The sequence below is a fragment of the Marinobacter iranensis genome (assembly GCF_029207565.1).
Lineage (GTDB): Bacteria > Pseudomonadota > Gammaproteobacteria > Pseudomonadales > Oleiphilaceae > Marinobacter > Marinobacter iranensis.
The window spans coordinates 112811-223466 of sequence record NZ_JANCMW010000004.1; the positions used below are offsets into that span (position 1 = coordinate 112811).

Sequence of the window (110656 nt, forward strand, 5' to 3'; positions counted from 1 at the left end):
GACACATCGATCATGCTGCATCCTTAGAACGGTTGGGGTGTAACGCGCAGGGGCTTCTCGGTGTGGCCGGTGGCCCGACGTACCCAGGCTTCCGTAACGGCATCGGTGTATTTGGTTGTGTGCCACGCCACCATTTGCGGGTTGCTCCAGTCGCGGCCCGGAATGGATTGCAGGCTGGCGATGGCGCCGTGGATCAGTGCGCGGTCGTAGTCCAGGCCGATGCGGTCCGGGACGCCGCCAGAGGATCGTGACGGGCGCAGGATCGCGCGGATCTCCACCGGGCCCTCATCGGGGTCCAGGGGTGGATCAAAGTGCAGCAGCCCAAACACGTTGATGGAGGGCCATAGAGCGGTGCCGTCTTTGTTCTTGTCCTTGCGCTGAACGGCCGAGGCCAGCGACAGCACCTCGGTCTCTTCCGGCAAGTTCAGTTGATAGCGGGCAACCCCGTGAACCGGGTACACGCTCAGCAACTCTTCTTCCCAAAGGTGCGTCTCGCGGCAGAACTGGATCGCGGTACGCCGAACCTCGTCCTCAACCAGCGGCTCCGGGCAGCCCGGCACGTGTGGCAGGATGTGCTGATACAGGTCACTCCAGATCATCGCTTAGTCCGCTCCTGTACCTGTTCGGGGTGAAGTTCCTGCTTGGTCACCTTGCGACCGGTGATCAACTGGTGCGCGATCTGCTGGTAGCCCATCGCCTTGTTGAAATCCTGGGTGCCGCTGGTCTTGCTGTACGCGCGCGACAGCACCAGGTAATACAGGGCGGTGTCGTAGATGGCGGACAGCGCCAACGTGTCGCCCGTCGCGGCGAGAACGGGTGGCTCGGCTGCAAACGTGGCCTGGACGTGCCCGGCCGGATCCGGCTGCGGCGGGTACACCTCGAAAGCGGTCGGGTCGCGGTCGTCGTACAGGTAGTGCTTCGCACTGATGTTCGGGGTTGAGGATCGCCAGCCGGGGCGTACCGCTTCCAGGATGGTGCGATCCACCTGGGTAATGCTGGCCCCAGGGGTGTTGCCGTCCGCACCCATGTTGCCGCCGATATCGATCAGGGCCACGGCCCCGGCGGGAAGGGCCTGCAACGTGCCTGGCTGCAGTGGTATCGCCTCGCTCTTGCTGTACGCGGTCGGTTTCAGGTTCACCGCCTCGCGCTGCGCATCGCTCAGGTACTCCAGCAACTCGGGCTCGCTCCACCGCGTGTTCGTTTCATCGAACAGGGTGCGAGCGGCGCGTGTGCAGATCTCTCCCGCCGTGGTCATGGGTTATTCCCCGCCCGTCTTCTGAGCGTCGGCGCTGGCTTCCGCGTCCGCAATCAACGCCAGTATCTCGGCGATCAGGTCGTCCTTGGTATTGCGCTTGTCCAACTCGACATCAAACTGCTCCCGGGCAAACGCTTCCAATTGGTCCTTGGTCGCTTTTGCGATAGGGGTCAGGGTGCCGTCGATGTTGATCTGCGGGGCAGGCGTGTTGTCGCCACCGGGATCGCCCGTCTTCTGAGCGTCGGCGGACGGCTCGGCTTCAACTTCGGCGTACTGGTCCGGGTGACGGGACAGCATCTTGCGCGCGAGCTTTTCGTCCTCGATTTCCTGAACGTCGCCACGGCCCGCAAATACCACACCGGTACCGTACAGTCGCTCGCGGTGGGTCCGCTGGCGTCCTACGTATTGAATTTTCATAGCCTTCTCCGTGGAGAAATGCGGGGCCCGAAGGCCCCGTCAAGGTGGGTTTAGCGGCCGCGCCACTCGTATTGCACGCTGGCCGTGATCTCGTTGGACGCCACTGCGGCACCTGCCGTGATCACGATGTCCACGGCGTACGGCAGCCGGACGGGCTTCAGCGCGGTGTTTGCCCGCTTACGACCGGCGGCCGCAATGTCCGCTGCTGCCAGGAAGTAATCAGGATCACCGGCGCCGTTGTCCGAGTTGACCGGCACGTAACCGACATCAACGACTGCGGCGGCACCGCCGACACCATGGAACAAGTCCAGGTCGTGCAGCTCGGTATCGGCAGGGAGGCGGATGAGGTGCAATACATCCCCGCTGGCCAGCGCCCCGGTGTAGGACCGGGTAGCTCGGGCTTGATTGCCGTACTCGCCTGCGTGGACAACGTCCGCTTGCAGGACTTCTTTGTTCAGGTCTGCCATTGGATTAATCCTCCAGAACTGGCAAGGGCGCCCGGGTGGACGCCCCCGTTAACGGTTACGCCTTGGGATCAGGCGAGTAGCTGTCGATGGCGAACACGCCGTGATCGGTCATCTCGTTGGTGTCCTGACGCTTGAAGCGGACCTTCTTCTTGCCACCCATGAACGCCATGGAGATCTCCATGCGGTTCTCGTGGTCGGTCCACTCTTCGTGCCAGTTGGCGTAATGGCCAGACTTGCCGTGGTTGCCGTAGGCCTCTGCCAGCGCCTGGGCGCCCATCAACAGCGCACGGTCCGTATCCACGGCCGCTGTCTTGTTGACGATGTTGCCGTTGGCGTCGTAGGCGCGCACAGCCTTACCGGCAGGGAAGCGCACGGCGCGGTTCAGCTTCTTGATCAGAATGCCGTTCCACATGCCGCAATCGCCCAGGAACAGCGGGTGGTTCCAGCCCTGGCTACGCGCATGCGCGTTGGCCACGAAGGTCCGCCAGTCGTTGGGAGAGGTCTGCTGGTTGAAGTGGTACCACTGACGACTGGTCATCTGCAGCATGTACAGAGGCGCATCGTCGGCCGCCGGATCCATCTCGCCCTTGCCGTTCATCAGCCGGATCGGCTGCAGCGGGAACACATCTTCATCCATGATCGAGCGGATCATGTCGATGGTCTCCAGGGTGATGAAATCCGTGGTGCCGAGATCGGTCACGTCGGTTGCGCTACCCGGCACCATGTACCGGTTGCGAGACGGGGGCAGCACCTCGTTGACCACCACATCGCCGAACTCGCTGTGAGTCTCCAGCGGGACGGCCCAGTCGATGCCGCTCTCAAAACCGCGAGCGCCCGCCAGGTGAACCTGGGTCAGCTGGTCTTCGAGGCGAGCCCCGTAGCCGGCCAGGTTGGCCTTGCTGATGGAGCGCAGGTCGTGAACCGTGCGCTTCTGGGCCATGCGGCCGCCGGTATCCACGCCGGCGCGGTACTGGTCGATCTTGATGTCCATGGAACTGAATGTCAGGTCCATCAGGCGACCGGCGATCTTCTGATCCCCCATGTTCGGGAGCCCGGTCACGATGTTGAACAGATCGATGCTGGCGTTGTCGCCGGCGCCCACGGACAGATCGCGGATCTGCACAATGGGGTAGTCGGGGCTGGTCTGGCCCTTCAGTTTGGATTCCGCATTTCCCTGCTTCGGTGCCGGACCGGTCAGGTTCTTGCGCATGGATGGCCGGCGCTGGGTTTCAGCGAAGGCCGCGACGGAAAAGAGCTTGCGGGCCAGTGGCGACCCGACAGGGATGTTCGTAGGCATGATATGTCCTCAGCTATAGGTCACAGCCTGGACAGGTACTCGTCGATCTCGCTCTGCGACATTTTCGCCAACTTGGCTTCAAGCTGGGAGGGCGTCATACGCTCCAGCGTGTCGGATTCGGCTTGATCGGCGGGCATCCCGCCAGGCAGGTCGGAAAGGGAATTGGGCGCGGTACGGGTGGCAGCCTCTTTGGCGGCCAACTTCTCGTCCGCAGCCTTTTCCAGGTCTTCGGTGGTTTTCGGTGCAGGCTGTTTGCCGGTGAGTCGTTGAACAACGGTCTCGAACCTGTCCTTCAGCGAGTAGTCCTTGAACGCCGGATCTTTTTGCAGCCGGTTGTCCAGGGCGACGGCGGCGTCCCACATGGGATCCTCGTCGTTCATCCACTTGCTGAGCTCGGGAATCGAGTCGATGGCCTCATTGACCTCGTTCTGCAGCCGGTCCGCTTCCTGCTGGGCCGTTTCTTTGGCTTTCGCCTCCTGCTGCTCACGCCAGGTCCGGTTGTCGGTCAGTTCCTTCTCAAGGCGCTTCTGGGTCTCCCGCATTTCGTGCAACTGTTCACGGCGTGCCTTTTCCGCTTCGGCGGCTTCGTCGCCAAATTCCTCGCGGTAGGCCTCAAGATCGAAAGTGTCCTTGTCGGCGGACTTGCCGGAGTCGTCTTGAGTGTTCGCCTTCTCCTGTTGCTTCCGTTCTTCCTCGATGCGCTCGCGTTCGGCCTTCAACTCATCCAGTTCGCGGTTGAGTTTGCGGACCCGCTCGCGTTCCGCCTCGAGCACGGAGTACGGGATTTCGTGTTTGCCATCGCGGGTTTTGATGACCGACTGCGGTTCGTCCTGAGCCTTGTCGTCGTCCTTGTCGTCACCCTCTGCAGGGTCGTCCTTCTTCTCGGGCTCCGGATCGGGCTTTTTCTCAGCCTCTTCCGGCGGCTTCTTGCCGTCATCGTCGTCCTTGTCGTCGGTCACGGACGCCTCGTCGGCTCCGTCATCACCCATTTGCCGGAGAAATTCCTCGACACTTTCCTCGTCGGTTGGTATCTCATCCGGGTTGCTCAAATACTCATCGAGCCGTTTATCAGCCATGCTGTTCTCCTGTATCGCGGGAGTTGCGACCTAGTGAGGGGATCTGTCGTGCCCCCAGAACGAAAAAACCCGGCGAGGGCCGGGTTCTTGGTGCTTTCAGTGGTTACTGCTGTGGTGATCCGTTTCGTGGATCGGACGAGAGGCGCCGGGATCGTTCGTACATCTCGGCCCCTTGTTCGATGTCCTTGCGCTCATTTTCCCGCGCATCGGACTGTATTTCGCTGTAGGTCTTTTGCGTCCGGGCGGCGTCATAGGCGGATTCAACGCCTGCGGTTTTGTCGCCGCGCACCTTGGTGTAATAGGCGTCCGCCATGACTTTCTCGACGCGCGCAGCCGTCTCTCTGGTCTTTTCCAGAGTCTCGTTCAACTTGGCTTCACGCTCGTCCAGAGCCAGCTTTTTATCCCGCATCTCCAGGGCCTGCTGTTGCTGCGCAGCCTGTTGTGCGGCTGGATCCTGCTCGCCACCCACGCCGGTGGCCTTGCGGATGCGTTCCAGATAGGCCTTGCGGTTGGGCAGGTCGCTGGCGTCCACCACCAGATCGATGACGGCGGCCTGCAACTGATCCGGCAGCGAGGATGTCAACTCCATCATCCGGCCAAGCACTTGCTGCCGGTAGCTGGAGCTCGTCGGCGTCTCGTCCAGCACGACCTTGGTGCGCAATCTGAGCACGTCATTGCTGCGGTACCGGTGCCCAAATTCGTCCACCAGGGGCTGGTTCAGCACGACCTCGCGCAGCGCGCCCTGTTCGTCTTCCCACTCCACGGGCACCTGGTCCAACTTCGCCAGGTCCTCGGTGATCAACGACATGAGCATTTCGGCGGCCGAGCGACGGGCCTCGGTGTAGTTGTCCATGATTTCGCCGAGCACTTGTGTGCCCTGCTCCACCAGGGACTTGATGGCTTCACCGGACTGTCCGCTACCTTGACTGCGTCCCATCATTTCCTGGAACAGGCCGCTGGCTTCCTGGACGTTGCCCTTCGCCTCGATCATCAGCCGGTATTGCTGCTCGTTCAGGCCGGCATCGGTATCGACCTGAAACGCGCCCTGCTTGTTCTGGCGGCTCTTGTTCAGAATGATGTAACCATCAGAGCGGGCAACCTCGGCGGCGGCCTTGCCGTGATCATCAACCGCGTCACCATCCGCGATCACGCGACGGGTAGACAGGTTGTAAAGCATCTTCGATCGGCGAGCGTTCACTTCTTCCTGCGGCGACTTCATGGCCCGGATCAGGCCGTAGAAGGCACCACTGCGGTCCTCGCGGTAACCCACCAGCGGCACGTACGGAAACCGGTTGTGCGGGTACGGTGTCGGCTCGTCATCCATCTGGTGTGGGCCGAGATAATAGGCGACCCGAACGCGATGAGTGCGGACCTTGCGCGGCTCCAGCAAGCCTGTCGCGATAGCCTCAAGGTGGCGGCGCTCCTTGCGGTTCACCTCCACGACACGACCGTCTGGCAGGTCTAGCACCCACGCATGGGTAAAGACCTTGTACCAGACCTCGTACAGCGCCAGGCGGCGGCGTTCGATGTCGCGCCATTCTTCGGCCAGCAGTGATGTCGTGCGCTCAATGCCCCACGCGCGTGCCAGCGTCTCGTCCACTTCGTCCGGACCTTCCCACATGGGGCGTTCGGCCATGGACTGACGAATCAGATGCTTGTGCTTCGGGAAAAAGGTTTCCAGTTCGTCCGCGTCGTAGAACTTGCGACGGACCAGGAACCGGCCATCCGAGAAATCCGGCTCGCGCGCACGCCAGTCGGCCCATATCTCGTTGCGGTGAACGGTGCGTACGCGGTACTTGTAGCGGAACGGATCCGCTTCGCGCCCTACCTCCACCCATCCGATGCCGCACTTGACCTGGCTGCCAAAACCATCGGACAGCGCCCGGTTGAACCGGGTCATGCGGGTCGCTTCCTTCAGCTTCTGGTTCAGCGCCTCGGCGCCCTCGGTGGATGCACGATTGTCGCTGGTGACCAGCGGATCGGTCCGCGTCTTGGCCTCCAGCCCGATCACCGTATCCACGGTCGGCTTGATCAGGTTGACGACGATGGGCGGTACACCCAGTTCCTCCATGCGCTGGAGAGTGGCCTGATCCAACTGGTTGCCGTCGTAGAAGTCCGCTTCGCGCTGCGCCTCTTTGCGCCACGGCGGCTCATTGCGAAGATCAACCAGGATCTCCTCAATTCGCTCACGGCTTAGTTGTTCGGCCATTACACTCTCCAGTTCGGCGGCGGACGGTGGACTACGGTTTGTTTGCGGGACACCTGGGCGTAACGCAGCATCATGATCGCGTAACGGGACGCCGCCATCAGGTCGTCACCCTCTTTCACGACCTTGCCGTCCTTGCGGTGGTACAGGCGGAATTCTTCGAACCATTCAAGAAGGTGATCAAAGACTTTCAGTCGCTCGGTCTGCATGCGATCGAGCATGTCGGCCAACCCGGCTTCTACACTGGTGCGGCTGACCCGGGTGTCGTCAGACTGTTCCGGGTACTGCGCGTGCTCGTGCAGCATGTTCAGGCCATGGGTGCGGAACTGCTCGGCCAACTGCACGCCAGAACCTTTATCGTGCTGGTGGCCATCGTGCGGCCAGGCCCACGGCATTTCGGCACCCCAGGGCTTTAGCGCACCCGAGTGAATCAGCGGTGTCTGTTCGCGCTTGCGGTACGCGCTGACGAAGTACACGCAATCCGAATCCCGGTCCCAGGCGATCTTCACCGCGGCGGTCGGGTGATCCCACCCAAAGTCCAGGGCGCCGAGAATGGGCCAGTGTTCGGGGATGGCAAACGCCGGCACCTTGATGGTGTCCTCGTCCACCGGGAAGATCCGGCCAGAGCCGAGGGTTGGTATGCCTTTCGCTCGCGCATCCCGTTCATGGGCCGGGAAGCTGCGAATGATCCGCTCGCGCTCTTCTGCGGAAATGTGCTCGGCGTCGTGGATGGTCATGTTGATGTCTGCCCGGTCATCCGTTGCGTCCATCAGAAACCTCCGCACCACGTTCGACATGCCTTTGAGCGGCGTAAACGTCATGGCCGCACATCCGCCAGTCGCAATGGTCCGCGCCAGGCCCTCGTCGTAGATGTCCTCGGGCGGTTCCTCATCGAACCACACAAGATCTACTGGCGGGCCCTGCCACTTGCGCTGACCCTGGGCGTAATACTTGAACTTCAGCAGCGACCATCCGCCGGAGATGTGACGAACCCGGATGTAGTCGTAAAGGTTCGCGACACCGGAGGCCATGCCGTAGTTGCCGTGATTCAGGCCCAGGCAGCGATGCGGGATCGATCCAGTACCTTCCGCGCCCACGAATCCGAGCAGGGCCCGTTGCGGGTTGTCCCGGGTAGCTTCCCCGGTTTCGCCGGATGCCCAGACAATGACCGGGCGACTCCAGCGGCGGCCCTCCCACCAATCTGGGTACTCGCCCGTCAGGTGGTACGCGACCTCCGACCCGCAGCAATACGTCTTGCCGTTTTGATTGCCGGCCCGCAGCAGGCGTTCTCGCATCGTCTTGCCGAGCGTGTGAAATTCTTTCTGCTTCGGGTACGGCCGGTAATCGGCGAGCTTGTCCTTGTCCAGTTCCGCCTGCGCTTCCGCTAACAGGGCGCGCTTTGCAGTCGCCGGCAGAGCATCCAGCCAGCCAAGATCAGACCTCATCTCGCAGCTTGTCCGTGATCAACTGCAGCATGTCGCGCGGCAGATCCGCCAGGAGTCCTTTCTGCTTGTTGTCCTTCTCGTAAGCCCCCAGATACTTCATCAACTTCTCCAGGGCGCTGTTCTTGTCGGCGATCTTGTACTCGATAACGGTACTGAGCTCTTCATCGCCTTCATGGCTCATCTCCCGGCGCACCTTGACGCCCGCAATGGCAGCCGCCGTGTCGTCGTCCAGTTCATGGATCGGGATCGGGTTACCATCCGCCCTGAACAACTTCCGGCCATCGAACAGGCCGATGCGCGCCACTTCCCGCAATACGCGATCCTGCGTAATATCCGCCGCCTCCGCCACCGCGTTCGTCCTCTCCTTCAAGATCGCCTGGGTGTACGGGTGGTTCAGGTACTCGGAGCCCCAGACCTTGCAGGTGGCCAGCGCGGCTTTCGGGTGCAAATGGCCATAGCAGGCTGCGGAGTTGCCACGGAGCTTTTCAGGCCCGCCCCGATACAGGTCGGCGAACTCGCGCATTTTGGCCTTGGTGGATTCTCTCGGATTCGGTGATAGCTGCATTACTGCATCCGGTTGATGATGAGCGCCCGGAACTGGAAGACGGCGGTCCGGAACCCGGTGGTGGTGACGGTCAGTTGAACCAGCGAGGATTGACTGCTCTGGACCTGCCCGGCACGCAGCCAGACCTTGATCCGGTCGGTGCCCGGGATGGTGCCGGAGGCCAATACGTCCAGTGCGTCCGCGATCTCGGCAATCTGGTGCGTGCCCTCGGCGATGTCGTCGCCCTGTTCGGTGAGCCAACTGGACAGATCAAAATCGAAATCCAGCGTCTCGCCGGACTGCAGGATGAAGATCGGTTCGCCCGCCTCGAAGCGCAGGACGCGCTTGCCCTCGAAGGTGCGGGCAGCGGGTGCGTTCTCGGTCAGCGGGTACGGGGTCGCTGACAGAACGGTGACGATCCGGGTTGCAACGGATTCGTTGCCGGCCGCATCGGATACCGTGTAGGTAATGGGGTAGCTGCCGGGCGTGGAGGTATCGACGACGCCAGACACAGCCACCTGGTCGGTGAGGTCGCCGTCCGTGTCGTCGGTCGCGGTGTACCCGGGATCGATCCACGTATCGCCAACGGTAACCGTGCGGTTGCCGCCCGTCAGCTGAATAACCGGTGCGGTCGTATCGTCTGGCACAAACTCAACAACGGTGACCGTTCGCGTGCTCTCGGCGACATTGCCGGAGGCGTCCGTGGCCCGGTACAGGATCTGTTGCTGGCCCAGCACACTGGTATCGACGGTGCCAATGACCTCGACGCCAGAGACGGAAATATCCCCATCCGCGTTATCGACAGCCTCGTAACCGGGCTCTACCCAGGTTGTGTCCTGGACGATGGATTGGTTGCCGCCTGTCAGCGAAATAACTGGAGGTATCGTATCGGCTAGGGTCGTACTGGTGAAGGTGCCGGTCACGCCGCCAATGGTGAGCGTCGTCTCACGGACGCCATCGTAGCCGCCGCTCGAATACTCATCACTGGTGGTGTGACGAACCCGTACGCGGTAGTTCAGCCGGACGTTGGTGGGCGTATCGGTCCACCCGCCGAACGTCGCGCCGCCATCGGTGGACACCGAATACTGACTGCCCAGATCGCCGGAAACAGAGATGGGGATATCAGTGCCTGCATCCACGCCGGTAACGGTAATGGTGTTCGAGGTGACGGTGATGGCGCGGGCGACACCCGTTTGTGCGGTGAAGCTGAAGGGCGCCGGGGTGGTATCCACGCCGGCATCGGTTGTGAATTCAATCTTGGTCCAAGTGCCGGGGCCGTCCGCATTTACCGCCCTGATCCAGAAGCTATAGGTCGTTGCCGACTCCAGCCCGGTCAGTTCCGCCGGGTTGCTGGTCGTGACCAGTGTGGCGCCGCCATCCAGGCTGTACTCGTAACCGGTCAGGTCCGCGCGGTCGTAGCTGAAACTGATTGTCGCCGCGTTCCGGGACGCATTGATGTCATCGATGGTGACCGTGCCGTTCGGGCCAAGGTCTTCAATAGTGACGGTGCGCGTCACTACATCGCCCTGCTCATGGCGGTAGATATCAATTGTTGCGGTGGAGGTGCCGCTCTCCACACCAGAGGCCAGCGTGATGTACGGGGAGATATCTTCCAGCCAGGCACCATCGGCGTCTATCTGAGCCCATCCCACGGTCATGATGGCCGGATCGGTGTCGCTGGCAATGCGAATCTCGAAAGGCTGCAGCGTATCCAGCGTGACCTGATACAGCGCCGACAATTCGTGCGGCTCGCCGTGCTCTGTGTTGGCGAGCGGAAACAGGTTCTCGTAGTCGGTGATGGCCGCAACCGTGTAGCCGTCCACGTCCACCTGCAACTCTGCAGTCGGATCGTCGGGCAGTCGCGGTACCGGAAAGGTGAAGTCGCCGGCACCCACGTCGGTCAGTACGACAACCGTGCCGTTCAGTCGGGCTGCGGTAGGCGGGTTCGTGTTGCCGGACAGCGTGATGGTCGCCGTTTCACCTTCGGTCAGTGACGCCGGAACGGTGAGATCAGGGCCGGACGTGAACGCACCGGTGTACCCAAACTCCAGCGCCCCATCGTTCGCCACATACCCGAAGTTCAGATCCATCAGATGAGCTCCAGCGTGGTGCTAAACGGGACGCCGGCTCCCTGGCTTGCGGAATGTAGGATCACAAATACCGGATCATCGACACTCAGGGCTAGGTCAGGGACTTCAAGTGCTGCGGTATCACCAGACACATCGGAGACCAACCCAGAAGGATTCTGGTTAATCACCCGACTACCTGCGGCCCCTGTCATCACGATGACCTCAATGTCCGTGAGGGAAGCCAGGATGCCACCGTCCTTACGGAGCGTATTTCCTGAGAGCCCCACCACATTCACCTGCACCGAAATAGTCTCAACGGTATCCCCGGTCGCAACCAGGTCGTAAGCGCCGCTGGCGGTGATGCTCGCATCGGAGTCAGTGACCGTGAACGTGCTGGCGTCCTGGCTGTCGAGGGTGATGGCGTTGCCGTTCAGGGTGACGCTGGCGATGGTGCCGATGCCTGCGGGCTTATCGAAGGTTTGGGAGCCGCCTTTGCGGATTCCGGGGAGCCCTGCGACCTCCAGCACTTCGATGGCAGCGAGATAGTTGCGACCGCCCGCGACAGGCTCTTCTGCCGTAATTCTCAGCACGCCCTTGCCGGTTCCGTCATCCGTCGCCACGGCAGTGATTTCAACTGGGGCGGGCGGTACCCACGGCTTCGCCTGAGTGATGTTGTTGTAGACCGCAGAGACACCGTTTACCGTGTATTTAACATCCCTGTCATCCTCGCCCCAAGCGCCGCCCAGCCTGACCAGATAGGACTGGCCAACAACCAGTGTTGGCGTTGCCGAGGTGCTTCTCAGGTCAATAACCGCAGCAGGGTTGGCCGCCAGATCCGCGCTGTAATTGAACTGAGCCCATACTACCTCTTCCCAGCCGCCAGTTAGGCCCGTGGCGTAGTTTCCAGATGCGTATGGAAATGTGTCAGTGAATGGGGTGATCGTATCGACCACGACATCTGTTGCGGTAGAGGTGTCCCAGTCTGTGAGCGTGGCAACGTTTGTATTTGTGCCGGCAGAGGTACATATAGCCGAATCCCATCCGGGCTCAGGGGTCAGGTTGTCCTCCAGATTTACTTTTAATCTCATGCCTGTACCCCTTGTTCGTTAATTAGACCGCCAGGCCCAGCCACATACACCCACCTATCGCCTGCTAGCGTGCCGTCATTTCTAGCCACCGTTACGCCGTCATCCGCCCAGGCTGTCGGGCGCTGAAGCTCAACATGCGTGCAGGCAGAAAAGGTAGCGGCGTCGCCCAGATACACCCTCTGGCGCGTCTTATCGAAATACACCTCGGCGATCTCGGTTACCTGCCCTTCGTCTATATCGCCATCCATGCCGTACTGAGAGACGAGAATGCTGAAGGCTGGATCTGTCGGGGTGATGGTTCCGTCGAACGACTGATCCGCTCTGGCGACTCGATCAATGAAGTGCCCCCAATAACCATCCACCGTTAGATCAATCTCATTTTCAAAGAGGTGCCACTCTTCGATCATTTGGTAGTGCACACCGGTTCTGATGTCGGCGCTGGTAGAGATATAGGCGTCCAGCACAGCAATCGAGCTTCTCAGACCATTGCCTCCCGGGTCATCCCAAAACCGCGCGACCTTCGGGGTTCTTGTTCGCACAAAGGCCTGACCATTGGAGTAGGCAGACCCCCAGTTGGCGTCACTTGGGAATGTCAGGGTGGCCCCGGAATCCTGGCCAACCAGTGTTTTTCCAACCAGCTCAGCTTTGCCCGGCTGAATCAGCGAGGATGCATCGAACCGGAAGGTGTGAACAAAGTTACCGGGCTCGCTGCAGGGGTTCGCGAAATAGCCTATGTATTCCCCGTTATTGATGCTGATGGTCTCGCCCGGAATGAAGGTGCCAACGGTATATTCATCCGTGGTCATCCTATGCTGGGTCGCGTTGTACTTGTACTTAACCCAGGCCGCGAAATACATCCGGCGATTGCCGTCATTACGCTCATTGAGGTTGTATTTGTGCGGCTCTCTCAGCGTCCCGTGGTTGCCAAGCAGTCGGTACATTCGGCTCTGGCCAGCCACTCTTCCGCCTGGGGTTACTTCACCGGTAACGACCTGGTTCCATATGCGGGCCGATGCCTCATTGTCTATCTGGGTATCGCTTGGCTGGCCGGCAGTGAAGGCATTCTCAACACCGTGCTCGAAGGCGGTGTCCACATAATCCACCAATACCGGAGCTGCTTGGGACTTGCTGCCAAAGTTGCTTCCGAGAATCGTCAGCGTTCCATCGCCGTTATCCGTCACAGAGCTGATCGAAGGGGCGCTAGTTGGCTCAGGGCCGCCACCGGCAGATCTAGCCACAGCCAGCGTGATATCCGGTACGCTCAGTGGTGAGTCGGATGTAGCCATTTCAGCGCCTTTTGACTGTCAGGTTTGTTTACATGACAGAAAAGCAGCGATAACCAAGCTGCTGTTTCTGGTGTTTAAAGAACAAATAGGCCGGGATCTTGCCTCAGATAACCTCTTGCAAATGGAGGTCACAATGAGACGAGCGATTGTTAGCGCCATCAGGAGAAGCCCGAGGCTTTACGATGCAATCAATTCGCGCCGGAGCACGCACGGAAAGCTTGGGAACTGGCTCGGTTCACTGTCCGCTCACGGGCCGATCCGCTTTATCCAGGTCGGGGCGTCCGACGGCCTGCGATGGGATCCGCTCCGCAAGCACATCATCAACAACCGTTGGGAAGGTGCCCTGGTTGAGCCGCTGCCCCCGGTGTTCGAGTTGCTGAAACGTAACTACGCTTACTTGTCTGGGCGCCAGAAGTTGGCGTTCGTGAATGCCGCGCTGTCCGATGCGTCTGGTAACAACCTGACCTTTTGGGCATGCTCCCGGGCGTTCCTGAAAGACCTCAGCATTGATCAGGCGCTATACTGGCTGCGGATGTCATCGCTTCAACGGGAGTTCATTGAGCGCAAGCTGCGGACCATTGCCAAGCACTCGGCCCCGGAGAGTGTTGTGGAGCCTGTCGAGGCGCCCGTTATTACCCTGTCCGACGTGATCGAACAGCACTTGTCGGGCAAGGCGCCGGACCTGCTGTTCATTGACGCCGAAGGGCATGACGACGCTGTTATTTATGGCCATGACTTTAAGGCCGGGAAACCCCGTTGGATCGTCTATGAATCCAATGGGATTGGCGCCGAAAGAAGCTTGGCGCTCCACTCGTTCCTTGTTGGTTACGGCTATAGCGTCGAACAACTTGACAGTGACACCGTTGCTACACTCCCAAACTGATCACCAGAACGTGGAATATAGGTCTTGCAATGAGTCTATCTGACAGAATATTTGACAGCGCCTGGAGCCACCTTCTCTGCCAGCGAGCGAAAAGCTTAGCGGGCGGAACGAGTAGCGGGCTTGCCCTGTATGGTGCAGCAGGGCGCAGGGACCCAGTCGGCCTGTTTATCGATATTGAGCAGTACGAGCCGGACCTTGAAGAAAGGCGCGCCTCAGACCCGCTCGTTATCGCGGCCATCGAGCGATCCATTGAAGAGCCGCTGGATGATGACTGTGTTTCGTTGCTTGTCGCGCTGAGCAGAATTCACCGAGAGGTTGATCCGGTTGATTGGGGTGCCAGTCTCCGTGATCTTGCTCTGAAATACGGCTTTTCGGTGCCAAAGGCGCCGGGGCCACTCACAAGGCTTAACCATTTTCTGGTACGGGTTGAGCGTGAGCGGTGGGGTTTCAGGCTAGGTTACGGTCAGCCGCCGGATAAATGGCTGGCCTGAAGTCAGTCAAACGCCTCATTAACCGCATCAATCGGCCGATCACTCCACGCTTTGATATCGGCCTTGTCGCCTTCGCAGGCCTCATGAACCTTCTTCAGTTGCTCGGCCCAGACCGGACACCAGTCAATGCGCTGAGGTGGCGCCGGCAGTCCGCGGGGTATCAGGTACTCAGCGGGTACCGGCTTCTTCTTGTACTCGGTTCGGGTCAGCCACTGTGCCGGCCCGCATCCGCTCATAAACAGCATCAGGCCACAGATAGTCAGGGCCGCTACAAGGCGCATCTTTTACCAACTCCTTCAGTTCGCTCTCGGTGGCGGCGAGCTGATCGCTTAGTTTCTGTTCACGGTCGGAACGGATGACGGCCTGCCGGTCGCGCCAGCGAATGTCAGCTTCCAGCCTGGCTATCTCGGTCTGGTTCTGGTCGTTGGTGACCTTGGCCTGGTCCATGGCCTGGGTGAGGTTGGCGTTTTCCTCGAGCAACGTATCGCGCGACTGCATCAGGGCCCAGATCGTGCCGGCCATCAGAAGGATGACAATGCCGGCGCCGCCAACCACGTACTTGGTGATCATTGATCGCCCGGCTTGTTCAGGTACAAAGCGATAGCCGTGGCAAGAATCCCGATTGTGCCGGTCACTATGGTGGCCATCCCCGCGCCGCCGATGGCCTGAATCGCGTCAGGCTCGGTCACTCGCAAGAGCACGATGGTAATAATCACTGGGCCCCAGATCATGACGAGGCGCGGTATCAGACGGTGCTTGCGTAGAAAGTCAGGCATCTCGCTGTTCCTCTTCGCTCATCCGACGCTTCAGGAGATCAATCTCGGTCTTCAGTCCGTGCATCTTGGCGTTGCACTCTTCGCGCTCTCGCTGCATGGCCTCGCGGTGGTCTATCGCCTGAGTCTTCAGGGCACTGTCGAGGTCTGTGACCAGGGTGTTCAGGCGGTTTAGCTCGGCGGCCATATGCTCGGCAAACAGCGCTTCACGCTCTTTCAGGTCCGCATCGCGGGACGTTCTTCCCAGCAGCATCAGCTTCACGAACGCCAGTGCGGCAAAGCACATGGTGGTGAATACGACACCCAGAAAGGCCCAGACACCGTTAACGTCCGATAGTTGCGCTTGAATTGAATTCCAGGGCATTCTCTCGTCTCGGGTCATGTGGGCTCGGATGGCGAGGGTTTAATCAACCAGCGCGTAGCGTTGATAGTTGTGGACCGCTTCCTGCGGCTTTCCAGCCCCGAGGTGCGTGTTGTAGTGGTCCTTCCAATACTGGGCCAGGCCATCGATATCCATGGCGGACGGCAGGCGCTCCGACACTCTCAGGTAGTGAACGCGGGCCATCGCGCAGGCGTAATACATATCGCCGGGCATGTGTTGAGCGATGCGGCCGTAGGTTTTGACGTGTGACGCCAGGTCCGGCTTGTACTTCAGATAGTTATCCCAGATATCGTCATGGGTCCGGGGCTCCATCTGGAAAATGCCCAGGGCCGGCCCGCCCACCTGGTGGACGTACTTGCCGCACAACGATTCGGTGGCCGCCGTGAGCATCAGCAATTCTTCAGCCGCTTCCGAGTACAAGCCGATACGGTTCAGGACCGGGCGGATAATGTACTCACGGAGTTGGCCGGGGTGGATGCTCATGGCAACCTCCAGAAATAAAAAAGCCCCGCACTTGGCGAGGCATCTGGTCAGGCGAACCCGGCCAGGGAAATTGTGGCTAGGCGGTAGAGCCGCACCTTCCGCCGGCCACTAAAGCGGGGGCCCGAAAGATATCTACCGTTTTACCGGACTCGTTCATAACGTAAATTCTCTCGGCCTTTTCGATGCCGTGAGGGTCAGAGCTTGATCCATGGCGAGGATCGTCCAGCATCCACCAGTGTTCTCGGCCTGCCGCGCTAAACCGCAGCGTTTCTCCGGCATCGATGACTTCATGGTGAATGGACTCTGTTTCGAAATACTTGGTGTCGCCTGGGTTGCAAATCTTGACTGTAAACATGCTTCATTCCTTCTTCGTACTTTCTTGCGGGCAACAAAAAAGCCGCGACGGCGGAACCGGGCGGCTTTCTTTGGGGGGAAACTTCACGTATTAGCTGAGAGTGTACCCTGTAATCGGAGATTGTCAAACAATCATGCTGCAATCTTTTCTGCCAGCAACTCTTCCAGCCTGGTGTACCCGGTATATACCCGATCCTGAAAGGCCTTCACGCTGCACCTGAGTTGCTGAGCGCACGCCTCGTCGCTCCAGAATATCTCTACCCGGTCGTCTGGCGTGAACGGATCCACGGCAACCTTGGTGCGGCCACGGTACGCCCGGTCCATGCACAATGCCTCGCACTGCCGATCGCTGATGTTGCGCATGACGATACAGGCCATCTTGTGGCTGTCGCTCCACTCCCGGAGCCACTTGGACTGTTCGTAAACCTTGCTGAAGCCGCTAAAGCCTGACGACTTCGGGAGCTCGCCCTTGAAGTCCACCAGCTTGCCGATCAGGCTGTCACCTTGCCAGCCCGCATCCCGGTCCCTGGATAGCAGTACATCCAGAAACAGATCCACCACTACTTGTGCCTGCTGTCGTGCCGTCTTTGCCTGGTTATCACGCTTCTGGTTCGCCATATCATCCCCGCATCCCGTTGTAGATACCCCGAATGGTTCTCTCGTCCATCTCGCTGCACTGCTTCAGCCAGCCTTCAAGCTCGCGCCTGGTGATCCGTTTGCGCCGGAAGTCTGCCCACTTTTGCCGGGCTTCCTGTTCGAGTGCCTGCCATCTGAGCAGGCATTCAGTCCGGTGCTGGTCCTGGCTTAAAACCACGCCGGGGCCCGCATGCGCTTGGTCATGCCCATTTCGAGCAATCGGTGATAACCGTAGTCATGGCAGACCGCCTTACCCTTGAGCATTCCCCAGTTGTCCACTTTTGTGTCGGTGAAGAAGGCAGGGACGCTCTTCGGCAGTTGGGTATCCGTCTTAAAGGGCTGCGTTCTGCGCTGAATCAGGATCCGTCCGCACGGACTAATAAACTCGACAGGGGCGAACCATTTCGCTATATCCATGTATTTCACGTGGTTCCACACATTCCACTCTGCCGTATTCTGAAAGTTTTCTTCCTGCTCGAACTTGATCACCATGCGACTGTCCAGGCCGTAGGGGTACACATGACGGGAAACTCCGTTGCCGAGCAGTTCGCCTCGATCCGTGAGCAGTTGGAACAGGTCGTAAGCAATGGCGTTCGGCTGGAAGATTTCGGATACGTAACTCATACGCTTGCCACCTCTGGTTTTCCGCACGGCGTGTAGCCCTGCCCTTCCTGCCACTTCGGACAGTTGCACTTCTCTTTGGTCGGGACGCCTTCGTGCCGGGCGACCAGGCCATCTATGCAGATAATCCACTTGGCTTTGTGGCCGTTCTGGCATTCGACCGGAATGGCTATCTTCATGCGGCTTTCCTCGCTTTTGAGTAATGCTTCTTGCCGCACATCTCGCACCTCCAGCACTGGAAAATGACGCGGCTGAATGAAAATGACCGGTCGTGGTCGAGTGCCAGGGTTCCGTCGCAGGGCTTCTTTCTCTGGCAAGGATCGCCCTCGTTGAATCGGTTGAGCATGCTTCTTCTTGGCGTCCTACTCATGCGGCTTTGGCCTCCATGTTCTGGATGATTATCGCCCCAGACTCGCCCCAGAGCTTCGTCACCCGGTAATCCCAGACCGCGCAATCCTCGGGCAGCACGGCATCGAGCAGCGCCTTCACCAGGTTGTCACTGTCTGGCTTGGCCTGGTGCGGCTGTCCGTCCATCGCGTCCCGCTTCTTACCGCTCCAGATGGCCGGCATCGGCATGACGAACGTGATGTGTGCGCCGCACTCTGGAACCATGACCTTTCGTGCCCGGCATTCGTCGGCGAAGGCTCGATACCGCAGAACGGGCGGGCGCTTCTTCCAGCGGTCCGCCTGGGTCTGGCGGGGCTTTGGGACTGGGGTGATTGGGTATCTCACGCGGCCACCTCCATCAATCCTTGCTCGATCAGGATCCGTTGAGTGCGAATCACCGCCTGTAGATGAAACAAATCCCGATCGTCCCGGGTATACATATCGTTGGTATATCCGCCGTCCAGCCAGGCGTGACATGCGGAGCAGGCATAAGCGGCCTCGTGGTCGCTGGCTTTCGCTCCCATGCCGCCGCCGTTCAGATGAGCCAGGACGGTTGTGGATGAATCGCCATTGCAGAAGCCAGGGATGCGAACCTGGCACTCCTGGCCCCGCGCACTCCTCCGAATCGGCGTCATCTTTGGCCGGCTCGATTTCTTCATGGGCGCCTTGGCCTTCAGCGGCGTCTTCCGCTTAATCGGTGTCCGCTTCATGCTCCGCGCCCTCCATCGCCGTGCCCGCATAATTGCGCCAGGTCAGGTCAACCTGTTTGCCTTCCCGAACTTCCTCCCGCTGGATCTCACCACCGTTGGCCAGAAAGTCCCGGGTGAGCAGTTCAATCTCTGCACTCTGAGCCCGCTTGTCCGCTGCGCGTGAGCGCCCGGCTCCGTTCATTGGGCCATAGGTGTTGGCCTTGACCAGGCGCTTTACCTCTTCCCGGGTCATGCTGCTCACAATTCACCCCGCAGTTGCCGCATCATCTCCGCAAAGCTGACGCCGTTCAGTGTGTTGGCTGGCTTGCCGCAGTTGTCGGATAGCCAGATGCCGACGCGCCGTCTCGCTTCAATCATGTGTGGGTTCATGCTGCCTCCTGATCGCGCTTGGGCCATGGCGGACATGTCACGCCGAGCTTCTGACCAAGGTGCCGCGAAAGCACCTCATGAATGGCTGTTGGCTCAACCGTCGTGATCTCCGTGGTGCTGTGCTTCTCGGTCATGGCCTTCTGGATGGGGCGCCACAGGTGTTCCTTGACGGCGGCCTGAGTCCATGGCAGGTCAACGTCCGCCCTCAGCGTTCGGCGCATGTCGTACCCGGCATCGTTGAGGGTGTCGGCCAGCCACTCGCAAAACAGGTGCAGCGCTCGGTTCTGGGTGAGCGTCCGCTGTTTCGCTTTGCGCCGGATATCCACCTCGATGTACTTGTTCTCGCGCCACAGGTCAGCCAGCTGCTTCTGGGCTTTGGCCAGGGCGATTTCGGAGTTGATGGTTATGGTGTCTGTCATTCGTACCGACTCCCCTTCTGGCCCGGCTCATTGCTGCCGGTGCATTCATTGCGGTGATCTGTCGCGTGCGGACAGCGCTTGTTGCCGCACCATGAGCAGACGATGAAGGTAACCAGACCAAGCGGTAGGCCGGTACGCTCGCAAGTCTTGTCTTTGGCGCATTCGTAGCAGCAGACACCCATCACTCCCCCTTACGCAGCAGGCCGGCGTCGTAGAGTTCTTCCATGCACTGGCGGATGACTGAACGCTGGAGGGTGTTGCGCCCGTCGTCTTTGCCGCAGGTCATTTCCATGGCCTTGGCAACCACTTTCTCCCGCTCCCGCTGCTCCTTGGTGCGGATTGGGCGGAACTCGGTCGCCCACTGCAAGGACATCATCGGAAGCATTACGGCTGCGCTTTTCTTTTCCTCGCAAACCTTTAGTACCTCAACCTCGCACCAGCCCTCAGAGTGTCCAGTAAGGCGAACGTATGCCTCACACTCCGTGCCAACCGGCGGCAACCCATCCGCCCATTCCGTGACCTCATCCTCAGCCAGAAACGCATCGCGCTCCGCAATATGCTGAGCCAGGCGCTCGGCCTTCGATTTGCCGGGCGGGCACTCGTTGTAATGACCACATGGCGACTCGCCGCAGGTTCGGCAGGCGAGTGCTTTGGTGGGGCGCAGGTAGTAATCCAGATGCTGATCCTGCCCCGTAATGATGCCCTCACCTCTCCTTGCCCAGGTAATTCTGGACAGGGTCGTCCTTTCTGCGTCATTCCATATCAGGTAAATGGTTTGCGCGTCGCTTATTGGCGCATTCTCATCCCACCACTCCGGATCATTCAGTTGCTCTTGTGTTGGTGCTTTCATGGCCACTCTCTCCACCATTCGGCTCATTAAAAGGTTCGCCTCGCGCTGGCATGCCGGGCAGGCGGGCGCTGATCCAGACCGGTGATGAATTCCGCAGATGAACATCACGCAGCCACTCCCGCATACATCCCCGCCACCCGGATCGCCGCCGCCAGGTCCTCTTCGCTCTCGATGGCAAAGCGACGGGCCGCGAACACGAAGTAGGTTTTGCTGTCCTCGATGATCAGCTTCTGCCCCTCGTCCATCGCGGCCTGAACAGCTTGAATGGCGGCCCACATCTTGGCCTCGTTGGTTTGCTGCGCTGCCCGCCCTGGTGGTGCAGGCGCGGGCCGGTCACTGGTGCCACGGACGGCCGCCGGGCGCATTGCGGGCGCGATCACCTTGGCTGGTGTGGGCTCCGGCTTGGATTCCGGCTCAATGTCGGGATCCTCGCTTTCCTCTTGCTCTGGATCAGGTGCGCCGCCAAGCATTTCCTGCAACAGCACCTCACCCCGCGCCAGCATTGCCCAATAGCCGTTCGTGCGCTTTTTGATGTAGCCAGACCGGTACAGGTTGCCAAGGAATGCCGAGAGCTCTGCGCGGTCCATGAACTCGGCATGGAACTGATCGTGCAACGCCTTGGTGGATTTCGGGTTGTCCTTGATGGACTGCAGGATATTGATTTTTGAGCTGCTCATGCTGCATCTCCGTTTGGCGGCGTGTATCCATCGGCCAATTTGTACCGATGCCCGTCCTCGTGCCGCTCCACGAAGCCCTCATCGACCAGTTCAGCAATGGCCCCCTCCGTCACATGCGACGTCTGTTTGATTGCCCAGGCGATGCTGCCGACAACCAGTGGCCCGCGATCCTCAAGGGTCGTAATGATCTTTGCTTTCACGTTGGGGTCAGTCATGAGCCAGTCCCTCCATATCGTTTTGCAGGTGTTGCGCCATTGCCTGAGCTATTCTCTGTATCGCAACCTTCGACGGCAGCATTTTTAGGGCGGCTTTCGTAATGCCATAGCCCACATCGCGTCCTGCGTGAGTGAAACGGATGTGAACATGCTGGTGGAGGTCGCCAGCAATGACAGAGCCGTAGAGGATTGGCAGGACAATTTCAGTGAACGTCTCGAACGTCGGGAGCTTGCTGCCGAAATCTGCGCATGACAGCGCGCCCGAGTCGGCGATCATGCGCCAGCCATAAACCCTTTGATTGAGGTCCTGAAGCTCCACTGTGTTCGGGTCCAGGGTGAGGAAGTGTCTGCCAAGAACCTGTGCAGTTTCCTCAACGATCTGGCGGTTTCTTTCGCCCAAAGCTCGCTGCATGTCGCGCTCGAACTGAAGCCGCTCAATTTCTTGTCGCATCCGGCGCTTCTGGCTTCTTCCGAATCGCTTACTCACAAGCCACCTCCACTATCGTCACCGGCAACCGCCAGGGTTCGAATGATTCAATGTCGCGGCGTATCTCGTTCTCGCTGTCCGCTGTTCGTAGCTCGCGGACGTGGAAGAAGTCGCCGGACTCGACGTAGAAAGCCCGCTGCTTACGATCTGCTACGGGATTGTCGGACAATCTGGTTGTTTGTCTGTTCATGCAATCACCTCCAGCCAGTCGATTTGCTTTTCAGCAGCTCTACGCTCGAGATACGGCGCGCTGACCTCTTTCACTCGTCCGGGGATAAGCTCGGCGTAATCTGGGTTCAATTCACAGATAACCGCGTCCCTGCCGTTGCCAACGGAAACGCCGGCCGTAGTGCCGGATCCTCCGAAGATATCCAGCACGGTGCCGCCCTCTGGACAGCCGGCCAGGATGCAGGGCTTAATCAGTTCGGGCGGAAATGTGGCGAAGTGGGCGCCGGCGTATGGCCTGGTTGGCACCGTCCACACACTCCGTTTGTTGCGCGTCTCTCTCGCGCCAATGTTATGAAGGCTTCCACGGATGTTTGCGTTATCTCCCGGCCGCTCACATGGTAGTTCACGAACCGGCTTAACATTGCCTGGTCCTCTCGGTTCAACAGATGGTTCTTTGATCGCCTCGCTGTCGTAGTAGTACCTGGCCGACTTGCTCAGCAGGAAAATGTACTCATGGCTTTTTGTGCAGCGATCTTGCACCGATTCCGGCATGGGGTTTGGTTTGTGCCAGATTATGTCCTGACGCAAATACCATCCATCTGCCTGGAGCGCGAAAGCCACCATCCAGGGAATGCCGATCAGATCCTTCGGCTTCAAGCCCGCTTGCCTAATGCTCCCGGTGTTCCTGGCACGCTTCGGGTGATTTCGTATGCTGTTGCGGCTTATTTCTCCAGGGGTTTCCCTCTTTCCCTGCGCTCCCCAACTGCCAGCGTAGCTATCCCCGAGGTTCACCCACACGGTGCCGTCATCACGCAGCACCCGGCGAACCTCTCGGAATACCGCAACCAGAGCTGCTACATACTCATCCGGCGTTTCTTCCAGGCCTATCTGGTTTTCCTGGCCGTAATCGCGCAGCCCGAAGTATGGCGGGCTGGTCACGCATGTATTGACGGACTGATCGGGCAACGTCTTGAGCGTATCCCTGCAGTCTCCAATGAGGACCCTGTAATTGCTCACGATCCACCCCCTGCCTGGCGCAACTTCTCCATCGGGGTGGACCGCTCTACTGCGCGGCGAATCTGGTCTATCTGGTTTTCAAGATTCACAATCGCGGTATCTCGGCACAGCGCCTCTTTCAACTCCCTGATGCGCTGCTGGAATTGGTAGGCGCCCATTTTTTGCGACGGATCAAGGCCAAGGATCTCGTATAGGTCGGCATACGCCTTCGCGGCAAAATCATCGACGCGTTCGCGTTCGCGCTGAACGTCCTGCTGGAGGTGTTCGGCCCGTCGCTTGGCGGCGTCGATATCTTGCTGGATGCGCCAGAGTTCGTTATCCCGACGCTGTTCTGCTGCCCGAATATCGAATACCGCACCCGCAACCTCGTCACCGAGAGCCTTCCGTACCCGCTTCTCGATACGGTACTCGTCGAGCATCCGGCGGCGGTTTACTTCGTGAACCCGGTCTACGCCATCGATCAGCAACTTCAGCATGACCCGCTCTGGCAACTTGACCGGGTGCAGCGTTGGCTTTTTCACAGACGCAAACGTGTCGGTGTCCGCGTTGTAGGTCATCAACCCGCAACCGTTCGGCACGTCGTTTTTCGTGATCAGGCCGCGCGGCACCACAAAGATCACGGCACCCGCGAACTCCAGATAGGATTGCCACTTGCCCTTAGTGACATCGCTCCGGAAGTCGGACAGCGATACCTTCACCTCGTAAGCCACCGGCTTGGGATGAGCAAAGCTCTTATCCATGGCGTACACGTCAGGGCGTGGACTGCCTGACGGACCCAGTTGCATGTCGGTCCACATCATGCGGCCAGATATGCTGCCCAGGTAATCGGCCAGCCGAATCATCAGTTCGTCGTGTTTCATGCGGAGCCCTCCCTGAAAAGAATCGAAACGCTCGACCGGTCATTCTTGGCAACGGTTGATTGCGGATCGGGACGGGTCACGGTCAACACGTCCGCTGATTTCGGTCCGCAGCGGAAGGTGACAGCCGTCTGGAAGGTGCCTTCTCCGCTGTCGATGGTGCAGTGGGTGGTGACCACTTCGTGGGCTGGGTCCAGTTGGGTGTGCCTGAATCGCGCAATCACGCTGCACCTCCAAAACGTTCCTGATAGGACTGCGGGGCCAGTTCCTTGAACTGCATGAACTGCCCGAGGAATGCACAGCGGACGGTGCCGGTAGGTCCGTGCCGGTTCTTCTCGAAGTTCAGTTCGGCAATGCCCTTGTCGTGCGTGTCTTCGTTGTAGACCTGGTCGCGGTACAGCATGATGATGCTGTCGGCTTCCTTCTCGATCTCGGAGGCGTCGGACAGGTCACCCATGTTCGGGCGTTTATCGGGACGGGAATCGACGCCGCGCCCAACCTGCGCCAGCGCCACAACGGGAATTTTCAATTCTTTTGCAAGGCTCTTGAGCGCGGTGACCACCTCGGTTACCTGCTCCAGTTTATTCTGGCCCTTCGTGCTGCCCTTGATCCGCTGGACGTAATCGACGAACAGCACGCCGATGTCGTGACGGTACTTCCACTCACGCGCCTGCCGAGACAGCCCAACGATGTTGATGCTGGGCTCGTCGTTGATGAAGATCTCCCGATCCATCAAGGCGTGATGGGCTGCTGACAGCTTTGCCCACTCACCGTCTTCCAGCTTGGCTGTCCGCAACTTCTGCGCATCAATAGTTCCTTGAATCGACAGCATGCGGAGCCCGATCTGTTCGTTGCCCTGCTCTGACGAAATCACCCCGGCTGGACAATCTGCAGCGTGCGCAAAGTTCAGCATAAGGGCCGTTTTGCCCATTGATGGCCGCGCCCCGATGATGTTCAGGTCCGTGTCGTGCCACCCGCCCGTGGTGTCGTTGAGCGGGCCCAGGCCGGTATCGACACCTACCAAGCCCTCTGCCTCAAAGGCGGTTTCCACTAGCTTCACAGCGTTGTGCAACGACTCCCGCATGGTCCACTCGTACTTCCTACCCACGGTGCCCATCTGCATCAGCTGGCTGATCGCAGCGTCGGTTGCCGATATGTCGCGGTCTTCCTGGATGGAATACAGCAGGTTCTGCGCAATCTCGGCAGCCTGCTTCAGCCGGAAGTCCTTGCGGATGATCGTGCAGTATTCCCGGAACATTGGCTTGCTGCCCACGGAGTGCTGCAGCAGGTCATGCAGGATCTTCCGGTACGGTTCGCTGGGCTTGCCCCGGTCCAGTTCGCTGCACAGCGTGAGTGCGTCGAAATCCTGGCCGCTGGCAACCATGTGCTGGATAGCCTTGTGCACCTCCTGGTACGCGTCGTGCTGGAACTCGTCCGGCGTTAGGTCGCATTCCTTGGCCAGGTGCGGGTGCGCAACCATGGCGGCGATGACTTCTTGCTCGGCTTGCAGGCTCATGATGCGATCTCCCTGCAGATGTAACCGTCTTCGATCCACTCGCCTTCGAGCAACTGAGGATTGCTGCCTGGGAAGATTTTCTGGCGGCGAACCTTATTCCGCCCGCCGCACTGAACTACCGATAGGCTTGGGCCGGACTCGATACGCTCCCGAACATCCTCCCAACCGCGAACCTTGATCCACCGGCAAACGTGTTTCATGTTTTCGTGGAACCCTTCGGCGGCCTCTACGCGACGGCGGTATTCACATTCTTGGCGAGTAAGCTTGAGGATTTCGCGAAGGTCATCTTTCTCAGGACGGAGCTTGTCGAATTCTTTGCGGGCTTCAGCCTTGTGCCCTACTTTGCCAAACCAGTGTTCCCGGCAGAACGTCCAGAATTTCTCGAAGTCCTCGTCAGTGAATTTCTTGGAAGGGACGGGGGTCCGCGCAGGATCGGCGTCAGCCGAGCCATTGTTTTTATCGGTATCCGCTTGAGGGTATCCGGTATCCGGTATCCGGTATCCGGTATCCGGCGGATTAGAACGGTTCTCATCACGTTCCGGTTCCGTTACGGTACTTTTCTGTTCCGGGTCAGTTCCTGTTGGTGGTTGTTCTGTTCCGGGTTGAGGTACGTCCGTGCCTCGCAACACCTCGTTTTTGTGGGGCCTTTGGTGCTTTTGGAAGTTAACGACATGCAGATAATTCTCGCCGTCAACTTGGTACCGGCAGACAAACCCAGCCATCTCAAGTTCATCTATGAGCCCGCCGAAGTTCACGTCGTCGTATGGCAGGATCTCAACCTTCAGGCGCTTTGGTTTGCACTTCATGTTGCCGTTGAAGTCTGCCTGGCTCCATAGACCTATGAACGCCAAGCGAGCCAGCGGCGAAAGATCGCCCAGTTCGTCGTTGGTGAAAAATCCGGGTTTAATGTTTCTTGCCCTGGCCATTACAGCAACCCCCTCGCCCGCTCAATAGCGGCCACTTCCTGCGGGGTTTTTAGTTCGTTGCGCCGATTAATAAGAGTGATCAGTTTGCGCATAATTTCTTGGCTTTCTGGCGTGCCGGCGCACACTCTGCCTAGTCGATCCCTGACACAATCGATCCGCCACTGGAGAAGGTTGATTTTTACCTGACGATTCAAGTTTTGCGCGCCCGAAGTGGTGCAAGCAGGTGAGTACATCAGAGCGCCCTCCTATTCATCCGGCGCTCACGCTCTTTCAGGAGCTCCCTGTCAAGCTCTCCCTTCGCGACCGCGTACTTGTGGGCTATCGCCTTGAAGTCGGCACTGCCGGCTGGCTCAAGCTCTACAGCGGCCCAGCGGAGCCAGACGATGAGTTTGAGGCGGAGTATGTGGGCCTTGCGGCGCAGTTCATTCATTGCTAAAGTCCTCACATCGTTATCGATAAACCCCGGGGCTGTGGCGGCCTTAACCGGGGTTTTCTTTTTTAGGCGAGTGCTTCGCCTTCGTAGTTGATCAGCACTTCTCTTGCCCCGTTGTTGGCAGCCTTGCTAACCACCCCGGTTTCCTCCATGGCCTCAACAAGGCTTTCTGCCCTGGTGTAGCCGATCTTGAATCGTCGCTGGATGGAGCTCACCGATACCTTGCCGTTCTTCACTACGAACTCAGCAACTGCCGGGTAAAGGGCGTCTACTTTGCTGCCGTCACACACGAACGCACCATCGTGAACAATGGCTGTTGCTGTCCGGTCACCGGCCTGCTCGCCCATATCGACGCCCAGGAAAACCGGGCCACCTTCCACAATCGCCGTCCGATCTTCTCCGCCCAGCACTTCCAGAAGCGCCGGAATCATCCGCGACAACTCCAGGGTCATCAGGCTGAAGGCCGCATCGAAATGAGCCAGTGCGTCGTCTGCATCAATGTCGTCGAGTTTTTCCTGAAGGGCGTCACCAAACCGCAGGCGGGTAATGCCGAGATCTTCATCCAGGCAGAACGACACGTTGTCGTCCCATGTCATGGTCAGGCGGGTAACCTGCATGCCGGATTCCAGAACGCCGCGAACCTCGTCACTCTCCAGGTCCATGCCGCGGGCTGTGACCTTGCCGCCGTCTTGTGAAAGGTCTTCCAGCCAGCAATCGTTGCCGATGGTGACTTGTTCAGGAAGTTCGATGGTTTCCTGAAGCCAGCCGGTGAACGTGAAAGCCGGCGCCTGCTCGACAGCGGGCGGACGCACAGGCAACGAACCAAGGGATTTGCGCAGCGCACTGGCGAAGTCTTCAGCGATCTTTGCGCTGCTCGCATCGACGACCAGCAGGCCATCGTTCAGGGCCAGGTAACCGTAGATCCGTTTATTGCGAGGGAAAGCCTGAGGGAGCATGTCGAGAATCACCTGCTCCTTAATCTCGTCGCGCTCTTTGCGGCGGACCTTGCGCGACTGCTCGGCTTCGATGGCTTCGCAGCGTTCCTCAACAAACTCTTTCACCACCGGGCCTGGTAGAATCTTCTCCTGCTTCTGCAGACAGATGAGCATGTAGCCACCAGCCGCGTGAACCAGGGTTTCGCCGTGTTTGCCGAGAGGTGCAACCCATCCTTGCCGGGATAGCTCTTGCGGGCCGCATGGCTTGAAGGCGTCAGCCTCCAACTTTTCTTCCAGTTGCCCGGCATGCATCTGAACCGGGCGCGTGAACCTGAATATTCGGGCGTTTCGGAAAAACATGATTACCTCCTTGAGGTTTAGGCTCCCGACAACTTCCGGTACGCCTCAAGGCGCCAGATCTCGGAAAACGCATTGTCATAACTGATCTTCTGGCCGATCTCGTCGCGCCAATTGGCTGGATCAATGCAGGTTGCCGGATTGCCCACCACCACGAATCCGTTGTCCATCTTGATGCCGCAGTACATGAGCTTCTGGCCGCAGACGACGATGGTCTGGTACTCCACGTCGGCAATGCGGGACTTGATCAGGTCACTGGTAATTCGATCCCCAGTGCAGCCCTGGTCCTTCATCATCTTTTCGACTTCTGTGTGATCCTGTGCCATGCAACTCTCCGTTGTGGGTTGTTGAACCCGAGAAAGGGGCCTCAATGCGAAGCCCCTTCCGGCTTCAAGCTCTTGCGAGCGATCTGTTTAGGCGGGTGTGGGTCCGCGTATACCGGTGCTGGCTGATCCGACCGCACCCCCGAGCGGTGTTTCTTTTGCGTTGTCGGTGACCTTTGTTTCACTGGTTACCTTCGCGATCACCCCGCCGGGTGACTCTGGCAATCGCTGGAGCGCCCTGGCGTCGGACTGGATGGCGCTGGTATCGGTTGCGGTATCCGCAATCAGTTCGGTGGAATCATCCACAACGGTGAAGGCTGGTACTTCAGAGCCTTCAGCAGCTGGCACACCGGCCAGCAAGAACAGCGCGACTGCCACAAAGACGATTGCCCAGAAATTTCTAAGGCTCAGTCCCATCATGTGCGTTCCTCGCGTTCAGTTGCCGGGCTTTAAGGCGGGCCCGGAGTCGCCTTACTGGTGTCCGTGTGACGGTTACATGGCTGCCCCCTTTTCGGTTTGGTCAGTCTCATGAACAAATCGGCTTCCGCCGTCACTGCCGAAGGGGCAGTTTTACGACATGCCCCAGGTCTCGCTCTGACGGTGTTCTTGGGCCAGTTTTCTGCCATGGCCCAGGGCTACAAGTTCGCAACCATCGTTGCTGTGATGCGGCTGCAAGACATTGGCGTGCCTTGCATTTGAAGTGCAGCGCTGCAGTGGTCCCGCTTTTAACGGACGCTGCACTCACCGCATCTGAATCAGCTCTGGTACCGGCCTTCACCGAGCGCACTGAGGGGTGCGCGTCTCCCAAAGCTGATACAGATGCGTCCTGCATCCAGGGCAATTCAAACCCCGACCCATTCGGGGGATTACTTTTCTTGCAACGCCGACTAATCTGTAATCAGGTCAAGCGGCAGATCGGCTGGCGCGGGCAGCGTAAATTTCCTCCCGAAGCTCGGCATCTGTAACTGCTCCGTTCGTCAGGGATTCGATGACTTCGCCATAGGCCGTCTGCCGCTGACCCCTGATTTCGGTGATTTCAGTAGACGGCAGCACGCCGACGGCAAACCAATGCCGAACGGCTCCGGGCGTGACGCCGCATTTGCGTGCGATCAAGCTCTTTGCGCCGTGCCCAAGTACTTCGTATGCTCGATTTAGTGAGTTCATGGAACGAGATTATATCAATAGTATGATCTTGGCAATACGGAATTTGTACCAGAGGGAGACTGCTTTTGGACCGGCAAGCCTGTAATTTTGGCGACATGAAAAGATCCAGAGACGAAGATCGGCAGGCTTTCTCTGAACGCTTGAAGCGCGCTTATGCGCTGACAGGCGGTGCGGACTATGGGAAATACTCGGAACTCGGCAGGGCCTTCAATGTAACGCCCCACGCCGTAAAGCGCTGGTTTCTGGGGGAAACGGTACCCACCAGTCGCATCAACGAGATCGCGGAATACCTGAAGGTGCGGCCCGAGTGGCTGCTATCCAATCGGGGTCCCATGCGGGAGGTGGAAGCGGAGTCTCCGAGCGGCGAGGCACTGAACGTTCAGATCCACCGGGTACCCATTATTGAGCCGAGCGAATATGAAACATTGCAAAATGATGGCCCATCGGTATCAAGTTACTGCCTGGCGATGGGTAACTTTTCGTCACAAACTTTCGCGTACCAGCTGCGCGATAACGCCCTGGTGCCCGAGGCATTAAGCGGCATGATTGCGGTTGTGGACCCCTTGAACTGGGAAGCAAAGACACCGGGCTTATCCAAAAAGCCGGTTGTGGTGCTGGACAACAACACCTTCCTGGCTGGCACCTACATATGGCACGGCAATCCAATGATCGAGCCCCGCAACAGAGAGTACCGCCCGGTCCAACTCTCTGATAACCATAAGGTAGTTGGTGTCATCGTCGCCTTCTCCCAGCGCGACACCTGATCAAACCTCAGTTACAAACCGCAACATCGACCCAAAACAAATACCCCTGAATGGGTGGTTGCGAATTTTTAAATCCGTCTATACTGTACAGTTATACAGCATAAAAAGACGGGGTTTCGATGTCTGTTCAGTTTGTGTCCCTAGATCCTTCCTCTCGCCTCGTATTCCTTCTGGACAACGGTAAAGCCTTGGCGGTTTCGTACAGCGAAGCGGTATCCGCCCCCCGAATATCAAACCACCTCCCCCACCTGGTGATGGATACGCTCTGTCACTGCCTGACCGACGATCTGAAAAAATCAAAGGCTTCATAATTAACTGAATTGCAATCATTTTCACCTGCAAGATAGTACCAAAGGTACGTTTTCTTAATTTATTCTATTGCAAGGTTTATACTATTGGTATATTTTGGTTTCACAACATGAGGAAACCGCCATGCATAGATTCAAACATTGTGAAATTCGGTTGGGCCAGGAAGCCGACAAACTGACAGGTCCCCAGAAGGCCGTCGTTCTTTTCCTGGCTTTCGGTTTGAGCAACAAAATGATCGGTGCAGCCATGGGTCGGTCGCCAGAAACCGTAAAGTCTCATATCGACACACTGCGCATCATCTTCGGTGCAGACAGCCGCGCCGGCATCGTCGGTCAGGCTTTCTGCCACGGCGTACTCCGCCCCTCTATCAATGCGGTGCTCGCTCTCGGTCTGGGCCTGGCGCTCGGGATGGGCAGCCTTCCGCAGATTGATGACCGCAATGCGCTGCGTCGTGGCCCTCGGCCAGTTCGTGTGACCAGCGCCAGATACCAACCAATCAACTTGGGAGTGCTGACGGCATGAGTGAGCAAAAGTGCAACTGTTTCAGCGAATACCTAGAAAAGGTGAAAGAGCAGGTAATCCCTCAGATTCCAGAAGGCTCTGACGAGGTTCACTTCACCTGGCAGAACAGAGTCTTCCTCATCTCCGGCAAAGACTATTCGCCTGTTAATCCGAAGGTAGAGGTTGAATACCGCAAGCCAAAGAAAGGCGGCGGGTTCGCCAAGGGAATGACGCGGGACACGGTCAGCATCATGGCCAATTACTGCGCCTTCTGTGGCCGGAAGTATCAGAAAGATGGAGACGAATCATGAGCCCCCTCGACTACCAATTCCACCGTGCCCAGGCGGAACTCAAGAGCAATCCCCTGCTGGCGTTGACGACGCGCTTTCGGGGCGGTCACCAAGTACGTCCCGCTTTTTACCAGCCAGCAACGGGAGACGCGGCCTTCTATGAAGTGCCGGCCTATATCCGCAAGAGGATTCACCAGCACGACTTCGATAACCGCTGCCGGGTGGCGCAGTACGCGGATCGGGTTCGGGCGTTTGTTCAGGGAGAGGCGGCATGAAAAGGCCAGAGCCAGTTTGGGAGACTGATTACAAGTCTGACCGCAGAAAACACAACCACCGATGCTTTTGCTGCCAGAGGATTATCCGGCCGGGCGAGCGCGTCTTGATGTGCTTTGTCTCTGGCCGCAGGACCAAGGCTTGCCACATCGATCATGCCGACAACGCTCATTCAAGACAGAGCGGAATGCCGGTTCGTGAGGTTATGCGCCACTGGGGGCTTGAGGCACTGAAGCGCAAAGGCTGGTCAGTTAAAGACAGTGAGTTTCCGCGTGACGCCATGTGGGAGGCCGCCTAATGCACACCCAATCGAGTCAAACCTACCGCAAGCACTACGTCGCAGGACACGAACAGCAGTGCTTCGCCAGCATGATGGCCATGCGTCACTTGGTGGCCTGCTACCAGGGTGCTGTGATTCGGCACCGGAAGCGGTTGATTGTGGCGTTGAAGCAGATGGAGAACTTGAAATGAGACACATCACCGAACTCGAAAAGCTGTTCAGCCTGATCGCCCACATCACTGACCACTACGCAGCACAGGCCGATGCGGTCATTGATTGGGAGCACAGAACCGCTGTTATCACCGTAGACGAAGGCGGCAAAACCCACTACGCGGCCACGCTGGAAATTGACAGCGATGCGATTGAGGCGAAGGCGCGGCTTATTCGGCACGAGCTGGAGCAAATGGTTGATGAGTGTGAGTTGCCGATTTTGATGGAGAAAGTGGCATGAACGATATCGACAAAACAATCCACCGAATCCTGGCGACTGTCCGGGAGATCAACAAGCGCGACATAGGCTCTTTCGATTTTCGGGTTTCTGGATACGGAGTCGATGTGGTGGTTGAAGAATGGCTAGGCACAAAGCCAGGTGAAGTGCTCGCCCTTGGTCGTAAGTGGGAGGCGCATGACGGCAACTCAATGCTTGCCAGATTGCGGAAGATCAACATTGACCTGATGCGGATTCTGGCAGAAGGCCAGGCCAAGAAGGTGGTGGCGTGAAAATCAACATCAACGACTTCATCGGCAAGAGCGATCCCCGTGTCTGGATGCGTGAGCCCATCCAGGTTGCTGGCAAGTTGGCAGCTACTGATGGGCGGACAGTGTTTTCGTCGAACGAAAGTTCTGACCTGCCCAGTCCGGAAACCGCTTCACTTGAAAAGATAGAGCAATTTCTCGACCTGGCAGCGGCCGCCAACTTTTCCCCGATGCCGGAGCTGACTTTTCCGGAAATGCCGGACTGCGCCGACTGCAAGGGAGCCGGCAAGCATTCCAAGAAAGACTGCCCGGAGTGCGACGGCGAGGGCGAGGCGATGGCCGAAACCGCTTACCACGAATATGAGGTGCAGTGCCGGATGTGCGACGGCGACGGGCAAGTTGATTCTGACGAGCCGGAAGGCGATTGCCAGCACTGCAACGGCAAAGGCAAACGCTGGACGGACAACGACAGGATGAAAGTCGAGGGCATCCCCTTCGATATGAATCCCGCGTTGATGCTCCGAATCGCTGATGTGCCGGGCATGCAGATCGCGCCACTCGAAAGTAGCGAGATTTCGAGATGCATAGCGTTCAAGTGCGCTGACGGCATCGGAATCATCATGGGCATGAGGGATAAGCCATGAACACAACAACAGCCCAGCACCAGAAACAGCGGCCAACCGAGGCAAACACCGCCCTCAACCGCAACGCCATGACCCTGGACGAGTGGCGCGAGCGAGTGAACGTCTGTCACCACATTGACGATCCTGCGGCCTTTCGTGAAGAGAAGGCGTTCCTGGACGCCGTTGGCCGCGAAAAGGGGTATCTCGGCAATGGGCTATCCACCGGGTGGACCGATCATTTCTACACCTTGGTCGGCCAACTGCTCCGAGGCCGCGACCCAGTCAGGGCGATCAACGGCAACATTATCCTCACGCACCAGGACGTGCTGGACAAGGCTCTAGAGAACAAAGAGCGGATATGGTCAGCGTACCGGTATGCGGAAACCAATCAGTGCGCGGCAGCTGCTGAAGATCTAAAGCAAGCCATGAGATCGGCGGCCATGGAGTTGGTCGAGCTTTACAAAGAGGACCTGGACATTGAGGGCCGGGCAGAACAGAGGGGCGCGGCGTAATGGGTATTTTCGAGGAAGCTCCGCAGGCGCCCGTAATCGATGCGCCGGATCGGCCGGGCTACTACCTGGGTTTGAGCAACGAGGCCTACCACTCCGGCCCGGGCATCAGCAAAAGCCAACTGGACCTGGTGAACAGATCACCCGCCTTGCTCCAGTGGTCGAAGAATGCGCCAGAGGACGACGAGAATAAGTCGGCCCTGAATGTGGGTGACGCAGTGCACGCCCTGCTGCTGGAGCCCGACCGGTTCCGTGATGAGTTTGCCATCGGCCCAAAGGACGCCCCACGCAATACCAATGCCGGCAAAGAGAAGTGGGCAGAGTTCGAGTCGAAACTGGACGGCCAGGTTGTGCTGACCGCAGAAGAAGGCCGAAAGATTGAACTGATCTACGGCAGCGTCATGGCTCACCCGCATGCCCGGTGGTTGATCGAGGCCAAGGGCGACCCGGAGGCCAGCATTTACTGGACGGATCCAGAAACCGGCCTGCTGTGCCGGTGCCGCCTGGACAAGTTGCTGACCGATTACGGCTGGATTTTGGACGTCAAAACCACTGCGGATATGAGCAAGTTCAAATGGTCCGTTCGCGACTACCGGTATGACGTGCAGGACGCCTTCTATTCCGAAGGCTACACCCAGCACTTCGGTGAGCGCCCGCAAGGCTTCCTGTTCTTGGTGGTGAGCACGTCCATTGAGTGCGGGTGTTACCCGGTGCGGTTGTTCGAGCTGACCCCGGACAGCAAGCAGGAAGGCTATCAGGCCATGCGCAACGATATGGCTGTAGTGGCCGAGTGCCAGCGAACCGGCGAATGGCCGGGAATCGAAACACTCTCAATGCCCACAAGGGCGCGATAAGGAATGACCATGAGCAATACAGCATCGATTAACCCGCTGACCCAGCGGAGCAACGAGAAGAAGCCGGTCCCGAAGGACATTCAGGGCATGCTCAAAGACCCGCGCATTCATGCGGAGTTGAGCCTGGCGCTGCCGAAACATATGACCCCGGACAGGCTGGCCCGAATCGCCCTGACCGAGTTCCGGAAGACCCCGAAGTTGGCGCAGTGTGAGCCAAAGAGCTTCTTGGGCGCCGTCATCCAATGTGCGCAGCTAGGCCTGGAGCCGGGCAACTCTCTCGGCCACGCCTACATCCTGCCCTTTGATCGCCGCGAGAACGTGAACGGCAAGTGGCAGACCGTGGGCACCGATGCGCAGCTGATTATCGGCTACCGGGGCATGATCGACCTTGCCCGGCGCTCTGGCCAGATCATGAGCCTGCAAGCTCACGCCGTCTACGAGGGCGACCACTTCGATTTCGCGTACGGCCTGGATGAGCGGCTTTCCCATATCCCCACCAGCGACATTGAAAAACGCGGCGGCCTGATCGCCGTATACGCAGTTGCCAAGTTGGTCGGAGGCGGTCACCAGATCGAAGTGATGTGGCGCTCTGACGTGGAGCAGATTCAGAAGCAATCCAAGGCCGGCAACAACGGCCCATGGAAGACGCACTTCGAAGAAATGGCGAAGAAGACCGTTATCCGCCGCCTGTTCAAGTACCTCCCGGTATCGGTGGAAATTCAGCGGGCCACGATGCTGGACGAGAACGCCGAGTCAGGCGCCCAGGACAATCGCGGATTCTATGGCGAGGCCACCGGCGACGTATTCGATGGCGAGTACGAGCAGCAATCCGACGCCAAGAAAGCCGAGTCAGCAAACCAACCAGAGGCCCAGGGCGAAGAACAGCCCGGCATGTTTGAGGGAGCACAGTAATGCAGGAACTCATCACTATCAACAACACCCCGGCCCTCGTTGAAGTCAACTTCGAGGAACTGAAAAAGCACCTGGCCACGGAGCTTGAGAAATACAACGTGGTGGTTACCCAGGACACGGTGAAGGATGCCAAGGCCCTGGCCACGGAACTGAATAAAACCAAAGGCGAGATCGCCAAGCGCAAAAAGGAAGAATACGACCGGGCTACGGCGGGCGCCAACCAGTTCAAGGACGGCATGAAAGAACTGGAAGCGATGATTGACGTTGGCCGCAAGGGGCTTCTCGAGCAAGTGCAGAAGTTCGAGGACGAGACGCGCCAACTTGCGGCGGATCTGCTGCGAGAGAAGCGGTCCGAAATGTGGGAGTCGTTCGGTGTCACCGAGGAATTCCAGAGCGCCCAGTTTGACGACCTGGCGAACCTGTCCGCTGTGACTGCCAAGGGCAATCTGGCTGCCGGCGCACGCACAAAGCTTGAGTCCCGAGTGAATGCCGACAAGGCCCTGCAGGATCAGACCGAAATGCGCCTGCTGAAGCTGGAAAACCAGAGCTACAAGGCCGGACTGTCCGCCCCGCTAACCCGCAGCCACGTCGAGCACTTCCTGTTCGATGAGGATGACACCTATCAGCAGAAACTGGACGCGCTCATGAAGTCCGAGCTTGGCCGGGAGGAAGTCGCACAGAACGCCATGCGTGCGAAAATGGAGCGGGAGCAGCAGGAGAAAGCGCAGGCCGAGCAGCGGCGGCATGGGCGCGAGGAACGGGCAGCGGCGGCACAGGCCGAGGCCCAGCGCACTGTGCCGGACCAGCCGGAGCAGGAAGCGGCACCGGAGCGGGCTGCACCTGAAGCCAGCAAGCCGCAGCCAGAGCACGAGCCTGCCCAGCCTGGCCGCGTGCCGGTCACCGTGCAATGCACCTTCAATGTGAACGTGACCGCCTCCACTACCGACGAGGCGATTGAGGCGGAGTTGCGCCGAGTACTGGAAAAGGCCGGCATCAAGACGCTGGATACCGTCGAAGTGATTCGTCAACGGGAGGCCGCATGAGAGTCAACAGCCGAATCTCACACAACCGCTTCGAGCTGACTGAATCGCGCATCAGCCACATCAATGCCTGCGCCGCTCAGGGCAAATCCCTGAGTGCTACGGCGCTGGAGTTGTGCGTGGATCCGCAGACCGTGAAAGCGGCTGCCAAGCGTCAGGATATGGTCGAGTGGTTGCGCGGTAAGTTCCCGCACCGCTCGTATGACTGCGGCGGTGGCCACCACAACGAGAAGTCCAGCGGGGAAATCCGCAACCTGGCGCCGGAGGATATCAGTGTACCTCTGGATATCGACTGGAACAGTCCGTATGTGCGCAGCGCCGCAATGGTTTGGCGGGGTGCGGCATGAGCAAGGAAAAACCGATCCTGTTCAACGACGAAATGGTCCGCGCCATTCTGGAAGGGCGGAAGACGCAGACGCGGCGGGCGCTAGACGTTCCTGCAGGCTGGAGCCTTGAGTCTGCGCATGGTGAGCCGTGCGTTCTTGGAAAGATCACCAGCCCGCACCCCAAGCGCGACCGTTTTGGCGCATTCATCCGGAAGGAAATTCACCCAGGTAGCGGGAAGTTTCAGCACGACATTGTGGCTTGCAGGCATGGCGGACCCGGGGATCGGTTGTGGGTGAGGGAGGCTTGGCGTCAGTTCAGCGCAACAGACGAGTGCGGATGCAGCGAAGCCCCTTGCGGATGCCTGAGCACAGGCACCGTTCTTTATCGAGCCACCGATGATGACGGTGAATCGAAGTGGCGCCCCTCAATCCACATGCCGCGCTGGGCCAGCCGGATCACTCTGGGAATCACCAGTGTCCGGGTCGAGCGGTTGCAGGATATCAGCGCCGACGATGCGCGAGCAGAAGGCTGCTCTAAACCGGAGCTACCGCCGGAGGTTCGCGGTGTCGCCGGCGACTTCGTGGCTGACGAGCGAACGACCTTCGCCATCCTATGGAATCGCATCAACGGCCCCGGATCATGGGCTGCCAATCCATTCGTTTGGGTGATCGAATTCCGCCACGTAGAAGCACAGGAGCAATCTGTATGAGCAACGACATCACCACCAACAAGAGCCCGATGGAAGAATTTCAGGATCGGGTGAAGGACAAGCTGAAGGCCGATATTGGCTCCATGCTGCCAGACGACGTGCTGGCACAACTGACGCAGCGGGCCGTGGATGAGCAGTTCTTTAAGGAGCGTCGTGCGCCCAACCCTCGCGGTTATGGCTCGGACGTTGCGCGCCCATCTTGGTTCGTGGAGGAAGTGGCGAAGATCGCAGAGCCCATTATCCGGTCGCACATCGAGCAGTTTATCGAGACAAGCAAGGCCGACATCGAGGCGGCGATCAAGCAGTACATCAGCGATCAGAACCTGACGCTGACCGCATCGGCCATGATCGCCAGCCAGATGAGCGCCCACATGTACAACAACGTGGACATGATCGTGCAGGCCATCATGAACCACCAGGGGCGCTAACCATGAACCTCCACAACCCCGAAGACTTCCGCCGCGCATGGGATTCACTGGATGACCCGAAGGAAATTCGGGAGTCCCTCGAGCGGGACCAGGAAGCCGAAGATCACGTTGAGCCGGTGAAGCCTGCTTTTACATTGGTGTGCGGTAAACAGGTAAGGAATGGTGATGAGTGAATTTAAGCGAGAAGAACGCTACATCGTAATCAAGAGAAAGCACCTGTCGCCTCTGAACGAGGCGCGCATACGGGAGACATTGGCCACCTGCGGCGCTCCTACGATTGGCTGTGTCGTCGTGGAGGCGGACTGGCCGAACTATGAGTATGTTTGGCAGACCGTTGAGCAGGTAGCTAACGGGACATGGCAAGCAGCCCGCGCACAGGGCGGGGAGGCTGTGGCTTGGCTGATGTACGACGAGGATGGCCGACTGTTTGGGGCTTCTGCCAACGAAGATACAGCGCGCCGGTTCGGAGAGCATTCGGGACGCAAGTGTGTGCCGTGCTACGCCAACCCCGCACTAGTACGGGGTTCTGATGCTGTGGCATACGGATGGTTTGAGGCCGGAAAACTTGCAAGTTTCACGCATGACCCAGAGGAGGCCGACGAGTTGGCTGCCGAACAAGGTGCCGCGGCGTTCCCGCTCTACACCCACCCCAGCGCCTCGGTGCCGGAGGGTTGGAAGCTGGTCCCGATTAAACCAACGGCGGAGATGTGCAGGGCATTCCACAAAGCAGACGAGCATTACCATACCAGCGGAAGCGGGTGGAGCAGCCCGGATTATCAATGGAAATCCATGCTCGATGAGGCGCCTCAACCACCACAAAGGGGCAAGGGTGATGATTGAAATGAACAAAGCATTCGACCGCATAGAAGACCTTATTGCCCGCAATGAAATTACGGCAGCGCGGGCATTTACGGAAATGAGGCAGGCTGCACAATCCGAACTCGCCGCCGCCAGGGATGAGGCTGAGAAGTTGCGGGGGCGGGTAGCGTTAATTGAGTCTGCGGCAAGGCAGGTGGTGCGCGCTGCCCCGAACTCTGGCCCGTTGTGGTTTCAGAGCGAAGAGATAAACGCTCTTTGCGAGGCTGTCAAAGGAAATAGCGAGGCACGGCTCCTGCGCAAACAGGCGGATTCGATTTCCGGGTACGCTGATGCTCTGCGCCTGTGGCTGAAAGACACCAAAAGCGACACGCCGGTTATGTTTGTGGAGGGAGTGGAGGCATCGGCTGCCCAAGCTGACCGTTACGCCCAAGCTCTCCGCACCCAAGCCGACGAACTGGAGAAAGCGGGAGGGACATCATGATGTCAGTCAGCTTCCAAAACCTCAGCATCGCCGGCGGGCTCAAGATCGTTAGGGCTCCGGACAGGCTGGCAAACCAGCGGTGCCGGAATGTGGCTTTTCATCAGGCCCCGGAATGCATCGATCTGCCGAAAGTCCGGATCCAGCCACATGTCGAAGTCTGCCGGCCGCAGCATCAGCGGAATGCTCTTCGGGTGGATGTGGATGAATCGCGGATGCGGCGGGAGCGTGATCACGGTGAAGGAATTAACCATGTCATCTCCGAACTGCCAGCTTTGCCAGAGTCCGGCGAGTGCCGTGGCTTCACCTTCGGGGTGAATGTTGTACACCTGCTTACCCTTGCCTTCACCAAGCGGCTGCCATTCGTGGAAGGCGCTCACGGGAACAATGCAGCGGCGATTCGGGTAAGCCTTTTTCCAAAGCGGGCTGCTTGTCAGTCGATCACTGCGGGCATTGAATGTGTGGAACTTGGGATTCGGCCTGTATCCGGTACCGTCCGGTTTCTGCTCGATGAGCAGCGACCAGATGCCGGCGACCAGCTGCCGCCCGTTGCCATCATTCAGAACAAACTCGGCAGTGCCACCAGGTGGGACGTTGAGCTGAGGTCGCGGCCTCAACGGCATGCCGAGCTCGTCCATCAGTTCCCCGACTACGGGGCTGTCAGTCACATTGAATCGGCCACACATAGCGGATCTCCCATTGGTGCTGATGGAAGTATAGCCGAGGGGTTTTTTAGTGGAGGCGACAGCAATGCTTAACGCTTACATGATGCATGGCGGGTGCCAAGAGGACTGCGCAAGCTTGGTGTTTGCTCGAACACACCGGGAGGCCAGAGCGTTGGCGTCCAAGTTCTCTCTCTGCTGCGATGGATGCGAATACATCGACGTGCGCGGCCACCGACTCTGGAACGATGAGTGGCTGAAGAAGAACGCAGCGGACCAGGTGAAGCTGGCAGTCGGCGAGCCGCACGTTATCGACAGCCCGCCATCCTGTGAGGGCTGTGAACTCTGGCATGAAACTCTGGAAGATTCTGGGTATTGCAGCAACTGCGACCCCGATTGGGAGGCCAGCGATGCCTGACTATCAGCCGCGCGGCTCCATGTGCACAGCCTGCAAACACAGAAACGGCCCATGCAGTCACCTCCCGTTCCACGAAATGCCGGCGTGCAACACGTTGCCGGATGGGACGAAGGTGGTTATCTGTCGGGAATTTGAGCGGAGGGATAAGTGATGCCGAGGCCGCAAGACTGGATTATGGGTGAGCCACCGAAGGACGGCGAGACCTACATGGGATGGCTGCCCAGCAAAGGGGCGGCGCCAGTTCACTGGTCTGGCTGGGGTGGAGGCGTATGGGATAACGAGACAGGCCACCACTTGAGCGATGAGCCGCTGTTCTGGATGCCAATGCCGGTAGACCCGACTCAGGAAATGATTAGCGAGGCGTTTGATCGTCGATGGACTCTTAACAGCGACGGAGGCGGTCAATGAAATATCGACCAAGCAACGGCACTGAAGGCGCGATCTTTCAGGAGCGATTCTGCGATAGGTGCGCCCACGATGACTACAACCTGGAAACCGGCGAAGGAACTCCGTGCGACATTCTCATGCGGACCATGCTGCACGATATTGACGATCCGGCATATCCGGAGGAATGGCAGGAGATGCCTGGCGAGGACCCGAAGTGTACGGCATTCCTAAGTCGGGATGATGGGCCGGTTCAGAGCAAGTGTCCGAATACGATTGATCTGTTTGATGGGGGCGAGAAGGCATGAGCAGAATAGCGCTAAGTGACTGGAAGAAAGAGAATTACCCGGGTGAGCGCCCTACCCTGCGCACTGCCGTTTGGAGGCTGCCATGAAGCTAGCAAAGGACATTCCCAGCCAGGCAGAACTGCGAAAGATATTCGACTACAACCCTGAAACTGGCGACCTTGTGTGGTTGCGCCGGCCAGAGAAGGGCCCTCAATGGAATGGCAGGTTTGCCGGTAAAGTCGCCGGCACTCCGCACAAAGCCTACATCCGCGTGAAGCTGGATGGAGAAAAGTATCAGGCGCACCGGTTGATATGGATGCTGGTCTACGGCGAGATCCCTAACGATAAACAGGTTGACCACGAAGATGGTATCGGCAACCACAACCGGCTCAGCAATCTGCGGCTGGTGAGCAATCAACAGAACCAGTTCAATCGATCTTGCGATAAGGGTCGCGGCTACAAAGGCGTTTATCCAAAAGGCAAGCGCTGGAAGGCTGAGATAACAACTCCAGACGGCAGGCAATACTTGGGTATGTTTAACACTCCCGAGCAAGCTGCCGTCGCATACGACACTGCGGCCAGAAAATGGCACGGCGAACACGCAAGACTGAATTTCCCGAACGTGCACGAGGTGGCCGCATGATGTTCTTAACGCAAGACGAGGTTGCCGTGCTCACCGGGAAAACCCGGAAGACCAGCCAGAAGCAGGTTTTAGAAGCGGCGGGCATCCACTATATTGAGAACGGTATAGGCGAACTGGTTGTGTCCAGGGCCCATGTTGAAAGGATGCTGGACGGCAAATCACAAGAGGCGAGTCCAGCAGGACCAAACTTTGCTTCATTGCTGAGGAAGGCGTCGTGAGCCCGAAGCCGAAAACCCTGAACCGTGATATGCCAACATACGTCCACTGGAAGAACGGCGCATGGAGATTTAAGACGCCAAAGCACCTGATCGCCTACGTGCCGGGCCGGAAAACGTGGATAACGCTAGGGGTCGATAAGCGGGAAGCTCTGAAGCGGTACGCTGAGATCATGGGCAACCTATCTCAGGAATCCGGCATGAGCAAACTATTTAACCGATATGAGGCCGATGTAATCCCCACGAAAGCGCCGCGCACCCGCAAGGACAACCTAAAAGAACTGAAGCAGTTGCGGGGCGTTTTCGGGGGCATGCACCCATCTGAGATTACGACCATGCACTGCCAGCAGTATCTGGATCTGCGCGGCAAGTCATCAAAGACCCAGGCCAACCACGAGATCGCCCTGCTCTCCCATATTCTCCGGAAGGCTATGCAGTGGGGAATCGTGGATCGTAACCCGGTGAAGGGCGTCGAGAAGCACAAGATCAAGGCGCGAGATCGGTACGTCGAAGACTGGGAGCTTGAGGAATTTCTGAAGGCTGCAACGCCGTTCATAAAGGCGTGGGTGGACGTAAAGCTGATGACCGGCCTGCGCCAAGGGGATCTGCTTGCCCTGCCCCTGAACGCTCTCAGGGAGGACGGCATCGCCGTCACCAGCCGGAAGACTGGCCGGAAGGGGTTTATTGCCTGGACGCCGGCACTGAAGAAGGCGATCAATGCGCTGAAGACCTGCAATAGAGTTCAGGGAATGACAGTGGTGTGTGATCGGCACGGCAAGCCGCTGAGCGACAGCGCCTTTCAGAATCGGTGGCGGGCGGTCATGGCGGATGCACTGGATAAAACTGAGCTCACGGAGCGATTCACGGAACACGATCTGAGGGCGAAGCATGCGACGGACGTTGACCAGGCCGGAGGTGATGCCACGGCAAACCTGCTGCACGATGACAAGCGAACCACGGATGCTTATTTGAGGTCGAAAAAACCCGTCAATATTGTGGCCTGGGATCGGAAGAAGTCAGGGGAATAATATACATTTGTATATTATCGGGAATATACAGCCCGATCTGGAAATCCTGAAACGTTCGTAAGTTATTGAAGTGGCGGTGGGCCAGGGATTCGAACCCCGGGAAGGCTACTAACCTTCGGCGGTTTTCAAGACCGCTGCATTCAGCCACTCTGCCAGCCCACCGTTTTCTCCACAGCCGTCATTGCGACAGCGGGGAGCATGATACCGGAATCTCCTGTTCTGTCAACGCCCTGCAAAACCGGGGGGGCAAGATGGAGCATCCCGGGGAGGTGTAAATTGAAGTTAATGGTATTTAGGGGAATCTTTACTCACTATTCGAGTCAGAAACGATTGAAAGTTGGGAATTCGCCATTATGATGGAGTAAGAACTGGGATGCGGGGCACCAAGCGCTCCTGCACCACACTAGCTGATCAAAAACAGCTGCTATAAACCGGAGAAGATTCAGAATGGAAAACAGACAGCATAGCGTTCAGAAGAGTCGGGGCATCACGGTAAACCGTGGCTCTGGCACAGCCGCCATCAGCCCTGAAGCGTCGAAAGTTCTGCGCAACACCTATAGCCTGCTCGCCATGACCCTGTTGTTCAGTGCCGTGATGGCCGGAGTTTCCATGTCTATCGGCCTGGGACAAGGTGCGGGGCTCATCTGTATGTTGGGGGCTCTTGCCCTGGTGTGGCTGGTCCTGCCAAGAACCGCCAACAGTTCCGCCGGTATTGGTGTTGTCTTCGCGTTCACCGGCCTTCTCGGTCTCGCGCTTGGCCCTACCCTGACCTACTATCTGGCCATGTCCAATGGTGGGCAAGTTGTGATGCAGGCCCTGGGTGGAACCGCGGTTGTGTTCTTTGCCCTGTCTGGCTATGTGCTGACCACCAAAAAAGACTTCAGCTTCATGCGTGGCATACTGGTTGCCGGTCTGGTTGTAGTGCTAGTAGCGCTGGTTGGTTCGCTGGTTGCCGGTATGTTCGGCGTTGACATCAGCACTTTCAGCCTTGCTATCAGTGCGGCCATCGTGTTCCTGATGTCTGGCTTCATCCTGTATGACACAAGCCGGATTGTGAACGGCGGTGAGACCAACTACCTCATGGCGACAACAGGTCTCTACCTGAACATCTACAACCTGTTTGTGAGTCTGCTCCACCTCATTGGCGCATTTTCCAGCGAATGAGCAGCAGCTTGCCAGAGCAGACAAAAACCCCGGCACCTGCCGGGGTTTTTACGTTGGTGATTACCGGTGCACCCTACTCGTCCCAGGCGCCGCAAACAGCCCTGCACTTCGCCCGCGCGGCGCTGGCAGCCGATAAACGCATTGACCGGGTATTCCTCTACGGCGACGGCGTTCATCTGGCATCCAGCCTCAGTACGCCTCCGTCCGATGAACCGAACCTCTCTGAAGACTGGGCCGCTTTTCTTACCGAGAACACTATTCCCGGGATTGCCTGTATTGCCTCGGCTCTCCGGCGAGGCCTTATCGACAAGTCGGAAATGCAACGCTACGAGCTGCCCACCTCCAACCTGCGAGCCCCCTTTGAGATAGCGGGTCTGGGCGAGTGGGTGGACAGCACAGCTTCCAGATCCCGCATCCTCTACTTTCATAAGGGGGACTGACGTATGAGCACACTGATCATCATCGACCAGCCGCCCTATGGCTCCTGGGAAGGCCGGGAAGCACTGGACATGGCTTTCTCCCTGGCCGCGTTTGATCAACCCGTGTCGCTGCTGTTCTGCGATGCCGGGGTGAACTGGCTGCGCAAGGGACAGGATGCCGCGAAGCTTCCGCAGAAATCCATCGAGCGGAACCTCGCGGCGGCGCCAATCTTCGGCGTGGAAGCCCTGCTGGCGGACAGCAATGCCTGTGACCAGTACGGTCTGGCTAAAGCCGACCTGCTCGACCATACCTCCATCACCGACTTCGGCCCGGAACTGATAGACTGCTTTAACCACGTAGCGTTTGCAGGCTAGGAACGGAACCAATGATCACATTCAAGACCCTGCATATTCTCAATAAGCCGCCGGATCACCGACGCTACAGGCTGTGTCTCTCTGCCATCGGGCCTGAAGATGGATTGCTGCTGACCGAGAACGGGGTTCTCGCCGTTACCCAGCTTTCAGGAATAGCCGCTGAGCGATGTTTTGCGCTTGCGCCGGACCTGGAAGCACGAGGGCTTTCCTCGCACATCAGCAGGGATCAAACAGTGTCATTCGATGACATGGTTGATCTGACCGCATCCGCAGAAAACGTCGTTAGCTGGTGAACCATGACTGACATTCCGATGCCGGAACGAAACAATGAAGGCTTTCTTGAAAGCGCTGAGCGCTGGACACCGAGGGTTGCCGAAGTTATTGCGAATGAGGATGGAATTGATCTTTCAGAAAATCACTGGGAAATTATAGAGTTTTTGAGGTTTTTTTATAAGGAACATGAAGTTTCTCCTCCCTCCAACCGGCTGTTTGTCAAAGCGGTAAAAGAGCGGTTTGGCGAAGAAAAAGGCAACAGCATCTACCTGATGCAACTGTTCCCGGGCACGCCGGCCAAGACTGCCTGCCGTATCGCTGGCCTGCCAAGGCCGACCAACTGCCTATAGGCCCTTGCGGGGCTTCTTGTCCAGGTCGGATAGATCACCGAGAAAGCTGCTCAGGCCGTTCTCAAACAGCCCTGAGCCAAAGCGCAGGAACTGGCGGGTGGATTCCTTTACGGTACTCTCCGGCAACTCCCTCAGGGTTTCCTCCACGCCCTGTCGCACGCCCCGCGTTACCCGAGGCTCGATCTCCCGGGACGCCTCAATGATTTCCGCCACCTTGCGGTCCAGGTGGGGCCGCACAAAGCCGAACCAGAACCCGGCCAGCACCGAAAACACCACGGCCGCGGTGACCAGGGCCTGAATCACGAGTGTCCATCCATATTCCATACACTGCCCTCCCGGTCAGTCGACTGCCCGAACACCTGCTCAAGCATCTAATTCAAGAAGTTGTTCATCACCAGAAACTGGAGTACTCCGGCCAGGGATCCCAATAGCCCGCCCACCAGCATAAGCTGGACCTCTTCCTCACGGAACGCTGGCCGCAGGATATCCTGAAACTCCGCCGGACCAAGGGATTTCATCTGGGTGGCCAATACACCGGCCACCACGGGGGCCCGCTCCCGGTTAAACGCCGGATCACCAAAAACATCACGGGTGGCCAGTACCGCCTTGTGGTTCATAGCCTTTTTGAGTTCCGTGTAGCCTGTCATGCCAACGGTTACCTGGGCGGTGAGCTTCATCACCGCCGAGTTGTCCAGAAGCGGTCTCAGGTGCTTCTGGATAATGGCCCGGGTGCGGTCCCCGTGGCTGCCGTTAATCATGGCGTCCGCCACCTTCTCCACGGTAATCAGTTCCTCGGCCACCAGCCTTGCCCAGACATCGCTTATTTCCGGCTGGCGCTGCAGGAACAACCCCTGCAAACGCCAGAACAGGAACCGCCTGGGCTTCAATGGGCGGAATATCAGGTTGATCGCAATCCAGTTGGTGAGGAAACCCACGACAAATCCGCCGACCGGCAGCAGCCAGGGCTCGGGGTAACGGGCCCAGATAGGCGCCAGTACCGCGCCCAGAAGGCCACCAATAATCGCCCCCCGGTTGATCACCGACCGCAGTTCTACCGACCCGGCTTCCCGGAAAATCCGGTTCATCAGGTCGGGGTGGGTTTGCAGCTCGCGGCTCAGCAATGCTTTCAGGTCGACCAGGTCATTCAGGTCATCGCCGAAATCCTCCACCAGGGACTCGATCCGGGAAGGAAGCTGCTCCCGCCCCCAGCGATAGATCCGGTTGCGGACGAACAGCGGCAGGTTGTCCCAAAGCACCGGCTGGATTTCATACATCACCTCATCGATGTATTCATCCATACGGGGATTCACCTGGGAAATCACCTGTTCGACAATCCGTTGTGGCTCAAGCTGCTGGTAAACCGCGTTGAGATCACCGAACTGCTGCAAGGTGCGGTCAATGCATATGTGAGCCATTTTCTCGGCCTTGCGGGGGATAACCCCTTGCCAGCCAATGACTCCGACACCCACAAACTGCACGGGATTAAACGACATCTGAATCGCCAGCCAGTTGGTAAACCAGCCGACAAACGCTGCCATGAGTGGCACAGACAGAAGTGCTACATCAACCAAGACGAACCCCAGTGTGTGAGTGGTGGGCACAGTGCAGAAAACGCGCCTTTAATAGTCAGACGGGTATCCTACCCGCCGTTTGATTCTGATTATGTGACTGATAATGAAGCAAATGGAATGATCCCGCATTGGCCGTGCCGCCACGACGGTGACGATAGCGCGGCACGCTCGCGGCTGACAAATATCAGCAACCAAAACAAATGAAGCCGGCAGTGGCCGGCTTCATAAAACGCATTAAATTATTGGATTATCTCACTGATAATACGCGTTTTCTGTGTAGGTGTGATCCGTTACATCCCTGACAGCGGTGATTTCCGGGACCCGCTCCTTCAGTGTCGTTTCAACACCTTGCTTGAGCGTAAGGCTTACGGCGCTGCAACCCTGGCAACCGCCCCCGAATCTCAGCACGGCAATCGACTCCTCGGCAATCTCAACCAGGGACACTTCACCACCGTGGGCCGCGAGGTTGGGATTGATCTCGGACGCCAGCACGTATTGGATACGCTCAGGCAACGGTGCATCGTCATCCACTTTAGGCACCTTCGCGTTCGGCGCCTTGATGGTCAGTTGGCCGCCCATCTGGTCCTTGGAGTAGTCCACATAGGCTTCTTCCAGGAAAGGTACCGAGTTTTGGTCCAGAAACAGGGTAAACTTGCCCAGGTCAATCTGTTCGTCCGTTGGCACCACCTCATTGGGTGGACAGTAGGCAAGACAGGTTTCGGCATTCTTCGTGCCGGGCTGGGTTACGAAAATACGGACACCCATGCCCTCCACGTCCTGCTTTTCAATAAGTTGTGCAAGGTAATCCCGAGCGGGATCTGTCACTGTAACCAATGCCATAGTTGCAACCCGTTGGTGAGTTTCCTCTATTTTAAGTGAGTTCGCGCCAACATGAAAGACCAAGTAAAATAGTCAGACTTTAAGAGCCCCATTGATCAACATCATCAAGCCGTGGGACGACAACCGCCATTTTTGCTATGATCCCGCGCCATTAAGACAAATACGACTTCCGGAAGTAATTTCTATGACCGACCGCACTACTCGCCTGGAACAGCTTGGTAAGGCCCTGCAAGACCGCATCATTATCTTAGACGGCGGCATGGGTACCATGATCCAGAACCTGAAACTGGACGAGGAAGCGTTCCGTGGCGAACGGTTTGCCGATTACGACCGTGAGGTACAGGGCAACAACGACCTGCTCAACCTGACCCAGCCGGCCCTGCTCCGCAACATCCACGCGGATTACCTGGAAGCCGGCGCGGATATTATAGAAACCAACACCTTTAACTCAACACAGCTGTCCCAGGCGGATTACGGCCTGGAGACCCTCGCCAGGGAACTGAACGTTGAGGCGGCGAAGCTGGCACGCCAGGTCGCCGATGAGTTCACCGCCCGCAATCCGGCCAAGCCGCGTTTCGTGGCGGGCGCTGTCGGGCCGACGTCCCGCACGGCGTCCATTTCACCGGATGTGAACAACCCGGGTTACCGCAACGTTGACTTCCAGGCCCTGGTCGACAATTACTACGAGGCCGTCGAAGGCCTGGTTGAAGGCGGCTGCGACCTGATCCTGATCGAAACCATCTTCGATACCCTGAATGCCAAGGCGGCCATCTACGCCACCCAGCAGTATTTCATCGACAGCGGCATCGAGCTGCCAATCATGATTTCCGGCACCATTACCGATGCTTCCGGCCGTACCCTGTCCGGTCAGACCACCGAGGCCTTCTGGAACTCGGTGGCCCACGCCAACCCCATTTCCGTGGGCCTGAACTGCGCCCTCGGCGCCGATGCCCTGCGCCCTTACGTGGAAGAACTTTCCAACAAGGCGGAAACCTACGTCAGCGCCCATCCCAATGCAGGCCTGCCCAATGAGTTCGGCGAATACGACCAGACACCGGAGGAAATGGCGGAGATCATCGCGGACTTCGCCAGGGACGGGTTCCTTAACATTATCGGTGGTTGCTGTGGCTCCCGACCCGATCATATCGAGGCTATTGCCGACGCGGTTTCCAAGTACCCGCCCAGAAAGATTCCGGAGCGCAAGAAAGCACTGCGCCTGTCTGGCCTGGAACCGTTCACCGGCGACGAGAACACCCTGTTTATCAATGTCGGTGAGCGTACCAACGTAACAGGCTCCAAGCGTTTCCTGCGGCTGATCAAGGAAGAGCAGTACGAAGAGGCCCTCAGCGTTGCCCGTGACCAGGTGGAAAACGGCGCCCAGATCATCGACATCAATATGGACGAGGGCATGCTGGACTCGAAGGAAGTCATGGTGACTTTCCTCAAGCTTATTGCCTCAGAGCCGGATATTTCCCGTGTGCCGCTGATGATCGATTCCTCCAAGTGGGAGGTTATCGAAGCCGGCCTGCGCTGCATTCAGGGCAAGGCGGTGGTGAACTCCATCAGCCTCAAGGAAGGCGAGGAAGAATTCCTCAAACGCGCCCGGGACTGTATGCGCTACGGCGCCGCCGTGGTGGTTATGGCGTTTGATGAAGACGGCCAGGCGGATACCTTCAAGCGCAAGACTGACATCTGCAAGCGCTCTTACGATTTGCTCGTTGGAATTGGCTTCAAAGCCGGCGACATCATTTTCGACCCCAACATTTTTGCCATTGCCACGGGCATCGAGGAGCACAACAACTACGCGGTGGACTTCATCAATGCCACCCGCTGGATCCGCGATAACCTGCCCCATGCCTCCATTTCCGGCGGCGTGAGCAACGTGTCCTTCTCCTTCCGTGGTAATGACGCGGTGCGTGAAGCCATCCACTCGGTGTTCCTGTACCACGCCATCAAGGCCGGCATGAACATGGGGATCGTCAATCCCGGCCAGTTGGTGATCTATGACGAAATCGACCCGGAACTGAAAGGGCTGGTCGAGGACGTGGTGCTCAACCGCCGTGATGACGCGACCGACCGCTTGCTGGAGATTGCCGAACGTTATCGCAGCAAAGGCGGAAAAACCCAGGAGGAAGACCTGGCCTGGCGTGAGTGGCCGGTTGAGAAGCGGGTGGAACACGCCCTGGTAAAAGGCATCACCAGCTACATCATCGACGATACCGAAGCCTGCCGCCTGCGCGCCAAACACCCGATCGAGGTCATTGAAGGCCCGCTGATGGATGGCATGAACGTGGTTGGCGACCTCTTCGGTGATGGCAAGATGTTCCTGCCCCAGGTGGTCAAGAGCGCCCGTGTGATGAAGCAGGCCGTGGCCCACCTGATCCCGTATATCGAGGCGGAGAAAACCGAAAAACAGAAAGCCAAGGGCAAGATCCTGATGGCGACGGTCAAGGGTGATGTACACGATATCGGCAAGAACATCGTAGGCGTGGTTTTGCAGTGCAACAACTATGAGGTCATCGACCTTGGTGTGATGGTGCCCTGTGACAAGATTCTGGAGACCGCGAAAAGAGAAAACGTCGACATCATCGGCCTGAGCGGCCTGATCACCCCGTCGCTGGATGAGATGGTGCATGTGGCCAAGGAAATGCAGCGGCTGAACTTCCATGTCCCGCTGATGATTGGTGGCGCCACCACCTCCAAGGCCCATACCGCGGTAAAGATTGAACCGCAGTACAAGAACGACATCGCCCTGTATGTGTCCGATGCGTCACGGTGCGTGAATGTCGCGTCCCAGTTGTTGAGCAAGACCGCGAAACCGACACTGGTGGACAATGCCCGCACCGAATACGACGAGATCCGTGAGCGCCGTAAGAATCGGGGCGAGCGCACCAAGCTGGTATCGCTGAAAGAAGCACGGGGCCGCGCGCCCGAAATCAACTTCGACGGCTACCAGCCGCCCAGGCCGGCCTTTACCGGCGTCAGGTCTTTCGAAACCTATGACCTGGACGAACTGGTGGATTACATCGACTGGACACCCTTCTTCATTTCCTGGGACATGTCCGGCAAGTACCCCGCCATCTTCGACGATCCGAAACGGGGTGAGGCCGCAAAAACGCTGTTCGACGACGCCCAGAAGATCCTGCGGCAGATGATTGATGAAAAACGCATTTCGGCGAAAGCAGCGATCGGCTTCTGGCCCGCTCACCGTCGTGGTGACGACGTCGTACTCTACACCGACGAAAGCCGTAAAGAAGAACTGACCACCCTGCACCACTTGCGTCAGCAGGACGACAAAGCGCCGGGCAAGCCGATGATGGCGCTGTCCGATTTCGTGGCGCCGGAAGGCGACGGGCCCTGTGATTATGTGGGCGGCTTTGCCGTAACCACCGGGATTGGCGCGGAAGAGTTCTCGCTGGAATTCAAGGACCGCAACGACGATTACAACGCCATTATGGTGAAAGCCCTGGCCGACCGCCTGGCTGAAGCCTTTGCCGAGCGCCTGCATGAACGCGTCAGGAAGGAATTCTGGGGCTACGCGGAGGACGAAGCCCTGCGGAACGATGACCTCATCCGCGAACGCTACCGGGGTATCCGGCCGGCACCGGGCTATCCCGCCTGCCCGGATCACACCGAAAAGGCCACCCTGTTTGAACTGCTGAAGGCGCCGGAGAATGCCGGGCTGGAACTGACCGAGCATTTCGCGATGTTCCCCACCGCGGCTGTTTCCGGGTGGTACTTCTCGCATCCGGAATCAAAGTACTTCGCGGTAGGCAAGATTGGCGCTGATCAGGTTGAGGATTATGCTGAGCGCAAGGGAATGTCAAAGGCGGACGTGGAACGCTGGCTGGCCCCCAGCCTTGCCTATGACCCGGCGGAATGAACGCCGCCGGTGAACGCATCTCTGACAGCCGGAAGGTAGCATGACCGAGAAACAGGAAAACGGGCAAACGCCTGACAATCGCACCAGAAAGGGACCCGGAGTTCTAAAGGTGATGCAAAGCATCCTTGCCGGCGCACTCGGAGTTCAGTCCGACAAGCGCCGGGAAGAGGATTTTTCGAGCCATAGTCCCTGGCCGTACATCATCGCCGGCATACTGTTCACAGTCGGGTTTGTTGTTACCCTCGTGGTGGTCGTCAAGCTGGTGCTCGCCGGCCAGTAGGCTCTATTGGCCGGACACCCAGATCACGGCAAAGGCAACAGCAAGCATTATCAGCAATACGGCTGCAACGGCATCTGCCTGACTGTCGGTTCTTGCGGTCTTCTTCATACTCTTTCCTCGCTATGTCGTTGTTATAGGTTTTTCATACACGCCCTTATAAATCTAGGCGGGAAATCGTCGTCAGTCCAGCAATATCTGGCTATCTATATCACCTTAGTCGATAAACATATTTGGAAATAATCATTTTAAGAATAATGGCACGGTGATATTCTCCCACGCAAGAACAGGCACTAAAGCCGTATTTCCAGCGTTTCAGCAGGACGTTCCACTATGTATGTTTATGACGAACACGACCGGCAGATGGCTGCCGAGCGCGTTGCACAATTCCGTGACCAGACCGAAAGGGCTCTGGCTGGCGAGCTGAGTGAAGACGAGTTTCTTCCCCTGCGACTTCAGAACGGATTGTATGTACAGCGTCTTGCACCGATGTTGCGCATCGCCGTTCCCTACGGAATGCTCCGTTCTGTTCAGCTTCGCCGTCTGGCGCGCATAACGCGAGACTATGACAAAGGTTATGCCCACTTTACAACCCGCCAGAACGTTCAGCTTAACTGGCCGGCCATTGAAGATGTACCGGATATTCTGGCCGAACTGGCGGAAGTGGAGATGCACGCCAACCAGACCAGCGGCAACTGCATCCGTAACACCACAACGGATCAGTTTTCCGGGGTCCAGGCGGATGAAATTACTGATCCCCGGCCCTATTGCGAGATTGTCCGCCAGTGGTCCACCTTCCACCCGGAGTTTGCCTTCCTGCCCCGCAAGTTCAAGGTGGCGGTGAATGCCTCCGAGCACACTGACCGCGCGGCTATCCAGGTCCACGATATCGGCCTGCAGATGGTACGCAATGACCAGGGCGAGCTCGGTTTCCGTGTTCACGTTGGCGGCGGCCTGGGGCGCACCCCGATGGTCGGGCCGGTTATCCGTGAATTCCTTCCGGAGCTGGACCTGCTCACCTACCTTGAAGCCGTGCTGCGGGTTTACAACCGTTACGGTCGCCGTGACAACAAGTTCAAGGCCCGCATCAAGATTCTGGTCAAGGCCCTGACACCGGAAGGCTTCGCGGCGAAGGTGGAAGACGAATGGTCCCACATCAAGGACTCGCCTACCCGCCTGACCGAAGAAGCCATCAGCCAGTTCAAGGGCTATTTCACCGAGCCTGACCGCCAGCCGGTCCCGGATGTAACCGATGCCCTGGCAACCCAGCGCTTCGAGAACCGCGAGTTTGACCAGTGGATCAGCCACAACGTGGATACCCACAAGAACCCGGGCTATGCCATTGTGACGCTGACCATGAAGAAGACCGGTACGCCGCCGGGTGATGCCAGTGATCGCCAGCTTGAGCAGATTGCGGACCTGGCCGACCAGTACAGTTTTGGCGAAGTGAGGGTAACGCACCAGCAGAACGTGGTTCTGGCCGATGTCAGGAAGGATCAGTTGTTCGAGCTCTGGCAGGTCATCACGCCCATGGGCTTTGCCACCGCGAACCTGAACACGCTGACGGACGTCATCTGCTGCCCCGGGGGCGACTACTGCGCCCTGGCGAATGCCAAGTCGATTCCTGTTGCAGAGTCCATCCAGCGTCAGTTCGACGATATGGATTACCTCTATGACATTGGCAACATTGACCTGAACATTTCCGGCTGCATGAACGCCTGCGGTCACCACCATGTGGGCAACATTGGCGTGTTAGGTGTCGACAAGAAGGGCCAGGAGTTCTACCAGATCAGTCTGGGCGGCTCGTCCCATCACGATGCCGCCATCGGCAAGATTCTGGGGCCTTCTTTTGCCCGCGAAGACATGCCGGAAGTGATGCAGAAGATTATTAATGTGTACGTCGATAACCGGACAGAGGAAGAGCCTTTCCTGGATACCTATCGCCGTATCGGCATTGAGCCATTCAAGGAGCGGGTTTATGCCTGATGTGATTACCAGCGACGGAAGTATCCGTAAGGACAACTGGGTTATTGTGCCAAGGCCGGCTGACGGGGAGTCTCTGGACATCCCCGATCAGCCCGCCCTGATCCCTGCGGACCTTTGGTTGGCGGGCAAGGAGCACTTTGATGACCGCGATGATATCGGGGTCTGGCTGGATAGCCATGAGGAGCCGGAGATTCTGGCCGGTGTGGTGAATGAGCTCCCGGTGATTGCGGTTAACTTTCCGAAGTTCAGTGATGGCCGCGGTTACAGTATTGCTCGCCTGCTGAGGGAGCGGCTGAACTACCGCCATGAGCTTCGTGCGGTCGGGGATGTGCTGCTGGACCAGTTGCAGTTCATGAAGCGGTGTGGTTTCAATACCTATGTGCTGCGTGCCGACAAGGATATTAACAAGGCTGCCCGTTGCCTGAACTTCTTTACCCAGGGGTATCAGGCGGCTACTGATACTGACGAGCCGCTGTTTCGCCGTCGGGCTTCCTGATTCTTACCGGTACTCATCACTTCAGGAGTACGAAGAGAGGGGGTTTGCTTTCCAAAACACGCTCCTTGCGGCACATCCATGTGACGCTTGGGCTACGCCATCCATGGCTCCGCACAGTTTTGGAAAGCAAACCCCCTCCCTTCTATGCCAGCCATTCTCAGCCGCCGACCAATAAACGTAGGTCGGATTAGGCAAAGCCGTAATCCGACAACCCCAACCAAACCACCAACCAACTTCCCTACCTGGAATGATCCAGAACAATCTTCCCGGATGACTCCCCCTTCAGGAACGCCTTCAAGGCGCCATCCAGCTCTCCACGCCCAATATCCCGCGCCGAGGCTTCTGTCTTTTTGCACGCCCACTCACCGGCGAACTTGTCCCATACAGCCTGCTTTTCGGTCAGCGGGATTTCCACTGAGTCCACGCCCAGCAGGTTGTTACCCCGAAGGATAAACGGCAGCACGGTGGTTTCCAGTTGGGGGCCGGCAACCAGGCCGCAGCATGAGACGGAGCCGCCCGGTTGGATCTGTTTCAGTAGCTCTGCCAGCGGGCCGCCACCGACGGTGTCCACGGCGTTGGCAAAGGCGGGTTTCAGTAATGGCTTCTTTTCCGCTGCCAGGGCGTCGCGACCGAGGACTTCGCTGGCACCCAGGCCTTTTAGGGTGCCAGCCTGATCCTGTTTACCGCTTATGGCGACCACCTCAAAGCCCAGGTTGGCCAGCAGTTCGACGGCTACGCTGCCGACGGCACCACTGGCGCCGCTGACGGCGACTTTGCCCTGTTCGGGGGCGGCACCCATGGTCAGCAGTTTCTGTACACATAGCCCGGCTGTCAGGCCTGCCGTGCCGTAGATCATGGCGGTGCGGGCATTCCAGCCTTTGGGCATGACCACGCACCAGCTTGCCGGTACGCGGATGTACTCGCCGAAGCCGCCAGCGGTGTTCATGCCGAGGTCATAGCCGGTGACCAGGACCTTGTCGCCGGCGGAGAATGGGCCTGAGGAGGCTTCCACGACTTCCCCGGCGGCATCGATGCCCGGGGTGTGGGGGAACTGGCGGGTGACGCCTTTGTTGCCTGACGCGGACAATGCGTCCTTGTAGTTGAGGGAAGAATGGCTGACCCGGATCAGGACGTCATTTTCGGGCAGGTCCGATACGTTCAGTGTCTGCTCGGAACCGCCATACTCGCCATTCTGTTCCTCAACGCGCCATGCCTTGAACTCGATGTCGTTTGTCATGGTTCTTTCCCCGTTGTGTTGGCTACTGGATTTTCTGGTTGCGGAACGCGCCCAGCACCCGCCATACGGTGTGTTCCAGTGCTGCACTGGTGGCCAGGCCGAGCTTTTCGGGTAGTGTGCGCTTGCGCTGGTAACTGACCGAGATTACGTCTGCGCGGTCGCAGGCCTCAATCAGAAATTCGTCGGAGGTTTTGATTTCGTCCACCAGTTTAACCTCCAGGGCACGGCGGCCAAACCAGATATCGCCGTTGGCGACCGCGGAGATATCCAGATCGGGGCGGCGTTCACCCACGTATTCCTTGAACAGAACGTGGGTATCCTCAAGGTCTTCGAGGAATTTGGTCCTGCCCTTGTCGGTGTTTTCCCCGAAGATGGTCATGGTGCGCTTGTGCTCGCCCGCGGTCAGCACCTCGAAGTCGACGTTGTTCTTTTTCAGCAGGCGATGGAAGTTCGGTAACTGGGCAACCACACCAATGGACCCGAGGATTGCGAACGGTGACGCCACGATGCGGTCAGCCACGCAGGCCATCATGTACCCGCCACTGGCGGCCACCTTGTCAACGCAGGCAGTGAGCCGAATGCCCTTGGATCGGATGCGGTCGAGCTGGGCTGCGGCCAGGCCGTAGGAATGGACCAGGCCGCCCCCGCTTTCCAGGCGTATGACCACCTCGTCGGTTTCCGGCTCGGCGACACTGAGCACCGCCGTAATGGAGCGGCGCAGGGAATCCGTATCACTGGCCTTGATATCACCGTCGAAGTCCAGCACGTACACTTTCGGCCTGGCTTTGTCCTCGGCGTCCCCGGACTTGCGTTTGGCTTTCTCGGCTTTTTGTTTGGCCTTGTCTTCTTTCTTGCGGATTTTCGCAAAAACCTTGCGCTCGGACTCGCTACGCAGCTTGGCCTGCAGGGACTCCCGCAGCTTGCGGTATTTCTCGTTGAGCTTGCGAACCCGCAGTTCACCTTCACCATCCTGGTCGCCCCTGTCTTTGTGGGCGGCGGATAGAATCACCGAAACGATGACCAGAAACGCCACCACCAGGGTGACCGTTTTCGCAATAAACAAACCGAACTCTGTCAGAAATTCCAAGTTGCTTCTCCAGGATTATTCTTGAGCGCTCGATTGTAACCGAGGTGCCCTGAGGTACAAGCCATCAAGGCGATAAAGAAAATTAAAACAAGCGTTCGATCGAGCTTGACACCGGTTTGGTCTCACCCTAAAGTCGAATGGCTACGTCGGCTCGCCCGCCGTCAATACGCCACGACAACCATTAATAAGGGTAAAATAATGTCTGTAGCTCAGGTATTTGAAAAACTCGAACAGAATTTCAACGCAGACGCAGCCGAAGGCCTGGATCTGGTATTTCAGTTCGACATCGAGGACGACAAGACCTATCACCTGGTCATCAAGGATGGCACCTGCAAGCTGGCTGAAGGCGCCCATGACGACCCTTCCGTCACCCTGATCATGAACTCTGAAACCCTTCAGGGAATCGTATCCGGCGAAACCGACGGCATGCAGGCCTTTATGGCCGGCCAGCTGCGCGCAGAAGGCGACATGATGCTGGCGACCAAGCTGGGCGAGCTATTCAATATGGGCTGAAGCGCCCTCTATAGCCTGCCAATAAAAAACCCTGCCTGTGCAGGGTTTTTTATATCCGGTAACCGAACTTACAGCCCCACATCCTCCAGGGAGGACTCCGCGAGCTTCAGCAAATCAGCGTTGCGCTCTTCCCTCCGGCCGATACTCTCAATGTAATACTCGAGGGAAGTCAGTGCATCCGCCAGAGCCTCCAGTACCTGTGCGGGAGGCGCTTCCCGTGCGTCCAGCAAGCGCTCCTGGATGGAGGCGGCCACGCGTTCCAGCACAGCCGCGGCACCCGGGTCGTCAAGCATATGCAACCCACCCCAGATGCTGTGGAGCGTAGCAGGCAGGTTGGCGAGGTGAAGCTTGTCGTAATCGGATTCAATAAACGCCGTTATGGCCCGTTTTGCCAGCGTCAGTGCGCTTTTGGCCTCGTCAGCCACCACGTAGGTGGCCTCCTGGAGGTACAAGGATTCTTCCCGGGTGCGTTGTCCACCGGCAAGGGCGTCGGTTTCCGAGGTGATACCGCGAACCACGATCTGCATCACGGCATCTTCGATACCCAATACGGAGTCCGCCAACACATAGAGTTCATCATCCGCGGGCAAGCGCTTCTCTTCCTCCCACTTCCGCAGCTTCGCCGCTTCACTCCGGGCCATGGTACCCAACTGGTTGAGGTCAAGCATCACCAGGGTATTGGCAAGGCGCTCGAGAGCATCAGCAATTGAGGACAGTTCCGCAAGATCTGGCTCTATACCGCGCTCGACGATATCCAGCTTGTCCTTGAGCTGATTCAGCTCATCCTGCAATGCGGTCGACAGCGACTTGAGCACATCCGAGCCGGGACCATAGAGGCGACGGGCATGGGCATCCAGCATGGAGTCGGGGAATTCCGCCGGCGCCAGCCGGAAGCCGGACAACACCGACGTCACTTCGGGATTGGCGGACCCGCTGCGATAGAGCAGATACACAAGGTCACGGATCAGTGAATCAGGCGCGTCCTTTGCGGTTGCAACCTTGCCCACATACACCACTTCGCGGGAATATTTTTCGATACGCATGAACATGCGCTTGCGGGCCTTGCTGAAACTCATGGCACGGTCGAGCATGGTGTCCGCCACAATAGCCACCAGGCACCACATCTGACCCATGGGCTGCCCCTGGCAAAGACGCGCAAAGCCGCGTGCCGCCCTGCCAAACAGCTTCTTGCTGACCACCTCGTTCTTTTCACGCAACACGCCCAGCAAAGCCACCTGGAAGGTCAGCCGCATCCGGCGGGCCAGTATTTCGTATTCGGCCTCATTGCCCTCGAATGGCTGCACCGACAGCCCCGAGCAGAAATCCGGCCGATCCTTCACATCCACATCGAAGAAACAGGATTCCGGATAAGGCTTTTCCTTGCGCGCCTCACGCAGATCGTTGATCACGGGCAGCAAAAGCTCGGGATGATCCGCGCGCTGCTGGTGATAGTATTCAACGTAACGTCGCAGGATGAAAAGCGCGCTATTGAGAGTCGTTAGAAGGATATTCTTGTCGTCGTTGGCACCAACGGGGACGTCGTTGGCCATGCTGACGGCTTCCTGGCACAGCAGTGTGCCGGCACGCAGCTCAACAAGAATGAAAATACCGCGGAGCTGGTTCAGAAAATCCACACAATTCTGCAGATCCTCGCCACTCTCCCGGTTTTCCTGAAAGCGTTCAAGGCTGGACTCTGCCTGTCGGATGGTCTGCTCAATCTCACTTTTGACCAGATCAAATGACTGTGATTTCGTCGCCAGAGACGATTGAACCATAAACGCTTCCTGTAAATTATGCGGAAACTACCGCGTCCTGTTCTTGGAATGTGATCTTGTCGGTTGTTTAAAGAATCACTTTATGAGCCAGATTTACCCTTCCCGGCTAAAATAAAAGTTCGCGAAAACTCGCGAACTTATCATTACTTATAACACAAAACTCAAGTAGCTCAAGAAAGCAGGAATGTAACAAAAAGTACAGTCCGGCACAGTTCTCATTGTCGGCGGGTGGGCTACAGAGCACTCAAGCGGGAGTACAACTTATTCTTTCGTTGCCAGCTTATCCCACACAGTCTCGCCGGCCTGCTTTGCCAGCAGCGCCATGAACTCTTCATGGGCGGAGTGCTCTTGGTCGCTGGCACGAACCACCGGAAGCGGGCTGCGATCAGTGCCCAGGCGCCGAATACCACCCTCGCCACCGGCTTCATCACCGCCAGCATCCAGCGACAGAGCGGTTTGGCCACCGGTGAGCAGCAGGTAAACGTCGGCCAGGATCTCCGCATCCAGCAAAGCGCCGTGAAGATCACGGTTGCTATTATCCACTCCATAGCGCTTGCATAGCGCATCCAGGTTATTCTTCTGGCCAGGATGTTTCTTGCGGGCAATGGCAAGGGAATCGACAACGCCACAATGATCGGCCGTTTTGCGAACCGGCTTCAGGCGGGCGAATTCGGAATCCATGAAACCGATATCGAACGCAGCGTTATGGATAACCAGTTCGGCCCCTTTTATAAACTCAAAGAATTCGTCGGCTATGTCAGCGAACTTCGGCTTGTCCACCAGGAACTCGTTGGTTATGCCGTGGATGGTGATGGCTTCAGCCTCCACTTCCCGTTCCGGATTGATGTAGACGTGATAGTGTCGGCCGGTAATCTGGCGCTCAATCACTTCGACACAACCGATTTCGATAATCCGGTGACCTTCTGCCGGGTCGATACCAGTGGTTTCCGTATCCAGTACAATCTGTCTCATGCTTCTGCCCCGTCTTGATCAGGCGTTTGCCAGTTCTTCCACACCGCGATTGGCAAGCTCGTCTGCGAGCTCGTTGTCAGGGTTCCCGGAATGCCCCTTTACCCAGTGCCAGTTAATCTTGTGCCGCGAGACCTCATTATCCAACTCACGCCACAGGTCTTCATTCTTGACCGGCTTCTTCGCCGAGGTCTTCCAGCCATTGCGCTTCCAGCCGGTCATCCATTCGGTAATACCCTTGCGGACGTACTGGGAATCTGTATACAGCTCCACTTCACAGGAACGTTTCAGGGCCTTCAGCCCCCGTATCGCCGCCATCAGTTCCATGCGGTTATTGGTGGTGTTGGCCTCGCCGCCATGCAACATCCTGTTGGCATCGCCGTACCTCAGTACAACACCCCAACCTCCGGGCCCCGGATTGCCCTTGCAGGCACCATCGGTATAGAGAACAACCTTGCCGGCCATTAATACTCCTCGACATGTTTGTGTTTCAATACGGCACGTCCGCCCCTGGCGCGGTGCTCCGGGTAGCCGCGTGAGGCCCCCACGGCGCCCCTGCCAGGCAGGGTAATCACTTTCTGACCCTGCCACGCGGGTCGCCTGGGCAACCTGGAGTAGACGCGCTTTTTGGCAAGGATACAGTAATACGCGCCCACCGGCAGGAACCGGTTACCACAGAGCCTTTCCATCACACCCTTGCGATCCGTCAGCACAGCCCGCTGGAGTGGCACCTGGAAAAACGACGAGCCCGACGACTCCACCGAAAAATCCAGTAGCCTGAGCCAGTCTTCCATCCGGCTCTTCATCAGGAATCGACCGCCCCAGGGACCGCCATGGTGCCGGGACACCAATTTTCGCAAACCCCAGAGACTGAAGGGATTAAATCCGATTAACACCATCATGCCCTCCCCCCGAAGCACCCGGGACGCTTCCCGCAACGCCTGGTGGGGATGGGGGGAGAAGTCGGCGGTGTGATGAAGGATCACCAGGTCCATGGAGTCACCAGGAAAGGGTAGCTCGTCGGCATCGCACACCGCGACGCCATCGGGAATCGAGGATTGCCAGTTCGGCGTGGTGAGAACCCGCTGGGCGAAATCGGTGCCGCTGGCCAGTGGCAGGCGGTGGCTGACGGCAACCTGCAACTGCCTGGCCCCCGAAAGTGCCCGCGCGTGATGGTCCACACAGGCCCTCTGGTCCGCCAGCAGCGAACGGCCCAGCGGCGTCTGGAACCAGCTCTCGAAGCTGTCGTGTCGGGCAGAGTAATCAACCTCACCTGCTGGGCTCATTGCTGCGTTCCCTTTGTTCATTGCGACCGGTGTTGGGACGCCGGGATTAATGCACTATGATAACAGTCACATTCGTATTGCACATGTGGGAGCCTATGCTGACCATTAGCGCTATTCCAGCCTTTAATGATAACTACATCTGGTGCCTGTCCAACAGTGAGGACCGCAAGGCACTCGTGGTGGACCCCGGGCAGGCAGAGCCGGTCATCGAATTCCTTGAAAACAACGGGCTGGAACTGGACACCATCCTGGTGACTCACCACCACCCCGATCATGTAGGCGGCGTAAGCAAGCTGTCGGGAACGGTTTCCGATTGCCGTATCATTGGCCCTGCCAATTCCCCCTTCAAGGGCGCCACCAACGTGATTCATCCCGGTGACGAAGTGGTCTGGCAAGACCTGACCTTCGACGTGCTCGGCGTCCCCGGGCACACCCTGGACCACATTGCCTACTACACCGATGTCCATGTCAATAACCGCCCGCTACTGTTCTGTGGCGACACTCTGTTCGTCTGCGGTTGCGGAAGGTTATTTGAAGGTTCGCCGGAGCAAATGAAGCAGTCCCTGGAAACCCTCCGAAACCTGCCTGACGAGACGGCCGTGTACTGTGCCCATGAGTACACCCTCGCCAACCTGAAGTTTGCCCGCCACTGGCTTCCAGACGACGAACCATTGCAGGAGTTCGAAGCCCGGTGCAAGAAGCAGCGCGATGATGGCAAGCCCACCGTTCCGTCAATCCTCGGCGATGAAAAACGACTGAACCCTTTCCTTCGCTGGGACGACCAAGCGGTCATAGAAGCCGCGAACCGGCACGCGCGGGAAGCCGGACTCACCATCACATCGGACAACGATGTCTTTGCAGCAACAAGGCACGGAAAGGATACGTTTTAGGGCCGGGTAACAAATTCTATCAATGCCGTAACGCGAGTCTTGTTGACCCCCAGAAAAGGGTTCCAATAGAATCCGTGTAACTTTTGTGCCATAACTCTTTAAATATGCCGGGTTTTCAGACAGATCAGCCCGGATCAGTCCAGCCACCCGGAAGTAGTATTATGACGGTCTCGCGATTTTCCACCCTGTTTCTTATCGGCGCCCTGGCCAGTGGCTGCAGCGTTCTTGACCGGTTTGGAAACGACACCTCCGGCGATGTACTGGCCTCTGAAAAGCTGACCGTGGCAGCCGGGGACGACGACCTGAAAGAAGCCATTGAGTCATCACCGGAGGGTACTCCAGCAGGGCGGGCGTCTCGCACAAAACTGGATGATGCCATCGAGCCTTCGCTGAAGGAAACCGCAGAAGATGCCAGGGAAAAGCTTGACCAACCGGACCAGCAGGTTGCAGAGGAAGAAGCCTCCACTCCGGACCTGTGGCATCGCCTGAGGGATGGTTTCGCACTGGATCATGATGCCAGCGACCCCAGGGTCCAGACCCAACTGAACTGGTACCGGAAGCACCCACAATATATTAATCGTGTGGTCGACCGCGGCAGCCGTTACCTCCACTACATCATTGGTGAAGCCGAGAAGCGGGGCCTGCCCACGGAACTGGCACTGCTGCCCGTAGTGGAAAGCGCCTTCGACCCGTTCGCCTATTCCCACGGCCGTGCGGCCGGCCTCTGGCAGTTCATCCCTTCCACGGGGAAGTATTTTGGCCTGACCCAGAGTTGGTGGCACGATGACCGACGCGATATTATTGCCGCAACCGATGCCGCCCTGACCTACCTGGATCGACTCGCAACACGATTCGATGGCGACTACATGCTGGCGCTGGCGGCCTATAACAGCGGTGGCGGTACAGTGTCCAGCGCCATGCGCCGTAACCGCAACCGCAATAAACCGACGGATTTCTGGTCCCTGGACCTGCCAAGGGAAACCCGCCACTACGTCCCCAAACTGATTGCGCTGGCGCGTATCTTTGATGATCCGCAGGCCTACGGCATTGAGCTACCGCCACTGGACGACGAGCCCTATTTTGAGGTGGTCCAGACCGGCTCACAACTCGACCTGGCCCAAGCCGCGGAGCTCGCCGGGGTCGATATCGACGAGATCTATCTGCTCAATCCGTCCTTTAATCGCTGGGCGACGTCACCGGATGGCCCACACAGGCTACTTGTCCCCCGCGAGAACGCCGATGATTTCGCCGCTGCCCTGAAGGAAGTCGCCCCGGCCGAGCGGGTTTCCTGGCGCAACTACAAGGTGGTGTCCGGCGACACACTGAGCACCATCGCCAAACGCTATTCCACCACCCCGTCGGTGATTCAGCAGGTCAATAACCTCAACAGCCACATCATCCAGATCGGACAGCGCCTGATGATTCCCTCCGCCGCCAAGCAGTCTGATACCTACGCCCTGAGCGCGAGCGAACGGCTTGCCAGGAAGCAGGAGCGGAGCGGAAAGAACAGCGATGGCACCCGGGTCAACTATACCGTCCGGTCCGGCGATACCTTCTGGGACATCGCACGGGAGCACCGGGTTTCCGTCAGACAGCTGGCCTCCTGGAACGGCATGGCGCCCGGCGACCCGCTGATGCCCGGCAAGAAGCTGGTTATCTGGTCGCAATCCAGCCAACCGGCCATGCTGGCAAGCACCAACCGTGGTAAGGGTATGGTGCGCAAAGTCGGTTACCAGGTCCGGAAGGGGGACTCCCTGTCCACCATCGCCAACCGATTTGCGGTGAATGTGAGAGACATCGCAAGCTGGAATGACCTCAATACCTCCCGTTATCTTCAGCCCGGGCAAAGTCTGGTACTCTATGTGGACATAAGAAACAGTCCCTGAGCCTGAACCGGAAACGTGCGAGATCTATGACAAGAACACGGAAAGCCTCATCCCTCACCAGCGTTTTGACCTTTATCGCCATGGCAATGTTGTCATGGCAATCCGCCTCGGCCGATATCACTGCAAGACATGGCATTGCCATGCACGGGGACACCCAATACGCCGAAGGCTTTCCCCACTTTGACTACGTCAATCCCGATGCACCCAAGGGCGGCACCCTGCGGATGGCCGTTGTGGCCAACGGTTTCGACTCCTTCAATCCGTTTGTTATCCGGGGTGTAGCCGCCGCGGGCATCAACACCTACCTGTACGATACGTTAATGGAGGCTTCCGCGGACGAGCCCTTTTCTTCCTATGGCCTGATCGCGGAATCCATTGAAACCCCCGAGGACCGGAGCTACGTCATCTTCAACCTGCGCGAGGAAGCGCGGTTTCATGACGGTGAGCCCATTACGGCTGAGGATGTGAAATTCTCCTTCGACGTCCTGACCACCAAGGGCCATCCGTTCTATCGCAACTACTACGCTAACGTGACCGAGGTGACGATCGAGGATGAGCGAAGAATCCGCTTCGATTTCGGTGAAACCAATAACCGCGAATTGCCCCTGATACTGGGCCAGCTCCCTGTTCTCCCCAGTCACTATTGGCAAGACCGTGAGTTCGGAGACAACGGCCTGACACCACCGGTGGGTAGCGGCCCCTATCGGATTGGCGAGTTCGAAGCGGGCCGCTCCATCACCTTCGAGCGCGTTAAGAACTATTGGGCCGAGGATATCGGTGTACGCAAGGGCCGGTTCAATTTCAACCGGATCCGCTATGACTACTACAAGGACGACACCGTCGCACTGGAGTCCTTCAAGGCCGGTAATTTCGATTTTCGCGTGGAGTCCTCCGCCAAGAACTGGGCCACCGCCTACACCGGTGACCAGTTCGAGTCCGGCAAGGCAATAACCGAGGCCGTTGAGCATGGCCGCCCGGCGGGGATGCAGGCGTTCGCCATGAACACTCGTCGTGAAGTGTTCAGTGACCCGTTGGTACGCGAAGCACTGGCTTATGCGTTTGACTTCGAGTGGGCCAACAAGAATCTGTTTTACGGACAATACACCCGCACCTCCAGCTACTTTGAAAACAGCGAACTGGCCTCATCAGGTCTCCCGGAAGGACGGGAACTGGAGATTCTGCAGCCCTATCGCGACCAGTTATCCAGGGACGTGTTCACTGAAGCGTATCAGCCACCCTCAACGGAGGGTGAAGGCGGCCTTCGTGAGAACCTTCGCACGGCACTGACCATGCTGCGTGAAGCCGGGTACGCAGTGAAGGATGGCACCATGGTGCACCAGAAAACCGGTGAACCACTGGCGTTCGAGATTCTGATATACCAGAAAACCTTCGAGCGGGTGGTGTTGCCGTTCAAGAACAATCTCGAAAGGCTCGGCATTGATGTGTCGGTGCGGCTGGTGGATACCAACCAGTATATCCAGCGGCTCCGTGAATTCGACTATGACATGACGGTCCAGGGCATCGGCCAGTCCGACTCACCGGGCAACGAGCAACGGGAGTACTGGCATTCCTCCAACGTCGACGTGAAAGGATCGCGCAATTATATGGGCGTGGATAGCGCCGTGGTCGATGAACTCGTCAATCTGGTGATTCAGGCCCCCAGCCGGGAGGAACTTGTCCACCGTACACGGGCGCTGGACCGCGTTCTGCTGCACGGGCATTACGTGATTCCCAACTGGTACCTGCCCAAGGACCGCATCGCATACTGGTCGTTCCTGCAGCGGCCGGAGTCGGTGCCTAAAAACGGCGTGGATATCAACAACTGGTGGGTGAAAAACACTGACCAATGACGCAGACCTCTGAAGCAACCATAACGGAGCTCCGCTGAATGGGCAGTTACATCCTCAGGCGCCTGGCGCTTATTATCCCCACTCTGCTCGGCATCATGCTGCTCAATTTCGTTATTGTTCAGGCCGCCCCCGGCGGCCCGATTGAGCAATTGATCGCGGAAACCGAAGGGCATGGCGGCGGTGCCCTCGCCCGGGCCAGTGGCGGCGGTTCCGGCGGCGAGGTTGCGTCTTCCAGCGGCGACAGCCGTGGTTCCCGGGGCATACCGGATGAAATGCTCCGGGAACTGGAGGTCATGTACGGCTTCGACAAGCCTCCCCACGAGCGATTCCTGAAAATGCTCGGCGACTATGCCACCTTCGATTTCGGCGAGTCTTTCTTCCGGGACCGCTCAGTGATAGAGCTGATCCTGGACAAGATGCCCGTCTCCATCTCGCTGGGCCTTTGGTCCACGCTGATTATCTACCTGATTTCCATTCCCCTGGGCATCCGCAAGGCGGTTACTGACGGCTCCCGGTTCGACGTATGGAGCAGTTCCGCCATTGTGGTGGGCTACGCCATTCCCGGCTTCCTGTTTGCCATCCTGCTGATCGTTCTGTTTGCTGGTGGCAGCTACCTGGACTGGTTCCCGTTACGGGGGCTGACGTCTTCCAATTTCGACGAACTGAACTGGTATCAGAAAATCGGTGATTACTTCTGGCACCTGGTACTTCCGGTGACCGCCAACGTCATCGGTGGCTTTGCCACGCTGACCCTGCTGACAAAGAACTCCTTCCTCGACGAAATCAGTAAGCAATACGTGGTAACGGCAAGGGCCAAGGGTCTTGAGGAAAAACAGGTGCTATACGGGCATGTGTTCCGCAATGCCATGCTGATTGTGATCGCCAGCCTTCCCGGTGTGCTTGTCTCACTGTTCTTCACCGGTTCCCTGTTGATCGAGGTTATCTTCTCTCTCGACGGCCTTGGTCTGCTGGGCTTTGAGGCGGCTCTGAACCGTGATTATCCGGTTATATTCGGAACGCTCTTTATTTTTACGCTCATGGGCCTGGTGCTGAAGCTGATCAGCGACATCACCTACGTTCTGGTTGATCCCCGCATTGATTTTGAAAGCCGGGAGGGATCATGAGTCTGGTAAAGCTGACCCCGATCCAACAGCGGCGGCTTGCGAACTTCCGCAACAATCGTCGGGGCTTCTGGTCGCTGTGGATTTTCCTGGCCCTGTTCGGGCTGTCCCTGATGGCCGAAGTGATCGCCAACGACGTACCACTGGTCGCCTACTACAAAGGGGATCTCTACTTTCCGGTGGTGGAAAGCGTTCCGGAGGAAACCTTTGGTGGCTTTCTGCCAACGGAGGCAAACTACCGCGATTCGTTCATTGCCGATGAAATCGAAGCCAACGGCTGGATGATCTGGCCTCCCATCCGTTTCAGCTACAACACCACCAACTATAACCTTGAGGTGCCCTCGCCGGCGCCCCCCAGTGCCGAAAACTGGATTGGTACCGACGACCAGGGCCGCGATGTCGCTGCCCGTGTGATCTACGGCTTTCGGCTATCCGTCCTCTTTGGCCTGGTGCTGACCATTCTCAGCTGTATTGTTGGCGTCGCGGTCGGCGCTGTTCAGGGCTTTTACGGCGGCAAGGTTGACCTGCTGGGCCAGAGATTTATCGAGATCTGGTCCGGGCTTCCGGTACTGTATCTGCTGATTATCCTGTCCAGCATTGTGCAGCCAAATTTCTGGTGGCTGCTGGGTATCATGTTGCTGTTCAGTTGGATGGGGCTGGTGGATGTGGTGCGGGCGGAATTCCTGCGTGCCCGCAACTTCGAATACGTTAAGGCAGCACGGGCCCTGGGGCTGGGCAACCGCAAGATCATGTTCCGGCATATCCTGCCCAATGCCATGGTGGCCACCCTCACCTTCCTGCCGTTTATCCTGACAGGCGCCATCACTGGCCTGACATCGCTGGACTTCCTCGGATTTGGCCTGCCCTCCGGCTCGCCTTCCCTGGGTGAGCTGATTGCACAGGGCAAGTCCAATCTTCATGCACCCTGGCTGGGTATATCAGCGTTCGTTTCCCTGTCCATCATGCTCACGCTGCTGGTGTTTGTTGGCGAAGCGGTGCGCGATGCCTTTGACCCGAGAAAGAACTGATATGTCGCAACTGCTGGAAATCAGGGACCTGTCGATACACTTTGACGCCACCATCAAGGCGGTCAAGGGTCTGTCCCTGAACATCGACAAGGGTGAGACCGTTGCGTTGGTGGGTGAAAGCGGCTCCGGCAAGTCGGTATCGGCGCTGTCCATACTGCGGCTGCTCGATGAGCGCCATGCCAGTTATCCGTCCGGTGAAATTCTTTTCCAGGGCGAGGACATACTGAAGGCCAGCCAGAAACGGCTGCGACAGATTCGGGGCCGTCAGGTCAGCATGATCTTCCAGGAACCCATGACCTCGCTCAACCCTTTGCACACGGTTGAAAAGCAGATCAGCGAAACCCTGGCCCTTCACAAGGGCCTGCGCGGCACCCAGGCGCGGGCGCGCTGTATCGAGCTGCTTGATCTGGTGGGCATACCGTCACCGGAAGAGCGGCTGAACAGTTACCCCCACCAGCTGTCGGGCGGCCAGAAGCAGAGGGTAATGATCGCCATGGCACTGGCCAACGAGCCGGATCTTCTGATTGCCGATGAGCCGACCACGGCACTGGATGTGACGGTCCAGAAGCAGGTGCTGGAATTGCTGAAGGACTTGCAGCACAAACTGGGTATGGCGATTCTTCTGATTACCCACGACCTGTCCATCGTCCGGCATTACGCCGATCATGTTGTGGTGATGGAGCATGGGCTCCTGGTGGAAGAAGCGCCTACAGCGAAGCTGTTCGAGTCACCGCAACACCCCTATACCAGGCGTCTGCTGGATGCCGAACCACCGGCTTCTCCGTCGGGCGCCATGGTTAACAACCAGTCACTGCTGGACGTCGAAGACCTGGACGTGCGCTTTATCACACGTAAAAGCCTGCTGGGCAGGTCCAAGTCGTGGTTCCAGGCTGTCGACAAGGCCAGCTTTTCCCTGAACCAGGGCGAAACCCTGGGCATCGTGGGTGAAAGCGGCAGCGGCAAGACTACCATCGGCCATGCCCTGCTGAAACTGACTGGCAGCACCGGCAGTATCCGGCTGAGCGGCAAGGAACTGGGTCCACTTGACCAGAAGCAGTTCCGACCCTGGCGCAGCCGCATCCAGATTGTCTTTCAGGACCCGTTCGGTAGCCTGAGCCCACGCATGTCGGTCGCCGAGATTGTGCGGGAAGGCCTGGACATTCACGCACCGGCAACGCCGGAAGAACAGGATCGGAAAGTCATCCAGGCACTAACCGATGTAGGCCTTGACCCAGAGGCCCGGCACCGCTACCCCCATGAATTCTCGGGGGGCCAGCGCCAACGCATTGCCATCGCCCGGGCACTTGTTCTGCAGCCGGAGCTCATTATTCTCGACGAACCCACCTCGGCACTCGACAGGACAGTCCAGAAGCAGGTCATTAACCTGTTACGGGATTTGCAGGACAAATATGGTCTAAGCTATGTATTTATCAGTCATGACCTGGCCGTGGTCCGCGCTCTCAGCCACAAGTTGCTGGTGCTCAAGAGCGGCCGGGTTGTGGAGTACGGCGAAGCAGCCACAATATTCAGCGCACCAAAACACGAATACACCCGTGAGCTGCTGGGAGCGGCCCTTTTCTACACCAGTAGACAATAAATGCAGGCCACCGCCAGTCACTACGACCAATTGAGCGTTACCCGCACCGCTGCGGTTCATGGATAATGCCTTAAACTGAAACACAGGGAGAATCGTTATGGGATTACTCAGTGGCAAGAAAGCACTGATTGTCGGCGTTGCAAGCAAACATTCCATTGCCTACGGCATCGCGGATGCCTTCCACAAGCAGGGAGCCGAACTGGCGTTCACCTACCAGAACGAAAAGCTCAAGTCCCGGGTGGAAAAGTTTGCCGAGGGCTGGGGCAGTTCGCTGATCTTTCCTTGCGATGTCGCCAGCGATGACGAAATCGAAGCCGTTTTCACCGAACTGGGCAAGCATTGGAAAGACATCGACATTATTGTTCACTCCGTGGGCTATGCCCCGGCGAACGAACTGGATGGCAACTACGTGGATGTCACCACCCGTGAAGGCTTCCGTATTGCCCACGACATCAGCTCCTACAGCTTTGTGGCCCTGGCCAAGGCCGGTCGAAAGATGATGCATGAGAACAGCTCCCTGCTGACCCTGAGCTACCTGGGTGCGGAGAAAGTACTGCAGAACTACAACGTCATGGGGCTTGCCAAGGCGTCCCTGGAGGCCAACGTTCGCTATATGGCTGGCAGCCTGGGGCGTGATGGTATCCGGGTTAACGCGATCTCCGCAGGGCCTATCAGGACCCTGGCGGCCTCCGGCATCAAGAGCTTCCGCCGGATGCTGGCCGAGAACGCAAGACGGGCGCCACTTCGCCGTAATGTGACAACCGACGAAGTCGGTAACGCCGCTGCGTTCATGTGTTCCGATATGGCCAGCGGTATTACGGGTGAGATCATGTACGTCGACGCCGGTTTCAACATTACCGGTATGGGCGAGCTGGAAGACTGAGCCTGCCCTGTTACCCCGGCGAGTCCCGAGACTGCCGGGGTAACGTCAATCTTCAGACATCGCTTTCGCGACCGCCTCCACCCATTCCAGACAGGACGTTTCGTCCGACTCCAGTATCTGAAGCCCCACCAGCCAGCTTCGTTCCGTATTGGGGCGACACCAAACGACTTCCACCATCAGCTGGAACGGCTCGGAGACATCATCCAGGCTGACCCAGGCGGGCAAAAGTGCGCCCGTAGGCAACGGTTCCGTTGTTGTCAGGCGTATCCCACGGGCAGAAACGTCACTGGTGCGTGATTCCAGCACTCGGCCTGACTGTTGCGGCCCATCGTCCGGAGGGGGCGACTCGAGCTCCAGTGTCACACCCGCGCTGGCGGTCAGCCGATACTCGGAACGGTTGTCCCCCGATTCCGGAGAGTCGTCGTAGTCGCCAAAGTCGTAATCAATATCGCTCATGGTCTTTTACCCGACGTTGTCAGTTGCGACCGACCCTGATACGGCCCACCACCCTGGAGAGGGTGTCATCAAATTCCGCAGCGCTTCCCAGAACACGAACCCTGCCCATTACGATCAGATCGACCAGTTCGTCCACCATGAACTCGCGCCGATTGAGGCCCAGCCGGTCGACGAAAACCAGTTTCCTGGAGGCGTTGATCCTTACCGCCAGTTTCAGTCGAACCGCATCCTTCCCTTCGCCGGCGCTTTCCTCAACAATCCAGCCGCCGAGTTTAATACCATCCACAAGCTCCCTTGCAGCAGTTTCACGCTCACGCAGCACGCGCGCCTGCTCAGCTTCCTCGTCCGCGATACGTTTCTCTTCAAGCTCTTTTTCCTGCCTGGCAACCTCTGCCTGTCGCGCGGTTTCTTCTTCCTCTCGCTGCCGCTCGGCTTCCGCCTTCTCACGCCGCAGTGACTCAGCCCGGGCCTTTGCTTCCTTTGCCGCCGTTTCCCGCTGGAGCTTCTGCCGCTCAAGTACCCCAGACAACGAGGTAATGGTTTCGGCCAACACCTGACCGAACGGAGTAAGCGGTGGCAATGGCCTCAAGGTGCCACTTTCAAGGGCACCGGAAAACCTCGACCAGGACATCAGGCCAAGCTTTACACCCGCGCCATTGGTCCAGAGCACCTCACAGGTATCCGGAAGCAGGGCAAAGAAAAACCGGCGACGTTCCGCCGCGCCCTCACCCTCTACAAACCACTTGCCTTGCAACGGCTCCACTTCCGAAGGTGACGGTGCGGTGAAAGACAACCAGGAAGGATCCCATGAAAAACGACTATCGCTGGGCAGTGCAGGCACAAGATCTGGCGTTTCACCGCGCAGTCGGGCCACCATCACCGACTGAACGCCCTCCATCGCGGTATCACTCAATGGCTTCTTGTTGACACGGCTCCAGACGTCGTGGATCCGGTCACCAATCTGCTCGCCCACGGTATACAGGCGGTTCCTGTCCCTGTCCGACAGATCCGGGTCCCCTACCCATACCAGCCACTCCAGCAGCTTGCTGGCATGACGCCAGTTTTCGCTGTCGGTGCCCTCTTCCCATACAATCTGCTTTATCAGGGCGAACCAGTAATCGAATATGAATCCCACCACGGCTTGCGGTAACTGTCGATTCTGCAGGGCACGGCCCACCAGCGCCCGTGCTGTCTGCTCTGCCTTCCTTTGCCTCGCAGCGCCCTGCTCCGTTTCCAGCAATCGCTGACGCAACCTGTCATTCTGCTGCTCCCGCCTTGCCGCATCCTCTTCCCACTGACGGCAAAACTCAATAACCGGGCTAACATCGCCGGAATCAAAACTGCCGGAAACCGCAATGATCAGGGAATCCAGCTGATCCAGCAGCGCCTTGCCGGAACGGCCGCCGGAACCGCTCCAGCCACGGCATTCCTGCAGACTATCGAGCCAGTGGACAATGGTGTCATTCAGGGCCTCGGCCCCTTCCAGGTTCATCCGCCAGGCAAAAAAGAAACGAAGGCGCGCAATTCGCCGGGCCAGTTCCGGGTGGAGACCACTGGTTTTGAGAAATACGCCCATAATGCGGTCTGCAACATAGGCGGAGTTGATCTGCCTGACCGACCAGGTCAGTGAAACCGAGCGAATAACGCGGGTAACCGGTTCATCCCGCTGCTCGGTCCAGCACGAGAGCAACAGTGGCCGCCAGTCACTGACCGCGTCGGGGGCAAGCTTACCGGCCGGGTAAGGAAGGTCCGGTACACGAATGCCTGAGAGCACGTCTCCAATCTTCTTTACCACCTGCTTTCGGGGCAGTACTTTCCGCTTGTTCGGCGTGCTCTGCTGCATCCATTCCCCGCGCGTCAGAAGCGTTGAAAAGGTTGATCAAATAACGCAGTATAACCAACTCGCCGGGGTTTACTGCAACTAAACGCCGGCCGGTCATGTTTTATGCGACGGGGATAACAACAGAATGTCGGGCACCAAACTAGAGAATCTGAATGTGGCGAGTCAGGAACCATTGATTACCCCTGAAGCGCTCAAGCAGGAGATGCCGCTTTCCGGCAAAGCCGCGGAAACGGTGGAAAAAGGCCGCCAGGCCATCTATGACATCATGGATGGAAAGGATCATCGCCTGTTTGTGGTGGTGGGCCCCTGCTCCATTCATGACGTTGAAGCCGCCCTGGAATACGCCGCCAAGCTGAAGAAGCTGGCAGACGAAGTCAGCGACACCCTGCTCATTGTCATGCGGGTTTATTTCGAGAAGCCCCGCACCACCGTGGGCTGGAAGGGGCTGATCAACGATCCGCACCTGAACGACACCTTTGATATTGAACAGGGCCTGCATATCGGCCGTCGCCTGCTGCTGGATATTTCGGAGCTGGGCCTGCCCACGGCCACCGAAGCACTTGACCCCATCTCCCCGCAGTACCTCCAGGACACCATTTCCTGGTCCGCCATCGGCGCGCGTACCACTGAATCCCAGACTCACCGCGAGATGAGCAGCGGTCTGTCCATGGCCATTGGCTTCAAGAACGGCACCGATGGCAGCCTGGATGTCGCCGTGAATGCGATGAAATCCGTTTCCCATCCTCACAGTTTCCTGGGCATCGACCAGCAGGGCAAGGTGGCGATCATCCGTACCCGTGGCAACAACTACGGTCATGTGGTTCTGCGTGGTGGTGGTGGCAAGCCCAACTATGATTCCGTCAGCGTTGCCCTGTGCGAACAGGCACTGGAAAAGGCCAAGCTGCGCCAGTCCATCATGGTGGATTGCAGCCACGCCAACTCCAGCAAGGACCCGGCCATCCAGCCACTGGTTATCCAGGACATTACCCACCAGATTGTTGAAGGTAACCAGTCCATCCAGGGGCTGATGGTTGAAAGCAACCTGAACTGGGGTAACCAGTCGATCCCGGAAAACCTGGCTGATCTCAAATACGGCGTATCAGTGACTGATGCCTGCATCGACTGGGAGGCTACGGAGAAGGCACTGCACGATATGCGGGACAAACTGAAGGACGTATTGCCGAAGCGCCGCGGCTGATAGAAGTCCGGAGGCTGATTTCTCAGCCGCCTACCCAGTCGAGCCTGCTTCTCAGGGTCACCACATTGCCGATGATGACCAATGTGGGGGCAGGCACGGCGTTTTCCTCCACCCGCTCGACAATGTTGCGCAGGTTACCCGTGACCACCTGTTGTTGGGGTGTTGTACCTCTCGATACCAGGGCGACCGGCATATCCGGTGACATACCGTGGGCGACCAGTTGCCTGCAGATAACCGGTAGCCCCACAAGGCCCATATAGAAAACCAGAGTCTGGTTATTCTGTACAAAGTCCTTCCACGGCAAATCGCAGGTATCGTTCTTCAGGTGGCCGGTCACAAACCGGACCGACTGGGCATGATCCCGGTGAGTGAGTGGTATGCCGGCGTAGGCCGCACATCCGGAGGCAGCGGTAATCCCGGGCACCACTTGGAAGCGCACCCCGGCCGCGGCCAGTGTTTCGATCTCTTCCCCTCCACGACCAAAGATAAACGGGTCGCCGCCCTTAAGGCGCACTACTTTGTACCCCTTGCGGGCAAGCTCCACCAGTCGGTTATTGATCTGCTCCTGGGGCAAGGTATGGTTTGCCCGCTGTTTGCCAACATGGATCCGTTCGGCGGATTCGGGGATAAGCGATAGGATTTCCGGCGACACCAGGCGATCGTACAACACCACTTCCGCGGACTGGATCAGGCGCCAGGCCTTTAATGTCAGAAGCTCCGGATCACCGGGGCCGGCGCCCACGAGCGCGACCTCTCCCTCCGAGTTGTTCGGGTTCTCGGTAACCGGATTCCTGCGGTATCGAACTGGTGCAGGCTTTGCACCAACGCCCTTCCATGGTGCATCGTCGGATCTGTCACTCATTGGATTCTTTCCACACCTCCCATATACGGCTTCAGGACCTCCGGAACCAGAATGCTGCCGTCTTCCTGCTGGTAATTCTCCATAACCGCAATCAGTGCGCGGCCAACGGCCAGCCCGGAACCGTTCAGGGTATGGACGGGTTCCGGCTTGTTGGTTTCCGGGTTACGCCAACGTGCATGCATGCGCCGTGCCTGGAAATCCCGGGCGTTGGAACAGGAGGAAATTTCGCGATACTTGTCCTGCCCCGGCAGCCAGACCTCTATGTCATAGGTACGAGCGGCTGCAAACCCCATATCGCCCCCGCAAAGGTCCACCAACCGGTAAGGCAGTTCCAGAAGCTGCAGTACCTTTTCCGCATGTCCGGTCAGCGCCTCAAGTGCTGCTTCGGAATCTTCCGGCCGAACCACCTGTACCAGTTCCACCTTGTCGAACTGGTGTTGACGGATCATGCCACGGGTATCACGGCCGTAGGAGCCGGCCTCGCTGCGAAAACAAGGGGTGTGACAGACCAGTTTCAGGGGCAGCTCCGCCGCGTCGAGAATGGTATTACTGACCAGGTTGGTGGCGGGAACCTCCGCGGTCGGAATCAGGTACAGCGGCTTCTCCCCGTCGATGCGAAAAAGGTCTTCCTCGAACTTGGGGAGCTGCCCCGTGCCAAACAGCGTATCGGCGTTAACCAGATACGGCACGTAAGCTTCCGTGTAATCATGCTCGTCCGTATGAAGGTTGATCATGAACTGGGCAAGCGCCCGATGCAGGCGTGCAACCGGGCCGCGCATCACCGCAAAACGGGAATGAGCCAGCCGGGTGGCGGTCTCGAAATCCAGGCCGCCAAGCGCCTCTCCCAGCGCAACATGGTCCTTCGGCTCATAATCAAAGCGTTTGGGTGTGCCCCAGCGACGAATTTCAACATTGTCGTCTTCGCTCTCTCCGGCAGGCACGGTGTCATCTGGCAGGTTCGGAATCGCCGCCAGAAAGTCAATCAGCTCTTCCTGTAGTGCACGCAGCTCGTCTTCGGCGTCGGACTTCTGCTTCTTCAGATCCTCTACCTCATCCAGCAGAGGCTGAATGTCTTCACCAGCCGCCTTGGCCTTGCCAATGGATTTGGACCGACGGTTCTGCTCGCCCTGCAGGGTTTCCGTTTTCACCTGGATCGCCCTGCGGCGTTCCTCAAGCTGATCGAAGGCGGCTTTGTCAAAGGTAAACCCCTTGATGGCCAGGCGACGGGCGATCTCTTCAGTCTGGGTGCGGACACGTTTGGGATCGAGCATGATTATCCTGTTTCTGTTATTCACGATTGATTGGGCATTATACCTGCGCGTTTGCCTATGGCTACAGCGGGCAAGGTCAGGTGGGGGATTTCAGTTTTGCGGGTAACGCTTGCGGGGGCTGTTGCGATTCCACTCATCCAGTCGCTCCCGCTTTTCGGCGAGTTTGATCTCCAGGCCACGATTGACGGGCTGGTAATACCGGCGCTGATGAATGGATTCCGGCAGGTAGGACTCCCCCGCGGCAAAGGCCTCGGGCTCATCGTGGGCGTAACGGTATTCATCGCCGTGGCCCATGGATTTCAGCAACTTGGTAGGCGCATTGCGAAGATGCACCGGCACTTCGTAGTCGGGGTCGTTGCGGATATCGGCCATGCACTTGTTGAAGGCGTTATAGACCGCGTTGCTTTTCGGCGCCAGTGCCAGGTAGGTCACTGCCTGGGCAAGGGCCAGCTCGCCTTCCGGGGAGCCCAACCGCTCCTGGGCCTCCCAGGCATCCATGGAAATCTGCAGCGCACGGGGGTCGGCATTACCTATATCCTCGCTGGCAATCCTGGCCAACCGACGGGCCACATAAAGTGGATCGCAGCCGCCATCGAGCATCCGGCACAGCCAGTACAGGGAGCCATCGGGATCCGAACCCCGCACAGACTTGTGCAACGCCGATATCTGGTCATAGAAAACGTCACCGCCCTTGTCGAACCGCCTCAGGCTCGTTTGCAGCACCTGTTCCAGGTGGTCGCGGGTGATTCTCGCACTACCTTCGTCATCCGGCTCGGCAAGGTCCGTTGCAACCTCGAGGATATTCAGTGCCCGCCTGGCATCTCCACCCGAGGCCGATGCCATCAGCTCAAGGACTGGGCGCTCCACTGAAAAACGCCCTGCCAATCCCTCGGGAGAGGCCAGCGACCGGTCCAGCAACTCCAGGATGTCGTCATCCGATAGATTCTTGAGCACATAAACCCGGGTGCGGGACAACAATGCGCTATTGAGTTCGAAGGAGGGATTTTCGGTGGTGGCTCCCACAAAGATGAAAGTGCCGTCTTCTATGTGTGGGAGGAAGGCATCCTGCTGGCTTTTGTTGAAACGGTGAACCTCGTCCACGAACAGCAGGGTGTCTCGGCCTTCGCTACGCTTGCGCTCCTTGGCCCGCTCCACAATGGCGCGAATGTCCTTCACGCCGCTCAGAACGGCCGAGACGGTCTCGAAACTCAGATCACTGAGGTTGGCCAGCAGGCGGGCAAAGGTGGTCTTGCCGACGCCCGGAGGCCCCCAGAGGATCATGGAATGGAGCTGTCCCTGCTCCACCGCCCGGCGCAGGGGTTTGCCCTCGCCCACCAAGTGGGCCTGGCCAACGTATTCGTCAAGGGTTGCCGGGCGCATTCGCGCTGCCAGTGGCCGGAAACCCTGCTGTTCAGGGAACAGGCTGTCCTGCATCAGGCCCCGTCCCGGATCACATCCACGCTGTCTGGGTATTCCAGGGTGAACGCGCTGTCTTTTACCGGAGCGTTCAGGCGAATATCCTCGAAGCTCAGGACGCTGAGCTGGGCCAGTGAATCCCGCATGCGCATTTCCTGGAGCTCGCCGTTGTAGAACGTAAGCCTCAGCGAAACAAACAGGGAGTCCTCGTTTCTGGGCTCAAGGGTGAATTCACGCGTGTTCTCGCCCAGGGAGCGCGAGGTCACATGGTAGGTTTCATCCAGATTGTCCACTTCGCCACTGAGCAGTAGAGCCGGCGTTGTCGATACCCGTTCATCCAGGTTGTGTATCGTTACCTGTTCCAGGTCTGGATCGTAAACCTGCACCGTTTCGCCGTTGCTCACAACGAACTGTGAATGGGGCTCGCGGGTTTCCCAGTAGAACAATCCCGGGCGCTTGGCTTTCAGTGACCCCCGGCTTTCCTGGACACGGTTGCCGTTTTCATTAACGACAATCTGGATAAAATCGGACTGAAAGGATTCGTAGCTTTCAAGCATTGACGCAAGCTCGGCTGCCGCCTCCCCTCCCGACTTTTCCGCAGACGCCGGCGTCATGAATGCCATCAGTGCCGTAAATCCGGCGACTAACCACCGGGCCTTTCCTGAATCTGTCATCAACCTGTACTCCTCGTTTCTCGGTGGTTAGTCTCTTGGTGGCGGTGGCGCCAGCACTTCCCTGGCACCATTGTGGCCCGCGGCGCTAACCACACCGGATGCTTCCATGGCCTCTACCAGGTTTGCCGCCCGGTTATAGCCGATCTTGAATTTCCGCTGCACGGATGAAATGGAGACCCGTCTACCCTCGGTGACGAAGGCAACGGCCTCATCGAACAGGGCGTCCCCCTCGCTGTCTCCCCCACCATCACTCAGGTTTGGCACGCCAGGCAGGCTCTCGCCTTCAGCCCCGGTAAGCACATCGTCCAGGTAGACGGGCTCGCCACGGGCCTTCCAGGCATTGACCACCCGGTGTACTTCGTCATCGTCCACGAAGGCACCATGCACCCGGACCGGCAGCCCGGAACCGGGCGGCAGGTAGAGCATGTCACCATGCCCCAGCAACTGCTCGGCCCCGCCCTGGTCAAGCACAGTACGGGAATCAATCTTGGAGGACACCTGGAACGACATCCGTGTGGGGATGTTGGCCTTGATCAAGCCGGTGATAACGTCAACCGAGGGCCGCTGGGTTGCCAGGATCAGATGGATACCTGCAGCACGGGCCTTCTGAGCAATCCGCGCAATCAGCTCTTCCACTTTTTTGCCGACAATCATCATCATGTCGGCGAATTCGTCGATCACCACCACGATAAACGGCAGCGTTTCCAGTTCCGGCCGTTCCTGCTCGTCGTCAGCCAGGTACTCGTCCGGTTTCCAGGTCGGGTCCAGCAAGGGTTCACCCGCAGCAGCCGCATCCTTTACTTTACGGTTGTAGCCGGCAAGGTTACGCACGCCCAGGCTCGCCAGCAGCCGGTACCGACGTTCCATCTCGGCCACACACCAGCGCAGGGCGTTGGCCGCGTCTTTCATGTCGGTAACCACGGGCGCCAACAGGTGCGGAATACCATCGTAGATGCTCAATTCCAGCATCTTGGGGTCCACCATGATGAAGCGGACCTCTTCGGGCGTAGCTTTCAACAACATACTCAGGATCATGGCATTCACGCCCACCGACTTACCGGAACCAGTGGTACCGGCCACCAGCAGGTGGGGCATTTTGGCCAGGTTGGCCACCATCGGGTTACCGCCGATGTCATTGCCCAGTGCCAGTGTCAGCGCCGATGATGATTCCTGAAAGACCCGGGCGTTCAGTACTTCACTGAGCCGGACCATTTCCCGTTCTTCGTTCGGTATTTCAATGCCGACGACGGACTTGCCGGGAATCACTTCAACCACACGCACACTGAGAACCGCCAGTGAGCGGGCCAGATCCTTGGCCAGATTGGAGATCTTGCTGACCTTGACGCCGGGCGCGGGCTTTATTTCGAAACGCGTGATCACCGGGCCCGGGTTGACCTCGACCACTTCGACAGAAACCCCGAAATCCGCCAGTTTCTCTTCCAGCAGTCGCGACATATGCTGAAGCGACTCCTCGGAATACCCCCTTTCCTTGTGCTCTTCAGGGGGATCCAGCAGGGAGATGGGAGGAATGGTGCTTTCAATATCCTCCAGCAACGAGGCCTGCTTGTTGTTCACGCCCCTGGAGGTAGCGGACTGGTCCTCGCGTTTGAACGGAGAAATCTTCAGGGATTTTCCGGCAGGCTTCCCTGCGCCCTTTTGGGGGCCTTTTGGCTGAGGCGCGCTGTCATCGCGGGAACTGAAACTCTCCAGGCGCGCAGGTTCGGTATCTTCACCGGGGACAATACCTTCCAGGCCGGGCTCACGTCTTTCAGGACGCGGGGCGGGCTCCTTGACCTTTTGCTTACGCGGCCCAAGACCAAGCAGGCGCCGCCACCAGGAAACACGGCTTGCCGTTCCAGTAGCGACCCTGTCCCTCACCACCGGCGGTTCCGGTTTTTTTTTCTGGGGCTCGGGTGCAACAGGATTCGTTGCCGCAGGTTTGGGAGCTGTCTTGCCGGAGGAGGAAAACAGGTTCTTTATACCGGTGCCGATACGGAGGGTCAGGTTCCCAACCTGGTCCATCAGCCAGAACCAGGACAACCCGAGACTGACGGTCAGGGCAAACAGGAAGATGGCGATCAGCAACAGGGTCGTGGCGGGCAGGTTAAAGAAACGGACCATTGCCTCCGAGACCGCGGAACCCAACACCCCACCGGACGTTACACCAAGCCCGAACACCGAATAGAGTGACAACAGGCTGGTCGCCGAGAGAAGGATCAGCAGGAAGCCACCAAACCGCAGCAGAAACAGCGGCATGTGCATATCAATGGGATCGTTCCGGCGGCGAATCAGCATCAATGCGTAGCCGGCAATCATTACCGGAAACAGGAAGGCCACATGCCCGAAAAAGTCCCTAAGCAGGCTGGCAAGCCAGGCGCCGGTGCGCCCGGCGTAGTTCTGGACACTGGTCTCGTGACCGATGCTGGCCCAGCCCGGGTCCGACGGGCTGAAGGTGACCAGCGCCATGCCCAGATAGATGCACAGCGCAATCATCGCGATCACCGCACCTTCCCGGGCCCCCTGGGCCAGAAAACGACGGAACCTCACCTGCTTGTCGGTCAGTTCCCCTGATTTTTTCGCTTTTGCGCTCTCAGCCATGAATGCTCAGACAGTTCCCTGACGGTAATTTTCAAGAGCCTCAAACCCGCGTTGCAGATCGGTCTTGAGGTCCTCAACTGCTTCAATACCTACCGAGATCCGTACCAGATTTTCGGTAATACCCGCCTGCTCCTTGTCTTCCGGAGACAGGCGACCGTGCGTGGTGGTGGCCGGATGGGTAATGGTGGTTTTGACGTCACCAAGATTGGCGGTGATGGAAATCATCCGCGTTGCGTCAATAAACGCCCAGGCCTGCTCCCTTCCCCCCTTGACGGTAAAGGAAAGCACACCGCCGAACCCGCTCTGCTGCCGCTTCGCCAGGCCATGCTGCGGATGGTCGGGTAAGCCGGCATAGAATACCCGATCCACGGCGCCCTGCCCTTCCAGCCATTTCGCCAACTCTAACGCATTGTCACAGTGAGCGCGCATACGGATTGGTAAGGTTTCCAGACCCTTGAGGAACACCCAGGCATTAAATGGGCTCATGGTAGGCCCGGCAGAGCGGAGAAAGCCATAGACCTCCTCCATCAGATTATTCGGGCCAACCACAACGCCGCCAACACAGCGGCCCTGGCCATCCAGGTACTTGGTGGCCGAATGGATAATGATGTCGGCGCCATGCTCGAACGGGCGCTGCAGAACCGGGGTGCAGAAACAGTTGTCCACCACAAAGAAGGCGTCATTGGCCCGGGACAGCTCGGCAAGAGCGCCCATATCCGCCACTTCGCACAACGGGTTGGACGGCGTTTCAATAAAGATCATCCGGGTTTCCGGCCTCACGGCCCTACGCCACTGCTCCATATCCGTGAGCCCCACAAAGGTGGTTTCCACGCCGAATTTGGCCAGATACTTCTGGAACAACACGTTGGTGGTGCCAAACACGCCCCGCGAACAGATCACGTGGTCGCCGGCTTTCAGCAGTGCCATGCAGGTCGCCAGGATGGCTGCCATGCCCGAAGACGTGGCCACCGCCCGCTCACCGCCCTCCATCGCCGCTATGCGGGCTTCGAACGCCTGCACCGTCGGGTTGGTGAAGCGGGAATAGATATTGCCAGGCTCCTCACCACCAAACCGGGCCGCAGCCTGGGCGGCACTGCCGTAGACGAAGCTGGAGGTGGGGAAAATCGCGTCGCTGTGTTCCAGTTGGCCGGTCCGGATCTGGCCGGCACGGACCGCGAGAGTGTCCACAGACATGCCCTCAAGATCCGACTCGGGGATCAGGACGTGCTCTTCGCGGCGATAGGTCATGACAAACTCCTGTTTACAGCCATGGTTTGGTCAGTCTTCATCGTTATACAGATCAATAATACCGTTATCGGAAGAATCCCCGGAACCGGCCTCGGCCTGGAAGCGATTTTCATCGTTACGGGCGGCTTCCAGCTTGTTGAGATACGCAGCATCCACATCACCGGTAATGTAGTTTCCGGTAAATACCGAGCATTCCCAACCCTCGATCTCCGGGTTAACATCGTTTACGCAGGTAATCAGGTCATCAAGATCCTGATACAGCAGCCAGTCGGCACCAATCAGTTCGCCAATTTCCTCAACACTGCGGTCATGGGCGATGAGTTCATTCACCGATGGCATATCAATGCCATAAACATTGGGATAGCGAACAGGAGGCGCCGCAGAGGCAAAGTACACCTTGCGGGCACCGGCATCCCGGGCCATCTGGACGATTTCCTTGCAGGTAGTGCCCCGCACAATGGAATCGTCCACCAGCATCACGTTCTTACCCCGGAACTCAAGGTCAATGGGGTTCAGCTTTTGGCGCACAGATTTCTTGCGCATTTTCTGGCCAGGCATGATAAAGGTTCGACCGATATAACGGTTCTTGATGAAACCCTCTCGAAACTTCACTCCCAACCGGTGCGCCATCTGCATTGCAGAGGTACGGCTGGTGTCGGGAATGGGCATCACTACGTCGATATCATGGTCCGGACGCTCACGCATCACCTTCTCTGCCAGCGTCTCCCCCATTCTGAGACGCGCCTTGTAAACCGATACCTTGTCGATGATGGAGTCCGGCCGTGCGAAATACACATGCTCGAACACACAGGGATAGAGATGGGGCGCCTCGGCACACTGCTGGGTATACAAAGTGCCATCGGTTTCAATGTAAACAGCCTCGCCCGGAGCTATGTCCCTTACCAGCTTGAAGCCCGCAGCACTCAGGGCCACGCTCTCGGAGGCAATCATGTACTCCTCCCCTTCCTCGGTTTTGCGCACCCCATAACAGGCAGGGCGAATACCGTTGGGGTCCCGGAAGCCGACAATGCCATAACCGGTAATCATTGCAATAACCGCGTAGGCGCCCCGGCAGCGCTTGTGTACTGCACGTACCGCGGCAAAGATCTCTTCCTTGGTCGGGTCCAGTTTGCCCAACTTCTGCAGTTCGTGGGCAAACACGTTCAGCAGTACTTCCGAGTCCGAGTTGGTGTTGATGTGGCGGAGATCGGTGCGAAACAGGTCCCGGCTGAGATCGTCGGCATTGGTCAGGTTACCGTTGTGAGCCAGGGTAATACCGTAGGGGCTGTTGACATAGAACGGCTGCGCCTCGGCGGAACTGGAACTGCCCGCCGTGGGATAACGGACATGCCCGATGCCCACATTGCCCACCAGCCGGCGCATATGACGGGTACGGAACACATCCCGCACCAGCCCGTTGTCCTTGCGCAGATAAAAGCGCTCATCCTGAAAGGTAACAATTCCCGCTGCATCCTGGCCCCGGTGCTGTAATACGGTCAGCGCGTCGTAAAGCGACTGATTCACGTTGGAAGTACTGACTATGCCGACAATGCCACACATGGATACGGTAATCTCCGAAGCGTTAATACTGAATGTTAGCGGGACGCGGAAGCAGGTTCCACGTTATCTTCCTGCTGAGAACCGGAGGGGTCATCCTTCTCCCCGCCCGCCGGCCCGAGAAAGCGGGCAAATTCGTCTCCAAGGGTTCTTCTTGACCAGTCCTCCACCACGGCCAGACGGTCAATCATCACAGATGTGCGCCACCAGGTATCTTCTGCCAGCGGCGTGTAGCGCGTAAACGCAATTCCGACAATCACCACGACCACCCCACGCAACAGGCCAAAGCCCATACCGAGCACCCTGTCGGTGGCGGACAGGCCTGTGGCCCGAACCAGGTGGCCGATCATGTTATTGATGATGGCCCCGACAATCAGGGTGCCAAAGAACAGGATGGCAAACGCCGCTACAAGGCGTACCAGAGGCGTTTCAACGGTGCCCTCAAGGAGAGACTGCATCTGGGGATGGAACGTCCGGGCAAGGATAAACGCACCTACCCAGGTAATCAGCGACAGCGCTTCTTTAATAAAGCCGCGCTTCAGACTGATAAGGGTGGAAACAGTTATCAGGGCAATGATGACCCAGTCGATCCAGATCAGCGCATCCATGGAAATCCCGGTGGAAATAAGGAAGCGCGAATTCTATCAGGAAACGTCACCCGACCAAACCGCCCATTGCTTATAAGTGACGGGTGAAACCGGTGCTATTTATCACCGGAGGTGACCAGGCTGTTAAGTCCAAAGGCTTTGTCGAGCACCTGCTTCGCCCTTTCCGCTTCTGCCTTTTCGGCGAATGGCCCGCTGAACACCCGGGTAAGTTCGGTATCGCCTCGGGTGACTTGCTGCAGGTGGGAGTTGTAGCCTTTGTCACGAACCTTGTCACGCAGGCGCCTGGCATTGTCACCACTACCGAAACTGCCCAATTGAACAACCCACGCGCCTTCCAGGGAGCGGGTGTACTCCACCGAGTCCTCTTCCGCAACGGCCTCTTCGGGTTCCGGCGATGTGGCAGGGGGTGGATCTGGCTGACTTTGAGGCTCTTCAGACACCTCGGTAACAGGCGCGGGCCCGGTACCCACTATATCTGTATCTGGTACCGGCTCATCCATGGACGGCTGGGGCGCCTGCTCACCAGATGCCTCGTTTTCCTCAAGCCGGTAGGCAGGGGCATCCGACAGCTCGGGCTCCGGCGCATCAACTTCCGGGAACGGTGGCTCCTCGGGGATATTGATGGTGGTGGATTCACGCTCGGAATGTGGCTCGTCGAACATCATCGGTACAAAGATAACGGCAAGAGACACCAGCACAAGCGCCCCGATGATTCTTTGTTTCAGTCCGTCCACGTTAGGTTGTCCCCTGTTTGTTTCTGACTCGCCATGATTGACTGTTTTCTGTGCCCGATACTAACCGCCCCCTGCGGAGAACTCAAAGCTTCGGGGCGGGAATGAAGGATATTTAAGACATGTCTTTTCCCAATTCGACCCTGGCGGCTGCCACCGTGTAGAAGGACCCGAAAACCACCACCCGATCGTGCGGACCGGCCCCTCCAACCGCTTTGTGGAGCGCCTCGGCGACCGAAGAAGAAATGCTTGCCACAGGCTGCCGGAGTGCGCCCCCTATTCGGTCGGCCAGTTCATGGCACGTCAAACCCCGGGCAACATCAAGCCCGGCCAGATGCCACTCGTCCACGACGGGCGCCATGGCGCCAGCCACACCCTCTACGTCCTTGTCGGCCAGGGCGGCGTAAACGGCGATAACCCGCCCAGCCGCATCTCCCTGACAGCTAAGTCGTGCAGCAAGCCATCTGGCGGCATGGGGGTTGTGGCCAACGTCCACCACGACCAGGGGTGCCGAACGCAAAACCTCGTAACGACCCGGCAGTGTGAGCCCGGCAATGACCTGCTCAATGACCGGAAGCTCCAACTCGGGCTCCAATTGCCTTATTGCAACAATTGCTGCGGCCAGGCTGTGGCTGGGCAGACCGGTATCGGGAATAAAAACCCGGTCGCCGTAACGAGCCTGCTCCAGCCAGACACCGCCTACCGGCTCGTCAAACGCATCCGAAGGAACCAGGTGATAGGACTCCCCCGGCCGTTCAAGCTGCACCTTCTGGGCCGCCACCTGCTGCAGCACAGACGCAGGCGGATCAATATCGGCGTAAACGGCGGGAATGCCCGGGCGCAGGATGCCGGCCTTCTCAAAACCGATCACCTCCCGGTTGTCTCCCAGGAAGGACACATGATCGATATCGACCGACGTGATGATGACAAGGTCCGGATCCAGTACATTGACCGCGTCCAGGCGCCCGCCAAGACCGACCTCCAGCACCCAGTTGTCCACACCTGCTTCCTGGAACAAAACAAACGCGGCAAGGGTACCGAATTCAAAGTAGGTTAGCGTGGTATCTTTTCGTGCAACTTCCACCTGCTCAAAAGCGCGAACCAGCTGCTCGTCGCTGGCATCCACGCCGTTAATACGAACCCGTTCGTTATAGACCTGCAGATGCGGCGAGGTATAGGCCCCGGTGGACCGCCCCGTCCTGATCAGCAGCTTTTCGATGGCAGCGACAGCGCTGCCCTTGCCATTGGTGCCGGCAACCGTAATGATCCGGGCACCGGGATTACGGCGAAACAGGCGACGCAAGACCAGCAGCACACGGTCGAGGCCCAGGTCGATTTCAGACGGATGAATGGATTCGAGGTAGCCAAGCCACTGCTCAAGGGTGGCTCCGGCGCCCGGCACTGGAACATGCCGGGCGCCAGGATTATTCTGCGGGGGCATCGGCTTCCGGTCGTTCGGAGACGTCGAACTCAATCGGTGCTTCCGTGGCTGGCTTGTCCAGACCGGTGAACTTGGCCAGAAGCGCCGCGATACGCTCACGCATCTGGTGGCGGTGAAGAATCATATCAATGGCGCCGTGCTCCAGCAGGAATTCGCTGCGCTGAAAGCCCTCGGGCAGCTTTTCGCGAACCGTCTGCTCAATAACGCGGGGCCCAGCGAAGCCAATCAGAGCATAGGGCTCGGCAATGTTGAGGTCACCCAACATAGCGAGACTCGCGGACACACCCCCGAATACCGGGTCGGTCATCACCGAGATATAGGGAATGCCCTCCTGCTTCATGCGTTCGAGCACCGCAGCGGTTTTGGACATCTGCATCAGCGACAGGATCGCTTCCTGCATCCGTGCACCACCACTGGCAGAAAAGCACACCAAGGGAATACGTTCTTCCAGGCACACGTTGGCTGCCTGAACGAACTTTTCACCCACAACCTGGCCCATGGAGCCGCCGAGGAAACTGAACTCGAACGCCACCGCAACCAGTGGAATGTCCAGGCTAGTACCACGCATGGCCACCAGGGCGTCTTTCTCACCGGTTGCCTTCTGATTCTGGGTCAGACGGTCCTTGTACCGCTTGCTGTCCTTGAACTTCAGACGATCCCAGGGCTCAAGGTCCGCAGCTATTTCCTCGCGGCCATCCTTGTCCAGAAAGATATCGAGGCGGCGGCGGGCCGTTACTCTCAGATGATGCTGACATTTGGGACAAACGTCCAGATTCTTGTCCAGCTCCGGCTTGTACAAAAAGGCCCCACACTTGGGACATTTCTTCCACAGACCCTCGGGAACACCGGTCCGTTGCTTGGATTCCGAGCGAATCTTGCTCGGCATGATCTTGTCCAGCCAGTTACTCATGATCTCATCCTGTCCTTTTATGCCTGCCGGTTACCCTGTCTGTCAGGAAGCCAGGCTGTCCAGTGCTTCTCGCATCGGGTGAAGCAGATCCGACAACGCCCGTTTGAGCTGCTCAGGATCTGCCTGATTCCGGGCTATTGTATCGACCAGTACACTGCCGACAATTACACCATCGGATACCCGGCCAACCGCGGCGGCGGTCGCAGCGTCACGAATGCCAAAGCCGACACCTACCGGAAGTGCGGTGAGTTCGTGAATGTGCGCAACCTTCGAAGCCACTTCATCCACATCAATCTTGCCGGCACCGGTAACGCCCTTGAATGAAACATAGTACACATAGCCGGAACTGTGCTCACTGATTGCCCGAATACGGTCATCGGTAGTGGTGGGCGCCAGCAGGAAAATCGCATCCAGATTGCGCGCAGTGAACAATGGCGCGACTTCGTCCGCTTCCTCCGGTGGCAGGTCTACGGTGAGAATACCGTCCACACCCGCATCCACGGCGGCATCGGCAAACTTTTCCTGCCCCATGGCTTCCATGGGGTTGAGATACCCCATCAGCACAACGGGTGTTGCGTCGTCCTTCTCGCGGAAAGTCTTCACCATTGCCAGTACCTGGCGCAGGGACGTTCCATGCTTCAGGGCCCGCTCACAGGCCAGCTGGATCACCGGTCCATCCGCCATTGGGTCCGAGAACGGCACTCCCAACTCGATGATGTCCGCGCCGGCGTCCACCAGCGTGTGCATCAGATCGACGGTCAGATCCGGATGTGGATCACCTGCAGTAATGTACGGAATCAGCGCCTTGCGACCCTGCCCTTTCAGGGCTTTCAGCACCCCTTCAATTCGACTCATGCCTGCTCCTGTATTTTTCCTGCACTGCACCGTACCGGTCCGGCGCCTGTTCATCAGGCGCCGGATGCCTGATTAAACCTCGATACCGTCCAGTTGGGCGATGGTATGGATATCCTTGTCGCCACGACCGGAGATGTTAATAACAACCACCTTATCCTTGTCCATCGTGGCGGCCAGTTTGATTGCGTAGGCAACCGCATGGGCGGTCTCCAGGGCCGGCATGATGCCCTCGACCCGCGTCAGCTTGCGGAAGCCATCAAGCGCCTCGTCGTCGGTGACAGACACATAGTGTGCCCGACCAATGTCCTTCAACCAGCTGTGCTCGGGCCCAACGCCCGGATAGTCCAGGCCGGCGCTGACTGAATGGGTAGCGGCAATCTGGCCGTTCTCGTCTTCCATCAGGTAGGTACGGTTGCCATGCAGCACGCCCGGACGGCCCGCACTCAGAGGGGCAGCATGCTTGCCGGTATCGATACCGAGGCCGCCCGCTTCCACGCCGTACATCTCGACGCTTTCATCGGTCAGGAACGGGTAGAACATGCCAATGGCGTTGGAACCGCCACCAACACAGGCCACCAGCGCATCAGGCAGCTTTCCGGCCTGGGCCAGGCACTGTTCACGGGTCTCGCGGCCGATGACGGATTGGAAATCACGCACCAGCAGCGGGTAAGGATGCGGACCAGCGACGGTACCGATAATGTAGAAGGTATCGTCAACATTCGCCACCCAGTCACGCATGGCATCGTTCATGGCGTCCTTGAGGGTGCGGGTGCCGCTCTGGACAGAATGAACCTCCGCCCCCAGCAGCTTCATCCGGTAGACGTTCAGGGATTGCCGCTTGACGTCTTCGGCGCCCATGAAAACATGGCATTCAAGCCCAAGGCGAGCACATACCGTGGCCGTGGCCACACCGTGCTGCCCGGCACCGGTTTCAGCAATCACACGTTTCTTGCCCAGGAAGCTGGCCAGCAGGGCCTGGCCAATGGTGTTGTTCACCTTGTGGGCGCCGGTATGGTTCAGGTCTTCCCGCTTGAGCCAGATCTGTGCACCGCCGGTTTCCCGGGTCAGCCGCTCGGCAAAATACAACGGGCTGGGACGACCTACATAGTGTGCCAGGTCTTTGTCGAACTCGGCCTGGAATTCCGGATCGTCCTTGAGCCTCTTGTATTCGCGCTCAAGGGTCAGCAGGGAATCAAACAACGTTTCGGAGACAAATCGCCCGCCATAGGCACCGAAGTGGCCCCGTGCATCCGGAAGCGCTTTGAGCATTTCTTCAGTCAGTTTCATCGACACGGTGAACCTCGTTTATAAAATCAGTGATTTTTTCGACGTCTTTGATGCCTTTGCTACTCTCCACACCACCACTGACATCAACCGCCCAGGGCCGCACCTGCGCAACAGCGCTGGATACGTTATCAGAAGCAAGCCCGCCGGCCAATATAAGCGGCAGCGGTCGCGTCGTGGGTATCAGCGACCAGTTGAACGCCTGGCCGGTACCGCCATATTTCTGCGGGTCCCATGCATCCACCAACAGCCCGCTGGCCTTGTGGTAACGCTCAAAAGCATTTTCGATATCAACAGTTTCACGGACCCGCACGGCCTTGATCCAGCGCACCCCGAAACTGTCGCAGAATTCCGGGGATTCATCACCATGAAACTGGAGCAGATCCAGTGGCACCTGTGACAACACCTCCCTGACAAACGACGCTTCCGGGTTCACGAACAGTCCCGTCGCCGTTACGAAGGGAGGAACCGCATCTACCAGTTCCCTGGCGTTGCCAGGCGCCAAATACCGGGGGCTGGGTTCGTAGAATACAAAGCCGAGGGCATCCGCTCCGGCGCTGGCGGCCGCGATAACATCCTGCTTTCGGGTAATACCACAGATCTTGACCCGGGTTCTCATAAGCCGTTTATCGCTGTTTTCGATGTATGTGTGTCGGACTGCGTGGCCGGTTTTCGTCGGTCTCAAACCAGGGCGTCACAAACGCTGGCCCGCACTGGGCCGCAGGGATCGAAAACGCCTCCGGGTACCCCACATCCACCAGGTAAAGTCCATGGGGCGGCGCCGTCACGCCTGCGGCGGTCCTGTCCTTCGTTTCAAGTATCTCACGAATCCATTCTGGCTGCTGCCTCCCTGTACCAACGGCCATCAGTGCCCCGGCAATATTGCGGACCATGTGGTGCAGAAATGCATTGGCCTGCACATCAATTACGACGAAATCGCCCTTTCGGGTTACGTTGATTGCTTCAAGGAAGCGGATAGGCGTCCTGGACTGGCAACCCGCTGCCCGGAACGAGGAAAAATCGTGTTCGCCCCGCAGGTGCTGGGCGGCCTTGTGCATAAGTGCCGCATCCAGGGGGCGGAAGGTCCAGCTCACTTGGCCACTAAGGATACCCGGACGCACCGCATGGTTGTAGATCACGTAGCGATAACGACGATAGGTCGCGGAAAACCGGGCGTGGAAATCACCAATACCATTACCGGCCCAGTGAACGGCTATGTCCGGTGGCAGCGAGGTGTTGATCCCCATGACCCATGAGCGGGGATTACGCACCGATGGCGTCTCGAAATGGGCAATCTGGTAGCTGGCGTGAACCCCGGCGTCGGTGCGACCGGCACACACCAGATCAACCGGATGGTCGGCCACCTTTGATACCGCCCGGGTCAGCTCCCCCTGAACCGACCGAACGCCTGATTTCTGGTATTGCCAGCCATGGAAGCCCCGGCCGTCGTACTCAAAGGCAAGCGCGACCCGCCCCGCTCCGATAGCGCTTTCGGTGGTCAATGGTTGTGGTGTAACAAACAATGAAGTGTCCGGATTGGCGTGCTGATAACAAAACAAAACGCCGGCATTCATTCCGGGTCAGGCCCGGTTAGCCGGCGTTTTGCACTCCCTGTACCGATTATATCGAATCAGGACAGATTTTTAAGGAGATCCTGCGCTTCCGCTTTCTGCTCCTCGCTTCCTTCAAGGGCAACTTCCTCGAGGATATCCCTGGCTCCGTCCACATCGCCCATTTCCACATAGGCCCTGGCAAGGTCCAGCTTGGTCGACGCTTCATCGGTACCCGTCAGGAAATCGAAGTCATCGTCATCGCCTAGATCGGCTTCATCGATATCTCCTGAGCCGGAGCCCGCCCTGGAAGAAGCCGTATCCGAAGCGACGGGCGGCTCACCCGCGTCTCCTTCTGGCGCTTCGTCGATAGCAGCGAGATCCTCATCACTAAGTTCTGGAAGCTCTTCTTCCACTTCCTCAGCGCCTGCGACCGTCTCCTCCGGATCCGCCGGTTCCTCACCGCTCAGCGTGTCCTCCAGGCCCAGTTCCTCGTCCAGCGGTGTTTTGTCGTCTTTCTCCTGATCAGTGACTGCATCCGTACCTGCAGAGTCACCGGAATCCGCAAACTCTTCCATAAGGGCAAGATCCTCATCAGACACATCCAGCTCCAGGTCATCCAGTTCGCCCTGCTCACTGTCAGACGAAGCCTCATCTTCGCCAGCTACCTTGTCCAGTTCCGCATCGAGTTCATCCAGGAAGGACTCATCCAGAGAATCCAGTTCACCCTCTTCCAGATCACCCTCTTCCAACTTGTCGATTTCCAGATCTTCGCCTTCGGGTTCTCCGGTATCGACTTCCGTTGACTCCAGATCACCCTCATCCAATTCCAGTGAATCGAATTCGTCGGATTCATCCGCCGCTTCCGCGGACTCCTCATCCGCGAAATCAAGGCTCAGGTCATCATCGGCGCCATGTTTCTCTGGCTCATCAGCTGTTTCATCTTCGAGCGAGAAGTCGAACGAGTCATCTGTCAGTTCATCGGTTTCGTCAACAGATGCTTCGTCTTCGCTGGAGGACGTATCAATACCTGAAAGATCGTACTCGATCAGATCGTCCGGGCCCGGTTCCTTTTCAGATTCTCCGGAATGCGCTTCTTCGGATTCATCCAGATCAGAAAAATCAGTTTCCAGACTGCCAAACTCATCTTCCTCTTCTTCGCCCGTGGCGGACTCATACCGGTCTGAAGCGAGTTCGTCAGATACCGGCTCCTCTTCCCGCGCTCCGGTGTCGAACGAATCAGATCTCAACTGCGACTCGAGGTCATCAATGCTCGGCATTGACTCCGCCTCTTCCAGGCGGGTACGCAGTGCATGAGCTTCAGCAAGGGCCTGTTCATCCTCCAGTGTCTCAACTTCACCAAGCTGCTTCTCGAAAGACTGCCTGTCCTGGGTATCCGCATAGACGCCCAGCAATTTCAGCCGGAGATCGGTGCGGCTGGGCTCTCTGGAAATGGCGGTTTCCAGCGATTGAGCAGCCTGATCCATGCGCCCATAGGCAATGTAGGCATCCGCCTCAGCCAGGGGATCATTTTCCGGAGCCTCGGCACCCTCGTCTTCATCCAGGGTAAGGTCGAAGGAATCCGTGTCGCCATCCGCTTCGCTGTTCAACTGGTCGTAGAACGCCTTTTCACGATTGGCATTGCGGCGTGCCAGCAACAACAGGAGCAGCAACAGAACCACCAAGCCGCCACCAAGGGCAATCTGGTACACCGGATTGTTGGTAATGGCGCTCATGATGTTGCTCGGGAAGCCCTGATCAGGCTCGGCCGGCGGTGTTGGTGCTTCGCTGGCCGGCTGTTCGGGTGCAGGAGCGGCGACGCCCGCCTCCTCCTGATCGGCCTCGTCGTCAGCCATCTCACCGGTAGCGGCATCACCAGAGGCAACGTCCTCTTCTGCCATTTCAGCGCCATCATCCATGGCCGGAGCCTCTGAATCGTCTTCAGCAGCATCCGTTACAGAGTCCTCTGCCATGTCGTCGGTCGCAGACGGTTCGCCGGCACCGGCACCGGCACCGGCATCAACATCGGCACTTTCAGCAGCGTCAGTCTTCTCAGTGGTCGCATCAGCAAGTTCCCCTTCCGGGGCTGCTACATCGGCCCCGCCTTCGGCAACCTGCTCTGCCAGTGCTTCCTCACCCGGCGCATCAGCCGGCTGGCCGTTATCACCTTCTGCCTGCTGAATTTCGGCAAGCTGGGTATTTTTCAGTTCCAGCAGGCGCTGCAGCGTTTCCACTTGCTCCTGCAGATCATCAACCCGGCCCGTGAGTTCGTCGTTCTCACGACGGGCACTTTCGAGTTCCTCCATCGCAACGGCAGAGCCGGCGTCCACCCCACCGGCGGTATCGCCATCACCACCTGCGGACCCACCTTCTTCCGCATCACGCGTGCCGGTATCGCCGGCCAGCAACCTCAGTTCATCGCCACCGGCGGCCTGTCCCTCTGTGGGCTGGCCCGAAGCAACCTGGGTGTCCGTGGCGTCAACAGTTCGGTCAGGAGTGGAAAATGCTTCGTTTTGCGCCGCCACCTGTCGGACAGCTTCGGCACGGGAGCGGCTGCGAATCTGCTCAATATCCGGTACCCGCAGGACCTGTCCACGTTTGAGACGGTTGATATTCCCGGCAATGAAGGCGTCCGGATTCAGGTCCTGCAGGGCAAGCATGACCTGCTGCATGGACACACTGCTGTCCGGGCGAACACTGGATGCGATGTTCCACAGGGTATCGGAAGGCCCGGTGGGGCCAAAGGTCCTTGCACGCTGAGTGGTCGTGGTGCGTCGTGGCTCCCGGGAGGTTACCCGGGGCTGTTGTTGCTGACGCGCCGGCTGCGAGGCCTGCGGGGTGGAAGGTGCGGCAATCTGTTCCTGAACACCGGATTCCTCGGCGTAGACCGGGGGATCAACCAGCACCGAATACTCCCGCATCAGCCGGCCATTGGGCCACGTCACTTCCAGCAGAAAATTGAGATAGGGTTCCCGCAGGGGCTCGCGGGACGACACGTTAACCACCAGGCTGCCATCGCTGGCGGTGGTCACGCGGAAATCAAGTTTGGTAAGGAAATAGTTCCGGTCGATACCAACCCGTTCATAGGCCGATTCGGGAGCGATGTTTACAAACACATCACCGGGGTCAACTCCCTCGCTTTTACGCAGATTAATGTCTGCATCCAGAGGCTCATTCAGATAGGACTGTAATTCAATCTCACCCAGACCCAGGGCCTGTGCGACGCCGGAACCGAGCCCTCCCGCCAGAGCCAGAGCAACCGCAAGCTTGCGTACCTTCATGCTTTTTCCTTACCAGTCTCCGTTATTCGTTACCGTTCTTCAGAACAGATATCGGACGAGGTTGGATGACTTCCGTCTTGATTACTATCGTTATTATGTAATGTTTTTAATATTCAGTTGCGCAAGTATTGTTGATAATACCTCTTTTATCAATCAATCAGCCGCAGTCCTTGCACCATTTTTTCATAAATGGTGGGGAACATATTGTTACACAACGATGATCCGGCTATCCCGATCAGCCAGAGTCTAGCCCACCAGCACGGAAACATGTACAAAAACGCTTCTGAAAATAACAGGGGCGGAGGCGTATTTCAGCCTCCGCCCCTGACCGGTTCTCTGAAACCGGACACAGTTGGCATAATCTTGCCCACTGCGGGCAGCTTATTGCTCCTGAAGAATACGTAACATCCTGCGAAGCGGCTCGGCAGCACCCCACAGCAACTGGTCACCCACGGTAAACGCCGAGATATACTCCGGGCCCATCGCAAGCTTGCGGATGCGGCCGATGGGTACGCTCAGGGTCCCGGTCACTTTCGCCGGCGTGAGTTCCCGGAGAGTGGCTTCCCGCTCGTTGGGAACCACCTTCACCCAGTCGTTGGCTTTCGCCAGGATGGACTCGATCTCGGAAACCGGGATGTCCTTCTTCAGCTTGATGGTCAAGGCCTGGCTATGGGAACGCATGGCGCCGATGCGAACGCAGATACCATCAATGGGAATCGGATTGCTGCTGCGACCGAGAATCTTGTTGGTCTCAACGCCCGCTTTCCACTCTTCCTTGCTCATGCCGTTATCAAGCTGCTTGTCGATAAACGGAATCAGGCTGCCGGCCAGCGGCACTTCAAAGTGCTCGGTGGGGAAGCTTCCGGAGCGCATGGTTTCGGTCACCTTGCGATCAATCTCAAGGATGGCCGAAGACGGGTCCGCCAACTCGTCACTGACGCTGTCTTTCAGTTCACCCATCTGGTTCAGCAACTCGCGCATATTCTGCGCACCGGAACCGGACGCTGCCTGATAGGTCATGGGCGATACCCATTCGATCAGATCCTGCTCAAGCAGGCCACCAAGAGCCAGCATCATCAGGCTGACGGTACAGTTGCCGCCAACGTAGTCTTTCACACCCTTTGCCAGCGCATCGTCAATCACGTTGCGGTTGACCGGGTCGAGAACGATCACGGAATGATCGACCATTCGCAGTGTGGATGCGGCGTCAATCCAGTAACCCTGCCATCCGGCGTCACGGAGTTTCTGGTAAACCGCACCGGTGTAATCGCCACCCTGGCAGGTAACCACGACATCCAGGGTTTTCAGGGTGTCGATATCGAAGGCATCCTGCAGCGGAGGCACGCCCTCTTTACCCACATCCGGTGCCGGTTTGCCAGCCTGGGAGGTGGTAAAGAAGATGGGTTCGATATCTGCAAAATCGTTTTCTTCACGCATGCGCTGCATGAGGACGGAGCCCACCATACCGCGCCAGCCAATAAGTCCAACTCGCTTCATGTGCGACCTTTGAACCTCGTTTTATGCCCGCCCTCTACCTGTATCGCTGGCAGGGACAGGATGGATGATCCCGCGGCAACCGCATCGCGTTGCCGTCGGGTCTCAAATTTGCCGGCCTCAGAGCGCCGCCAGAACCGCATCGCCCATTTCACGGGTCGATACCTTCCGGCCATCCGCAGACATGATGTCCGCGGTGCGCAGCCCCTGGTCCAGCACTTTGCTGACCGCCGCCTCAATCGCCCCGGCCGCTTTTTCCTCGCCCAGGCTGTAACGCAGCATCATCGCTCCACTGAGGATGGTGGCCAGCGGATTGGCTATGCCCTTGCCCGCTATATCGGGCGCGGAACCATGACAGGGCTCGTACATGCCCTGCTTCTCTGAGTTCAGGGAAGCAGACGGTAGCATACCAATGGAGCCTGTCAGCATAGCCGCTTCGTCGGAAAGAATATCACCAAACATGTTGCCAGTCACAATCACGTCGAACTGCTTGGGGGCTCGAACCAGTTGCATGGCGGCGTTATCAACGTACATGTGGGAGAGCTCGACATCCGGGTATTCCCGGCGCAGGTCTTCCATGATTTCACGCCAGAGAACAGTGACTTCCAGTACATTAGCCTTGTCCACGGAGCATAACTTCTTGCCCCGCTGCTGAGCCGCCTCGAAGGCAACCCGACCAATACGACGAATTTCCGATTCGGTATAGGCGTAGGTGTTGTAACCCTGGCGCTCACCGCTCTCCAGTTCACGCACACCGCGAGGCTGGCCGAAATAGATGCCGCCGGTCAGCTCACGGACAATCATGATGTCCAGGCCTGATACCACTTCCGGCTTCAGGGAAGACGCGGATGCGAGCTGGGGGTACAGGATTGCCGGGCGCAGATTGGCAAACAGCTGAAGGTTTGAGCGCAAGCCCAGCAGCCCCTTTTCCGGACGGCTGGCCATGGGGCGCTTATCCCACTGGGGGCCGCCCACGGCACCGAGCAGAATCGCGTCCGCCTTGCGGGCCATGTCCAGGGTTTCGTCTGGTAGCGGCGAGTCTGTTTCCTCAATGGCCGCACCGCCTACCAGGGCGGATTGGAAATGCAGGCCAAGGCTGAACTTTTCGTTGATTTTGTGCAAAACCTTTTCGGCTTCGGCAACAATCTCGGGGCCGATGCCGTCGCCGGGGAGCATCAGGATAGATCGGGACATAGTGATTCCTTTGTATTTTAATGCCTTGTCGGATTACGGCTTCGCCTAATCCGACCTACATGGGTGAGCATATGAGTTGACCTTGAACCGTAGGTCGGATTAGGCGAAGCCGTAATCCGACAAACCAAATCAACCACCCGCACCAAACAACCACGGCGCCGTTTCCCGCCGGGACGCTTCATAGGCCTTGATTACCTCCGCATCCTCAAGCGTCACCCCGATATCGTCGAGGCCGTTCAACAAGCAATGCCGGCGGAAATCATCCACCTCAAAGGTGAACGACTCGCCAGACGGCGTGGTGACCGTTTTCGCTTCCAGGTCGATGGCCAGTTGATAGCCTTCTTCCGCTTCGGTTTCCCGGAAAAGCCGGTCAACAATTTCCTCATTGAGAACAATGGGTAACAGGCCATTCTTAAAGCAATTGTTGTAGAAGATATCGGCAAAACTCGGCGCAATGATAACGTGGAAGCCAAAATCCTCCAGCGCCCAGGGGGCATGCTCACGGCTGGAACCACAACCAAAGTTACGGCGCGCCAACAGGACGCTGGCATTCTTATAGCGATCCTGGTTGAGCATGAAGTCCGGGTTGATCGGGCGCTTCGAGCAGTCCTGGTCCGGCCTGCCCTCGTCCAGGTAACGCAGCTCATCGAACAGGTTGGGCCCAAAGCCGGTGCGCTTGATGGACTTCAGAAACTGCTTGGGAATAATCATGTCCGTATCCACATTGGACCGGTCCATGGGGGCAACAATGCCCTTGTGTTGCTTTAACGCTCGCATGGTGTCTCTCCTGTGGATCAGTTCATCATCTCGCGGACATCAACGAAGTGGCCGTTGATTGCCGCCGCTGCCGCCATCGCCGGGCTGACCAGATGGGTGCGCCCACCAAAGCCCTGGCGGCCCTCGAAGTTGCGGTTGGAGGTGGACGCACAATGCTCTCCCTGCCCCAGCTTGTCGGCGTTCATGGCCAGGCACATGGAACAACCCGGATCACGCCACTCGAGGCCGGCTTCAATAAAGATCTTGTCCAGCCCTTCCTGCTCGGCCTGAACCTTCACCAACCCGGAGCCCGGCACAACCATGGCCTGCTTGAGCGTTGGTGAAACCTTGTGCCCCTTCACAACCGCTGCGGCCTCACGAAGGTCTTCAATCCGACCGTTGGTGCAGGACCCGATAAACACCCTGTCGAGCTTGATATCGGTAATCGGCATTTTCGGCGTAAGCCCCATGTACTTAAGGGCACGAACGATGCCTTCCCGCTTGATCGGATCTGCTTCCGCATCCGGGTCCGGCACATGGCCGCCCACGCCGGCAACCATTTCCGGAGACGTACCCCAGCTTACCTGCGGCATGACTTCGGAACCTTCCAGCTCCACAACCTTGTCGAACACCGCCTCGTCATCGCTGTGCAACGTTTTCCAGTATTCAATCGCCTTGTCCCGCATGTCACCCTTGGGCGCAAACGGGCGGTCCTTCACGTAATCAATGGTGGTCTGGTCCACCGCCACCATACCCACCCGGGCACCGGCCTCGATAGACATGTTGCAGATGGTCATGCGGGCTTCCATGGAGAGATCCCGGATAGCCTCCCCCCCAAACTCAATGGCATAGCCGGTGCCGCCTGCAGTACCAATCTTGCCGATGACGGCAAGCACCACGTCCTTCCCGGTGATCCCCGCTCCAAGTTTACCGTTTACTTTCACCAGCATGTTCTTCATTTTCTGCTGAACCAGGCACTGGGTTGCCAGCACGTGCTCCACTTCGGAAGTGCCTATGCCATGGGCCAGACACCCGAACGCTCCGTGGGTCGAGGTGTGGGAGTCACCGCACACGATGCTCATGCCGGGGAGTGTCGCTCCCTGCTCTGGCCCAATCACGTGCACGATACCCTGGCGCTGGTCCATCATCTTGAACTCAAGAATCCCGAACTCGTCGCAGTTCTTGTCCAGGGTTTCCACCTGAATCCGCGATACCGGATCGACAATGCCTTCGACACCACGGGCGCGGTCGGTGGTCGGTACGTTGTGGTCCGGCGTGGCGAGGTTGGCGTCCAGCCGCCAGGGCTTTCGCCCGGCCAGGCGCAGGCCTTCGAAGGCCTGCGGCGAGGTGACTTCGTGCAGTAAGTGCCGGTCGATGTAGATCAATGCGGAGCCGTCATCCCGCTGTTTAACGAGATGGTCGTCCCACAATTTGTCGTATAAGGTCTTGCCCGCCATGTTCTCTCTCACTTTCTGGGGGTTTCTGTTTTTACCGCTATGGCTCTATTTTAACGCTTACTACTGAATAACCTCAATTCATGTTTTTTATGTTGTGCATTCCGGTTTGGCATATTAGGCTTTGATTTGGTGGAGCCCGCTTTAAAGCCGGGCCTAATTGTTGGGGGCGTGTCGCATGGTGGTAAGGGCCTCTCAAAACACGCCCGTAAATACGTCCCTGTAGGGCTCGGTCGCGCCATCCTTGGCGCTCCACGGTTTTGGGAGGCCCTTACCCCCATGCTTCTCGGGCCATTGCAATATCGTAGGTCGGATAGAGCGCAGCGAAATCCGACATTGTGGGTTTTTGCCGCGAAAATTGTCGGATTACGCCTTCGGCTAATCCGACCTACGTTGTTTGAAGGCAACTCCCAGGTTCGAGGGCTATGCCGGGAAGACACTTCCAAAAACGTGGAGCGCCAGGGATGGCGCGACCGAGCCCTACATGGACGTATTCACGGGCGTTTTTTGGAAGTGTCTTCCCGGCATAGGCCCTTCACCATCAGCAGCAGTCAAAGAGACCAGAACCATGGATGCAAACTCCCTAAAAGCATTCCTGACCATAGTGGACCAGGAGTCATTCTCCGAGGCCGCGGAATTGCTGCACCTGACGCAGCCTGCAATCAGCAAACGGCTGGCCGCACTGGAAAATCAGCTGGGCACAAAGCTGATCGACCGGAGTAACCGACAGGTCAGGCTAACGGATGCGGGGGCGCGGTTAATGCCCCATGCGCGGCGGATTCTGGATGAGGTGCACAATGCCCGACAGGCGCTGTCGGACCGGGAAGGTGCGGTTTCCGGCCAACTGTCAGTGATCGCCAGCCACCACATCGGGCTGCACCACCTGCCAGCGTGGTTGCGACGGCTGAACCGGGACTATCCGGAGGTCGCGCTGGAGTTGCAGTTCATGGATTCCGAAAGCGCCTTCGGACAGATGCGCAAACGCACGGCTGAATTGGCATTTGTGACTCTGAGTGAAAGCATGGACCAGGCATTCGAAGTGCATGTGCGATGGGAGGATGCCATGGCCTTTGTGGTGTCGCCGGAGCATCCGTTGGTCTCATTGCACAAGCCGGGCCTGGAGGACCTGTCTCGCTATGACGCCCTGCTTCCGGAGGCCGGCACGGCCACTTACCGCTCCATCAGTCGCCTGTTTCTCGATGCCGGGCTGCCGCTGAAAATCCAGATGCCAACCAACTACCTGGAAACCATCAAGATGATGGCCAGTGTAGGACTGGGCTGGAGTGTGTTGCCGGTGAGCATGGTGGACGACTCCCTGACGGTGCTGCCCGTGCCCCACTCCGTCAGCCGTATCCTCGGCGGCGTCGGCCTGAAAGGCCGGTCGCTGAGCCCCCAGGCCCGGGCGTTGCTGGACATTGCATCAGAGCTGCAATAACGCCGGTCACTGCTCCGGCGGCGGCCTCAGCCCCCGCCAGGTGATAACAATGGCGATGGCCATGGCAATCGCGCCACCCCAGAACGCAGCCGAGGTGCTGAAACCCTCCACCAGAAATCCCGACATCCAGGCCCCGATCGCCCCACCCGCACCAAACGTCAGGCCGCTATACAGCGCCTGCCCCTGACCATGATGATGCTGGCCAAAGAAGCCCTGGATGTACTGAACCGAAATGGCGTGAAGTGCGCCGTACGAGGCCGCGTGCAATAATTGCGCGAATATCAGCACCGCCACCACATCCGTTACTTCGGCAATCAGCACCCAGCGAATCATCGTCAGGGTTAGCGCCGCAATCGCAATCTGCCGCACCGTAAAACTCCGGGTCAGCCGGTGCATCACCAGGAACAACCCGATTTCCGCAAGCACCCCCAGCGACCACAACAACCCGATCGCCAGTTTGCCGTAACCATGCTGTTCCAGATGAATACTGAAAAACGTGTAGTAAGCTCCGTGGGACACCTGCAGCAGGAAGTTCATAAGGAAAAACGTCACCACCGCCGGGTGCGTCACAATCGCCTTCAGACTGCCCTTGGGAGCGGGAGGCTTACGCTCACCTCGCTCCGACGGCACCAGAAACGCCGACACCGCAATCCCCGCAAACACCGGCAACAACAACCACGGCAAGAGATTAATCGGGACCAGTTCCAGAATCCCGCCCACCAGCGCCACGGCACCGATAAAACCCACGGATCCCCAGAGCCGCACCTTGCCGTACTTCTCCCGCTGCGTGCCCAGTGACCGCAGGGTAATCACCTCGTACAGCGGCAGGATCGCATTCCAGAAAAACGTGAACGCCAGCATCACCAGCAACAGCCCGTAAAACCCGGGCTCCATGAACACACCGGCGAAGAACAGCGAACCGACAATCGCTCCAAACCGAACCAATCGAACCCGATGCCCGGTCCGATCCCCCAGCCAGCCCCACACATTGGGCGCAACGATCTTCGTCAACTGGATGGTCGCCATCAGCGTGGCGATCTCAAGGTAAGAGAAACCCCGGCCTTCCAGATACAACGACCAGTACGGGAGCAGGCCGCCGAGGAGAGCGAAGAACCAGAAGTAGAGGTTGGATAGGCGCCAGTAGATAACAAAACCTCTTTCGAGATATCACAAAAGCTTGGCGGCTTCGGCGGGAAACAGGGTTCAAAAACGTGGAGCGCCATGGATGGCGCGACCGAGCCCTACAGGGACGTATTCACGGGCGTTTTTTGAACCCTGTTTCCCGCCGAAGCCGCTTCGCAAATTGAGACAGCCTAAAAAATGTCGGATTACGGCTTTGCCTAATCCGACCTACGAGGTGAGCGGCTGACGTCAGAGCTGGCCGAGGACCGGTGTCGAGACAGAGACATCCCCGTTCTGGCCGCGATGGCGCAGGTAATGATCCATCAGCACGATGGCCATCATCGCCTCCGCAATCGGCGTGGCTCGAATACCGACACAGGGATCATGGCGTCCTGTTGTGATCACCTCTACCGGATTGCCATGGACATCAATACTCCGCCCCGGCAACCGCAAACTCGACGTCGGCTTCAGCGCAATACTGGCCAGAATCGGCTGGCCCGAGGAAATACCACCCAGAACACCGCCGGCGTGATTGGACAGGAACCCCTCGGGTGTCATCTCATCCCGGTGCTCCGTGCCCTTCTGATCAATACAGCCAAAACCGGCACCAATCTCCACGCCTTTCACCGCATTAATGCTCATCAACGCGTGCGCCAGGTCCGCATCCAGCCGGTCAAAAATGGGCTCACCCAATCCGGGAGGCACGCCTTCGGCAACCACATTGATCCGGGCACCAATGGAATTCCCCTCCTTACGCAGGGCATCCATATAGGCTTCCATTTCCGGCACCTTGTCAACGTCCGGACAGAAAAACGGATTCTGGTCGACCTGCTCCCAATCCAGCTTCTCGATCTTGATTGGACCAAGCTGGGACAGGTAGCCGCGGATTCTGATACCCAGGCGTTGTTCCAGAAACTTCCGCGCAACCGCACCGGCGGCTACCCGCATGGCGGTTTCCCGGGCCGAGGAACGGCCGCCGCCACGATAGTCCCGAACACCGTACTTATGCATGTAGGTATAATCAGCATGAGCGGGCCGGAACTGCTCGGAGATCTTCGTATAATCCTTCGAGCGCTGGTCCGTATTCTCAATCACCAGGCCAATCGGCGTACCGGTGGTTTTGCCTTCGAAGACACCGGAGAGAATCTTGACCTCGTCCGCTTCCCGGCGCTGGGTCGTGTGCCTTGAGGTGCCCGGCTTACGGCGGTCCAGGTCACGCTGCATGTCCTCCACGGACAGTTCCAGCCCAGGAGGGCAACCGTCAATAATGCACCCGAGTGCAGCGCCGTGGCTTTCACCAAAGCTGGTCACTGTAAACAATTTTCCGAAGCTGTTTCCCGACATGATTCAGTATCTTATCCAGGGTTCTTAATTTAGGTCTTCAGCAGTTAACAGGAACACACCGTCACCACCGTTTTCAAATTCCAGCCAGGTAAAGGGCAGATCGGGATAGGCTTCCTGAAGCGCCACCCAGCTATTGCCCACCTCAACAATCAACAGGCCGCCCGGGTTCAGGTAATCAGCCGCCCTGGCGAGGATACTATGAGCAATATCCAGTCCATCGCCACCGGCGGCCAGTCCCAGTTCCGGCTCATGACTGTACTCCGCCGGCATGTCCGCAATATCCTCTGCATCCACGTAGGGCGGATTGCTGAGGATGACATCGTATCGGCCTTCAATGCCATCAAATACATCCGAGCGGACGGTTCTCACACGATCACCCACTTCATGATAATCGATGTTTACCGCCGCCACTTCCAGCGCTTCAGGCGAGATGTCCGAAAGATCCACCTCGGCTTCGTCGAATACCGTTGCGGCGGCTATGCCAATGCAACCACTGCCAGTGCACAGATCCAGAATTCTTCCAACGGGCTTGTCTCCGAGCCAGGGTTGCAGACCACTCTGGATAAGCTCGCCCAGTGGCGAACGCGGCACCAGCACCCTTTCGTCCACATGAAACGGAAGCCCCATGAACCAGGCCTCGCCCAGCAGGTAGGCCAACGGTACCCTCTCCTCAATACGGCGATGCATACGATCAAGGATCAACGACCGCTCTTCCCGGGTCAGCCGGGCATCAAGAAACAGGGTATTGTTTTCCAGAGGCAGATGGAGGCTGCGCATCACCAGTTGAACTGACTCATCCCACACATTATCCGTGCCATGGCCGAAATAAAGGGGTGAGTCGGCAAAGCGGGAGGATACGTATCTCAGGTAGTCCCTGACGGTATGCAGGTCATCAATCGGGCTGCTCACAAAGCTTCTTCCTGTCCGGGCATGTTCAAGGCGCAGAATTATACGCTCTTTCCGGCACAGGCTGCAGCCCGCCGGCGCAATTCGGGTGAACAGCGTCAGATCGCGAGCGGCCCGGAACTGTTCAGGTTCTTCTCGTAACGGTCCAGCGCAGCGGCCATGCGTTCCCGCCCCAACTGAATCAGCTCCGGCGCTTTGTGGTAGTCGTAGCTTCGGCCAGCGTTCTTGGGAATGTTCACCAGCAAGTCCGGCGGATAGCCGGCAATCTTGTACTGCACCAGGGCGCTCTGCATGGTTTCAATGGTCAGGTTCATGACATCGAATTTGCCGATACCCAGTTTGTCCCAGTCAATGGTCTCGTGGTCGTCCTGGTTTTTCTTCGGTTCGGGCTTTACCGCAGGGGTTTTCTTGTTGTTCTCGTTCTTCGCCACTGCCTTGCTGATTTTTTCCTCTGGCGAATCCGACGAGTCTGACTCTTTCCGGGCACTAAACGTCTTCAGTGCGTCCCAGTCAAACCATCGCGAGGCCTTCTCCCGGATCTTGTCGACCCACTCCTCGATGTCGCCACCCTCATCGTGGGGGCTCTCAAACGCGGCATCCGGCAGGCGGCGACCCCGGTCATCCTCACCGCTGAGATTTACCGCAACAATCATGTCGGCATGGGACGAAATGGTTGGAATAATAGGCAAGGGATTCAACAACGCACCATCGACCAGCACACGCCCGTTAAGCACCAATGGGGTTACAACGCTGGGGATGGCCACGGAGGCGCGGATGGCCTGGTCCAGGGGGCCCTCCTGGAACCAGATTTCCTTGTGGGCGAGAAGGTCGGTGGCCACTGCGGTATAGGCAATGGGCAAATCCTCAATCCTGGTATCACCAATCATTTCCCGGACCACGGAGAAGATCTTCTCGCCGCGAATGGCGCCAACCGAACTGAAGGTCACGTCCAGCAGCTTCAGCACATCAAACTGGCCAAGCCCGGTCACCCAGTCCTTGTAATCCTTCATTTTGCCTGCGGCGAACACACCTCCGATCAGCGCACCCATGGAACAGCCGGAGATGGCAACGATGTCATAGCCCCGCTCCACCAGTATCTCGATGGCACCGATATGGGCATAGCCCCGGGCGCCGCCACTGCCAAGGGTCAGCGCGACGGTTTTACCTTTCCCAGGTAGCGTCGGCCGGGGATCGCCGTCTTCAGAAGCCGATTGTGCGGAGGATATACCGGTACTCGTCACGATCTGAGAAAGATCATCCTCGGGCTTCTGGTCTTCGTCCTGAGATTTATCGTCTGGCGGCCTGTTCATCCCGATCACCTCGTAATCACCATCACTTCAACCCGGTCACCTTGCCGGTCGGGGTTGGGTATCACAACAGCTGGACCCACCGTAATAATAGTCTGCCGGCTCCCGGAAACACCGGTCTTGGCCAGAACCTGTGACAGGGATTCCGCCGCCGCTTCCGCCCGCTGCATGGATTCTTCGAAGGTTTCATCCTCCTTCAGCTCTGAATAGGCGGTGAGTATTACCTGAGCACTCTCATCCTCCGCCCAATCGTTGATAATTCGACGGTCCGCACTACTCCATTCAAAATTGTAGGTAATCCCCCCCTGCCAGGGCACTATAACCGGCCCCTTGACTCGGGCACTCTCGTTGCCCATGCCCGGGATCTCGGTGCCCTGAGGAGCCACCAGGTGCTCGACCCAGACAAACTGGCGCTGATTGGCACGGGTCACTGTGTACACGAGTGTCAGCCATGGCTGGCCGTTCTCGTCCACCGATCCGGCCACCAGGTAGTCCTGGTTGTTGTCCCGGCCGTAAAGGCTGGACTGATCGAAAATCTGGTTGGCCCACACATTGCTCCGCCCGCAGCTACGACCGGAACACTCGAACAGAATCTGGGCGCCCCGTGCCTGCAGCTCCCTCAAGTAGTGATCACGGGCCTCCTCACGATTGGCTCCGCCACGGACTTCGTACAACTGCCCCACCCCCTTGACCGGGAGACGGGCCATGGCCGCCGAGCGAATTTCGTTATTAACCTCGCGGACCGGACTGAAGAGCACCAGATGCCCCGGCGACTGGATGGTAACCTCCTGCTCCAGATGAGAATCCGGAAAAGGTTCCGGCGGCGGCATTTGTGCCGACACCGTGGCCGAACCGCCCACAAAAAAGACGGCGACCAACATCACTAACTGCGACAAGCGCTTATTCTGCATCGTCTAAAAAGCCTCTGACTGCATCGACAACCGGCCCGATATCTCCGTCCAGATGGCAATGGTGGCCACCCGGTACGGTTACCAGATCAAGGTCCGCAATGGCGTTCGTTCGGGAATTCAGCTCAGGACGGCTCGCAAGCAGCCCCTTCTCCGCGCGCAAAAAGCGCGTGGGGGTAGTCACTTTTTTCAGACAGGCCGCTACCTGCGCTTCGTCCATCATGATCATGGAAGGGTGACGTAAGCGCGGATCCGCCCGCCACATAAACCCTTCCCCGGACTGTTTCATGCTACGTGCCACCAGCATCCTTGCCGCATCCGGAGACAGAGGAATCATTCCTCCCTCCCGTGCCTTGGCCGCCGCCCCGATATCAGGGTATACGACCGGCTTTCCGGAACCTGCCATTCGTTTGGTGATCGCCTTGCGCATCTGCCCGATCACTTCCTCGGGTTTGCGGCTGATTGGGCCGAGACTGTCGATCATCACCAGCCTGCGCACCCGTTCCGGAAATGCCGCCGCGTAGAGAACGCTGACGATTCCGCCGAGTGAATGGCCAACAAGATCAACCTGGCCACGCGGTGCACCCCTGAAATGAGTCTCGACCAGTTCCGCCAGGTCGGAGACGTAATCCATCAACAGATAGCCCTGCCCCGGGGGGCGATGCCCGGAATGGCCATGCCCGGCCAGGTCGAGGGAGTATATATCGCGCGCGCCTTCAAATGCCGGCGCCAGCCTGGCGAACGACAGGGCATTGTCCAGCCAGCCATGAACCATGAGTACCGGGCAGGATCTGGTGACGGTTGCGGCGGGCCAGTGCAGGCCCGCGAGGTCAATGTGTTTGAGAGGCCAGTTTATTTCCTGACACGATGTTGTTGTATCAGAAGGAGTTTCCAGGAGTGTGTCATTCATTGAAACGGTTACATGGTATGGGTGGGTCGGTCCGAGCTCAGTGAACCCGCCAGATAGGACTCGATTTTGGTGCGCGCGGTTTCGTCTTCACCATCGAACTGTACGCCAATACCTGCAGCACGGTTGCCCTGGGCACCCTTCGGGGTAATCCAGATGACCTTGCCCGCCACCGGAATTTTCTCCGGTTCGTCCATCAGGTTGAGTAGCAGGAACACTTCATCGCCGAGTTGATACTGTTTTTGCGTGGGAATAAACAGCCCGCCCTGACGAATGTACGGCATATAGGCCGCGTAGAGTACCGCCTTGTCCTTGATGGTCAGTGTGAGAATGCCACTGCGTGCGCCAAAACCAGGCCCCATAGTAAACACCTATCTCTTATTTGTGATGGCCGGAGTAATAAACTCCTGATATTCCGCAATCATAGCAGTAGTTGTTAAAAACTGCCCTATCCTGCCGAGCCAACGGAAGCGTGAATCATCCCGCAGTGGCCCGACGTACCGGCATCAGCTTTTGCCAGGCAATCAGCAACCGGCCGGCCTCAAGCTCGGGGTTGACGTTGTAAACCCCGGCTGACCTGGATTCATGGATCGCATCCAGAATCTCATGGGCCCGCCAGGGGGGATTGTTACTGGCCAGGAACATCAGCATTTCTGCCGCGTCCGCGTCCCTCGGCTGGCCGCCAGCGCCTATACGTGCCAGGTCTCCAGCCCACCCTTCAAAGAGCCACAGCGCGCTTTCCAGCCCCATGGTCTTGAACGGTTTGGCGGCTTCCGCAACAGACAGCTGCCCCTTCATGAAGCGGCGGAAGTTATCCAGGGCCTCGTCACGAAGCCCCATGAAATCGCCGGTGGCGTATTCCAGCGCAAGCCTTGGCGCATTGGCAGCCATCGCGAGCGCCTTGGCGCATTGTTCCGGGGTTGGCTGACTGTCGCCTTTCATCTCCTTCACCGCTGCCGTCAGCCAGCGAGCGGCCTGTTCCTCATTCGGTGTGGCGATCAGCAGGCTCTGGCAGCGGGAGCGGATGGTGGGCAGCACCGGCCTGCCACTCTCCTGAAGCAGCAACAGCACCACATCCTCCGCCGGCTCTTCCAGAGTTTTCAGCAGAGCGTTGGCGGAGTTGATATTGAGCTGGTCCGCCCGATCAATAATGGCGATCTTGCGGGACGCTACCTGGGGCGACCCCACCGCAAAGGCAGACAAGGAACGTATCTGGTCAATCTTTATCATTTTGGACTTTTCCGGCGTGTAGAGCCGGATATCGGGATGAGTGCCAGCAGAGACCAGTTCGCACTGTTTACAGGTGCCACAGGGCGCCCCGCCGTTCATGTCCGGCCGCTCACAGACCAGCAGCCCGGCCAGTGCGTTGGCAAACAAGCGCTTGCCGACGCCGGTTTCACCAGTCACCAACAGGGCGTGGGGCATCCGGTTGCCGGCCATGCGCTGCAGGAGCCGGTTCCAGGCATCCTGAAGCCATGCCATTGTTGCTATGGATGCGTTCACGCAATTACCCCTTCGATGGACTGGTTGAAGGCCGGTCAGCCTGTCGTTTCATGGTGGCCAGCAGACGTTTCATTTTGTTCAGTTCACCCTGGCTGCCAGCATCGGGTTCCCGGCCATAGTAATGTTTGTTGACCATGCGAGCAAAAGCCGTTGCCGTACCGGCAACCGCGGGCTTTGCAGCGGACAGCCTGGCGGCCAGCTGCGAGGGTGTCTCTCCGTAGCGCACCGGCACGCCTGAACGATCACACAATCGGTGCCAACGACTCACCACACGGCCATACGGGTCCCGGCTTTCCACACGGCGATATTGCCAGGCAGTAATCAAACCAGCCAGTAGCAGTGCCACTCCGACGATGCCGGCTGTGATATACCCGAGCTCACGCATTCCTATACCGCCCGGCAAACGGGACATCAGGTCCATCTGGGACTGGCCCTGATACCCAACGACCCAGCGCTGCCAATGATAGTTCATGCGGTCCAGTTGCAGCGACGCCCACTGGAGCACCGCCATGTCGCCATAACGCTGGGGCGAGGTCCAGTCATTTTCCAGGAACGAGCCTTCTTCCGCGACCGCCTCCCGCAATCCGAACTCGATGCGCTGCGGGGCAATCGCGGCGGTCGGGTCCACCCGCGCCCAGCCCTCACCGGGCAGCCAGGCTTCCACCCAGGCATGGGCATCATACTGGCGAACAATCAGGTACTCACCATCGGCCCCGGGCTCGCCGCCCTGGTACCCGACAACAATCCGGGCTGGAATACCCGCAGCCCGCAGCACAAAGGTTGTGGCCCCGGCGTAATGGGCGCAAAACCCCCGTTTCACGTCGAACAGCAGGGTATCGATACCATTGTCCGGCATGGCCGGTGGTCGTAACGTGTAGAAGTACTCCTGCTCGCGGAACCGGCTCAGCAACTGCTGGACAATGGCCCGTGGGTCATCGTACCGCGCCGAAAGCTCCTCGCCATAGCTCCTCGCTCGGGGATTTCCGCTCGATGGCAACTGGAGGTAGCGGCGGGTACTTTCCGGCCCGGCCGCCAGGGTTCCGGACGTTCCATCGTTCAACAACTCCATCCGGTACCTCACCGCAGTGTCGGCCGGGCGGTCAAACCTGAAAAGCCCTTCGTCGGTCCGTTTGACGTTGTCGGACACCGCAGCGGAATCTTCCAGGGCAAAGGCCCACGTCTGGTCCGTGGGCTCCATCAGTACGTCGTACTGGTCCGTCTCCAGCTCGCCCACGCCACCGTCCACCGCCACCCGGCCAGGCCGGCGGAACGGCTGCCCGAAGCCCTGCTGCCAGGTGTCGCCGACTAACCGGTCGAGGATCAGCCCTCGCCAATATCGGTCGCGATAGGCCGGAATTTCGCCGCCAAAGGTCACCCGGAACGCTCTTTCACTGCTCTGGGCAAGGCTGGAAATATCTCCCGGCGTCATGGTGTCGCTGATGCCGGTGCGGGCCTCACCGGAGACAAGCGGCACGCTCCACAACGGCGCCATACGAGGGAAAAACACGAACAACAGCACGACAATGGGCAGGGTCTTTACCAGCATCATCCCCAGGCGCCGCCAGCCGGATTTCATGGCGCCGGGTATGTCCGGCGCGTTCACCACCTGGAGCCCCACCAACAACAAGGCTACGCCGACGAGGTTGATCACACTCCAGTGAATCTCCTGATGGAACAGGAAATTGACCGTGGCCAGATACACCAAAATAAAGAAAAGCACATAGAAATCCCGCACAGAGCGGGTCTCGAGCCATT

129 protein-coding genes, 1 tRNA gene and 1 pseudogene (2 of these 131 cut by a window edge) are annotated in these 110656 nt (G+C 58.3%); 45 read left to right on the forward strand and 86 right to left on the reverse strand.

Translation table 11 applies throughout. The features are described from left to right. The 13 genes from NLU14_RS08560 to NLU14_RS08620 form a co-directional block, all read right to left on the reverse strand. Positions 1-14, reverse strand: partial view of a hypothetical protein gene (locus tag NLU14_RS08560; RefSeq protein ID WP_275705811.1) — the 5' portion only. It extends 1606 nt beyond the left edge of the window; the window shows 14 of its 1620 coding nt (coding positions 1-14); it begins with the start codon at positions 12-14; the stop codon falls past the left edge of the window. Between the two features lie 9 nt (positions 15-23). After that, positions 24-599, reverse strand: coding sequence for a hypothetical protein (locus tag NLU14_RS08565; RefSeq protein ID WP_275705812.1), 576 nt, complete (start codon positions 597-599; stop codon positions 24-26). Then, positions 596-1255: a phage adaptor protein gene (locus NLU14_RS08570; protein WP_275705813.1), complete on the reverse strand. Its 660-nt coding sequence runs from the start codon at positions 1253-1255 to the stop codon at positions 596-598. The genes NLU14_RS08565 and NLU14_RS08570 overlap by 4 nt, the downstream gene beginning before the upstream one ends. 3 nt (positions 1256-1258) lie before the next feature. After that, a complete protein-coding gene (locus tag NLU14_RS08575; RefSeq protein ID WP_275705814.1) occupies positions 1259-1672 on the reverse strand; it encodes a hypothetical protein in 414 nt (137 codons plus the stop codon). 50 nt (positions 1673-1722) lie between these two features. Further along, a complete protein-coding gene (locus NLU14_RS08580; RefSeq protein WP_275705815.1) occupies positions 1723-2139 on the reverse strand; it encodes a hypothetical protein in 417 nt (138 codons plus the stop codon). 55 nt (positions 2140-2194) lie between these two features. Beyond that, positions 2195-3436, reverse strand: coding sequence for a N4-gp56 family major capsid protein (locus NLU14_RS08585; protein ID WP_275705816.1), 1242 nt, complete (start codon positions 3434-3436; stop codon positions 2195-2197). 20 nt (positions 3437-3456) lie between these two features. Next, a complete protein-coding gene (locus tag NLU14_RS08590; RefSeq protein ID WP_275705817.1) occupies positions 3457-4512 on the reverse strand; it encodes a hypothetical protein in 1056 nt (351 codons plus the stop codon). 103 nt (positions 4513-4615) lie between these two features. Then, positions 4616-6721, reverse strand: a complete 2106-nt coding sequence (locus tag NLU14_RS08595) for a portal protein (RefSeq protein ID WP_275705818.1) — start codon at positions 6719-6721, stop codon at positions 4616-4618. After that, positions 6721-8163 (reverse strand): terminase large subunit domain-containing protein, encoded by a 1443-nt coding sequence (locus NLU14_RS08600; RefSeq protein WP_275705819.1) that lies wholly within the window; start codon positions 8161-8163, stop codon positions 6721-6723. Before NLU14_RS08600 ends, NLU14_RS08595 begins: the two co-directional genes overlap by 1 nt. Further along, positions 8153-8728: a terminase small subunit gene (locus NLU14_RS08605; protein WP_275705820.1), complete on the reverse strand. Its 576-nt coding sequence runs from the start codon at positions 8726-8728 to the stop codon at positions 8153-8155. The genes NLU14_RS08600 and NLU14_RS08605 overlap by 11 nt, the downstream gene beginning before the upstream one ends. Next, positions 8728-10776 carry an immunoglobulin-like domain-containing protein gene (locus tag NLU14_RS08610; protein WP_275705821.1) on the reverse strand — a complete coding sequence of 683 codons (2049 nt, stop codon included), beginning with the start codon at positions 10774-10776 and terminating at the stop codon, positions 8728-8730. Before NLU14_RS08610 ends, NLU14_RS08605 begins: the two co-directional genes overlap by 1 nt. Positions 10777-10796: 20 nt before the next feature. Then, on the reverse strand, positions 10797-11864 hold the full coding sequence (locus NLU14_RS08615; protein WP_275705822.1) for a hypothetical protein: 1068 nt from the start codon (positions 11862-11864) through the stop codon (positions 10797-10799). Further along, positions 11861-13150, reverse strand: a complete 1290-nt coding sequence (locus tag NLU14_RS08620; protein WP_275705823.1) for a hypothetical protein — start codon at positions 13148-13150, stop codon at positions 11861-11863. The genes NLU14_RS08615 and NLU14_RS08620 overlap by 4 nt, the downstream gene beginning before the upstream one ends. Positions 13151-13283: 133 nt before the next feature. On the opposite strand from NLU14_RS08620, the gene NLU14_RS08625 reads away from it, so the two are divergent. Together NLU14_RS08625 and NLU14_RS08630 are read left to right on the forward strand one after the other, a co-directional pair. Further along, on the forward strand, positions 13284-14033 hold the full coding sequence (locus NLU14_RS08625) for an FkbM family methyltransferase (protein ID WP_275705824.1): 750 nt from the start codon (positions 13284-13286) through the stop codon (positions 14031-14033). A 29-nt stretch (positions 14034-14062) separates the two neighbouring features. Next, on the forward strand, positions 14063-14524 hold the full coding sequence (locus NLU14_RS08630) for a hypothetical protein (protein WP_275705825.1): 462 nt from the start codon (positions 14063-14065) through the stop codon (positions 14522-14524). Positions 14525-14692: 168 nt separating this feature from the next. Here NLU14_RS08630 and NLU14_RS08635 read toward each other — a convergent pair whose 3' ends face one another. The 31 genes and pseudogenes from NLU14_RS08635 to NLU14_RS08780 form a co-directional block, all read right to left on the reverse strand. Continuing rightward, positions 14693-15094: a DUF2570 family protein gene (locus NLU14_RS08635; protein ID WP_275705826.1), complete on the reverse strand. Its 402-nt coding sequence runs from the start codon at positions 15092-15094 to the stop codon at positions 14693-14695. After that, positions 15091-15300, reverse strand: a complete 210-nt coding sequence (locus tag NLU14_RS08640) for a hypothetical protein (protein ID WP_275705827.1) — start codon at positions 15298-15300, stop codon at positions 15091-15093. Before NLU14_RS08640 ends, NLU14_RS08635 begins: the two co-directional genes overlap by 4 nt. Beyond that, the gene (locus NLU14_RS08645; RefSeq protein ID WP_275705828.1) at positions 15293-15661 is read right to left on the reverse strand and encodes a hypothetical protein; all 369 of its coding nucleotides are present in this window, start codon (positions 15659-15661) and stop codon (positions 15293-15295) included. Before NLU14_RS08645 ends, NLU14_RS08640 begins: the two co-directional genes overlap by 8 nt. Positions 15662-15700: 39 nt before the next feature. Then, positions 15701-16162, reverse strand: a complete 462-nt coding sequence (locus NLU14_RS08650) for a hypothetical protein (RefSeq protein WP_275705829.1) — start codon at positions 16160-16162, stop codon at positions 15701-15703. A 76-nt stretch (positions 16163-16238) separates the two neighbouring features. Further along, positions 16239-16517, reverse strand: coding sequence for a hypothetical protein (locus NLU14_RS08655; RefSeq protein WP_275705830.1), 279 nt, complete (start codon positions 16515-16517; stop codon positions 16239-16241). A gap of 131 nt (positions 16518-16648) precedes the next feature. After that, positions 16649-17134, reverse strand: a complete 486-nt coding sequence (locus tag NLU14_RS08660) for a hypothetical protein (RefSeq protein ID WP_275705831.1) — start codon at positions 17132-17134, stop codon at positions 16649-16651. Between the two features lies 1 nt (position 17135). Next, positions 17136-17330, reverse strand: a complete 195-nt coding sequence (locus NLU14_RS08665; protein ID WP_275705832.1) for a hypothetical protein — start codon at positions 17328-17330, stop codon at positions 17136-17138. After that, complete coding sequence (locus NLU14_RS08670; RefSeq protein WP_275705833.1) at positions 17321-17776, reverse strand: hypothetical protein; 456 nt, start codon at positions 17774-17776, stop codon at positions 17321-17323. Before NLU14_RS08670 ends, NLU14_RS08665 begins: the two co-directional genes overlap by 10 nt. Next, positions 17773-17952, reverse strand: coding sequence for a hypothetical protein (locus NLU14_RS08675; protein ID WP_275705834.1), 180 nt, complete (start codon positions 17950-17952; stop codon positions 17773-17775). Before NLU14_RS08675 ends, NLU14_RS08670 begins: the two co-directional genes overlap by 4 nt. Before the next feature lie 187 nt (positions 17953-18139). Further along, positions 18140-18505, reverse strand: a complete 366-nt coding sequence (locus tag NLU14_RS08680) for a RusA family crossover junction endodeoxyribonuclease (RefSeq protein WP_275705835.1) — start codon at positions 18503-18505, stop codon at positions 18140-18142. After that, the gene (locus tag NLU14_RS08685; protein ID WP_275705836.1) at positions 18502-18870 is read right to left on the reverse strand and encodes a nuclease domain-containing protein; all 369 of its coding nucleotides are present in this window, start codon (positions 18868-18870) and stop codon (positions 18502-18504) included. The genes NLU14_RS08680 and NLU14_RS08685 overlap by 4 nt, the downstream gene beginning before the upstream one ends. Next, positions 18851-19111, reverse strand: a complete 261-nt coding sequence (locus NLU14_RS08690) for a hypothetical protein (RefSeq protein ID WP_275705837.1) — start codon at positions 19109-19111, stop codon at positions 18851-18853. Before NLU14_RS08690 ends, NLU14_RS08685 begins: the two co-directional genes overlap by 20 nt. Continuing rightward, positions 19108-19239 (reverse strand): hypothetical protein, encoded by a 132-nt coding sequence (locus NLU14_RS08695; protein ID WP_275705838.1) that lies wholly within the window; start codon positions 19237-19239, stop codon positions 19108-19110. The genes NLU14_RS08690 and NLU14_RS08695 overlap by 4 nt, the downstream gene beginning before the upstream one ends. Beyond that, positions 19236-19658: a hypothetical protein gene (locus tag NLU14_RS08700; protein WP_275705839.1), complete on the reverse strand. Its 423-nt coding sequence runs from the start codon at positions 19656-19658 to the stop codon at positions 19236-19238. The genes NLU14_RS08695 and NLU14_RS08700 overlap by 4 nt, the downstream gene beginning before the upstream one ends. Before the next feature lie 181 nt (positions 19659-19839). Next, positions 19840-20508, reverse strand: coding sequence for a hypothetical protein (locus tag NLU14_RS08705; RefSeq protein WP_275705840.1), 669 nt, complete (start codon positions 20506-20508; stop codon positions 19840-19842). Positions 20509-20612: 104 nt separating this feature from the next. Beyond that, positions 20613-21185: a hypothetical protein gene (locus NLU14_RS08710; RefSeq protein WP_275705841.1), complete on the reverse strand. Its 573-nt coding sequence runs from the start codon at positions 21183-21185 to the stop codon at positions 20613-20615. Beyond that, on the reverse strand, positions 21182-21400 hold the full coding sequence (locus tag NLU14_RS08715) for a hypothetical protein (protein ID WP_275705842.1): 219 nt from the start codon (positions 21398-21400) through the stop codon (positions 21182-21184). The genes NLU14_RS08710 and NLU14_RS08715 overlap by 4 nt, the downstream gene beginning before the upstream one ends. Continuing rightward, positions 21393-21887, reverse strand: coding sequence for a hypothetical protein (locus NLU14_RS08720; RefSeq protein ID WP_275705843.1), 495 nt, complete (start codon positions 21885-21887; stop codon positions 21393-21395). The genes NLU14_RS08715 and NLU14_RS08720 overlap by 8 nt, the downstream gene beginning before the upstream one ends. Further along, entirely contained in the window at positions 21880-22077 is a 198-nt protein-coding gene (locus NLU14_RS08725; RefSeq protein WP_275705844.1) for a hypothetical protein, read from the reverse strand. The genes NLU14_RS08720 and NLU14_RS08725 overlap by 8 nt, the downstream gene beginning before the upstream one ends. After that, positions 22074-23021 (reverse strand): DNA-methyltransferase, encoded by a 948-nt coding sequence (locus tag NLU14_RS08730; RefSeq protein ID WP_420845050.1) that lies wholly within the window; start codon positions 23019-23021, stop codon positions 22074-22076. The genes NLU14_RS08725 and NLU14_RS08730 overlap by 4 nt, the downstream gene beginning before the upstream one ends. Before the next feature lie 47 nt (positions 23022-23068). After that, positions 23069-23932, reverse strand: coding sequence for a hypothetical protein (locus NLU14_RS08735; protein WP_275705845.1), 864 nt, complete (start codon positions 23930-23932; stop codon positions 23069-23071). Continuing rightward, the gene (locus NLU14_RS08740; protein WP_275705846.1) at positions 23929-24153 is read right to left on the reverse strand and encodes a hypothetical protein; all 225 of its coding nucleotides are present in this window, start codon (positions 24151-24153) and stop codon (positions 23929-23931) included. Before NLU14_RS08740 ends, NLU14_RS08735 begins: the two co-directional genes overlap by 4 nt. Further along, on the reverse strand, positions 24150-25445 hold the full coding sequence (locus NLU14_RS08745; protein ID WP_275705847.1) for a replicative DNA helicase: 1296 nt from the start codon (positions 25443-25445) through the stop codon (positions 24150-24152). Before NLU14_RS08745 ends, NLU14_RS08740 begins: the two co-directional genes overlap by 4 nt. Further along, on the reverse strand, positions 25442-26371 hold the full coding sequence (locus NLU14_RS08750) for a hypothetical protein (RefSeq protein WP_275705848.1): 930 nt from the start codon (positions 26369-26371) through the stop codon (positions 25442-25444). Before NLU14_RS08750 ends, NLU14_RS08745 begins: the two co-directional genes overlap by 4 nt. Further along, positions 26371-26604: a hypothetical protein gene (locus NLU14_RS08755; RefSeq protein WP_275705849.1), complete on the reverse strand. Its 234-nt coding sequence runs from the start codon at positions 26602-26604 to the stop codon at positions 26371-26373. Before NLU14_RS08755 ends, NLU14_RS08750 begins: the two co-directional genes overlap by 1 nt. Next, the gene (locus tag NLU14_RS08760) at positions 26604-26801 is read right to left on the reverse strand and encodes a hypothetical protein (RefSeq protein WP_275705850.1); all 198 of its coding nucleotides are present in this window, start codon (positions 26799-26801) and stop codon (positions 26604-26606) included. Before NLU14_RS08760 ends, NLU14_RS08755 begins: the two co-directional genes overlap by 1 nt. 68 nt (positions 26802-26869) lie before the next feature. Further along, positions 26870-27151 carry a DNA translocase FtsK gene (locus tag NLU14_RS23050; RefSeq protein ID WP_338040787.1) on the reverse strand — a complete coding sequence of 94 codons (282 nt, stop codon included), beginning with the start codon at positions 27149-27151 and terminating at the stop codon, positions 26870-26872. Between the two features lie 27 nt (positions 27152-27178). Next, positions 27179-28099: pseudogene (rdgC, locus tag NLU14_RS08765) on the reverse strand (recombination-associated protein RdgC); the annotation flags it as partial. Between the two features lie 17 nt (positions 28100-28116). Beyond that, positions 28117-28422 (reverse strand): Gp49 family protein, encoded by a 306-nt coding sequence (locus tag NLU14_RS08770; protein WP_275705852.1) that lies wholly within the window; start codon positions 28420-28422, stop codon positions 28117-28119. 87 nt (positions 28423-28509) lie between these two features. Further along, a complete protein-coding gene (locus NLU14_RS08775; protein WP_275705853.1) occupies positions 28510-28839 on the reverse strand; it encodes a hypothetical protein in 330 nt (109 codons plus the stop codon). A gap of 483 nt (positions 28840-29322) precedes the next feature. Continuing rightward, complete coding sequence (locus tag NLU14_RS08780; RefSeq protein WP_275705854.1) at positions 29323-29532, reverse strand: helix-turn-helix domain-containing protein; 210 nt, start codon at positions 29530-29532, stop codon at positions 29323-29325. A 146-nt stretch (positions 29533-29678) separates the two neighbouring features. Between NLU14_RS08780 and NLU14_RS08785 the strand changes: the two genes are divergently transcribed. From NLU14_RS08785 to NLU14_RS08870, 18 genes are all read left to right on the forward strand, one after another. Continuing rightward, the gene (locus NLU14_RS08785) at positions 29679-30347 is read left to right on the forward strand and encodes a helix-turn-helix domain-containing protein (protein WP_275705855.1); all 669 of its coding nucleotides are present in this window, start codon (positions 29679-29681) and stop codon (positions 30345-30347) included. Between the two features lie 432 nt (positions 30348-30779). Continuing rightward, positions 30780-31178, forward strand: coding sequence for a LuxR C-terminal-related transcriptional regulator (locus NLU14_RS08790; RefSeq protein ID WP_275705856.1), 399 nt, complete (start codon positions 30780-30782; stop codon positions 31176-31178). Continuing rightward, positions 31175-31468 carry a hypothetical protein gene (locus tag NLU14_RS08795; RefSeq protein WP_275705857.1) on the forward strand — a complete coding sequence of 98 codons (294 nt, stop codon included), beginning with the start codon at positions 31175-31177 and terminating at the stop codon, positions 31466-31468. Before NLU14_RS08790 ends, NLU14_RS08795 begins: the two co-directional genes overlap by 4 nt. Continuing rightward, positions 31465-31722 carry a hypothetical protein gene (locus NLU14_RS08800; RefSeq protein WP_275705858.1) on the forward strand — a complete coding sequence of 86 codons (258 nt, stop codon included), beginning with the start codon at positions 31465-31467 and terminating at the stop codon, positions 31720-31722. The genes NLU14_RS08795 and NLU14_RS08800 overlap by 4 nt, the downstream gene beginning before the upstream one ends. A 295-nt stretch (positions 31723-32017) precedes the next feature. Continuing rightward, the gene (locus tag NLU14_RS08805; protein WP_275705859.1) at positions 32018-32191 is read left to right on the forward strand and encodes a hypothetical protein; all 174 of its coding nucleotides are present in this window, start codon (positions 32018-32020) and stop codon (positions 32189-32191) included. Continuing rightward, positions 32188-32451 (forward strand): hypothetical protein, encoded by a 264-nt coding sequence (locus tag NLU14_RS08810; RefSeq protein ID WP_275705860.1) that lies wholly within the window; start codon positions 32188-32190, stop codon positions 32449-32451. The genes NLU14_RS08805 and NLU14_RS08810 overlap by 4 nt, the downstream gene beginning before the upstream one ends. Further along, the gene (locus NLU14_RS08815; protein ID WP_275705861.1) at positions 32448-32720 is read left to right on the forward strand and encodes a hypothetical protein; all 273 of its coding nucleotides are present in this window, start codon (positions 32448-32450) and stop codon (positions 32718-32720) included. The genes NLU14_RS08810 and NLU14_RS08815 overlap by 4 nt, the downstream gene beginning before the upstream one ends. Then, positions 32717-33340, forward strand: a complete 624-nt coding sequence (locus tag NLU14_RS08820; protein ID WP_275705862.1) for a zinc finger domain-containing protein — start codon at positions 32717-32719, stop codon at positions 33338-33340. The genes NLU14_RS08815 and NLU14_RS08820 overlap by 4 nt, the downstream gene beginning before the upstream one ends. Next, on the forward strand, positions 33337-33831 hold the full coding sequence (locus NLU14_RS08825) for a hypothetical protein (protein WP_275705863.1): 495 nt from the start codon (positions 33337-33339) through the stop codon (positions 33829-33831). The genes NLU14_RS08820 and NLU14_RS08825 overlap by 4 nt, the downstream gene beginning before the upstream one ends. Beyond that, a complete protein-coding gene (locus tag NLU14_RS08830; RefSeq protein WP_275705864.1) occupies positions 33831-34682 on the forward strand; it encodes a PD-(D/E)XK nuclease-like domain-containing protein in 852 nt (283 codons plus the stop codon). Before NLU14_RS08825 ends, NLU14_RS08830 begins: the two co-directional genes overlap by 1 nt. Before the next feature lie 9 nt (positions 34683-34691). Further along, positions 34692-35594 carry a recombination protein RecT gene (gene recT / locus NLU14_RS08835; RefSeq protein WP_275705865.1) on the forward strand — a complete coding sequence of 301 codons (903 nt, stop codon included), beginning with the start codon at positions 34692-34694 and terminating at the stop codon, positions 35592-35594. Beyond that, a complete protein-coding gene (locus NLU14_RS08840; RefSeq protein WP_275705866.1) occupies positions 35594-36637 on the forward strand; it encodes a DUF1351 domain-containing protein in 1044 nt (347 codons plus the stop codon). Before recT ends, NLU14_RS08840 begins: the two co-directional genes overlap by 1 nt. Further along, positions 36634-36981 carry a hypothetical protein gene (locus tag NLU14_RS08845; protein WP_275705867.1) on the forward strand — a complete coding sequence of 116 codons (348 nt, stop codon included), beginning with the start codon at positions 36634-36636 and terminating at the stop codon, positions 36979-36981. The genes NLU14_RS08840 and NLU14_RS08845 overlap by 4 nt, the downstream gene beginning before the upstream one ends. Next, entirely contained in the window at positions 36978-37670 is a 693-nt protein-coding gene (locus tag NLU14_RS08850) for an ASCH domain-containing protein (protein ID WP_275705868.1), read from the forward strand. Before NLU14_RS08845 ends, NLU14_RS08850 begins: the two co-directional genes overlap by 4 nt. Next, complete coding sequence (locus NLU14_RS08855; protein ID WP_275705869.1) at positions 37667-38098, forward strand: hypothetical protein; 432 nt, start codon at positions 37667-37669, stop codon at positions 38096-38098. Before NLU14_RS08850 ends, NLU14_RS08855 begins: the two co-directional genes overlap by 4 nt. A gap of 2 nt (positions 38099-38100) precedes the next feature. Next, a complete protein-coding gene (locus NLU14_RS08860) occupies positions 38101-38271 on the forward strand; it encodes a hypothetical protein (protein WP_275705870.1) in 171 nt (56 codons plus the stop codon). Beyond that, the gene (locus tag NLU14_RS08865) at positions 38264-38938 is read left to right on the forward strand and encodes a hypothetical protein (RefSeq protein ID WP_275705871.1); all 675 of its coding nucleotides are present in this window, start codon (positions 38264-38266) and stop codon (positions 38936-38938) included. The genes NLU14_RS08860 and NLU14_RS08865 overlap by 8 nt, the downstream gene beginning before the upstream one ends. Continuing rightward, positions 38931-39398, forward strand: a complete 468-nt coding sequence (locus tag NLU14_RS08870; protein ID WP_275705872.1) for a hypothetical protein — start codon at positions 38931-38933, stop codon at positions 39396-39398. Before NLU14_RS08865 ends, NLU14_RS08870 begins: the two co-directional genes overlap by 8 nt. Positions 39399-39400: 2 nt before the next feature. Here NLU14_RS08870 and NLU14_RS08875 read toward each other — a convergent pair whose 3' ends face one another. Further along, positions 39401-40081 carry an SOS response-associated peptidase gene (locus NLU14_RS08875; RefSeq protein ID WP_275705873.1) on the reverse strand — a complete coding sequence of 227 codons (681 nt, stop codon included), beginning with the start codon at positions 40079-40081 and terminating at the stop codon, positions 39401-39403. A 118-nt stretch (positions 40082-40199) separates the two neighbouring features. Here NLU14_RS08875 and NLU14_RS08880 point away from each other — a divergent pair, with 118 nt between their 5' ends. The 6 genes from NLU14_RS08880 to NLU14_RS08905 all read left to right on the forward strand — a co-directional run bounded on the left by NLU14_RS08880 (position 40200) and on the right by NLU14_RS08905 (position 43032). Further along, positions 40200-40475 carry a hypothetical protein gene (locus NLU14_RS08880; RefSeq protein WP_275705874.1) on the forward strand — a complete coding sequence of 92 codons (276 nt, stop codon included), beginning with the start codon at positions 40200-40202 and terminating at the stop codon, positions 40473-40475. Between the two features lie 150 nt (positions 40476-40625). Further along, positions 40626-40883 (forward strand): hypothetical protein, encoded by a 258-nt coding sequence (locus NLU14_RS08885; protein WP_275705875.1) that lies wholly within the window; start codon positions 40626-40628, stop codon positions 40881-40883. Next, complete coding sequence (locus NLU14_RS08890; protein WP_275705876.1) at positions 40880-41167, forward strand: hypothetical protein; 288 nt, start codon at positions 40880-40882, stop codon at positions 41165-41167. The genes NLU14_RS08885 and NLU14_RS08890 overlap by 4 nt, the downstream gene beginning before the upstream one ends. A gap of 82 nt (positions 41168-41249) precedes the next feature. Further along, positions 41250-41789, forward strand: a complete 540-nt coding sequence (locus tag NLU14_RS08895; RefSeq protein ID WP_275705877.1) for an HNH endonuclease — start codon at positions 41250-41252, stop codon at positions 41787-41789. Next, on the forward strand, positions 41786-42007 hold the full coding sequence (locus NLU14_RS08900) for a DUF4224 domain-containing protein (RefSeq protein ID WP_275705878.1): 222 nt from the start codon (positions 41786-41788) through the stop codon (positions 42005-42007). Before NLU14_RS08895 ends, NLU14_RS08900 begins: the two co-directional genes overlap by 4 nt. Positions 42008-42204: 197 nt before the next feature. After that, the gene (locus tag NLU14_RS08905) at positions 42205-43032 is read left to right on the forward strand and encodes a tyrosine-type recombinase/integrase (protein WP_275705879.1); all 828 of its coding nucleotides are present in this window, start codon (positions 42205-42207) and stop codon (positions 43030-43032) included. Between the two features lie 71 nt (positions 43033-43103). On the opposite strand, the gene NLU14_RS08910 is transcribed toward NLU14_RS08905, so the two are convergent. Beyond that, positions 43104-43194 (reverse strand) — tRNA-Ser (locus tag NLU14_RS08910). Between the two features lie 285 nt (positions 43195-43479). Between NLU14_RS08910 and NLU14_RS08915 the strand changes: the two genes are divergently transcribed. Genes NLU14_RS08915 through NLU14_RS08935 form a run of 5 tightly spaced genes read left to right on the forward strand, consistent with a single transcriptional unit; the run spans position 43480 to position 45613 of the window. After that, positions 43480-44196 (forward strand): Bax inhibitor-1/YccA family protein, encoded by a 717-nt coding sequence (locus NLU14_RS08915; RefSeq protein ID WP_275705880.1) that lies wholly within the window; start codon positions 43480-43482, stop codon positions 44194-44196. 8 nt (positions 44197-44204) lie between these two features. Beyond that, entirely contained in the window at positions 44205-44636 is a 432-nt protein-coding gene (tusD, locus tag NLU14_RS08920; protein ID WP_275705881.1) for a sulfurtransferase complex subunit TusD, read from the forward strand. 3 nt (positions 44637-44639) lie between these two features. After that, positions 44640-44990 (forward strand): DsrE family protein, encoded by a 351-nt coding sequence (locus NLU14_RS08925; protein ID WP_275705882.1) that lies wholly within the window; start codon positions 44640-44642, stop codon positions 44988-44990. A gap of 11 nt (positions 44991-45001) precedes the next feature. Beyond that, positions 45002-45283 (forward strand): sulfurtransferase complex subunit TusB, encoded by a 282-nt coding sequence (tusB, locus tag NLU14_RS08930; protein ID WP_275705883.1) that lies wholly within the window; start codon positions 45002-45004, stop codon positions 45281-45283. Between the two features lie 3 nt (positions 45284-45286). Further along, a complete protein-coding gene (locus NLU14_RS08935; protein WP_275705884.1) occupies positions 45287-45613 on the forward strand; it encodes a TusE/DsrC/DsvC family sulfur relay protein in 327 nt (108 codons plus the stop codon). Here NLU14_RS08935 and NLU14_RS08940 read toward each other — a convergent pair. The 3 genes from NLU14_RS08940 to nfuA all read right to left on the reverse strand — a co-directional run bounded on the left by NLU14_RS08940 (position 45608) and on the right by nfuA (position 48024). Next, positions 45608-45937, reverse strand: a complete 330-nt coding sequence (locus NLU14_RS08940; RefSeq protein WP_275705885.1) for a hypothetical protein — start codon at positions 45935-45937, stop codon at positions 45608-45610. The two genes, NLU14_RS08935 and NLU14_RS08940, sit on opposite strands and share 6 nt — an antisense overlap. Before the next feature lie 47 nt (positions 45938-45984). Then, positions 45985-47184, reverse strand: coding sequence for a DUF445 domain-containing protein (locus tag NLU14_RS08945; RefSeq protein WP_275705886.1), 1200 nt, complete (start codon positions 47182-47184; stop codon positions 45985-45987). 252 nt (positions 47185-47436) lie between these two features. After that, positions 47437-48024 carry a Fe-S biogenesis protein NfuA gene (nfuA, locus tag NLU14_RS08950; RefSeq protein WP_275705887.1) on the reverse strand — a complete coding sequence of 196 codons (588 nt, stop codon included), beginning with the start codon at positions 48022-48024 and terminating at the stop codon, positions 47437-47439. 184 nt (positions 48025-48208) lie between these two features. Here nfuA and metH point away from each other — a divergent pair, with 184 nt between their 5' ends. From metH to NLU14_RS08970, 4 genes are all read left to right on the forward strand, one after another. Further along, positions 48209-51907, forward strand: coding sequence for a methionine synthase (gene metH, locus NLU14_RS08955; RefSeq protein WP_275705888.1), 3699 nt, complete (start codon positions 48209-48211; stop codon positions 51905-51907). A gap of 40 nt (positions 51908-51947) precedes the next feature. Next, entirely contained in the window at positions 51948-52187 is a 240-nt protein-coding gene (locus NLU14_RS08960; RefSeq protein WP_275705889.1) for a DUF2970 domain-containing protein, read from the forward strand. A gap of 330 nt (positions 52188-52517) precedes the next feature. Then, positions 52518-54170 (forward strand): nitrite/sulfite reductase, encoded by a 1653-nt coding sequence (locus NLU14_RS08965; RefSeq protein WP_275705890.1) that lies wholly within the window; start codon positions 52518-52520, stop codon positions 54168-54170. After that, on the forward strand, positions 54163-54666 hold the full coding sequence (locus tag NLU14_RS08970; protein WP_275705891.1) for a DUF934 domain-containing protein: 504 nt from the start codon (positions 54163-54165) through the stop codon (positions 54664-54666). The genes NLU14_RS08965 and NLU14_RS08970 overlap by 8 nt, the downstream gene beginning before the upstream one ends. A gap of 238 nt (positions 54667-54904) precedes the next feature. Here NLU14_RS08970 and NLU14_RS08975 read toward each other — a convergent pair whose 3' ends face one another. Then, positions 54905-55903 (reverse strand): YhdH/YhfP family quinone oxidoreductase, encoded by a 999-nt coding sequence (locus tag NLU14_RS08975; RefSeq protein WP_275705892.1) that lies wholly within the window; start codon positions 55901-55903, stop codon positions 54905-54907. A 22-nt stretch (positions 55904-55925) separates the two neighbouring features. After that, complete coding sequence (gene sohB, locus NLU14_RS08980; RefSeq protein ID WP_275705893.1) at positions 55926-56990, reverse strand: protease SohB; 1065 nt, start codon at positions 56988-56990, stop codon at positions 55926-55928. A gap of 198 nt (positions 56991-57188) precedes the next feature. Between sohB and NLU14_RS08985 the strand changes: the two genes are divergently transcribed. After that, a complete protein-coding gene (locus NLU14_RS08985) occupies positions 57189-57503 on the forward strand; it encodes an SCP2 sterol-binding domain-containing protein (RefSeq protein WP_275705894.1) in 315 nt (104 codons plus the stop codon). A 68-nt stretch (positions 57504-57571) separates the two neighbouring features. Here NLU14_RS08985 and NLU14_RS08990 read toward each other — a convergent pair whose 3' ends face one another. The 4 genes from NLU14_RS08990 to NLU14_RS09005 form a co-directional block, all read right to left on the reverse strand. Further along, on the reverse strand, positions 57572-59278 hold the full coding sequence (locus NLU14_RS08990; protein ID WP_275705895.1) for a FimL-related protein: 1707 nt from the start codon (positions 59276-59278) through the stop codon (positions 57572-57574). Between the two features lie 261 nt (positions 59279-59539). Beyond that, positions 59540-60250 carry a DNA polymerase III subunit epsilon gene (dnaQ, locus tag NLU14_RS08995; protein ID WP_275705896.1) on the reverse strand — a complete coding sequence of 237 codons (711 nt, stop codon included), beginning with the start codon at positions 60248-60250 and terminating at the stop codon, positions 59540-59542. An 18-nt stretch (positions 60251-60268) separates the two neighbouring features. Further along, the gene (gene rnhA / locus NLU14_RS09000; RefSeq protein WP_275705897.1) at positions 60269-60712 is read right to left on the reverse strand and encodes a ribonuclease HI; all 444 of its coding nucleotides are present in this window, start codon (positions 60710-60712) and stop codon (positions 60269-60271) included. Continuing rightward, positions 60712-61533, reverse strand: a complete 822-nt coding sequence (locus tag NLU14_RS09005; RefSeq protein WP_275705898.1) for a class I SAM-dependent methyltransferase — start codon at positions 61531-61533, stop codon at positions 60712-60714. The genes rnhA and NLU14_RS09005 overlap by 1 nt, the downstream gene beginning before the upstream one ends. A 95-nt stretch (positions 61534-61628) precedes the next feature. Between NLU14_RS09005 and gloB the strand changes: the two genes are divergently transcribed. The 7 genes from gloB (at position 61629) to NLU14_RS09040 (ending at position 70788) form a co-directional block, all read left to right on the forward strand. Beyond that, positions 61629-62423 (forward strand): hydroxyacylglutathione hydrolase, encoded by a 795-nt coding sequence (gloB, locus tag NLU14_RS09010; RefSeq protein ID WP_275705998.1) that lies wholly within the window; start codon positions 61629-61631, stop codon positions 62421-62423. 161 nt (positions 62424-62584) lie between these two features. Beyond that, the gene (locus tag NLU14_RS09015) at positions 62585-64309 is read left to right on the forward strand and encodes a lytic transglycosylase (protein WP_275705899.1); all 1725 of its coding nucleotides are present in this window, start codon (positions 62585-62587) and stop codon (positions 64307-64309) included. Between the two features lie 80 nt (positions 64310-64389). Next, entirely contained in the window at positions 64390-66159 is a 1770-nt protein-coding gene (locus NLU14_RS09020; RefSeq protein ID WP_420845052.1) for an extracellular solute-binding protein, read from the forward strand. Positions 66160-66197: 38 nt separating this feature from the next. Then, positions 66198-67283, forward strand: a complete 1086-nt coding sequence (locus NLU14_RS09025; RefSeq protein ID WP_275705901.1) for a microcin C ABC transporter permease YejB — start codon at positions 66198-66200, stop codon at positions 67281-67283. Continuing rightward, complete coding sequence (locus tag NLU14_RS09030) at positions 67280-68308, forward strand: ABC transporter permease (protein WP_275705902.1); 1029 nt, start codon at positions 67280-67282, stop codon at positions 68306-68308. The genes NLU14_RS09025 and NLU14_RS09030 overlap by 4 nt, the downstream gene beginning before the upstream one ends. A 1-nt stretch (position 68309) precedes the next feature. Then, positions 68310-69905: an ABC transporter ATP-binding protein gene (locus tag NLU14_RS09035; RefSeq protein WP_275705903.1), complete on the forward strand. Its 1596-nt coding sequence runs from the start codon at positions 68310-68312 to the stop codon at positions 69903-69905. Positions 69906-70002: 97 nt separating this feature from the next. Next, positions 70003-70788: an enoyl-ACP reductase FabI gene (locus NLU14_RS09040; protein ID WP_275705904.1), complete on the forward strand. Its 786-nt coding sequence runs from the start codon at positions 70003-70005 to the stop codon at positions 70786-70788. A gap of 45 nt (positions 70789-70833) precedes the next feature. On the opposite strand, the gene NLU14_RS09045 is transcribed toward NLU14_RS09040, so the two are convergent. Together NLU14_RS09045 and NLU14_RS09050 are read right to left on the reverse strand one after the other, a co-directional pair. Continuing rightward, on the reverse strand, positions 70834-71244 hold the full coding sequence (locus NLU14_RS09045; protein ID WP_275705905.1) for a PilZ domain-containing protein: 411 nt from the start codon (positions 71242-71244) through the stop codon (positions 70834-70836). Positions 71245-71263: 19 nt separating this feature from the next. Next, positions 71264-73087 (reverse strand): DUF1631 family protein, encoded by a 1824-nt coding sequence (locus tag NLU14_RS09050; protein WP_275705906.1) that lies wholly within the window; start codon positions 73085-73087, stop codon positions 71264-71266. Positions 73088-73211: 124 nt separating this feature from the next. On the opposite strand from NLU14_RS09050, the gene NLU14_RS09055 reads away from it, so the two are divergent. Continuing rightward, positions 73212-74285, forward strand: coding sequence for a 3-deoxy-7-phosphoheptulonate synthase (locus NLU14_RS09055; RefSeq protein ID WP_275705907.1), 1074 nt, complete (start codon positions 73212-73214; stop codon positions 74283-74285). Positions 74286-74307: 22 nt separating this feature from the next. On the opposite strand, the gene cobA is transcribed toward NLU14_RS09055, so the two are convergent. The 20 genes from cobA to leuC form a co-directional block, all read right to left on the reverse strand. Further along, positions 74308-75147 (reverse strand): uroporphyrinogen-III C-methyltransferase, encoded by an 840-nt coding sequence (gene cobA, locus NLU14_RS09060; protein WP_275705908.1) that lies wholly within the window; start codon positions 75145-75147, stop codon positions 74308-74310. Further along, positions 75144-76418, reverse strand: a complete 1275-nt coding sequence (serS, locus tag NLU14_RS09065) for a serine--tRNA ligase (protein WP_275705909.1) — start codon at positions 76416-76418, stop codon at positions 75144-75146. The genes cobA and serS overlap by 4 nt, the downstream gene beginning before the upstream one ends. 90 nt (positions 76419-76508) lie before the next feature. Then, positions 76509-77852 (reverse strand): replication-associated recombination protein A, encoded by a 1344-nt coding sequence (locus NLU14_RS09070; RefSeq protein ID WP_275705910.1) that lies wholly within the window; start codon positions 77850-77852, stop codon positions 76509-76511. Then, on the reverse strand, positions 77852-78508 hold the full coding sequence (gene lolA / locus NLU14_RS09075) for an outer membrane lipoprotein periplasmic chaperone LolA (protein ID WP_420845051.1): 657 nt from the start codon (positions 78506-78508) through the stop codon (positions 77852-77854). The genes NLU14_RS09070 and lolA overlap by 1 nt, the downstream gene beginning before the upstream one ends. 27 nt (positions 78509-78535) lie before the next feature. Continuing rightward, on the reverse strand, positions 78536-81106 hold the full coding sequence (locus NLU14_RS09080) for a DNA translocase FtsK (protein WP_275705911.1): 2571 nt from the start codon (positions 81104-81106) through the stop codon (positions 78536-78538). A 6-nt stretch (positions 81107-81112) separates the two neighbouring features. Continuing rightward, entirely contained in the window at positions 81113-82354 is a 1242-nt protein-coding gene (locus NLU14_RS09085; protein WP_275705912.1) for an O-succinylhomoserine sulfhydrylase, read from the reverse strand. A gap of 30 nt (positions 82355-82384) precedes the next feature. Further along, positions 82385-83914: an amidophosphoribosyltransferase gene (gene purF / locus NLU14_RS09090; protein ID WP_275705913.1), complete on the reverse strand. Its 1530-nt coding sequence runs from the start codon at positions 83912-83914 to the stop codon at positions 82385-82387. A gap of 35 nt (positions 83915-83949) precedes the next feature. Further along, a complete protein-coding gene (locus NLU14_RS09095) occupies positions 83950-84519 on the reverse strand; it encodes a CvpA family protein (protein WP_275705914.1) in 570 nt (189 codons plus the stop codon). Between the two features lie 95 nt (positions 84520-84614). Beyond that, complete coding sequence (locus NLU14_RS09100) at positions 84615-85253, reverse strand: SPOR domain-containing protein (RefSeq protein ID WP_275705915.1); 639 nt, start codon at positions 85251-85253, stop codon at positions 84615-84617. A 112-nt stretch (positions 85254-85365) separates the two neighbouring features. Continuing rightward, on the reverse strand, positions 85366-86691 hold the full coding sequence (folC, locus tag NLU14_RS09105; RefSeq protein WP_275705916.1) for a bifunctional tetrahydrofolate synthase/dihydrofolate synthase: 1326 nt from the start codon (positions 86689-86691) through the stop codon (positions 85366-85368). Then, positions 86675-87601: an acetyl-CoA carboxylase, carboxyltransferase subunit beta gene (gene accD, locus NLU14_RS09110; protein ID WP_275705917.1), complete on the reverse strand. Its 927-nt coding sequence runs from the start codon at positions 87599-87601 to the stop codon at positions 86675-86677. The genes folC and accD overlap by 17 nt, the downstream gene beginning before the upstream one ends. A gap of 42 nt (positions 87602-87643) precedes the next feature. Beyond that, positions 87644-88456, reverse strand: coding sequence for a tryptophan synthase subunit alpha (gene trpA / locus NLU14_RS09115; protein WP_275705918.1), 813 nt, complete (start codon positions 88454-88456; stop codon positions 87644-87646). 72 nt (positions 88457-88528) lie between these two features. Continuing rightward, entirely contained in the window at positions 88529-89737 is a 1209-nt protein-coding gene (trpB, locus tag NLU14_RS09120) for a tryptophan synthase subunit beta (protein WP_275706000.1), read from the reverse strand. Further along, on the reverse strand, positions 89730-90359 hold the full coding sequence (locus NLU14_RS09125) for a phosphoribosylanthranilate isomerase (RefSeq protein ID WP_275705919.1): 630 nt from the start codon (positions 90357-90359) through the stop codon (positions 89730-89732). The genes trpB and NLU14_RS09125 overlap by 8 nt, the downstream gene beginning before the upstream one ends. A gap of 7 nt (positions 90360-90366) precedes the next feature. Continuing rightward, positions 90367-91263: a tRNA pseudouridine(38-40) synthase TruA gene (gene truA / locus NLU14_RS09130; protein ID WP_275705920.1), complete on the reverse strand. Its 897-nt coding sequence runs from the start codon at positions 91261-91263 to the stop codon at positions 90367-90369. 107 nt (positions 91264-91370) lie between these two features. Continuing rightward, positions 91371-94571 carry a FimV/HubP family polar landmark protein gene (locus NLU14_RS09135; RefSeq protein WP_275705921.1) on the reverse strand — a complete coding sequence of 1067 codons (3201 nt, stop codon included), beginning with the start codon at positions 94569-94571 and terminating at the stop codon, positions 91371-91373. Between the two features lie 381 nt (positions 94572-94952). After that, positions 94953-96068 (reverse strand): aspartate-semialdehyde dehydrogenase, encoded by a 1116-nt coding sequence (gene asd, locus NLU14_RS09140; protein ID WP_275705922.1) that lies wholly within the window; start codon positions 96066-96068, stop codon positions 94953-94955. A 117-nt stretch (positions 96069-96185) separates the two neighbouring features. Then, the gene (leuB, locus tag NLU14_RS09145; protein WP_275705923.1) at positions 96186-97259 is read right to left on the reverse strand and encodes a 3-isopropylmalate dehydrogenase; all 1074 of its coding nucleotides are present in this window, start codon (positions 97257-97259) and stop codon (positions 96186-96188) included. Between the two features lie 129 nt (positions 97260-97388). Next, positions 97389-98036 carry a 3-isopropylmalate dehydratase small subunit gene (leuD, locus tag NLU14_RS09150; protein ID WP_275705924.1) on the reverse strand — a complete coding sequence of 216 codons (648 nt, stop codon included), beginning with the start codon at positions 98034-98036 and terminating at the stop codon, positions 97389-97391. 17 nt (positions 98037-98053) lie between these two features. Continuing rightward, entirely contained in the window at positions 98054-99472 is a 1419-nt protein-coding gene (leuC, locus tag NLU14_RS09155) for a 3-isopropylmalate dehydratase large subunit (RefSeq protein WP_275705925.1), read from the reverse strand. 565 nt (positions 99473-100037) lie between these two features. Here leuC and NLU14_RS09160 point away from each other — a divergent pair. Further along, the gene (locus NLU14_RS09160; RefSeq protein WP_275705926.1) at positions 100038-100904 is read left to right on the forward strand and encodes a LysR family transcriptional regulator; all 867 of its coding nucleotides are present in this window, start codon (positions 100038-100040) and stop codon (positions 100902-100904) included. Positions 100905-100910: 6 nt separating this feature from the next. On the opposite strand, the gene NLU14_RS09165 is transcribed toward NLU14_RS09160, so the two are convergent. From NLU14_RS09165 to NLU14_RS09205, 9 genes are all read right to left on the reverse strand, one after another. Continuing rightward, positions 100911-102050 (reverse strand): MFS transporter, encoded by a 1140-nt coding sequence (locus NLU14_RS09165; protein ID WP_275706001.1) that lies wholly within the window; start codon positions 102048-102050, stop codon positions 100911-100913. 225 nt (positions 102051-102275) lie between these two features. Continuing rightward, the gene (aroC, locus tag NLU14_RS09170) at positions 102276-103370 is read right to left on the reverse strand and encodes a chorismate synthase (RefSeq protein WP_275705927.1); all 1095 of its coding nucleotides are present in this window, start codon (positions 103368-103370) and stop codon (positions 102276-102278) included. Between the two features lie 24 nt (positions 103371-103394). After that, positions 103395-104279 (reverse strand): 50S ribosomal protein L3 N(5)-glutamine methyltransferase, encoded by an 885-nt coding sequence (gene prmB / locus NLU14_RS09175; protein ID WP_275705928.1) that lies wholly within the window; start codon positions 104277-104279, stop codon positions 103395-103397. 95 nt (positions 104280-104374) lie between these two features. Further along, the gene (locus NLU14_RS09180) at positions 104375-105586 is read right to left on the reverse strand and encodes a patatin-like phospholipase family protein (RefSeq protein ID WP_275705929.1); all 1212 of its coding nucleotides are present in this window, start codon (positions 105584-105586) and stop codon (positions 104375-104377) included. A 5-nt stretch (positions 105587-105591) separates the two neighbouring features. Then, a complete protein-coding gene (locus NLU14_RS09185; protein WP_275705930.1) occupies positions 105592-106464 on the reverse strand; it encodes a DUF4892 domain-containing protein in 873 nt (290 codons plus the stop codon). Between the two features lie 19 nt (positions 106465-106483). After that, positions 106484-107401, reverse strand: coding sequence for an alpha/beta fold hydrolase (locus NLU14_RS09190; RefSeq protein ID WP_275705931.1), 918 nt, complete (start codon positions 107399-107401; stop codon positions 106484-106486). A gap of 8 nt (positions 107402-107409) precedes the next feature. Next, positions 107410-107760 carry a PilZ domain-containing protein gene (locus tag NLU14_RS09195; protein ID WP_007152597.1) on the reverse strand — a complete coding sequence of 117 codons (351 nt, stop codon included), beginning with the start codon at positions 107758-107760 and terminating at the stop codon, positions 107410-107412. Between the two features lie 115 nt (positions 107761-107875). After that, the gene (holB, locus tag NLU14_RS09200) at positions 107876-108880 is read right to left on the reverse strand and encodes a DNA polymerase III subunit delta' (RefSeq protein WP_275706002.1); all 1005 of its coding nucleotides are present in this window, start codon (positions 108878-108880) and stop codon (positions 107876-107878) included. A gap of 25 nt (positions 108881-108905) precedes the next feature. Beyond that, positions 108906-110656 carry the 3' portion of a transglutaminase TgpA family protein gene (locus NLU14_RS09205; protein ID WP_275705932.1) on the reverse strand. The gene runs 328 nt beyond the window's last position, so only the last 1751 of its 2079 coding nucleotides appear in the window; its start codon lies beyond the right edge, outside the window; it ends in the stop codon at positions 108906-108908.

Excerpts from the sequence above, each read along its gene's own strand:
- NLU14_RS08800 (WP_275705858.1), top strand. The coding sequence starts at position 31,465 with ATGAGCCCCCTCGACTACCAATTCCACCGTGCCCAGGCGGAACTCAAG.
- leuB (WP_275705923.1), bottom strand. The coding sequence starts at position 97,259 with ATGTCCCGATCTATCCTGATGCTCCCCGGCGACGGCATCGGCCCCGAG.
- NLU14_RS08715 (WP_275705842.1), bottom strand. The coding sequence starts at position 21,400 with ATGACTGACCCCAACGTGAAAGCAAAGATCATTACGACCCTTGAGGAT.
- metH (WP_275705888.1), top strand. The coding sequence starts at position 48,209 with ATGACCGACCGCACTACTCGCCTGGAACAGCTTGGTAAGGCCCTGCAA.
- NLU14_RS08815 (WP_275705861.1), top strand. The coding sequence starts at position 32,448 with ATGAACGATATCGACAAAACAATCCACCGAATCCTGGCGACTGTCCGG.
- NLU14_RS08565 (WP_275705812.1), bottom strand. The coding sequence starts at position 599 with ATGATCTGGAGTGACCTGTATCAGCACATCCTGCCACACGTGCCGGGC.
- NLU14_RS08860 (WP_275705870.1), top strand. The coding sequence starts at position 38,101 with ATGAACCTCCACAACCCCGAAGACTTCCGCCGCGCATGGGATTCACTG.
- NLU14_RS08755 (WP_275705849.1), bottom strand. The coding sequence starts at position 26,604 with ATGTACTCACCTGCTTGCACCACTTCGGGCGCGCAAAACTTGAATCGT.
- NLU14_RS08725 (WP_275705844.1), bottom strand. The coding sequence starts at position 22,077 with ATGAACAGACAAACAACCAGATTGTCCGACAATCCCGTAGCAGATCGT.
- NLU14_RS08975 (WP_275705892.1), bottom strand. The coding sequence starts at position 55,903 with ATGACAAACGACATCGAGTTCAAGGCATGGCGCGTTGAGGAACAGAAT.
- trpA (WP_275705918.1), bottom strand. The coding sequence starts at position 88,456 with ATGAGTCGAATTGAAGGGGTGCTGAAAGCCCTGAAAGGGCAGGGTCGC.
- NLU14_RS08760 (WP_275705850.1), bottom strand. The coding sequence starts at position 26,801 with ATGAATGAACTGCGCCGCAAGGCCCACATACTCCGCCTCAAACTCATC.
- NLU14_RS09025 (WP_275705901.1), top strand. The coding sequence starts at position 66,198 with ATGGGCAGTTACATCCTCAGGCGCCTGGCGCTTATTATCCCCACTCTG.
- NLU14_RS09030 (WP_275705902.1), top strand. The coding sequence starts at position 67,280 with ATGAGTCTGGTAAAGCTGACCCCGATCCAACAGCGGCGGCTTGCGAAC.
- NLU14_RS08990 (WP_275705895.1), bottom strand. The coding sequence starts at position 59,278 with ATGGTTCAATCGTCTCTGGCGACGAAATCACAGTCATTTGATCTGGTC.
- NLU14_RS08940 (WP_275705885.1), bottom strand. The coding sequence starts at position 45,937 with ATGGAATATGGATGGACACTCGTGATTCAGGCCCTGGTCACCGCGGCC.
- NLU14_RS08580 (WP_275705815.1), bottom strand. The coding sequence starts at position 2,139 with ATGGCAGACCTGAACAAAGAAGTCCTGCAAGCGGACGTTGTCCACGCA.
- cobA (WP_275705908.1), bottom strand. The coding sequence starts at position 75,147 with ATGAGTGACAGATCCGACGATGCACCATGGAAGGGCGTTGGTGCAAAG.
- NLU14_RS08935 (WP_275705884.1), top strand. The coding sequence starts at position 45,287 with ATGACTGACATTCCGATGCCGGAACGAAACAATGAAGGCTTTCTTGAA.
- NLU14_RS08885 (WP_275705875.1), top strand. The coding sequence starts at position 40,626 with ATGCCGAGGCCGCAAGACTGGATTATGGGTGAGCCACCGAAGGACGGC.
- NLU14_RS08585 (WP_275705816.1), bottom strand. The coding sequence starts at position 3,436 with ATGCCTACGAACATCCCTGTCGGGTCGCCACTGGCCCGCAAGCTCTTT.
- NLU14_RS09035 (WP_275705903.1), top strand. The coding sequence starts at position 68,310 with ATGTCGCAACTGCTGGAAATCAGGGACCTGTCGATACACTTTGACGCC.
- NLU14_RS08655 (WP_275705830.1), bottom strand. The coding sequence starts at position 16,517 with ATGTTTACAGTCAAGATTTGCAACCCAGGCGACACCAAGTATTTCGAA.
- NLU14_RS08830 (WP_275705864.1), top strand. The coding sequence starts at position 33,831 with ATGGGTATTTTCGAGGAAGCTCCGCAGGCGCCCGTAATCGATGCGCCG.
- NLU14_RS08785 (WP_275705855.1), top strand. The coding sequence starts at position 29,679 with ATGAAAAGATCCAGAGACGAAGATCGGCAGGCTTTCTCTGAACGCTTG.
- NLU14_RS08595 (WP_275705818.1), bottom strand. The coding sequence starts at position 6,721 with ATGGCCGAACAACTAAGCCGTGAGCGAATTGAGGAGATCCTGGTTGAT.
- NLU14_RS08650 (WP_275705829.1), bottom strand. The coding sequence starts at position 16,162 with ATGAGCATCCACCCCGGCCAACTCCGTGAGTACATTATCCGCCCGGTC.
- NLU14_RS08605 (WP_275705820.1), bottom strand. The coding sequence starts at position 8,728 with ATGCAGCTATCACCGAATCCGAGAGAATCCACCAAGGCCAAAATGCGC.
- serS (WP_275705909.1), bottom strand. The coding sequence starts at position 76,418 with ATGCTCGATCCCAAACGTGTCCGCACCCAGACTGAAGAGATCGCCCGT.
- NLU14_RS08660 (WP_275705831.1), bottom strand. The coding sequence starts at position 17,134 with ATGGCGAACCAGAAGCGTGATAACCAGGCAAAGACGGCACGACAGCAG.
- NLU14_RS09045 (WP_275705905.1), bottom strand. The coding sequence starts at position 71,244 with ATGAGCGATATTGATTACGACTTTGGCGACTACGACGACTCTCCGGAA.
- gloB (WP_275705998.1), top strand. The coding sequence starts at position 61,629 with ATGCTGACCATTAGCGCTATTCCAGCCTTTAATGATAACTACATCTGG.
- NLU14_RS08985 (WP_275705894.1), top strand. The coding sequence starts at position 57,189 with ATGTCTGTAGCTCAGGTATTTGAAAAACTCGAACAGAATTTCAACGCA.
- NLU14_RS08850 (WP_275705868.1), top strand. The coding sequence starts at position 36,978 with ATGAGCAAGGAAAAACCGATCCTGTTCAACGACGAAATGGTCCGCGCC.
- leuC (WP_275705925.1), bottom strand. The coding sequence starts at position 99,472 with ATGGCGGGCAAGACCTTATACGACAAATTGTGGGACGACCATCTCGTT.
- NLU14_RS08775 (WP_275705853.1), bottom strand. The coding sequence starts at position 28,839 with ATGATGGGACTGAGCCTTAGAAATTTCTGGGCAATCGTCTTTGTGGCA.
- NLU14_RS09015 (WP_275705899.1), top strand. The coding sequence starts at position 62,585 with ATGACGGTCTCGCGATTTTCCACCCTGTTTCTTATCGGCGCCCTGGCC.
- NLU14_RS08900 (WP_275705878.1), top strand. The coding sequence starts at position 41,786 with ATGATGTTCTTAACGCAAGACGAGGTTGCCGTGCTCACCGGGAAAACC.
- NLU14_RS08795 (WP_275705857.1), top strand. The coding sequence starts at position 31,175 with ATGAGTGAGCAAAAGTGCAACTGTTTCAGCGAATACCTAGAAAAGGTG.
- NLU14_RS08810 (WP_275705860.1), top strand. The coding sequence starts at position 32,188 with ATGAGACACATCACCGAACTCGAAAAGCTGTTCAGCCTGATCGCCCAC.
- NLU14_RS08685 (WP_275705836.1), bottom strand. The coding sequence starts at position 18,870 with ATGAAGCGGACACCGATTAAGCGGAAGACGCCGCTGAAGGCCAAGGCG.
- NLU14_RS08865 (WP_275705871.1), top strand. The coding sequence starts at position 38,264 with ATGAGTGAATTTAAGCGAGAAGAACGCTACATCGTAATCAAGAGAAAG.
- NLU14_RS08845 (WP_275705867.1), top strand. The coding sequence starts at position 36,634 with ATGAGAGTCAACAGCCGAATCTCACACAACCGCTTCGAGCTGACTGAA.
- NLU14_RS09005 (WP_275705898.1), bottom strand. The coding sequence starts at position 61,533 with ATGAGCCCAGCAGGTGAGGTTGATTACTCTGCCCGACACGACAGCTTC.
- NLU14_RS08925 (WP_275705882.1), top strand. The coding sequence starts at position 44,640 with ATGAGCACACTGATCATCATCGACCAGCCGCCCTATGGCTCCTGGGAA.
- tusB (WP_275705883.1), top strand. The coding sequence starts at position 45,002 with ATGATCACATTCAAGACCCTGCATATTCTCAATAAGCCGCCGGATCAC.
- nfuA (WP_275705887.1), bottom strand. The coding sequence starts at position 48,024 with ATGGCATTGGTTACAGTGACAGATCCCGCTCGGGATTACCTTGCACAA.
- NLU14_RS09020 (WP_420845052.1), top strand. The coding sequence starts at position 64,390 with ATGGCAATGTTGTCATGGCAATCCGCCTCGGCCGATATCACTGCAAGA.
- recT (WP_275705865.1), top strand. The coding sequence starts at position 34,692 with ATGAGCAATACAGCATCGATTAACCCGCTGACCCAGCGGAGCAACGAG.
- NLU14_RS08635 (WP_275705826.1), bottom strand. The coding sequence starts at position 15,094 with ATGATCACCAAGTACGTGGTTGGCGGCGCCGGCATTGTCATCCTTCTG.
- NLU14_RS09135 (WP_275705921.1), bottom strand. The coding sequence starts at position 94,571 with ATGAAGGTACGCAAGCTTGCGGTTGCTCTGGCTCTGGCGGGAGGGCTC.
- NLU14_RS08960 (WP_275705889.1), top strand. The coding sequence starts at position 51,948 with ATGACCGAGAAACAGGAAAACGGGCAAACGCCTGACAATCGCACCAGA.
- NLU14_RS08710 (WP_275705841.1), bottom strand. The coding sequence starts at position 21,185 with ATGAGCAGCTCAAAAATCAATATCCTGCAGTCCATCAAGGACAACCCG.
- purF (WP_275705913.1), bottom strand. The coding sequence starts at position 83,914 with ATGTGTGGCATTGTCGGCATAGTCAGTACTTCCAACGTGAATCAGTCG.
- NLU14_RS09125 (WP_275705919.1), bottom strand. The coding sequence starts at position 90,359 with ATGAGAACCCGGGTCAAGATCTGTGGTATTACCCGAAAGCAGGATGTT.
- NLU14_RS09080 (WP_275705911.1), bottom strand. The coding sequence starts at position 81,106 with ATGGCTGAGAGCGCAAAAGCGAAAAAATCAGGGGAACTGACCGACAAG.
- NLU14_RS08695 (WP_275705838.1), bottom strand. The coding sequence starts at position 19,239 with ATGAACCCACACATGATTGAAGCGAGACGGCGCGTCGGCATCTGGCTA.
- NLU14_RS08700 (WP_275705839.1), bottom strand. The coding sequence starts at position 19,658 with ATGACAGACACCATAACCATCAACTCCGAAATCGCCCTGGCCAAAGCC.
- accD (WP_275705917.1), bottom strand. The coding sequence starts at position 87,601 with ATGAGTAACTGGCTGGACAAGATCATGCCGAGCAAGATTCGCTCGGAA.
- NLU14_RS09160 (WP_275705926.1), top strand. The coding sequence starts at position 100,038 with ATGGATGCAAACTCCCTAAAAGCATTCCTGACCATAGTGGACCAGGAG.
- NLU14_RS08855 (WP_275705869.1), top strand. The coding sequence starts at position 37,667 with ATGAGCAACGACATCACCACCAACAAGAGCCCGATGGAAGAATTTCAG.
- NLU14_RS09050 (WP_275705906.1), bottom strand. The coding sequence starts at position 73,087 with ATGCAGCAGAGCACGCCGAACAAGCGGAAAGTACTGCCCCGAAAGCAG.
- NLU14_RS08870 (WP_275705872.1), top strand. The coding sequence starts at position 38,931 with ATGATTGAAATGAACAAAGCATTCGACCGCATAGAAGACCTTATTGCC.
- NLU14_RS08890 (WP_275705876.1), top strand. The coding sequence starts at position 40,880 with ATGAAATATCGACCAAGCAACGGCACTGAAGGCGCGATCTTTCAGGAG.
- NLU14_RS08570 (WP_275705813.1), bottom strand. The coding sequence starts at position 1,255 with ATGACCACGGCGGGAGAGATCTGCACACGCGCCGCTCGCACCCTGTTC.
- NLU14_RS08600 (WP_275705819.1), bottom strand. The coding sequence starts at position 8,163 with ATGAGGTCTGATCTTGGCTGGCTGGATGCTCTGCCGGCGACTGCAAAG.
- holB (WP_275706002.1), bottom strand. The coding sequence starts at position 108,880 with ATGGCATGGCTTCAGGATGCCTGGAACCGGCTCCTGCAGCGCATGGCC.
- NLU14_RS08620 (WP_275705823.1), bottom strand. The coding sequence starts at position 13,150 with ATGGCTACATCCGACTCACCACTGAGCGTACCGGATATCACGCTGGCT.
- NLU14_RS08750 (WP_275705848.1), bottom strand. The coding sequence starts at position 26,371 with ATGGCCAGGGCAAGAAACATTAAACCCGGATTTTTCACCAACGACGAA.
- NLU14_RS23050 (WP_338040787.1), bottom strand. The coding sequence starts at position 27,151 with ATGGGCGAGCAGGCCGGTGACCGGACAGCAACAGCCATTGTTCACGAT.
- leuD (WP_275705924.1), bottom strand. The coding sequence starts at position 98,036 with ATGCGAGCGTTAAAGCAACACAAGGGCATTGTTGCCCCCATGGACCGG.
- NLU14_RS09070 (WP_275705910.1), bottom strand. The coding sequence starts at position 77,852 with ATGCAGGACAGCCTGTTCCCTGAACAGCAGGGTTTCCGGCCACTGGCA.
- NLU14_RS09195 (WP_007152597.1), bottom strand. The coding sequence starts at position 107,760 with ATGGGGCCTGGTTTTGGCGCACGCAGTGGCATTCTCACACTGACCATC.
- aroC (WP_275705927.1), bottom strand. The coding sequence starts at position 103,370 with ATGTCGGGAAACAGCTTCGGAAAATTGTTTACAGTGACCAGCTTTGGT.
- NLU14_RS09040 (WP_275705904.1), top strand. The coding sequence starts at position 70,003 with ATGGGATTACTCAGTGGCAAGAAAGCACTGATTGTCGGCGTTGCAAGC.
- NLU14_RS08615 (WP_275705822.1), bottom strand. The coding sequence starts at position 11,864 with ATGAGATTAAAAGTAAATCTGGAGGACAACCTGACCCCTGAGCCCGGA.
- NLU14_RS08825 (WP_275705863.1), top strand. The coding sequence starts at position 33,337 with ATGAACACAACAACAGCCCAGCACCAGAAACAGCGGCCAACCGAGGCA.
- NLU14_RS08675 (WP_275705834.1), bottom strand. The coding sequence starts at position 17,952 with ATGAAGATAGCCATTCCGGTCGAATGCCAGAACGGCCACAAAGCCAAG.
- NLU14_RS08790 (WP_275705856.1), top strand. The coding sequence starts at position 30,780 with ATGCATAGATTCAAACATTGTGAAATTCGGTTGGGCCAGGAAGCCGAC.
- NLU14_RS08895 (WP_275705877.1), top strand. The coding sequence starts at position 41,250 with ATGAAGCTAGCAAAGGACATTCCCAGCCAGGCAGAACTGCGAAAGATA.
- NLU14_RS08840 (WP_275705866.1), top strand. The coding sequence starts at position 35,594 with ATGCAGGAACTCATCACTATCAACAACACCCCGGCCCTCGTTGAAGTC.
- NLU14_RS09055 (WP_275705907.1), top strand. The coding sequence starts at position 73,212 with ATGTCGGGCACCAAACTAGAGAATCTGAATGTGGCGAGTCAGGAACCA.
- NLU14_RS08640 (WP_275705827.1), bottom strand. The coding sequence starts at position 15,300 with ATGCCTGACTTTCTACGCAAGCACCGTCTGATACCGCGCCTCGTCATG.
- NLU14_RS08770 (WP_275705852.1), bottom strand. The coding sequence starts at position 28,422 with ATGGCACAGGATCACACAGAAGTCGAAAAGATGATGAAGGACCAGGGC.
- NLU14_RS08590 (WP_275705817.1), bottom strand. The coding sequence starts at position 4,512 with ATGGCTGATAAACGGCTCGATGAGTATTTGAGCAACCCGGATGAGATA.
- NLU14_RS09085 (WP_275705912.1), bottom strand. The coding sequence starts at position 82,354 with ATGACCTATCGCCGCGAAGAGCACGTCCTGATCCCCGAGTCGGATCTT.
- NLU14_RS08645 (WP_275705828.1), bottom strand. The coding sequence starts at position 15,661 with ATGCCCTGGAATTCAATTCAAGCGCAACTATCGGACGTTAACGGTGTC.
- folC (WP_275705916.1), bottom strand. The coding sequence starts at position 86,691 with ATGCCCCCGCAGAATAATCCTGGCGCCCGGCATGTTCCAGTGCCGGGC.
- NLU14_RS08735 (WP_275705845.1), bottom strand. The coding sequence starts at position 23,932 with ATGAAACACGACGAACTGATGATTCGGCTGGCCGATTACCTGGGCAGC.
- NLU14_RS09190 (WP_275705931.1), bottom strand. The coding sequence starts at position 107,401 with ATGAATGACACACTCCTGGAAACTCCTTCTGATACAACAACATCGTGT.
- NLU14_RS08745 (WP_275705847.1), bottom strand. The coding sequence starts at position 25,445 with ATGAGCCTGCAAGCCGAGCAAGAAGTCATCGCCGCCATGGTTGCGCAC.
- NLU14_RS09180 (WP_275705929.1), bottom strand. The coding sequence starts at position 105,586 with ATGAACAGGCCGCCAGACGATAAATCTCAGGACGAAGACCAGAAGCCC.
- dnaQ (WP_275705896.1), bottom strand. The coding sequence starts at position 60,250 with ATGAGACAGATTGTACTGGATACGGAAACCACTGGTATCGACCCGGCA.
- lolA (WP_420845051.1), bottom strand. The coding sequence starts at position 78,508 with ATGACAGATTCAGGAAAGGCCCGGTGGTTAGTCGCCGGATTTACGGCA.
- NLU14_RS08625 (WP_275705824.1), top strand. The coding sequence starts at position 13,284 with ATGAGACGAGCGATTGTTAGCGCCATCAGGAGAAGCCCGAGGCTTTAC.
- NLU14_RS08705 (WP_275705840.1), bottom strand. The coding sequence starts at position 20,508 with ATGAAAGCACCAACACAAGAGCAACTGAATGATCCGGAGTGGTGGGAT.
- NLU14_RS09095 (WP_275705914.1), bottom strand. The coding sequence starts at position 84,519 with ATGGATGCGCTGATCTGGATCGACTGGGTCATCATTGCCCTGATAACT.
- NLU14_RS08915 (WP_275705880.1), top strand. The coding sequence starts at position 43,480 with ATGGAAAACAGACAGCATAGCGTTCAGAAGAGTCGGGGCATCACGGTA.
- NLU14_RS08965 (WP_275705890.1), top strand. The coding sequence starts at position 52,518 with ATGTATGTTTATGACGAACACGACCGGCAGATGGCTGCCGAGCGCGTT.
- NLU14_RS08575 (WP_275705814.1), bottom strand. The coding sequence starts at position 1,672 with ATGAAAATTCAATACGTAGGACGCCAGCGGACCCACCGCGAGCGACTG.
- rnhA (WP_275705897.1), bottom strand. The coding sequence starts at position 60,712 with ATGGCCGGCAAGGTTGTTCTCTATACCGATGGTGCCTGCAAGGGCAAT.
- NLU14_RS08905 (WP_275705879.1), top strand. The coding sequence starts at position 42,205 with ATGAGCAAACTATTTAACCGATATGAGGCCGATGTAATCCCCACGAAA.
- NLU14_RS08875 (WP_275705873.1), bottom strand. The coding sequence starts at position 40,081 with ATGTGTGGCCGATTCAATGTGACTGACAGCCCCGTAGTCGGGGAACTG.
- NLU14_RS09185 (WP_275705930.1), bottom strand. The coding sequence starts at position 106,464 with ATGTTGGTCGCCGTCTTTTTTGTGGGCGGTTCGGCCACGGTGTCGGCA.
- NLU14_RS08630 (WP_275705825.1), top strand. The coding sequence starts at position 14,063 with ATGAGTCTATCTGACAGAATATTTGACAGCGCCTGGAGCCACCTTCTC.
- NLU14_RS08805 (WP_275705859.1), top strand. The coding sequence starts at position 32,018 with ATGCACACCCAATCGAGTCAAACCTACCGCAAGCACTACGTCGCAGGA.
- asd (WP_275705922.1), bottom strand. The coding sequence starts at position 96,068 with ATGAAGCGAGTTGGACTTATTGGCTGGCGCGGTATGGTGGGCTCCGTC.
- NLU14_RS08670 (WP_275705833.1), bottom strand. The coding sequence starts at position 17,776 with ATGAGTTACGTATCCGAAATCTTCCAGCCGAACGCCATTGCTTACGAC.
- NLU14_RS08970 (WP_275705891.1), top strand. The coding sequence starts at position 54,163 with ATGCCTGATGTGATTACCAGCGACGGAAGTATCCGTAAGGACAACTGG.